This window comes from Colwellia sp. BRX10-3 (assembly GCF_014077505.1).
Lineage (GTDB): Bacteria > Pseudomonadota > Gammaproteobacteria > Enterobacterales > Alteromonadaceae > Cognaticolwellia.
In genome coordinates this window covers 1-115,343 of sequence record NZ_JACGWA010000010.1, presented here as the reverse complement: position 1 = coordinate 115,343, position 115,343 = coordinate 1, and the positions used below count along the sequence as shown (strand labels likewise).

Annotated in this window: 94 protein-coding genes and 1 tRNA gene (1 of these 95 running past the window's edge); 52 read left to right on the top strand and 43 right to left on the bottom strand. The window is 38.0% G+C overall.

What is annotated here, in order from left to right:
* On the bottom strand, positions 1–484 hold the 5' portion of the coding sequence (gene pgi / locus H4J38_RS13875; RefSeq protein ID WP_182132521.1) for a glucose-6-phosphate isomerase. 1,160 nt of this gene lie to the left of the window's left edge; 484 of the gene's 1,644 nt are visible here — the first part of the coding sequence; its start codon is at positions 482–484; its stop codon lies beyond the left edge, outside the window.
* A 664-nt stretch (positions 485–1,148) separates the two neighbouring features.
* Positions 1,149–1,721: a TetR/AcrR family transcriptional regulator gene (locus H4J38_RS13870; RefSeq protein ID WP_182132519.1), complete on the bottom strand. Its 573-nt coding sequence runs from the start codon at positions 1,719–1,721 to the stop codon at positions 1,149–1,151.
* Between the two features lie 148 nt (positions 1,722–1,869).
* Between H4J38_RS13870 and H4J38_RS13865 the strand changes: the two genes are divergently transcribed.
* From H4J38_RS13865 to H4J38_RS13855, 3 genes are all read left to right on the top strand, one after another.
* On the top strand, positions 1,870–2,916 hold the full coding sequence (locus H4J38_RS13865; protein WP_182132517.1) for an efflux RND transporter periplasmic adaptor subunit: 1,047 nt from the start codon (positions 1,870–1,872) through the stop codon (positions 2,914–2,916).
* 1 nt (position 2,917) lies between these two features.
* A complete protein-coding gene (locus H4J38_RS13860; RefSeq protein ID WP_182132515.1) occupies positions 2,918–5,959 on the top strand; it encodes an efflux RND transporter permease subunit in 3,042 nt (1,013 codons plus the stop codon).
* 390 nt (positions 5,960–6,349) lie between these two features.
* Positions 6,350–7,150, top strand: a complete 801-nt coding sequence (locus H4J38_RS13855; RefSeq protein WP_182132513.1) for an ABC transporter substrate-binding protein — start codon at positions 6,350–6,352, stop codon at positions 7,148–7,150.
* 112 nt (positions 7,151–7,262) lie between these two features.
* Here H4J38_RS13855 and H4J38_RS13850 read toward each other — a convergent pair whose 3' ends face one another.
* Together H4J38_RS13850 and H4J38_RS13845 are read right to left on the bottom strand one after the other, a co-directional pair.
* On the bottom strand, positions 7,263–9,260 hold the full coding sequence (locus H4J38_RS13850) for a tetratricopeptide repeat-containing sulfotransferase family protein (RefSeq protein ID WP_182132511.1): 1,998 nt from the start codon (positions 9,258–9,260) through the stop codon (positions 7,263–7,265).
* Positions 9,261–9,396: 136 nt separating this feature from the next.
* A complete protein-coding gene (locus H4J38_RS13845; RefSeq protein ID WP_182132509.1) occupies positions 9,397–12,045 on the bottom strand; it encodes a TonB-dependent receptor in 2,649 nt (882 codons plus the stop codon).
* A 252-nt stretch (positions 12,046–12,297) separates the two neighbouring features.
* Here H4J38_RS13845 and H4J38_RS13840 point away from each other — a divergent pair, with 252 nt between their 5' ends.
* Positions 12,298–14,247 carry a choline BCCT transporter BetT gene (locus H4J38_RS13840; RefSeq protein WP_182132507.1) on the top strand — a complete coding sequence of 650 codons (1,950 nt, stop codon included), beginning with the start codon at positions 12,298–12,300 and terminating at the stop codon, positions 14,245–14,247.
* On the opposite strand, the gene H4J38_RS13835 is transcribed toward H4J38_RS13840, so the two are convergent.
* Positions 14,244–14,747 carry a MarR family winged helix-turn-helix transcriptional regulator gene (locus H4J38_RS13835; protein WP_182132505.1) on the bottom strand — a complete coding sequence of 168 codons (504 nt, stop codon included), beginning with the start codon at positions 14,745–14,747 and terminating at the stop codon, positions 14,244–14,246. The two genes, H4J38_RS13840 and H4J38_RS13835, sit on opposite strands and share 4 nt — an antisense overlap.
* A gap of 205 nt (positions 14,748–14,952) precedes the next feature.
* Between H4J38_RS13835 and H4J38_RS13830 the strand changes: the two genes are divergently transcribed.
* A complete protein-coding gene (locus tag H4J38_RS13830) occupies positions 14,953–16,173 on the top strand; it encodes an Nramp family divalent metal transporter (protein ID WP_182132503.1) in 1,221 nt (406 codons plus the stop codon).
* A 195-nt stretch (positions 16,174–16,368) separates the two neighbouring features.
* Here H4J38_RS13830 and H4J38_RS13825 read toward each other — a convergent pair whose 3' ends face one another.
* Together H4J38_RS13825 and H4J38_RS13820 are read right to left on the bottom strand one after the other, a co-directional pair.
* On the bottom strand, positions 16,369–17,019 hold the full coding sequence (locus H4J38_RS13825; RefSeq protein ID WP_182132501.1) for a LiaF domain-containing protein: 651 nt from the start codon (positions 17,017–17,019) through the stop codon (positions 16,369–16,371).
* 500 nt (positions 17,020–17,519) lie between these two features.
* Complete coding sequence (locus H4J38_RS13820) at positions 17,520–19,364, bottom strand: M2 family metallopeptidase (RefSeq protein ID WP_182132500.1); 1,845 nt, start codon at positions 19,362–19,364, stop codon at positions 17,520–17,522.
* 637 nt (positions 19,365–20,001) lie between these two features.
* Between H4J38_RS13820 and H4J38_RS13815 the strand changes: the two genes are divergently transcribed.
* The 3 genes from H4J38_RS13815 to H4J38_RS13805 all read left to right on the top strand — a co-directional run bounded on the left by H4J38_RS13815 (position 20,002) and on the right by H4J38_RS13805 (position 23,359).
* Positions 20,002–20,637 (top strand): TetR/AcrR family transcriptional regulator, encoded by a 636-nt coding sequence (locus H4J38_RS13815; RefSeq protein ID WP_182132498.1) that lies wholly within the window; start codon positions 20,002–20,004, stop codon positions 20,635–20,637.
* 211 nt (positions 20,638–20,848) lie between these two features.
* The gene (gene nagZ, locus H4J38_RS13810) at positions 20,849–21,868 is read left to right on the top strand and encodes a beta-N-acetylhexosaminidase (protein WP_182132496.1); all 1,020 of its coding nucleotides are present in this window, start codon (positions 20,849–20,851) and stop codon (positions 21,866–21,868) included.
* Positions 21,869–21,982: 114 nt separating this feature from the next.
* Positions 21,983–23,359, top strand: a complete 1,377-nt coding sequence (locus tag H4J38_RS13805) for a DASS family sodium-coupled anion symporter (protein WP_182132494.1) — start codon at positions 21,983–21,985, stop codon at positions 23,357–23,359.
* 84 nt (positions 23,360–23,443) lie between these two features.
* Here H4J38_RS13805 and dsbB read toward each other — a convergent pair whose 3' ends face one another.
* Positions 23,444–23,962, bottom strand: a complete 519-nt coding sequence (dsbB, locus tag H4J38_RS13800; protein WP_182132492.1) for a disulfide bond formation protein DsbB — start codon at positions 23,960–23,962, stop codon at positions 23,444–23,446.
* 142 nt (positions 23,963–24,104) lie between these two features.
* Positions 24,105–25,700 (bottom strand): sodium/proton antiporter NhaB, encoded by a 1,596-nt coding sequence (nhaB, locus tag H4J38_RS13795; protein ID WP_182132490.1) that lies wholly within the window; start codon positions 25,698–25,700, stop codon positions 24,105–24,107.
* Between the two features lie 601 nt (positions 25,701–26,301).
* Here nhaB and H4J38_RS13790 point away from each other — a divergent pair.
* Entirely contained in the window at positions 26,302–27,039 is a 738-nt protein-coding gene (locus H4J38_RS13790; protein ID WP_182132488.1) for a hypothetical protein, read from the top strand.
* Between the two features lie 457 nt (positions 27,040–27,496).
* Here the strand turns inward: H4J38_RS13790 and H4J38_RS13785 are convergent, their stop codons facing one another.
* From H4J38_RS13785 to H4J38_RS13775, 3 genes are read right to left on the bottom strand one after another with little or no spacing between them, the layout of a single operon-like run.
* Entirely contained in the window at positions 27,497–27,793 is a 297-nt protein-coding gene (locus tag H4J38_RS13785; RefSeq protein ID WP_182132486.1) for a hypothetical protein, read from the bottom strand.
* A gap of 49 nt (positions 27,794–27,842) precedes the next feature.
* Complete coding sequence (locus H4J38_RS13780) at positions 27,843–28,367, bottom strand: RNA polymerase sigma factor (RefSeq protein ID WP_182132484.1); 525 nt, start codon at positions 28,365–28,367, stop codon at positions 27,843–27,845.
* Between the two features lie 6 nt (positions 28,368–28,373).
* Complete coding sequence (locus H4J38_RS13775) at positions 28,374–28,724, bottom strand: DUF6249 domain-containing protein (protein ID WP_182132482.1); 351 nt, start codon at positions 28,722–28,724, stop codon at positions 28,374–28,376.
* A gap of 259 nt (positions 28,725–28,983) precedes the next feature.
* Between H4J38_RS13775 and H4J38_RS13770 the strand changes: the two genes are divergently transcribed.
* Both H4J38_RS13770 and fadR read left to right on the top strand, forming a co-directional pair.
* Positions 28,984–30,057 carry a serine hydrolase gene (locus H4J38_RS13770; RefSeq protein WP_182132480.1) on the top strand — a complete coding sequence of 358 codons (1,074 nt, stop codon included), beginning with the start codon at positions 28,984–28,986 and terminating at the stop codon, positions 30,055–30,057.
* A gap of 654 nt (positions 30,058–30,711) precedes the next feature.
* On the top strand, positions 30,712–31,422 hold the full coding sequence (gene fadR, locus H4J38_RS13765; RefSeq protein WP_182132478.1) for a fatty acid metabolism transcriptional regulator FadR: 711 nt from the start codon (positions 30,712–30,714) through the stop codon (positions 31,420–31,422).
* Between the two features lie 307 nt (positions 31,423–31,729).
* Here the strand turns inward: fadR and sodB are convergent, their stop codons facing one another.
* Positions 31,730–32,311 carry a superoxide dismutase [Fe] gene (gene sodB / locus H4J38_RS13760; protein WP_182132476.1) on the bottom strand — a complete coding sequence of 194 codons (582 nt, stop codon included), beginning with the start codon at positions 32,309–32,311 and terminating at the stop codon, positions 31,730–31,732.
* Between the two features lie 262 nt (positions 32,312–32,573).
* Here sodB and H4J38_RS13755 point away from each other — a divergent pair, with 262 nt between their 5' ends.
* The 3 genes from H4J38_RS13755 (at position 32,574) to H4J38_RS13745 (ending at position 34,196) form a co-directional block, all read left to right on the top strand.
* The gene (locus H4J38_RS13755) at positions 32,574–32,915 is read left to right on the top strand and encodes a Grx4 family monothiol glutaredoxin (RefSeq protein WP_220465560.1); all 342 of its coding nucleotides are present in this window, start codon (positions 32,574–32,576) and stop codon (positions 32,913–32,915) included.
* Positions 32,916–32,999: 84 nt separating this feature from the next.
* Entirely contained in the window at positions 33,000–33,605 is a 606-nt protein-coding gene (locus H4J38_RS13750; protein WP_182132474.1) for a peroxiredoxin, read from the top strand.
* Positions 33,606–33,809: 204 nt separating this feature from the next.
* Positions 33,810–34,196 (top strand): hypothetical protein, encoded by a 387-nt coding sequence (locus H4J38_RS13745; RefSeq protein ID WP_182132472.1) that lies wholly within the window; start codon positions 33,810–33,812, stop codon positions 34,194–34,196.
* 51 nt (positions 34,197–34,247) lie between these two features.
* Here H4J38_RS13745 and rnt read toward each other — a convergent pair whose 3' ends face one another.
* The gene (rnt, locus tag H4J38_RS13740) at positions 34,248–34,943 is read right to left on the bottom strand and encodes a ribonuclease T (RefSeq protein WP_182132470.1); all 696 of its coding nucleotides are present in this window, start codon (positions 34,941–34,943) and stop codon (positions 34,248–34,250) included.
* A gap of 197 nt (positions 34,944–35,140) precedes the next feature.
* On the opposite strand from rnt, the gene H4J38_RS13735 reads away from it, so the two are divergent.
* Both H4J38_RS13735 and H4J38_RS13730 read left to right on the top strand, forming a co-directional pair.
* The gene (locus H4J38_RS13735; protein WP_182132468.1) at positions 35,141–36,007 is read left to right on the top strand and encodes an OmpA family protein; all 867 of its coding nucleotides are present in this window, start codon (positions 35,141–35,143) and stop codon (positions 36,005–36,007) included.
* Positions 36,008–36,102: 95 nt separating this feature from the next.
* The gene (locus H4J38_RS13730) at positions 36,103–37,962 is read left to right on the top strand and encodes a M1 family metallopeptidase (RefSeq protein ID WP_182132466.1); all 1,860 of its coding nucleotides are present in this window, start codon (positions 36,103–36,105) and stop codon (positions 37,960–37,962) included.
* A gap of 156 nt (positions 37,963–38,118) precedes the next feature.
* Here the strand turns inward: H4J38_RS13730 and H4J38_RS13725 are convergent, their stop codons facing one another.
* Together H4J38_RS13725 and cysZ are read right to left on the bottom strand one after the other, a co-directional pair.
* Positions 38,119–38,511: a hypothetical protein gene (locus H4J38_RS13725; protein WP_182132464.1), complete on the bottom strand. Its 393-nt coding sequence runs from the start codon at positions 38,509–38,511 to the stop codon at positions 38,119–38,121.
* Positions 38,512–38,730: 219 nt separating this feature from the next.
* Positions 38,731–39,486, bottom strand: a complete 756-nt coding sequence (cysZ, locus tag H4J38_RS13720; protein WP_182132462.1) for a sulfate transporter CysZ — start codon at positions 39,484–39,486, stop codon at positions 38,731–38,733.
* A 217-nt stretch (positions 39,487–39,703) separates the two neighbouring features.
* On the opposite strand from cysZ, the gene smc reads away from it, so the two are divergent.
* The 3 genes from smc to ligA all read left to right on the top strand — a co-directional run bounded on the left by smc (position 39,704) and on the right by ligA (position 46,555).
* Complete coding sequence (gene smc, locus H4J38_RS13715) at positions 39,704–43,222, top strand: chromosome segregation protein SMC (protein ID WP_259365520.1); 3,519 nt, start codon at positions 39,704–39,706, stop codon at positions 43,220–43,222.
* 14 nt (positions 43,223–43,236) lie between these two features.
* Positions 43,237–44,364: a cell division protein ZipA gene (zipA, locus tag H4J38_RS13710; RefSeq protein WP_182132458.1), complete on the top strand. Its 1,128-nt coding sequence runs from the start codon at positions 43,237–43,239 to the stop codon at positions 44,362–44,364.
* 109 nt (positions 44,365–44,473) lie between these two features.
* Entirely contained in the window at positions 44,474–46,555 is a 2,082-nt protein-coding gene (gene ligA / locus H4J38_RS13705; protein ID WP_404842620.1) for an NAD-dependent DNA ligase LigA, read from the top strand.
* A gap of 4 nt (positions 46,556–46,559) precedes the next feature.
* On the opposite strand, the gene H4J38_RS13700 is transcribed toward ligA, so the two are convergent.
* Positions 46,560–46,928, bottom strand: coding sequence for a hypothetical protein (locus H4J38_RS13700; protein WP_182132454.1), 369 nt, complete (start codon positions 46,926–46,928; stop codon positions 46,560–46,562).
* A 328-nt stretch (positions 46,929–47,256) separates the two neighbouring features.
* Here H4J38_RS13700 and H4J38_RS13695 point away from each other — a divergent pair, with 328 nt between their 5' ends.
* From H4J38_RS13695 to H4J38_RS13670, 6 genes are all read left to right on the top strand, one after another.
* Positions 47,257–47,946 carry a hypothetical protein gene (locus tag H4J38_RS13695; protein ID WP_182132452.1) on the top strand — a complete coding sequence of 230 codons (690 nt, stop codon included), beginning with the start codon at positions 47,257–47,259 and terminating at the stop codon, positions 47,944–47,946.
* Between the two features lie 115 nt (positions 47,947–48,061).
* The gene (locus H4J38_RS13690; protein ID WP_182132450.1) at positions 48,062–48,892 is read left to right on the top strand and encodes a spondin domain-containing protein; all 831 of its coding nucleotides are present in this window, start codon (positions 48,062–48,064) and stop codon (positions 48,890–48,892) included.
* Positions 48,893–48,909: 17 nt separating this feature from the next.
* On the top strand, positions 48,910–49,743 hold the full coding sequence (locus H4J38_RS13685) for a spondin domain-containing protein (protein WP_182132448.1): 834 nt from the start codon (positions 48,910–48,912) through the stop codon (positions 49,741–49,743).
* A gap of 333 nt (positions 49,744–50,076) precedes the next feature.
* Entirely contained in the window at positions 50,077–50,802 is a 726-nt protein-coding gene (locus tag H4J38_RS13680) for a response regulator transcription factor (RefSeq protein ID WP_182132446.1), read from the top strand.
* Entirely contained in the window at positions 50,799–52,280 is a 1,482-nt protein-coding gene (locus H4J38_RS13675; RefSeq protein ID WP_182132444.1) for a HAMP domain-containing sensor histidine kinase, read from the top strand. The genes H4J38_RS13680 and H4J38_RS13675 overlap by 4 nt, the downstream gene beginning before the upstream one ends.
* A gap of 93 nt (positions 52,281–52,373) precedes the next feature.
* A complete protein-coding gene (locus H4J38_RS13670) occupies positions 52,374–53,168 on the top strand; it encodes a M48 family metallopeptidase (protein ID WP_182132442.1) in 795 nt (264 codons plus the stop codon).
* Positions 53,169–53,271: 103 nt separating this feature from the next.
* Here H4J38_RS13670 and H4J38_RS13665 read toward each other — a convergent pair whose 3' ends face one another.
* The 15 genes from H4J38_RS13665 to H4J38_RS13590 form a co-directional block, all read right to left on the bottom strand.
* Complete coding sequence (locus H4J38_RS13665; RefSeq protein WP_182132440.1) at positions 53,272–54,621, bottom strand: Na+/H+ antiporter NhaC family protein; 1,350 nt, start codon at positions 54,619–54,621, stop codon at positions 53,272–53,274.
* 551 nt (positions 54,622–55,172) lie between these two features.
* Positions 55,173–56,612, bottom strand: a complete 1,440-nt coding sequence (locus H4J38_RS13655) for a sugar porter family MFS transporter (protein WP_182132438.1) — start codon at positions 56,610–56,612, stop codon at positions 55,173–55,175.
* Between the two features lie 443 nt (positions 56,613–57,055).
* The gene (gene pgi / locus H4J38_RS13650) at positions 57,056–58,696 is read right to left on the bottom strand and encodes a glucose-6-phosphate isomerase (protein ID WP_182132436.1); all 1,641 of its coding nucleotides are present in this window, start codon (positions 58,694–58,696) and stop codon (positions 57,056–57,058) included.
* Between the two features lie 117 nt (positions 58,697–58,813).
* Complete coding sequence (locus H4J38_RS13645) at positions 58,814–59,761, bottom strand: carbohydrate kinase (protein ID WP_182132435.1); 948 nt, start codon at positions 59,759–59,761, stop codon at positions 58,814–58,816.
* An 81-nt stretch (positions 59,762–59,842) separates the two neighbouring features.
* Complete coding sequence (locus H4J38_RS13640; RefSeq protein ID WP_182132433.1) at positions 59,843–60,802, bottom strand: sugar-binding transcriptional regulator; 960 nt, start codon at positions 60,800–60,802, stop codon at positions 59,843–59,845.
* A gap of 3 nt (positions 60,803–60,805) precedes the next feature.
* A complete protein-coding gene (locus tag H4J38_RS13635) occupies positions 60,806–61,516 on the bottom strand; it encodes an HAD family phosphatase (protein WP_182132431.1) in 711 nt (236 codons plus the stop codon).
* Between the two features lie 22 nt (positions 61,517–61,538).
* Positions 61,539–63,005, bottom strand: coding sequence for a mannitol dehydrogenase family protein (locus tag H4J38_RS13630; protein WP_182132429.1), 1,467 nt, complete (start codon positions 63,003–63,005; stop codon positions 61,539–61,541).
* 27 nt (positions 63,006–63,032) lie between these two features.
* Positions 63,033–64,061 carry an ABC transporter ATP-binding protein gene (locus H4J38_RS13625; RefSeq protein ID WP_182132427.1) on the bottom strand — a complete coding sequence of 343 codons (1,029 nt, stop codon included), beginning with the start codon at positions 64,059–64,061 and terminating at the stop codon, positions 63,033–63,035.
* 11 nt (positions 64,062–64,072) lie between these two features.
* Positions 64,073–64,903: a carbohydrate ABC transporter permease gene (locus H4J38_RS13620; RefSeq protein ID WP_182132425.1), complete on the bottom strand. Its 831-nt coding sequence runs from the start codon at positions 64,901–64,903 to the stop codon at positions 64,073–64,075.
* Between the two features lie 3 nt (positions 64,904–64,906).
* Positions 64,907–65,779 (bottom strand): carbohydrate ABC transporter permease, encoded by an 873-nt coding sequence (locus H4J38_RS13615; protein ID WP_182132422.1) that lies wholly within the window; start codon positions 65,777–65,779, stop codon positions 64,907–64,909.
* A 67-nt stretch (positions 65,780–65,846) separates the two neighbouring features.
* Positions 65,847–67,154, bottom strand: a complete 1,308-nt coding sequence (locus H4J38_RS13610; protein ID WP_182132420.1) for a sugar ABC transporter substrate-binding protein — start codon at positions 67,152–67,154, stop codon at positions 65,847–65,849.
* Between the two features lie 190 nt (positions 67,155–67,344).
* Positions 67,345–68,646 (bottom strand): hypothetical protein, encoded by a 1,302-nt coding sequence (locus H4J38_RS13605; RefSeq protein ID WP_404842619.1) that lies wholly within the window; start codon positions 68,644–68,646, stop codon positions 67,345–67,347.
* A 642-nt stretch (positions 68,647–69,288) separates the two neighbouring features.
* On the bottom strand, positions 69,289–70,071 hold the full coding sequence (locus H4J38_RS13600; RefSeq protein WP_182132416.1) for an MbnP family protein: 783 nt from the start codon (positions 70,069–70,071) through the stop codon (positions 69,289–69,291).
* A complete protein-coding gene (locus H4J38_RS13595; protein ID WP_182132414.1) occupies positions 70,058–71,185 on the bottom strand; it encodes a cytochrome-c peroxidase in 1,128 nt (375 codons plus the stop codon). The genes H4J38_RS13600 and H4J38_RS13595 overlap by 14 nt, the downstream gene beginning before the upstream one ends.
* A 5-nt stretch (positions 71,186–71,190) precedes the next feature.
* Positions 71,191–72,564, bottom strand: a complete 1,374-nt coding sequence (locus H4J38_RS13590) for a hypothetical protein (protein WP_220465558.1) — start codon at positions 72,562–72,564, stop codon at positions 71,191–71,193.
* A gap of 334 nt (positions 72,565–72,898) precedes the next feature.
* On the opposite strand from H4J38_RS13590, the gene H4J38_RS13585 reads away from it, so the two are divergent.
* The 7 genes from H4J38_RS13585 (at position 72,899) to greA (ending at position 81,354) form a co-directional block, all read left to right on the top strand.
* Positions 72,899–73,888 carry a ketopantoate reductase family protein gene (locus tag H4J38_RS13585; RefSeq protein ID WP_182132412.1) on the top strand — a complete coding sequence of 330 codons (990 nt, stop codon included), beginning with the start codon at positions 72,899–72,901 and terminating at the stop codon, positions 73,886–73,888.
* 156 nt (positions 73,889–74,044) lie between these two features.
* Positions 74,045–74,668, top strand: a complete 624-nt coding sequence (locus H4J38_RS13580) for an FKBP-type peptidyl-prolyl cis-trans isomerase (RefSeq protein ID WP_182132411.1) — start codon at positions 74,045–74,047, stop codon at positions 74,666–74,668.
* Between the two features lie 79 nt (positions 74,669–74,747).
* Positions 74,748–75,227, top strand: a complete 480-nt coding sequence (locus H4J38_RS13575; RefSeq protein WP_182132409.1) for a hypothetical protein — start codon at positions 74,748–74,750, stop codon at positions 75,225–75,227.
* Positions 75,224–76,030: a 4-hydroxy-tetrahydrodipicolinate reductase gene (gene dapB / locus H4J38_RS13570; protein ID WP_182132407.1), complete on the top strand. Its 807-nt coding sequence runs from the start codon at positions 75,224–75,226 to the stop codon at positions 76,028–76,030. The genes H4J38_RS13575 and dapB overlap by 4 nt, the downstream gene beginning before the upstream one ends.
* Positions 76,031–76,331: 301 nt before the next feature.
* Entirely contained in the window at positions 76,332–77,477 is a 1,146-nt protein-coding gene (gene carA / locus H4J38_RS13565) for a glutamine-hydrolyzing carbamoyl-phosphate synthase small subunit (protein ID WP_182132405.1), read from the top strand.
* A 28-nt stretch (positions 77,478–77,505) separates the two neighbouring features.
* A complete protein-coding gene (carB, locus tag H4J38_RS13560; RefSeq protein WP_182132403.1) occupies positions 77,506–80,724 on the top strand; it encodes a carbamoyl-phosphate synthase large subunit in 3,219 nt (1,072 codons plus the stop codon).
* A 153-nt stretch (positions 80,725–80,877) separates the two neighbouring features.
* Positions 80,878–81,354 (top strand): transcription elongation factor GreA, encoded by a 477-nt coding sequence (gene greA, locus H4J38_RS13555; protein ID WP_182132401.1) that lies wholly within the window; start codon positions 80,878–80,880, stop codon positions 81,352–81,354.
* Positions 81,355–81,439: 85 nt separating this feature from the next.
* Here the strand turns inward: greA and H4J38_RS13550 are convergent, their stop codons facing one another.
* Both H4J38_RS13550 and yhbY read right to left on the bottom strand, forming a co-directional pair.
* The gene (locus H4J38_RS13550; protein ID WP_182132399.1) at positions 81,440–81,784 is read right to left on the bottom strand and encodes a rhodanese-like domain-containing protein; all 345 of its coding nucleotides are present in this window, start codon (positions 81,782–81,784) and stop codon (positions 81,440–81,442) included.
* A 277-nt stretch (positions 81,785–82,061) separates the two neighbouring features.
* The gene (gene yhbY, locus H4J38_RS13545) at positions 82,062–82,358 is read right to left on the bottom strand and encodes a ribosome assembly RNA-binding protein YhbY (RefSeq protein ID WP_182132397.1); all 297 of its coding nucleotides are present in this window, start codon (positions 82,356–82,358) and stop codon (positions 82,062–82,064) included.
* Between the two features lie 238 nt (positions 82,359–82,596).
* Between yhbY and rlmE the strand changes: the two genes are divergently transcribed.
* The 7 genes from rlmE (at position 82,597) to H4J38_RS13510 (ending at position 88,987) form a co-directional block, all read left to right on the top strand.
* Positions 82,597–83,226 carry a 23S rRNA (uridine(2552)-2'-O)-methyltransferase RlmE gene (rlmE, locus tag H4J38_RS13540; RefSeq protein WP_182132395.1) on the top strand — a complete coding sequence of 210 codons (630 nt, stop codon included), beginning with the start codon at positions 82,597–82,599 and terminating at the stop codon, positions 83,224–83,226.
* Between the two features lie 67 nt (positions 83,227–83,293).
* Positions 83,294–85,246 carry an ATP-dependent zinc metalloprotease FtsH gene (gene ftsH / locus H4J38_RS13535; RefSeq protein ID WP_220465557.1) on the top strand — a complete coding sequence of 651 codons (1,953 nt, stop codon included), beginning with the start codon at positions 83,294–83,296 and terminating at the stop codon, positions 85,244–85,246.
* 176 nt (positions 85,247–85,422) lie between these two features.
* The gene (gene folP / locus H4J38_RS13530) at positions 85,423–86,202 is read left to right on the top strand and encodes a dihydropteroate synthase (RefSeq protein WP_182132543.1); all 780 of its coding nucleotides are present in this window, start codon (positions 85,423–85,425) and stop codon (positions 86,200–86,202) included.
* A 54-nt stretch (positions 86,203–86,256) separates the two neighbouring features.
* Positions 86,257–87,594, top strand: coding sequence for a phosphoglucosamine mutase (gene glmM / locus H4J38_RS13525; RefSeq protein ID WP_182132391.1), 1,338 nt, complete (start codon positions 86,257–86,259; stop codon positions 87,592–87,594).
* A gap of 127 nt (positions 87,595–87,721) precedes the next feature.
* Positions 87,722–88,492, top strand: a complete 771-nt coding sequence (tpiA, locus tag H4J38_RS13520; RefSeq protein WP_182132389.1) for a triose-phosphate isomerase — start codon at positions 87,722–87,724, stop codon at positions 88,490–88,492.
* Between the two features lies 1 nt (position 88,493).
* Positions 88,494–88,889 (top strand): preprotein translocase subunit SecG, encoded by a 396-nt coding sequence (secG, locus tag H4J38_RS13515; RefSeq protein ID WP_182132387.1) that lies wholly within the window; start codon positions 88,494–88,496, stop codon positions 88,887–88,889.
* 13 nt (positions 88,890–88,902) lie between these two features.
* Positions 88,903–88,987 (top strand) — tRNA-Leu (locus H4J38_RS13510).
* Positions 88,988–89,256: 269 nt separating this feature from the next.
* Here the strand turns inward: H4J38_RS13510 and H4J38_RS17365 are convergent.
* The gene (locus tag H4J38_RS17365) at positions 89,257–90,717 is read right to left on the bottom strand and encodes a wax ester/triacylglycerol synthase domain-containing protein (RefSeq protein ID WP_182132385.1); all 1,461 of its coding nucleotides are present in this window, start codon (positions 90,715–90,717) and stop codon (positions 89,257–89,259) included.
* 148 nt (positions 90,718–90,865) lie between these two features.
* On the opposite strand from H4J38_RS17365, the gene H4J38_RS13500 reads away from it, so the two are divergent.
* On the top strand, positions 90,866–91,642 hold the full coding sequence (locus H4J38_RS13500) for a ParA family protein (RefSeq protein ID WP_182132383.1): 777 nt from the start codon (positions 90,866–90,868) through the stop codon (positions 91,640–91,642).
* A 363-nt stretch (positions 91,643–92,005) separates the two neighbouring features.
* On the opposite strand, the gene H4J38_RS13495 is transcribed toward H4J38_RS13500, so the two are convergent.
* Entirely contained in the window at positions 92,006–92,158 is a 153-nt protein-coding gene (locus H4J38_RS13495; RefSeq protein ID WP_182132381.1) for a hypothetical protein, read from the bottom strand.
* A 589-nt stretch (positions 92,159–92,747) separates the two neighbouring features.
* Here H4J38_RS13495 and H4J38_RS13490 point away from each other — a divergent pair.
* The 9 genes from H4J38_RS13490 to H4J38_RS13450 all read left to right on the top strand — a co-directional run bounded on the left by H4J38_RS13490 (position 92,748) and on the right by H4J38_RS13450 (position 104,540).
* Positions 92,748–94,220, top strand: coding sequence for a DUF3336 domain-containing protein (locus tag H4J38_RS13490; RefSeq protein WP_182132379.1), 1,473 nt, complete (start codon positions 92,748–92,750; stop codon positions 94,218–94,220).
* Positions 94,221–94,351: 131 nt separating this feature from the next.
* A complete protein-coding gene (locus tag H4J38_RS13485; RefSeq protein WP_182132377.1) occupies positions 94,352–95,128 on the top strand; it encodes a hypothetical protein in 777 nt (258 codons plus the stop codon).
* Positions 95,129–95,211: 83 nt separating this feature from the next.
* A complete protein-coding gene (locus tag H4J38_RS13480) occupies positions 95,212–96,210 on the top strand; it encodes an ion transporter (protein ID WP_182132375.1) in 999 nt (332 codons plus the stop codon).
* A gap of 345 nt (positions 96,211–96,555) precedes the next feature.
* A complete protein-coding gene (locus H4J38_RS13475) occupies positions 96,556–97,776 on the top strand; it encodes a hypothetical protein (RefSeq protein WP_182132372.1) in 1,221 nt (406 codons plus the stop codon).
* Between the two features lie 703 nt (positions 97,777–98,479).
* On the top strand, positions 98,480–98,953 hold the full coding sequence (locus tag H4J38_RS13470; protein ID WP_182132370.1) for a phasin-related domain-containing protein: 474 nt from the start codon (positions 98,480–98,482) through the stop codon (positions 98,951–98,953).
* Between the two features lie 479 nt (positions 98,954–99,432).
* Complete coding sequence (gene fadD, locus H4J38_RS13465; protein ID WP_182132368.1) at positions 99,433–101,088, top strand: long-chain-fatty-acid--CoA ligase FadD; 1,656 nt, start codon at positions 99,433–99,435, stop codon at positions 101,086–101,088.
* Between the two features lie 268 nt (positions 101,089–101,356).
* On the top strand, positions 101,357–102,805 hold the full coding sequence (locus H4J38_RS13460; RefSeq protein WP_182132366.1) for a wax ester/triacylglycerol synthase family O-acyltransferase: 1,449 nt from the start codon (positions 101,357–101,359) through the stop codon (positions 102,803–102,805).
* Between the two features lie 20 nt (positions 102,806–102,825).
* Positions 102,826–103,632: a hypothetical protein gene (locus H4J38_RS13455; RefSeq protein WP_182132364.1), complete on the top strand. Its 807-nt coding sequence runs from the start codon at positions 102,826–102,828 to the stop codon at positions 103,630–103,632.
* A complete protein-coding gene (locus H4J38_RS13450; RefSeq protein ID WP_182132362.1) occupies positions 103,632–104,540 on the top strand; it encodes an alpha/beta fold hydrolase in 909 nt (302 codons plus the stop codon). Before H4J38_RS13455 ends, H4J38_RS13450 begins: the two co-directional genes overlap by 1 nt.
* Positions 104,541–104,579: 39 nt before the next feature.
* On the opposite strand, the gene H4J38_RS13445 is transcribed toward H4J38_RS13450, so the two are convergent.
* The 3 genes from H4J38_RS13445 to H4J38_RS13435 all read right to left on the bottom strand — a co-directional run bounded on the left by H4J38_RS13445 (position 104,580) and on the right by H4J38_RS13435 (position 106,546).
* Positions 104,580–105,362: an SDR family oxidoreductase gene (locus H4J38_RS13445; protein WP_182132360.1), complete on the bottom strand. Its 783-nt coding sequence runs from the start codon at positions 105,360–105,362 to the stop codon at positions 104,580–104,582.
* Positions 105,363–105,636: 274 nt separating this feature from the next.
* Positions 105,637–106,128: a hypothetical protein gene (locus H4J38_RS13440; RefSeq protein WP_182132358.1), complete on the bottom strand. Its 492-nt coding sequence runs from the start codon at positions 106,126–106,128 to the stop codon at positions 105,637–105,639.
* A gap of 70 nt (positions 106,129–106,198) precedes the next feature.
* Complete coding sequence (locus H4J38_RS13435) at positions 106,199–106,546, bottom strand: phasin family protein (protein ID WP_182132356.1); 348 nt, start codon at positions 106,544–106,546, stop codon at positions 106,199–106,201.
* A gap of 244 nt (positions 106,547–106,790) precedes the next feature.
* Between H4J38_RS13435 and H4J38_RS13430 the strand changes: the two genes are divergently transcribed.
* The 3 genes from H4J38_RS13430 to H4J38_RS13420 all read left to right on the top strand — a co-directional run bounded on the left by H4J38_RS13430 (position 106,791) and on the right by H4J38_RS13420 (position 110,219).
* Positions 106,791–108,029: a DUF445 domain-containing protein gene (locus H4J38_RS13430; protein ID WP_182132354.1), complete on the top strand. Its 1,239-nt coding sequence runs from the start codon at positions 106,791–106,793 to the stop codon at positions 108,027–108,029.
* A 127-nt stretch (positions 108,030–108,156) separates the two neighbouring features.
* Positions 108,157–108,789 carry a TetR/AcrR family transcriptional regulator gene (locus H4J38_RS13425; RefSeq protein ID WP_182132352.1) on the top strand — a complete coding sequence of 211 codons (633 nt, stop codon included), beginning with the start codon at positions 108,157–108,159 and terminating at the stop codon, positions 108,787–108,789.
* Positions 108,786–110,219: a wax ester/triacylglycerol synthase domain-containing protein gene (locus H4J38_RS13420; RefSeq protein ID WP_182132350.1), complete on the top strand. Its 1,434-nt coding sequence runs from the start codon at positions 108,786–108,788 to the stop codon at positions 110,217–110,219. The genes H4J38_RS13425 and H4J38_RS13420 overlap by 4 nt, the downstream gene beginning before the upstream one ends.
* Before the next feature lie 96 nt (positions 110,220–110,315).
* On the opposite strand, the gene H4J38_RS13415 is transcribed toward H4J38_RS13420, so the two are convergent.
* The 4 genes from H4J38_RS13415 to H4J38_RS13400 all read right to left on the bottom strand — a co-directional run bounded on the left by H4J38_RS13415 (position 110,316) and on the right by H4J38_RS13400 (position 114,994).
* Positions 110,316–111,017, bottom strand: coding sequence for a hypothetical protein (locus tag H4J38_RS13415; RefSeq protein WP_182132348.1), 702 nt, complete (start codon positions 111,015–111,017; stop codon positions 110,316–110,318).
* Between the two features lie 335 nt (positions 111,018–111,352).
* A complete protein-coding gene (locus H4J38_RS13410; protein WP_182132346.1) occupies positions 111,353–112,072 on the bottom strand; it encodes an FFLEELY motif protein in 720 nt (239 codons plus the stop codon).
* Between the two features lie 365 nt (positions 112,073–112,437).
* Entirely contained in the window at positions 112,438–113,610 is a 1,173-nt protein-coding gene (locus H4J38_RS13405; protein WP_182132345.1) for a hydroxymethylglutaryl-CoA reductase, read from the bottom strand.
* A 154-nt stretch (positions 113,611–113,764) separates the two neighbouring features.
* Positions 113,765–114,994, bottom strand: coding sequence for an NAD(P)/FAD-dependent oxidoreductase (locus H4J38_RS13400; RefSeq protein WP_182132343.1), 1,230 nt, complete (start codon positions 114,992–114,994; stop codon positions 113,765–113,767).
* Between the last annotated feature and the right edge of the window lie 349 nt (positions 114,995–115,343).

The window sequence follows — 115,343 nt, the reverse complement described above, 5'->3', positions numbered from 1 at the left end:
CCATTTGTGGGCCTAAGTTTGAGCCACCAACACCAATGTTTACCACATCGGTAATTCGTTTTCCTGAGTAACCACTCCATAAACCTTGGCGAACTTTCTCACTGAAGGTTTTCATTTTATCTAGTGCCAGTCGCACATCAATATTAATATCTTTACCATCGAGCATGATAGGCGTTTCGCTGCGGTTTCTTAAAGCCGTATGCAATACTGCGCGATCTTCAGTACGATTAATTCGCTCACCGCTAAACATTTTTTCTCGCCAAGCCTCAACATCACACTCTTTAGCTAAGTTGAACAGCATTTCCATAGTTGATGCTGATATAAGGTTTTTTGAATAATCGAGGAGAAAGGGCGCAAGCTGAATAGAGAACTGTTCAAAACGTTTCGGGTTTTGTTTAAATAGCTCGCTCATATGTTGTGACTTCATGTCAGTAGCGTGATTTTCCAGCTTCTGCCAGCTAGGTAATGAGGTTCTGTCTTGCATACTGTCTCCAATGGCTTATGCGAATGTTTATAATACGGTGATTACTTAAAATTACGAGCCTGCTATAGCCTACTATTTACTAAAACTAACGTAGTTGCTAATAATTAATTGGTCTATTGAACTATCAATTAATTATTTATCTGACCATTAGGTCAGGTTTTTGTTTAAAAAGATATTAATGCCTTAATAAAATTGATAAAGAGCATGGTATGTTTATGTTTTTATTTTAATTTTTACTTTATAAATGATTGGTAAATATATGTTTAGCGTTTATATCATTGCGGCTTTGATTATATATTTACGCTGTTGTGAGCAAATAGATCTATGATATTTATCATCAAAGAACCGAGGATATATCAGGTTATAAACACTGCAGATATAGAGAGTTAAGGGGGGGCAATACAGTTTTTTCTTTTAGTGATGTTATCGAGAAAGGTTTACAAGTAGACGTTTAATTAGCCATAAAGAGATTGAGCAAATATTTTAAAGCCTAAACTATCTCGTTAGTATACTGCTAGCAACACGAGTATTTTATTGACTACTCAAAAGCTTTCAAAATTAATGTGCGTACAAAAATGTTCTTAAGGCAGAGCATTTAGCTGTTGGTTTTATGCAAACAGCAGTTGTTGAGCTCTAAAAGGACTTAAAGTTTTCAGAACGAGAACTAGAGCGGTGATGTTGATGCTTTAAATACCGCCATTAAATTTTCTACAAAGGCATTATTGTTTTGATCTGATACCGATACCGTGATGCCAAATGGCGCAAAATGCAGTGTTTCAGCGAATTCATTTGCGGATAAACCAATTTTGCTAAGTGTTAAACGATTTGCAGAAATTTCTTTATCAATCCTAGAACGAATACTATTTTTGATTAAAATTTCTTCTGCTTCAATAAGGTCTTTGCAGAATGCCTGACCAGCGTGTAATAAATTTGCTCTAACTAAACTACTCGATACGTTATTGAATAAGCCTTCACATCTTTGAATAATAAGAGCTTGGGTTTCCTGCCAAAAATTTTTTTCTGATTTACTGTAGATGTCAATTAGGACATTGTGTTGCTGAAAATGTTTTTCAACAACAGCTCTAAATAGCACTTCTTTTGACTTAAATTGCTTATGTATAGTGACACGCGATATTTCTGCATAACGACTCACCATAGATATACTTGAGGTGTCGTAGCCGTGTTGAAAAAAACAATCCATAGCAGTACTTAGTATTTTATCGGCTGTAATGGGCAAATTATGTGCTCTTAATAATTCAATTATCCACATGTTAACGCGACAGATTACATTTTACAACAAGTTTACATTAGTTGTTAATGTGTAAACCTGTGTTATGATTAGTGAACTTATTTTTTATAATTTAACTGATATTTTTGGGATTAATGTGAATCGAATTTTTATTCTCGCTGCAGTTTTTGTACTGCAAGCTTGTTCTGAACCAAAAGAAGTCACGAAAGAGACTGCACCTTTAGTGGTTCAACTTTCCAATGCTCGGCTGACAAGTTTAGCTAATGATTATGAATTTCCAGCGACAGTTTCTGCGGTGAAAAATGTTGACCTTAAATTCGAAGTCTCAGGGCGTTTAATTTTTGAAAACCTTATTGAAGGCAGTGAAGTTAAAAAAGGTCAGATTTTAGCTAAAATTGACCCTAAACCCTTTCAACGTAAAGTAGAAGAGAGCCGAATACGCCATGAAGACGCGCAACGAAACTTAAAGCGTATTAAGGATGTTTTTGAAAAAAATGTTGCCTCGCAACGAGATTATGATGAAGCTAAGTCTCAGTTCTCGATTACTAAAATCGCCTTAGCAAATGCTCAACAAGACTTAAGTTACAGTACGATAAAAGCGCCATTTGACGCGGTAATTGGTGCTAGATACATTGAGAATAATAGTTTAATTCGCACCGGAGATTCACTCGCTAATTTACAAGATAGATCAGAGCTTTATTTTACTTTTGAAGTACCCGAGCGAATCATGACCGCTAATGTTGGTAATCGTGATGTTATAGCTACTGCTCATATTATTGGTCAGGAAGATAAAGTTTACGACATACATTATGTAGAGCACAAAACTACGCCTGATCCCATTACTCAAACTTATGGCGTAACCTTTGCGCTTGATGGTAAATCAGTTAACTCTTTTTATCCAGGTTCGCGAGCCATTGTTAATATTAAGCAAAATAACAGTAAGTCACAGGCTTTAATCATTCCATTAAGTTCATTAATGGGGAATAGTGACTCAGGCTTTAGTGTATGGCGCTTTGATCAAACTGAAAATAGTCTATCTCTGGTTAAGGTTAATGTTTCTAAGATAAAGGGGGAGTATGCCTTAGTTTCTTTAGGATTAAAGCATGGCGATAAAGTGGTTTCTGCAGCGGTAGGCCAAATGCGTGAGGGGCTTATAGTCAGAGAATATAAGGCGATATATTAAGATGGATATAGCACGTTATTCATTGACCAAACCGGTTAATATTTGGCTTATGTCGATATGCTTTATTATTGGCGGCCTTGTAGCCATGGGTAAAATAGGGCGTTTAGAAGACCCCGCATTTACCATAAAACAAGCTGTTATCTTTACTTATTATCCGGGTGCAAGCGCCGAAAAAGTTGAAAAAGAAGTTACTGAGCAAGTTGAAATAGCGCTACAACAAATGTGGCAATTAGATATTTTAGAATCAGTTAGTAAACCAGGTTTTTCTCGGATAACCATGAAAATACAACCCCACATTGATGGGCCTCTATTACCACAAATTTGGGACGAATTACGCAAACGCCTTCGTGATATTCAGCGCGACTTGCCACTTGGTGCAAGTGCCCCCGTTGTTATTGATGACTTTGGCGATGTTTATGGTATTTATTATGCGTTATCGGCACCTGACTTTAGTGCTGACCAAATGCGAGAGTTTTCCCGTATTATTCGTCGGGAAGTACTCACTGTTGACGGTGTCGCTAAAGTAAAAGTTGGTGGTATTTTAGAGGAAGAAATTGTTGCCACAATTGATAGTTATCAAATTTCTGGTTTAGGGCTTTCTTTTCCTGATATTCAAAGAGTACTGGCTAATAATTTAAAACCCTTCAGTGGTGGTCGTTTATACGTTGGTGATAAAAAAATTAGGATCCCCGTTGAGAGCTCAACTAATAAAATAGAAGAAATAGAAAATTTATCTTTTGTTGTTCCGGGTAAAAATGCCTCAATAAAAATCAAAGATATTGCTGAGTTAAGCCTTCAACCTGTTGAGATCCCAAGTGGCTTAAAACGCTTTAATGGTGAAAGTGCGATAACCCTCGCCATATCTGCACAAAATGATATTAATATCGTTGACGTTGGCTATGAAATTGAGGCTAAGCTTGCACAAGTGTTAGCTAAATTGCCCACGGGTATTAAAGTTTCATCGATTTATAATCAAGCAAAAATAGTTGACGAGTCAGTTGACGGCTTCATTCTAAACTTGGAAATATCGGTTGCTGTTGTAACGCTAGCACTTTGTCTATTTATGGGCTGGCGATCAGGTATTGTTGTTGGTGGCACTTTATTAATTACCGTATTAGGTACCGTATTAATTATGTGGCTTTATGGTTTACAGCTGGAACGTATCTCCTTAGGTGCCATGGTTATTGCTATGGGGATGTTAGTTGATAACGCTATCGTGGTGGCAGAAGGTATGATGCTGCGAATGGAGAAAGGTAAGACGGCAATGGAGTCTGCTAGCTTTATCGTTAAAAGAACACAGTGGCCATTACTAGGGGCTACAGTTATCGGCATAGCAGCATTTTCAGGCATTGGTTTATCAGATGATGCCACTGGAGAGTTTTTATTTTCCCTGTTTGCCGTAGTGCTTATTTCTTTAATGTTAAGTTGGGTACTTGCCGTCACGTTAACGCCTTTACTCGGCAAATATTTTTATCAGATGGGTGATAAAGAAGGTGCTGAAGAGTCGTATTCTTTATTTCATAAAGCTTACCTGATTGTATTGAGAAAAGCCTTGCATTGGCGCGGTGTTACACTGGCGATATTGGTTGTTATCACTATTAGTGCTTACGCGAGTTTTGGTTTAATCAAGCAAGGCTTTTTTCCTCCGTCAAATACACCAGTGTTTTTTGTACATTACTGGGGTCCTCAAGACTCAGATATTCGGGCCACTGAAAAGTATATGAAAGCAGGTGAAAAACTCATTCTTGAAACTGAAGGTATCGAGTCTTTGGCGACATTTATCGGTGAAAGTTCAGAGCGTTTTACCTTGGTGTTTGGGCCTGAATTACCCAATGAAAGCTATGGGTTGTTTTTGATACGAGCACATAACGCGAGCGAAATTCCTCGTTTAGCACATGAAGTCGCTAATAAGTTAAGACAAGCAACCCCTAACGTTAATTTTTACGCTGAAATTATGCAGTTTGGTCCAGGTGCTGGCGCTAAAATTCAGGCAAGGTTTTCTGGTGAAGACCCAGCTATTTTAAGACAGTTAGCAGAACAAGCCAAAGTGATATATTTTGAAGATGGAAAAATTCGTGATATTCGAGATGACTGGCGAGATAAAGGTATCGTCTTATCCCCTGAATATGATGATATAGCTGCAGGAATTGCCGGTGTTTCAAGAAGTGATTTTAGTCAGGCGATTAAGTTTTATACTGATGGTTTGCAAATAGGTCAACTGCAAGATGGTGATTACCTCTACCCAATAATTGCGAGAAATAGCAATACTAATCCTGATCAACTCGCTGGCTTAGAAAACAGTTTAGTGTGGAGCAGTAGCCAACGAACTTATATACCCTTTAAGCAAGTTAGTGGCAAAATGAACTACGCAAGTGAAGAACTACTGATTAATCGACGTGATCGCGTGCGCACCATAACCGTAAAAGCAGAAGCAGGTTATGATGAAACCACAGGAGAAGCTTTTAATCGTACGCAAGGTGAAATTGAAGCCATTACATTACCAGAGGGTTATAAACTTGAATGGGGCGGCGAATATGAATCGTCACGCAAGGCGCAAGCCGCTTTGGGACAAGGTTTACCTCTTGGTTTCTTAGTCATGTTTATTATCAGCGTATTACTATTTGGTAAGGCAAGACAACCGATTATTATTTGGCTGATTGTACCTATGGCGGTAGTGGGAGTTGTTGCTGGCTTATTGATAGCCGATTTACCCTTTGGCTTTATGTCGCTACTTGGGTTTTTAAGTTTATTTGGTATGTTAATTAAAAATGCCATTGTGTTACTGGAAGAAATAGACTTACAGATAATCGAGGGTAAAGAAAAAGCCTTGGCAATTATAGAAGCCAGTTTGAGCCGGTTAAGACCAGTTTCTCTAGCTGCCATCACCACTATTTTAGGTGTTATGCCATTATTACTAGATCCTTTCTTTGCTGATATGTCGGTGACTATTATGGGCGGCTTAGCTTTTGCCACCATTTTAACCATGATAGCAGTACCCGTGCTTTATAGTGTTCTTTATAAAATTAAGGTAGATAAGGTTTAGTTTTTTAGTGTGCTAAAACTTTTTCTATGGATTGAACTAAAACGAGCATTTATTTGCTCGTTTTTTATTCATGCCTCCCTGAAATACACGCTAAGCCTTAGTGTATTTCGGTAATTTCTCCCGCATTACTCTAACAACATCTTTACGTTTTATTTAGTGAAGTCACATCTTCTTTTTTCATCATCAACTACAATTCGAATAGTTGGTTTTTTTTTATACTCATACTGTATGCTGCATTCGTTTTTGTGCTTGATATTCTGGATGTCTAGTTAATTGTTTTTACTATACGCGCACTTAAAGAATGCAACTATATAATTAACATTTCGTTGCCCACTCTGTTAATCTTTGATGAAAGTTTATCGGTATCTCTTTTCACCACAGAGTTTTTGAATGTTTAATATTTTTTCTAAAATTATATTTTGTTTAGTTATTTTTATGAAGGTTTGCTATGCAGAGCCTATAAAAATAGGAATGGCAATAAACCCATTTCCGCCTTATATATTGGGCACTAAATTTTCTCTGCCTAATGAACGGCCGGGGGTAACTGTTGAACTATTAAAGCAGGTTGCAAAAAACCTTAATATCAAATTTAAATTTATCCGTTCTCCTTGGCCCCGCGTACTTTTAAACACTCAATCTGGAAAAACGGATGCTGCATTAGGCTCTAGCTTTAAAGTTGAACGCAGCCATTATGGCGTTTATCCATTACTTGATGGAAAAGAAGATCCTTCGAGAAGTGTTGGTATCCGTTCATATTATTTATATCAAAACAAAGAGAATTCTGTACTTTGGGATGGGGTCCAATTTAATTCAACCAATAAAACATTTGGTGTGATGAGAGGCTACTCCATAGTAAATGAATTAAGGAAAAGTGGGCTAACTATTTATGAAATTGATAGCCAAGAACAATTATTTAGTATGTTAAAAGTAGGGCGGTTGGATGGCGTTATTGATCTCGAGAATTTTTCCGACCAACTGCTTAAGCAGTTCCCTGATTTAGCTACTAATGTGATCAAAATATCCCCACCAGTACGCCAAAAAGCTTATCATTTAATGTTTTCTAAACACTTCGCTAAAAACAATCTTGCTCTAATAGAAAAAGTCTGGGATGAAATTGGTCGACTAAGAAATTCTCCATATTATGAAGAACTGATAGCAAGTTATTTAATGACGACCAAGAAAAAAATGTAAAACAAACTAAAGAGACTAAATGTTAATCGCTGGCATAGATAATAGATTTGAGTGAAGACTGATATTTTACCTCGTCATGGCTCATGAGTGACAATATATTATTTATATCCAGTTAGTCGATATTTAGCACTTTTTTCAATGGTTCTAAATGTTGTTCGAAGTGTCGCCATTGTTCAGTGGCACTTTTATAAATTGGTTGACGAACTTGCTCAGAACTTGGTGTTTTAATGTTACGTTTGGTTTTATGAAAATCAACACATGACTGTTCAAACTCTAAGCCAACAAAATCAAGCATTCTTCGCACTTGTGTTTCTAAATCATCTACTACATCTTCATGGTTCACGGTTAATACGAAGCCGGGTAAAACATCATGCCAATGCGCCATAAGTTTTAGATAAGCTTGATAGTAACGGCCAATGTCTTCTAAGTTATAGCTAAAGTCTTGTCCTTCAGCAAATAACTGTTTAAAACCACTGAAACAGCAAGCCATTGGTGATCGTCTGGCATCTATAATTTTTGCATTCGGTAGTATTAATCTGATCAGGCCGATGTGGAGAAAATTATTCGGCATTTTGTCGATAAATAAAGGCGCTTTTTCTCGATAAACTTGAGTTTCATCAATAAATTGTTGACCAAAACGTTTGAAATAATCGGGGGCAATTTCAGCTAAATTTTTAGGATATTGGGCGTCTTCGTCACTTTGACTTTTACTTCGACCACGAAGCCTTGATGCCAAACCCAGTATATTGTGCAGTTCCATAGTGCCGTCTACTTGGCTATGCGACGCTAAAATTTGCTCAAGTAGGGTTGAGCCTGCACGGGGTAAACCAACAATAAATATAGGATCGGGTGCGTTTAGCCCCAACTTGCCACGGATTTTAAATAGTTCATGAGTACAATACTTTATTTGCTCTGCGACTTGTTGTTCAATTTTGTTGATGTCAAAACCACTGTTGGCATGCTGTAATTCATTGCCTTGTTGATAGGCATTAAAGGCTTGCTCGTAATCCTTTCTGTCTTCAAGGGCTTTACCGGTAGCAAAATGCAGCTGAATTTTATCTATGAGTGCTAAGTCTTTATTATCTTGCTGTGCTTGCATTTGAGCAATTTCGTTATCACTAAAACGGTAAGTTTTAGTATTGGCTAAACTCCAAAAAGCATCACCATAGCTTGGGCTTAACTGATAGGCTTTTTGGTAAGAAATAACGGCTTTTTCTATATCACCTTTGGTTTTAAGAGCATGACCTAGTTGTAGATGAAAGCCTGGCACTTGATCGTTTTCTGCCACCACTTGTTCAAACAGAATTATAGCTTCTTCTATTTTACCTAAACCTGTCAGGGCACTGGCTTTTGCAATCTTAAAACTAAGATTGCTTGGTTGTACTATTAGTAGCTTTTCAACTTGCTGCTCTGCAACTTTGTATTTACCTAAGCGGATAAGTAAATTGAGGTATAGCGAACGCGCATGGATATGATTGGGCTCTAGTTCGAGCGCACTGGCCAGTAAAAACTCTGCATCGTCATAAATTTTTAGTTCTATACCTATTTCAGCGAGCATGCACATGCCATCGACATGGCGCTTATTATTTTGTAAAAAATGTCGACAAATTTGCTCTGCTTTTAATAGTTTCCCTTCAAGCATTAACTCGGTAACAGCGAGTAAGGCAGGGGGTAACTTTTTTAGTTTTTCTAGATGATTTGCCGCTTTTTGGATATTGTTTTGTTGATTTTCGTCACGGTATAGTTGAATCAATGCCTGCCAACTAGCGACTAAGCTTGGGTTGAGCTCTACAGCTTTTTCAAATGATTTCTTAGCCAGAATTTTTTCATTTAACGCTAAATAGATAAAGCCTTTTTCTTGATTTGCTCGACTGTGCTTATTTTCAAGTTTAAGTAATTCATTAATACTGATTAACGCTAGCGGTAATGTTTTTGCATAGCGCTGGGCAACGGCAATTAAATACCATAGCTCAATATTATCTTGTGAGTCTGTGCTTTGCGTTTGTAGCTGTTTACATTGTTTTATAGCTTCGTCGAACTTTGTCGCTTGGATTAATTTTTGAATTGATTTTAATTGGCTTTCAATTGAAGGGTGAGATGTATTGTCCAATGACTTAGCTCCGAAGCAAGTTAGGGTATTATTTATATTTTAGATTTGCGGGTACTTTACAATAAAAAACCGCTTGATACAGATATCAAACGGTTTTTATTTCGATCATATTAACTTTTTAGATTTCGATTACAGCTTAATAAAAGTCGTACGAAAATCTAAAGCCAATTGTACGAGGTCTATTAGAAACAACTTTTGGCGTATACTGTTGAGTATCAACATATAATATTGCACTTTTATCAGTTAAGTTGTCGATGAAAAGCTCAGCTTTCCATTCGTCGTTTGTTACACCAAAGCTTATGTTAGCCAAAACATAACTATCTTGCACATAACGACCACCGGCAAAGGTTTCGCCATTAGTGTCTTGATAGTTAACACCTGAATAAACGTCAGATTCTTTTTCAATACTTAAACCAGAACCTGTACCATAAATTAAATTAGTGGCATCTTCGATCATATAAGCATCCATTGTCATACCAGCAAGTCTTTCGCCGGTATAACTGATTGAACCGTTGATATAACCTGTCATATCTTGTGCAATTGGATAGAAATATTGAGCTTGTAAATTACCTGAAAACTTAGCTGAATACGGTAATCTGCTACCTGCTGAAGGAGCAATACCGTCAAGCTGAGCATTAACTGACGTTAACTCGGTATCTATCAAGCTAAAGGCACCAGAGATAACTAAGTTATCAGTTGCTACCCAACTAAAGTCACCATCAATACCTTTAATTTCTGCATCACCAACGTTATCAGTGAATACTAAGAAACTGATATTAGTTGGGTCATATCGTGATGTTTGTAGATCAGATATTTTTGAATAATAAGCCGTAGCATTGAAGCGAAGTGATTGATCAAACAATGTAGATTTAAATCCTAACTCTATGTTGTCTAAGCTATCAGTCGTTGAGTACACTGGAATACGGAAACCCTCAAAGGCACCTTCTTGATTCGCAGCAGAACCACCACCTACACGGTTGGTAACCGGCGGTCTAAAACCTTCTGAGTATGATGCAAACACCATCATATCGTCATTCACTTGCCAATCAATTGAAGTTTTGATGATAGTATCATCAACGGTTAACTTACCATTACTATCAAGTAAGCTTGTCTCTAATTGACCACTGGCAATAGCGGCTTGAATTGCTGCTGCTTCGTCAGCACCAAAAAACTCAGTTAATGCAGCATCACTGCCGTCACCAAAGGCTTTTAATCTACCACTAACATCAGCTGTTGTAGTTGCACCTTTATAAATGTCATCAATTTGATACCAACGTGCACCAAAACTTGCCGTAACAGTGTCGGTAATGTCATATTCAAACTGACCAAATAAGGCGATTTGATCTATCGTATGAGTTACATCGTTAACGAAGCTCACTTCAGAAGAAAAAGGACCGCCATTACTGTTTATGCCTTCAGTACCGGCAAGCTCTCTGGCTAAATTAGGAAAAAGCTCTGTATTAGCAATTTTAAATTGGCCAACTGTTGATAGTTCTTGCGTATCATAAAATACACCAGCAGTTACACGCCAGCGGTTTTCAGCAGCGGTATTGAAACGAAGCTCATGAGTTGTACGAGAGCTACTGGTTTCTTCTTTGTAAAATTTAGTAGGGTCAAAACACTCTTGTGCTTCAGGTGCACTTGCATAGTTACAAACGTAATAAGCAGAGAACTGACCACCATTGGTATAACCTGTGTAATCAATAGTTGAATTAATATCTCGGTCTAAATAACCACCGGTATAAACAAGGGTAAGGTGCTCAAGACGACCTTCTAATGTCCATGTGGTTAAACCAAAGTCATCATTATTGTTTTCTGGTGTAAAACGGTTTGTTGATGTTTCACCCTCAAGGTTTGGATCATAAGAAAACACACCTTCAGTATCGAGAGACTGTTGCGTATGTTGAACTAATAAATCCCACTCATTATTAATTAAGTAAGATAAGCCAAAACGTGCACCAGAGTAATTAGCGGTGTTAAAATTATCTTCAACTAAGACATCATTTTGTGGAATGGTAACCGAAGTATTCTCAGGATCGGCTAACTTAGCGAAATTAGCTGAAATTCTATCAATAACGACAGCACTACCGGTGTAACCACCATTGCTAGGATCGTTTAATTTATTATCAATCCAACCGCCTTGATGATCATTATAGGCAACAACGCGCACAGCAAGTGAGTCACTTAAAGACATATTAAAGTAAGCTTCGACAGAGTTACTCATATCGCCGCCCTTTGTAGAGCTTGTGCTGGTATCAAAACCTGCAGCGAAACCATCATGTGTTGGCTTGTTGGTAATTAAACGAACCGTGCCTGATTGTGAGCTAGCACCAAAAAGTGTGCCTTGTGGCCCTGGTAATACTTCTATACGTTCAACGTCAGTTGCATAAATATCTAAGTTACGACCTTGCATTGAAACAGGTTGTTCGTCTAGATAAAAAGCAACAGAAGGTTGTAATGCTTGAACTGATGAAACCGAAATATTGGTTTGCGTAGTTGCCGCGCCGCGAATATATATTTCATTTTGACCAGGGCCGGTGCCTTGGAAAACTACGTTTGGTAAAAATTCTACGTATTGGTCAAAATTAGAAACGCCAAGCTTCTCTAAGCTATCACCTGTTAATGCAGTGACAGTAACTGGAATGTCTTGAATTGATTCAGAACGTTTAGTAGCGGTAACTTCAATAGTCTCTATTGATGCTTTCGTCTTTGTTTCTTCGGCATATAAAGAGCCAGATGCTGCTAGCGCTGTTAACACGGCACAGTGCAGCTTAGTAAATTTCATATTGGTTTCCCTTAGAGTTTTATTGTTGAACGGCCAAATACGTTTAGAGTTCTAACTATTGAGACTGTTAGAGCTCTAACTAATTTTAGGCTTTTGCAGTATGATAACAAAATATACGATTTTTTTCAAAAACATAATAAATAGCCTTTTATCAAAGAATCGCGTTAGACGGGCGATTGTTTACATAAGTGACTATTTACACCTTGATTAACAAGATATAATATCAATACAAATTAAATTTAGGGGAAGGCTTTGTCTTTATCCGCCAAGAGTCAATTAAATAAAAAAGTGTTCGTTAGCGCATCAGTTATCATTATTGCTCTTTTACTATATACAGTAGCATTGCCCAAACAGGCTCAAAGCTTGTTTAGCGTAATTCAAACAAGCATTATCGACAACGGCAGTTGGTTTTATGTGCTCACCGTCGCATTTATCTTCTTTTTTGTTATCTTTTTAGGATTCTCACGTTACGGGGATATTCGTTTAGGGCCTGATCATGCGACCCCTGACTATTCTATGCTGACTTGGCTTTCTATGCTGTTTGCCGCAGGAATGGGGATCGGCTTAATGTTTTTTGGTGTAGCAGAACCTCTGATGCACTATTTATCTCCCCCTACGGCAGAAGTTGGTACGATCGCTGCGGTTCAAGAAGCGATGAAAATGACATTTTTTCACTGGGGACTTCATGCATGGGCTATCTACGCCATTGTTGCCTTGGTGTTAGCCTATTTTAGTTACCGTCATAATTTACCCTTAACCTTACGTTCAGCTTTGTATCCTTTAATTGGTGACAGAATTTATCAATGGCCAGGGCATTTAGTTGATGTTTTTGCAGTGGTTAGTACTGTTTTTGGTGTGGCTACTTCATTAGGATTAGGCGCTTCACAGGTTAATGCCGGTTTCGGTTATTTGTTTGGTATTGATGTTTCTACGACTAATCAAATAATAATAATGATTGGCATAATAGGGCTAGCGGTTATATCGGTTGCAACCGGTTTAGATAAGGGTATTAAAATACTCTCTGAAACTAACATGATTTTGGCTGTTATTTTATTAATACTGATTTTTGTGCTTGGTCCTACGGTATTTTTATTACAAGCTTACTTGCAAAATATTGGTGACTATTTAGCCGATATAGTACATAACACCTTTAATTTGTTTGCTTACAAGAAAACAGGATGGATAGGCGGTTGGACTATATTCTACTGGGGTTGGTGGCTTGCGTGGGCACCTTTCGTTGGCTTGTTCATTGCTAGAATATCTCGTGGTCGTACGATTCGAGAATTCATTATCGGGGTAATGCTAATTCCGACCGTATTTACTTTATTTTGGATGACTATTTTTGGTAATAGTGCCATTGATTTAGTGCATAACCAAGGGGTTGTAGAATTAGGCGAGATGGTTAGTAAAGACTCGTCAGTAGCCTTATTTGTTTTTCTAGAAAACTTCCCATTATCGACATTACTGTCTTTCTTTAGTGTGTTGATGATTGTGATATTTTTTGTCACCTCTTGTGATTCTGGCGCAATGGTAGTTGATATGCTTTGTTCACACGGTAGTAATAATACCCCGTTATGGCAGCGTGTTTATTGGGCTATCGGCATAGGCTTAGTTGCTGCAATTTTATTGTTAGCAGGGGGGCTTAATGCGCTGCAAACCATGACTATTGCTAGTGCTTTACCTTTTGCAGTGGTGCTACTGCTTGCCATTGTTGGCTTGATTAAAGCGCTAAGGGTTGAAGCTTTTAAGCAAGAAAGCCAGTTAATATCAGCCGTTCCTCATGCAGGTAATGAAAACAATGATAGTTGGCAAGTGCGGTTAAAAAACATTGTTGATTACCCAAACAAAAGCAATGTTAATAAATTTATTAGTCAGACTATTGTACCTGCGTTTGAATCTGTAGCTGAAGAGTTACAAAAGAATCAAATCAGTGTTGTTGTTTCACACGAAGATGGGTTGAGCTTAATTGTTGATCACGGCGAAGAGCAAAAGTTTGTTTATCGGGTACTTGCTCGAAAACATTCACAGCCAGATTATGTGAATGAAGCCGATGAAGATGAACATAGTTATTATCGAGCAGAAGTGCATCTAGTTGAGGGTGGCCAAGACTATGACATTATGGGCTGGTCAAAAACGGCAGTGATCAATAATGTTATTGATCAATACCATAAGCATTTACACTTTTTACACTTGTTGCGTTAACCCTTGGTAGCGTCAGTTTTATTTATACTACTGGCGCTCATCGCATGTAACTCCAATAAAGGTGCGGCATCAATTTCGTCCGCATCCATCATTTCTGATAATCTTTCCATTGAAGACAATAACTGAGATTGCTCCCATTGCGCCAGGTTAGAGAATTTTTCAATGAAATGTTCTTGTAATGCTTGCGGCGCCTTCAGCAAAATTGCTTTTCCGTCATCGGTTAAATATAAGCTCACTTTACGTTTGTCTTGTGTATCTCGTACTCTTGAAATTAAGTTTTTATTTTCTAACCGATCAATAATATTAGTTACTGTTGCGGGGCTTAAATTAACTATTTTCGCGACTTGACTCGAGTTTATGCCAGACGCTTTATCTATTTCTAACATAATTAATAATTGCGGACTGGTTAAACCCGATGTTTTATTAAGATGTTTTGAATGTAAATCAATCGCACGAATAACTTTTCGTAAAGCGATTAATAATTCCTGATATTTTTCCATAACGATAGGCTTCTAACTGTTAATTGCTGTAGTTTAATCAAAATTATAAGAAGCGACTAGAGAAATCATTAAAATAAGTATGATTAAGTTAATCGGTTTTGTATCAATACAACGAGTTAACCACACCATAGTGTTTTTCAAATTATGAATAGGTATGATGGGGTTAAGTCATTACCGATAAATAAAAATAACAAGGTATGTAAATATGAAGCTTCCAAAAATAGGGCCGGCATTTCTCGTTACGGCAGCATTTATAGGCCCAGGGACGATAATTACTGCATCAATGGCAGGAGCAAATTACGGTTTATCTTTAGTGTGGGCATTACTCTTTGCCATGGTAGCTACCTTAGTTTTGCAAGAAATGGCGGCAAGGCTGGGTATTGTTAGTCAGCAAGGCTTGGGTGAAAACATTCGACAGGCTATAAAGCATCCCTTTATTAAGGTTTGTGTTGTTATGCTTGTTGTTAGTGCGATTGTTGTAGGCAATGGAGCCTACCAAAGTGGCAATATTTCAGGTGCAAGCTTAGGTTTAATAAGTGTTACAGAACAGCTTGGTTGGGAAGTTACTTTTGCCAATACTTTATTTCCGTTATTCATTGGCCTTTGTGCGTTTGCTTTACTTATTACCGGAAGTTACAAGATAATTGAAAGAGCTTTAGTACTTTTAGTTGGCTTGATGAGCGTTGCATTTATCGTGACATTTTTTTTAAGCGAACCTCAATGGCAGCTGTTAATGACCAGTTTTTTTGCCTTTGAATTACCTACAGGCGCAACGCTAACCGTTATTGCACTCATTGGTACTACGGTAGTGCCATATAATTTATTTTTGCATACATCAACGGCAAGTAAAAAATGGCAATCAGTTAAAGACATTTCCACAGCAAGGAAAGACTTATTTGTCTCAATTCCGCTTGGAGCTTTGATATCAGTTGCTATACTTTCAACTGCCGCCTCCGCATTTTTTGGCAAGCAGATAAGCTTGCAAAGTGCTGCCGATATTGCACCTGTGCTGCAGCCGTTATTTGGTGATTCAGCAAGCCTACTTCTTGGTCTTGGTCTGTTTGCCGCTGGTATATCATCTGCGATCACAGCCCCTTTAGCCGCTGCCTTCGCGCTAAGTGGCATTTTAAATTTAGATAAAAACCTTAATGCCTTTGGCTTTAGACTAACTTGGATTATTATTCTAGTTATTGGCGTTGTGGTTAGTAGCGCTGGTTTTAAACCTGTTGCTGTTATTTGGTTTGCCCAGGTAGCAAACGGCATTCTTTTACCGTTAATTAGTATTTTTCTGTTATGGATAATGAATACAAAGGTACTAGGTGTGCATCGTAATAACGTATGGCAGAACATCGCAGCTGCAGGTGTTATTTTTATTACTTTGTTATTGGGCGGGCGAAGTTTGATGTCGGCGTTTGGTTTGTTGTAACTAGTTAGTTTTAACTGTTTCAACAATTGAACAATTCAACAATTGAACAATTGAACAATTCAACACGCAAAAGCCAAACATTACTGTTTGGCTTTTATCTATATAAAACACTCAAGCAGCTCCAAAGCGGCTTTTAAGCTTGCAATGTCTTACAGTTTTAAATGAGACTTATAAATAAAACGGAAAGCGTGAAAATTATTTATCGCCGTCAAACGCTGACTTTAGGTTGTTTGCAAATACGATAAACTTTTCTTTAATCGTTCTTTTAATCGAAACACTTAATGACCCCAATATAACTTTACCTTCTATGGTAATAATAGGGGCTTGCTTCGTCGCCATTGAAGGGGCTTTATTTTCTATACTACTGATAATGCCATAGGTTTTACAAACAACATTTATATTTTCAGGCACGTAAATTTTATTACCTCCTAAAATACAGTTCAATTTAATGGTCACGTGTTGATGTTGAAAAACAGCATCGGTAAAGTCGAGTACTGCTTCGCCCAAAATGCTATTTACCGTGATGGTTTTTGGCACATTCCATTGTCCGCTACGTTCAACATTACCTAAGATACTCTTCAGGTTTAAGCTGTCGTCAGTGTCTGCATTACTGTAGCTAGGGGTAAATTGATGTTCTTTATTATTATTGTATTTAGTGTCTGCTTTTAAGGTTAAATCAGCAACGAGATCGATAATCTCTTGGTGAGAATCACTTCCCATCGCATCATCTAGGCGGCGCTCGAAAGCTTCGGCAGAAATAACCCCATGACTATAGTTAAATATTAATTGATCTATTGTTTCTTCTCGCACTTGTTCGATTGGACGATCTTCAAGAATTACTGACATGTGTCACTCCTTTGCTTATATTTATATTTTGTTAGAACTTCTTATAGAGTTAATATAGCAAAGATGAAGCCATAATATTAAAAATATTTAATTACAATGGGTTAAGATGTTTGACTTTTTTATTTCCTGTGAATAAAACCATAATTTAGTGTAAATAGATAATAATCTGATCAAATGTTAACAGTGTATAAATGTGAATTATCCTTAATATCAGCAGAAAATTTTAAAAGGCTTTGTTCGGAGGAAATGCAGAAAATTTGATTATAATAACTGTAGAATATTAGAGGAACGAGCCGCAGATTATATTTCTTTAAAAGATTAACGCTATGCCAACTCAAGATATTTAATAAAACTCATGACCTTAAGATATAAAGTGAGCCACTGTATTGCATCTAGTATTCAACTAAAAGTCACTTTTTTACTAGAATCACATATAAATACAGATAAAAAAAAGCCGTTAAATTATAAAATTCAACGGCTTTTTTAGAGCTAACTAAAAGTTAAAAGCCACACTGCTTACCTTGGTTTTTGTCTTTTAACCAAGTGTGTAGCGGGGCAAAATAATCAAGGATAGCGGTTGCATCCATTTGCTCATTACCCGTTAATACCTTATAGGCTTGTTGCCATGGTTGGCTTGAACCCATTTCAAGCACGGTATTTAATGCGGCTCCAGCATCTTTGTTGTTATAAATAGAACAACGATGAATAGGGTCGGTATTACCTGAAATTTCACATAAAGCACGATGGAATTCAAATTGCTGAATGTGTGCTAAAAAATAACGTGAATAAGGCACGCCTGCGGGTACATGGTATTTTGCGCCAGGATCAAAAGCATTAGTGTCACGATCAATCGGGGCGGTTACTCCTTGGTATTTTTCACGTAATTCCCACCAAGCTGTATTATAGTTTTCAGGGCTAACTTCACCGGAATAAACTTTCCAACGCCATTGATCAACCATTAAACCAAATGGAATAAAAGCAACCTTATCCAAGGCCATTTTCATTAATAAGCCAATGTCTTTCGACTCATCAGGAATGGTATTAATTAAACCAATCTCTTTTAAATACTTAGGCGTAACTGATAAGGCAATAGTGTCGCCAATGGCTTCGTGAAAGCCGTCGTTAGCACTGTTTTGATAATAAACTGGCTGGTTTTGGTAAGCACGTTGATAAAAATTATGACCTAGTTCGTGATGAATAACCGAAAAATCTTCACCGGTTTTTTGGATACACATTTTAATGCGAATATCATCTTTGGCATTTAGGTCCCATGCTGAAGCATGACATACCACATCTCGGTCGGCAGGCTTGGTAAATAAAGAGCGCTGCCAAAATGTTTCAGGTAATGCTTCAAAGCCAAGCGAGGTGAAAAAGCTTTCAGCGCCTTTTACCATTTTAATTTCATCGTAATTATTAGTGGCAAGTTGTTTGGTAACATCATAACCAGGATCGGCATTTTCTGGTGCGACTAAGTCATAAATATTGCCCCACGATTGTGCCCACATGTTACCAAGTAAATGTGCTGGAATAGGTTGGTCTTGTGGTACTTTATCTTCGCCGTAAGTTTTGCCTAATTCAGTACGTACATAACAATGTAGATCATCGTATAAAGGTTTAACTTGTCCCCATAAACGGTCTAGTTCTTTAGCAAAATCATCTGCCGACATATCGTAATTAGAACGCCACATTGCGCCCAGATCTGCATAACCTAAACCTTGTGCACCTTCGTTACCCAGTTCGGCTTGGCGCATATATAATGGCTTCATGTCAGGACTGATCGTTCGCCAACCTTGCCACATTTCTAACAACTCATCGTAATCACGTGAGGTTGCCATTGTTGCAGTCATCTGGCCTAAACTTAAAGTTTTACCTGACTCAGTGGTGTAATTTCCTTTGCCATACATGCTATTTAATTCAGCACCAATTTTCGCTAACTCTGCCGATTTTACAGAATCTTGCGGTGCGGGCATCACTAAACTTTGTTTTAATATATTGAGCTTTCGACGTTGATCTACGTTTACATCAACAGAGTCAAACTTAGCGGCTTGCATGGCAAATCTTACACCGGCTTCAGTCGATTTTTGATCGGCAGCAGCGGCAAGCGCTGAGGTATCTTCAGTAATAAAGTTTGAATTTATCCAAGCCGCACGACTGCCTTCAGTGTTAAGTTGCACTAATTCAATTTCAGTAGCGGCTAAAAATTTTTCTGCATCTTGCATCGTTAATACCTTGCTCGCCACGCTTGCTGGTTTAACGTCATTTTTTACTGTGTTGTCACCATTACAAGCACTTAGGCTTGTTGCTACTAAGATAGCTGCTGTAGTTAATTTAAATGTTGGTTTCATAAGTATCCGTTTTTGTTTTTATTAGCGCTTAATTTGCGCCTTAGTCAACTTAATATAAGGTCTTGGCTAGTGTAGATTGAGATTAGTATATTGGCAATAGTATTGGCGGTGTTGGATTTGTTGGAAAGTTAATAAATAGGAGGATTAACAAATTTTAGACAAAAAAAAGCTCAGCGAAAGGGATGCTGAGCCATTATATAAAATATACTAGGGAAAGTATGAAATTTGCGCTTCAAAAATCTCTTCAAGAGACGCCTAAATATAATAGCTACATTAGGTGTTTTTAACTGTGCTTTTTCTGTAATAGTTTGTAACCAAGGAAGCGGGGGGATTTGATATAATAACGACTCAGCAATAAAAATGAGTATGTATAATTTTACAGAAAACCAAAGGCAATGAATAAATGCCACAAGGAAAACAGTCATTATTGGAATATTAGCATAAGTGTATTGTTGCTTTTATTACTTTGCTTAACCAGTAACAGTTTGTAATATAGTTGTTGCTCGCCGGTTTTTTGGTTTTATTTTTTTACCTATTATATAGCCAAACGTTAATCCTAGTTGCGTTATTTTAAACGCTTGTTTAAACTGCTTGTATTAATTTGTTGAACTAACTAATACTACGGCGTTATTTAACTATGAGTACGAAGAATAAAATATTAGATGCAGCAGAGAGTTTGTTTGCAGATAAGGGTTTTAACGGCACCTCTCTACGTGAAATAACCAGTCAGGCTGAAGTTAACTTAGCGGCTGTTAATTATCATTTTGGTTCGAAAAAAGAATTAATTAAAGCCGTGATGTCTCGTTATATGAACGAGTTATCGCCGCGTTTAGAAATAGCTTTAACGCAAGTTTGTGAGCAAGATTCACCCAGTCTAATTGAGGTGTTTTCTGCTTTTATCGATCCGCTATTATCATTAAACGATTTTAAAAATAACGGTACCAGTAACTTTTTGCAGCTTTTAGGTCGAGGTTATACTGACAGCCAAGGTTTTTTACGTTGGTTTTTAACTACTCAATACCCAGGTGTTATTGATAATTTTGTTTTAGCAGTACAAAAAGCTTATCCACAGCTAAGTGCTGAAGAGATGTTTTGGCGTTTACATTTCACCATGGGTACAGTCGTTTTTACTATGTCTTCAAGTGACGCTTTAATCGATATTGCTAAAAGTGATTTCGAACGTGATTTGCAAATTTCAGACGTTATCCGTAATGTTATTCCTTATGTTGCTGCAGGTGTTGGTGCACCGATGCCGGTAGCTATCAGAAGTTAATTACTTGATATTTAGTGTTATTTACTAATAAGATAACGCTAAATATTACATACTACTATTATCATGCTTCTATATTTCAGTAATGTAGTTCGAAATCGTTAAAAGCCTAATGCCAATTTCCTAAATTATTAACAGTAAATAGCCTAAGCATCTTTGTTTATTGGCGTTATTTAGGTAGAGTAGCGACATCTTAATTTTTGAAAGTGTTGTTATGGGTCCAGTCATGCTTGATGTGCAAGGCACATCATTGTCTCAAGAAGATAAAGAAATTCTTCAACATCCACTCGTTGGTGGCTTAATTTTTTTTACTCGCAATTATCAATCACCAGAACAAATTGCCGATTTAAGTCAGCAAATTAGAGTCGCGGCAAACAAGCCTATTTTAATAGCCGTTGATCATGAAGGTGGACGTGTACAACGTTTTCGTGATGGTTTTTCGTTGATCCCGGCTATGGGTAAATTATGGCAAATGTCAGCGCAGAATATCACTTTAGCCAAAGAACTTGCCAAACAAAGTGCAATATTAATGGCATTGGAAGTGCAGGCGGTTGACATTGATATCAGTTTTGCGCCAGTACTCGATATTAATAACATTAGCGATGTTATTGGTGATCGCGCTTTTCATCAACAACCTGATTATGTTAGCGAATTAGCCGAAGCTTTTATTAATGGTTTGCATCAAGTTGGTATGAAAGCAACTGGAAAACATTTTCCAGGGCATGGCAGTGTTAAAGCCGATTCTCATATTGATCTACCAATAGATACACGTTCAAGAGCAGAAATTTTCCAGCAAGATTTAACGCCATTTAAACAACTAATAGGTAAAGGTAAAGTTGATGCTTTGATGCCTGCACACGTTATTTTTCCTGATGTTGACAGCCAAGCGGTTGGTTTTTCTCACTATTGGCTACAAAATATTTTAAGAGAACAACTCGGGTTTAATGGCGTAATTTTTAGTGATGATTTATCAATGCAGGGTGCAGCCAGTGTTGGTGGTTATATTGAACGCGCTGAAGCGGCACAAGCTGCAGGTTGCGATATGCTATTGCTATGTAACAACAGAGATGGCTGCGTTGATGTGCTCGATAATGCCAATATTTCAACCTCGTTAGTCGGCGGTGAAAGGCTTAAAAAACTATTGAAAATGCCAGATAAAAATAATAACTGGTCAACGCTTAGTGAAAATTTAGCGTGGCAACAAGCGAGCAAATTGATTAAGAGTTATCGTTAAATTTTAGCTGATTTTGTAAACCGTTGATTAAAAAGCTGCAAACTTTAATAACAAATATAATAGTAATAAATAATAATTTAGATTCAAATAATAATAAAAATATTGGGTAAATTTATGAAATTAACTAGACAGCTATTCATTCCGGTAGCGCCTGTTTTAGCTGTATGCTTTTACTTTGTTTTGCAAGCCATTGGTTTGGAGAGTAAAGCTGCTATCGCAGCGGCTATAACGTTATTAACTGTTATTTGGTGGATTACCGAAGCATTACCTATCCCTGCAACATCATTAGTCCCTTTTGCCTTGTTACCACTGTTTGGCGTTGTTGATCATAAAACGGTCGCATCAGCCCTTGGTAGTCACGTAATTTTACTATTAATGGGCGCATTTATGCTGTCAAAAGCCATTGAAAAAAGTGGCGCGCACGAGCGTTTAGCTGTTTATATGGTGCGCTTGGTTGGCGTTAAAAGTGGACGTCGTATGGTGTTGGGCTTTATGTTAGCCAGTGCATTTTTAAGCATGTGGATATCCAACACTGCAACAACCTTAATTATGCTACCCATTGCCTTGGCTATTCTAAAACATATTGATAATCAAAATCTTAAAGTGGCTTTAATTCTTGGAATTGCTTATGCCGCAAGTGTTGGCGGTGTTGGTACCCCAATTGGTACGCCGCCTAACGTAATTTTTATGGGCATTTACGAAGAGCAAACCGGCATTGAGTTTGGCTTTTTAGAATGGATGAAAATTGGCGTACCTATTGTCGTTCTTGCTATTCCAATTATTGCCTTTTGGCTAACCAGAAATGTCAAACTTGAACAAGAAGTACATTTGCCTGTTTTAGGACCATGGCGGGCGGAAGAAACTCGCACATTATGGGTGTTTGGGTTAACAGCACTCGCATGGATAACACGCTCAGAGCCCTTTGGTGGTTGGAGTGGCGTTTTAAATGTTGAAATAGCAGGCGATAGCACTGTTGCCTTATTTGCTGTAGTGCTAATGTTTATAGTGCCTAATGGTAAAGGTTCGCGTTTATTAGATTGGGACAGCGCCAAAACCATTCCCTGGGGTATGTTACTGCTTTTTGCTGGCGGTATCGCGTTAGCTAAAGGTTTTGTTGCGTCAGGTTTGAGTGATTTATTGGGTCAGTGGCTTGCGTCATTCGCTAACTTACCTGCAATTATCATGATTATTACTATTTGTTTGGTGGTTACATATCTAACAGAAATAACCAGTAACACAGCAACGGCAACCTTACTAATGCCTATTTTAGCTGCGGCGGCTATTGCCTCAGGTTATGATCCTAAAGTATTAATGATCCCTGCGGCTATATGCGCTAGTTGTGCCTTTATGTTACCAGTAGCTACAGCACCTAATGCTATTGCTTACGGCACGGGTGAGATTGAAATTAAAGATATGGTCAGAGAAGGGGCCTTGCTTAGCTTTATTATTGCCTGCTTAGTGGGTATTACTTGTTATCTGTTATTGATTTAATCTCAATAGAAAGCGAGTTTAAATAAGCGGAATATGCCGCTTATTTTTATGTAAAGAACAAATTTAGTCGATTAGCGTTCGCGATTAAAGCATCTTTTCTTTGAGCAAACGTGTCAATAAAATACTGGCGAATGCTGCACTATAAATGCCAAATATAACTAGCATTACTTGTGGCATAGTAAAACCCAAGAATTGCCATTTAATATCCCCACAGTCACCGGTCGCTTCGAACAAAGCAGGAAGCCATTGGTGCAATGGCGCCCAAGTAGGGAAGTTTGGAATAAACTCACAACTAAATAAAAACGACATGGTTGAAGATTGCATGTCAACATGTTCTAAAGCAATGATGAACCCCCAAATGGCGCCTGTGGCCCATAAGCCATAAGCGACAATTCGCAACAATACGTTTTGGCAACCCAAGGCGCCAATAACACCCGCTAAAAATATCCCCCATATTGCGGTGCGTTGATAAATGCACATAATGCAGGGTTCAAGTCCCATAAAGTATTGAAAATATAATGCGATTAATTCAAAACATAAGGCACTAACAGCGAGCAATTGCCAAGCTCGTTGATTTAAAGATAATTGACTTAAAAAGTTCACGAAATGATACCTATGACTGGGTTGTTGTTAATCCGTTTAGGATGATTTTTTTTGGAATTGCTAAGAATGCTAACAATAATCAAAAAGCGCCACAAGGGCGCTTTTGTTAGATTTTATATCAGCTTATAATTTGAGCAAATACTTAGTGACCACCAGGTGCTTTAATTGCTGGACCTGCACTATGATGCTGAATAATATTATTCTCATAAAAAATTTCAGTATATTTTGTCAGTTGACCGGTAGAAATTGCCAGTAAACCTACAATCGTTAATACAATCGTATATGGCAGAGCCATAATAACCATACGCCCATAAGATAAGCGAATTAACGGTGCTAATGCTGAAGTTAATAAGAATAAGAAAGCAGCTTGGCCATTTGGTGTAGCAACACTTGGTAAGTTAGTACCTGTGTTAATTGCAACAGCCAGTAGGTCAAATTGGTCACGAGTTATTTGTCCAGCAGCTAACGCTTTTGTGATTTCTGTTATGTATACCGTACCAACGAAAACGTTGTCACTGACCATAGACAAAAAGCCATTTGCTAGATAGAACATAACAAGTTGCATGTTACCTTCAAAGGTTAATACCCAGGTAATTACAGGAGTAAACAATGATTGATCAACAATGACGGCCACAACGGCAAAAAATACGGCAAGTAAAGCGGTAAAAGGTAATGCTTCTTCAAAAGCATGACCAATTTGGTGCTCTTCAGTCACACCGGTAAATGCTGTGGCAAGAATTATTACCGATAAACCAATGATACCAACAGGCGCTAAATGCAGTGCTAAACCAACAATTAACCAAACAGCAATTGCACCTTGGATAACAAGCTTTGCATTATCTAGTTTATTGCGTTTTGCGCTTTGAGCAATATCATACTCATTTAAGATATTGTAAACATTGTCGGGTAAAGCTACACCGTAGCCAAACCATTTTACTTTTTCTAAAAGTACACAAGTCAGCATACCAGCAAAAAACACAGGAATTGTTACAGGTGACATACGGATGGCAAATTCAACAAATTCCCAGCCAGCTTGTTGACCAATAACTAAGTTTTGTGGTTCGCCTACGATTGTACAAACACCCCCTAAAGCAGTACCAACACCAGCATGCATCATTAGGTTACGTAAATAGCCTCGAAACTGTTCTAAATCTGCACGTGAATATTCAGCTAATTCGTTGTCAGTAGTATGGTCGTGATCGTGATCAACTAGTACTTCTTTGCCTGAAGCCACCTTATGATAAACAGAGTAAAAACCTATAGCTACACTGATAATAACGGCGATAACCGTTAAGGCATCTAAGAAAGCTGATAAGAACGCGCCAGAAAAACAGAATAGTAATGACACCATCACTTTAGAACGTACTTTAGTTACTATTTTGGTAAACAAAAACAGTAATAAACTCTTCATAAAGTAAATGCCGGCAACCATGAATATTAATAATAAAATGACTTCAAAGTTTAAAATCATTTCATGCATGACTTGATTAGGACTTGTCATGCCTATAGCAACTGCTTCAATCGCCAATAATCCGCCCGGCTGTAATGGATAACATTTAAGTGCCATTGCTAAGGTAAATATAAATTCAATAACCAATGCCCAGCCCGCAACATAGGGATCTACAGCAAAAAATAATACTGGGTTTATGACTAAGAATGTAATTATTGCGAGTTTGTACCATTCTGGCGAATTGCCGAGAAAGTTTTTATAAAACGCATTCATGAATGATTGCTGCATAATGAACCTTTTGAAAAAATTATGGGCTTGGGTTAGTGTTATTGTTCTTTTTTTTATTATTGTTTATAAATTTAATGCGTTGATGAGTTTAAGCGTAAATTTAGCCATTGTAAATATGTCTCATTAACCAGTTGTATATTGAAACAGCCCGAAAGACATTATATTTAATTATTGAATTAGAATAATTACATTAAAAGCTACAGACTCATCACTTAAATATGTATGGATACTTAGCCAAGTTCTATTAATGTAAAATTTAGGGGCAACTTAGAAAAATTGTAATCGTCAGTTGATCTTCCCCCGCTTTAACGGACACCAAATCTAATCCAAAGTGTTAGTTGACGCTATATACCTAATCTCCGTGCTAATGCATGAACGGCTTTTTATTAAAACAACAGGCAACGGCTGCTTTGAGCTGAAGCGGTCATTGAGTTTTTGTGAAGCTGAGAGTGAGATGTTTACTTTAGGTAGACAATGTCACTCAATAATCTAGTAAAACTCATAAGTTGGTTAATAAATGAACATTATTCTTGTGATGTTAAAAATTCTCTCCTACTTTAATAACGACACACTATAAATATTAAATAAGAAGGAATTTACTATGAAAAAGCTATTTATGTTAAGTCTTGCACTTCTCTTGGTTCAAACTACAAGCCTTCAGGCTAAAGATAAAGAGGAGGGCGATACCTATGTCTATGCAACATATTTTAAATGCGATACCACTAAACAGAAAGATGTAGACGCTATTGTTGAAAAAGAGTGGGCACCAGTTTACGAGAAAGCTGTAGCTAATAAACTGATCAAAAGCTGGTCATATTTAAAACATCATACTGGTGGTCAGTGGCGTAGAGTGACGGTTAATACTGCTTCGAGTATGGGAGAGTTACTTACGGCGCAAGATAAGATAGGTGAAATGTTGGAAGCTGCTAAGGTCGATCCTAATGATGTCTTTGGTGCAACCTGTAATTCACATGATGACTATATTTGGAAGCTAGAAAGCGGTAATCAGACTGTGCAGGCAGCTGAAGCTTCTATCTCTGTCTATGAAATTTGTGATATGTCAAAAGAAGAGCGTGCCGATGAGATTATCAAAACGGTAATGGCGCCAATATATAATGCCAATATAGGTAAAGGTAAATTATCATCTTGGGGTTGGTTGTCCCATCAAGTTGGTGGTAAATATCGTCGGCTGTTCACAATGTCGGCTGCTAATTATACAGACTTGATGAAAACAAGAGCGCATATCCTCGAAACAATGTATGGCGACCAAGGTCCTGCTGAAGCCAAAGAATTGACTGAAATTTGTACTTCTCATACAGATTATCTATGGGATAGATAAGGTCTATTTTATTTAAACGGCATCAATTTTTCTGGTGTCGTTTATTTTTCAAGAGTATTAACGGGAACAGATTGAACAAAGTTGGCATTGAGTCAGAGTGATGGATGTCGCTTTTAGCTTTGAATTCAATTTTAATATTGTCACAAAAGTCAGCATTCAGAAATGAAACGCCACTGACTTTATTGAGCAGATATTAGTTTTGTTGAAATCATGATCATATTTAGGGAAATATATATCCCAAATTTTTGGCTAACCTATGAGACAGATTTAATATCATAGCTGTTATTCATATTCGGTTCTTAAACGTTAACTCAAAGCCTAAAACTGCCATTCACTTATTTATATCTTTCAAATTCAACTTTTACGAAACTTAAATCGTCACCTAGAACGATTATGACCCTTGTAAAATAATTTTAAACAATTTCTTTACTTCCGGCTAATTACAAAAACCTAATTTTTAAAAGTTTTCATTGGTTAACCAAGCAGAAAACCCCACCATCGAAAGTAAGAAAGAAGTAATGATATAAGGTGATAATGACGTAAAAGCATTAAATAAAGAAAACTCTTCAGTTATGCTGCCTATCAAAGGAATAGCCAATGAGCATGCTAAAAACATTGCCACAGCCATAACCTTTAACCGAAACTTATTTTTTGCTTTTATATTGTTAATAATATTATCAACAAAATGCTGATCAACTAAGCGTGTATGGTATTGTAATAACGAATTTAAAAATGAATCATCGTTAGTATTCATGGTGCATCCTTATATCTTTTTTGTAGATACTTTACATTTAAATATCAACTTATAGTTTTTGATTAATCTTATCTATTAACTTCTGCTTTCCTCGGTTGATATGTGATTTTACCGTACCCAAAGGAAATTTAGTTATTGTCGATATTTCTTGGTGACTCATGCCTGCACTAACAGATAAAGTAACACAAGTCCGCTCAGCAATATCTAAACAATTCATTAAGCGTTCTATTATCAAGTCCCTTTCTATATCTTCAATTTCAGCTTCGAGAATAGAAAAATCAAAGCCATCAATTTCATATTGGTGATAAGCTTTTTGCTTATATTTTAAAAAGCAATTATAGGCAATTTTATGTGCCCAAGTACTAAAAGAAGATTGGCCTAAAAAAGTATCGAGCTTTTGATAAATTCTTAAAAAAGCCTCTTGTGCTATATCATCCGCAGTTGCTTGTTCTCCAGTAGTCAATCGACGAAGAAACTGGCGTATTGGCCCTTGGTACTTTTTGATAAGCGTAGCATAAGCATGTTGATCACCATTGCTGATAATTCGTGCAATAAGTGTGTTGTCATCTACCATTGTAATTTATTCTGCGTCTTGGTTTGTTTTCCAACAAAGGATAAAGGCAGCCCCTAACAATAAAGGAAAAATACCAATCGCAAGTCCAATACGTATTTCATCAACGATAAATCCCGAAAAAACACATGCTAACCCTATACCTGCCAATGCTAAACCACGTCGTAAGTCGATAATTTTTTGTGATTTAAATGTTCCTAGTTTTTCTAGTAACTCAGGAGTGATATTTTCACCTTTATCTAATAACTGGCGAATCGTTAGTTGAACTTCTTTTTTATTTTTGCTGCTGGAAATAACATTAACAATTACCATAATGGTTAAACAAATAACACCTGTAATTGGTATCCATAAATCAGACATATTTTTCTCACTTTCTTTAAGTTCACATTAATTTCTATATTACTTAGATACGATGATAATCAGATTTAGATGCAAGATAATATTTTTATTTAAATTATTATTACATCTGCCTAATTACTTAGCAGCACAAACTCTATCCGATTTATTTTGTTTGAATTAATAAAAACAAAAAATAAAATTTAAAATATTTTGCATCTAAATTTAATTATTTTGGCATCTAATTAGGTGTCATATCAATTTTAATTAAAGAGAATAAATAATGATTTCAAAATACATTTTTAAGATAGCACTTATTATCACTACCGTAATTTTGTTGCATGGTACCTCGGTTGCAAGCACTAATGAATTAGTAAAGAGAATAGATAGTTTACTGATTGATAAGTTTCAGCCTAACGATACTGGTGCTGTTTTCTTAGTAGCGAAAGATGGCATACCTATGTATAGAAAAGCATTTGGTAAAGCTAACATTGAGTTAGATGTGAATATGAAATCTGATAGTGTATTTCAGATAGGCTCAATGACTAAACAGTTTACAGCACTATGCATATTGATATTACACGAACAAGAAAAACTGGATGTAAATGACAAGGTTGCTAAGTATTTACCTTATTACCCGAACGGTGAAAACATTACTTTGCACCACCTTTTAACCCATACATCTGGTATTAAAGATTATACAAAAATGAAAGCGTTATGGGCCATTGCAAAAAAGGATCACTCTCCTCAAGAATTGGTAGATTTCTTCAAAAATTCACCTGTAGATTTTAACCCTGGAGATAAATTTAAATATAACAACTCGGGATATGCACTTTTAGGCCATATTATTGAACTAGTTTCTTCTGAAACATATGAATATTTTGTAGAGGAACACATATTTAAAGCGATTGGAATGAAAAACTCTAGATACGCAAATGATAGAGAAGTAATAAATAATAGGGCTTACGGCTACCATAACAAAGAACAGTACACTAACAGGATGATGGTGAGTTTAAGTATCCCGTATTCATCTGGCTCATTAATGTCGACGGCAGATGATCTGTTAATCTGGCAACAAGCTATTGGTCAAAACTTACTGGTAAAACAAAGCACAATAGAGATGGCCTTTACCAAGTATACGACAAATAATGGCGAGTCAATTTCTTATGGTTATGGCTGGCATTTAAAAGATCTTAGCGGTGTACCAATAAGAGAGCATGGTGGCAGTATATTTGGCTTCAAATCAATGGGTGTTTATATTCCAAGTCTAAATGTTTATGTTATTGGACTAACTAATTGTGACTGCAATTCACCTACTCAAATTACCAGAGATATTGCTGCACTCTTTATAGAATAACTAAATTACCTTGTGAGGGAAGCTTAATGACATTAACAATCTATAATTTTGAAACTTAAGTGCATAGTGGCAGTCAGAAATTGAGTGTTTCTATGTGAATTCACTTTATCTCAAAGCACCTAAAATATGGCGAAAATGAACCTGAAATATAAAAAGATTATGTTTGTAGGATGAGCTATCGTTTTGATTAAAAGTATCTATGAACGGTTTGGCGACGGTCAGGATAAAGGTAGGTCTAGGTATTCTTAACACTGCAAACAGTTTGATAAGATGTTAATGCTAATGTCCGTTTTGTCGGATAAGACGACAAAGATGATTAGATCTGATTGAGCTTGTAAAAGTCTTAACATAGCAAAAACGAACTCAATTAAAGTTTTTATATAGTACATTGCCCATACAGGGCAGTAATAAGTGCACACTACCTTAGAAACGCCCTTAACTAATCATACTTACATATAGGTGAATCAGCGCCTTAAACCATGCTAGCTGTAATTTACAGTTCAATTTTTAATATAAAAATTCTCAACCTGCCTCGAATTCTCGATTTAAGTGGCGCTAGTCAAAACCTGTATCAATTCTATTGCGCTTGTGTCAATTGGATGTTCTGGTACAATCAGTTTCAATTAAAGTTAACTCTAAGTGATGTGGATCCCCATGGTTATAAAAGCGCACAGTCCAGCAGGATTTGCCGAGCAGTATATTGTTGAATCTATTTGGAATGGTGGATTTCCACCGGGTACTATTTTACCCGCTGAACGTGAATTATCAGAACTTATTGGCGTCACAAGAACTACATTAAGAGAAGTGCTTCAGCGCTTAGCACGCGACGGATGGTTGACCATAAAACATGGTAAGCCAACAAAAGTTAATAACTTTTGGGAAACATCCAGCCTTAACATTCTTGAAACATTAGCGCAGCTTGATCAAGAAGGTATTCCTGACTTAGTTGAAAATCTACTGTCGGCGCGCACCAATATTAGTGCGATATATGTTCGTGGTGCGATTAAAAACAATCCAGAAAAGACTATCGAGTTATTGTCAGCTATTGAAGATGTTGAAGATACTGGCGAAGCTTTTGCTGAATTTGATTACAAACTCAATAAAGAATTAGTCGTTGCCTCAGGTAACTCTATTTACTTATTAATTTTGAACGGCTTTCGAGGTTTGTACTCACGCTTAGGTAGTTTATATTTTGCTCATCCTCGTGGTCGAGAAATAACACGAACATATTATAAAAAGCTGATTGAATTAGCTGAAGCTAACCAGTTTGACGAGTCGGTTTATGCGGTTAGAAAATACGGTGTTGAGTCAGGTAAACTTTGGTTTGAGTTAAAAGATGAAGTATTAAAAGAACTTGCAGAGTAGATATTAACTCAAAATAAAATAGTTACTATAAAAATATTAAGGCAACTGTGCTTATGAAAGCAAAGCAGTTGTCTTTTTTTTGTCAATTTATCAGGTCTGCAGAATTACGATAACTTTGTCTACACCAAAACCTTTATCCATTGCGGTTTATATTAAGTGCTAAACATCATATTAATATAAATGTTTTAAATCTAAAACTCATCGCCTTTAATCCATGGCAATGTCGACCTTAACTTAAATTGAGGGTAAATAAAAAGGCCAGCAAATAATGCTGACCTTTAAAATATAAATTAATGTGCTTTAACGATTAAGCGAAGTTTGCTGAAGCAAAATCCCAGTTCGCTAATGCCCAGAAACCTTCCATGTAGCTTGGACGAAGGTTACGATAATCAATGTAGTAAGCATGTTCCCATAAATCTACAGTAATAAGTGGTGTTACACCTTCATCTGTAAGTGGGGTTGCAGCGTTAGATGTATTAACGATAGCAAGGCTGCCGTCTGCTTTTTTCACTAACCATGTCCAACTTGAACCAAAGTTATTGATTGCGCTGTCAGTAAATTTTGCTTTAAATTCTGCAAATGAACCAAAGCTTGCATTAATAGCTGTTGCTAATGCACCTGTTGGCTCGCCGCCGCCGTTAGGGCTTAAACTGTTCCAGTAGAACGTATGGTTCCAAATTTGTGCTGAATTATTGAAAATACCAGCAGAAGATGTTTTAACGATATCTTCTAAAGACTTTCCTTCGAAATCAGTACCTTCGATAAGACCGTTTAATTTTACAACATATGTGTTGTGGTGCTTACCATAATGAAACTCTAAAGTTTCTTGTGAAATGTGTGGTGCAAGTGCATCCATAGCATATGGTAGTGCTGGTAATTCGATAGCCATTATATTCTCCAGATATTGATTATAAAAAATTATTCTTATGCAAATTTAAAGAAGTAGTTTGTTTTTTTCTAAAACCTAGTAAACTACTCGGGTATTAAAGTTTAATATAGTCTACCCAAGTATATAGGTATTACCATAGGTTTTATCAAGGCTATTATGTTTTAATATATAAGTTTTTTGCTTTAGTATTTATTGTTCTGTTTATATAAGTCAGTTTTACTTTAAGTACTGAGCACAATAAGTATTAATTTTTGAGGTTATTATGGATACGATCGAACGCATTAAAGAACAAATCAGTGAAAATACTATTCTCCTTTACATGAAGGGCTCACCAAAGTTACCTAATTGTGGTTTTTCATCACAGGCTTCTCAAGCGTTGATGGCATGTGGTGAAAAATTCGCCTATGTTGATATCTTACTAAACCCTGATATACGTTCTGAATTGCCAAAATATGCTGACTGGCCAACATTTCCACAACTATGGGTTGACGGTGAACTTGTCGGCGGTTGTGACATCATTATGGAAATGTATCAACAAGGTGAATTACAAACCTTGATCACTGAATCTGCCGCTAAAAATAGTTCAGCAGAAAGTTCAGTGTAACTATTGAATTATCACTTAACGCCACCATACTAGGTGGAGTTAACATAAAAAATTAAGTATTATTTTAAAAAATTGGAGAGATTAATGAGTGTATTAGTAGGTCGTTCAGCACCAGACTTTACAGCTGCAGCCGTTTTAGGTTCAGGTGAAATCGTAGAAGGTTTTAACTTAGCACAAGCAATTAAAGGAAAAAAAGCGGTAGTATTTTTCTACCCACTTGATTTTACTTTTGTATGTCCTTCAGAGTTATTAGCTTTTGATCACCGCATGGAAGAATTCAAAAGCCGTGGTGTTGAAGTTATTGGTGTTTCTATTGATTCACAATTTTCTCATAACGCATGGCGTAACACAGCAATAAATGATGGTGGCATTGGTCCAGTTCAATACACTTTAGTTGCTGATGTTAAACATGAAATTTGTAAAGCCTATGACGTAGAGCATCCAGAAGCTGGTGTTGCTTTTCGTGCTTCATTCTTAATTGATGAAGAAGGTAATGTACGTCATCAAGTAGTTAACGACTTACCATTAGGTCGTAACGTTGATGAAATGATACGTATGATCGATGCTTTACAATTTCACCAAGACCACGGTGAAGTATGTCCTGCAGGATGGAACAAAGGTGATAAAGGTATGACCGCGACTACTGAAGGCGTTGCAGCTTATCTTACAGATAACGCTGATAAACTTTAATACTTAATTAAAGTTATCAGTTTAAAAAACCGCTTTTAGCGGTTTTTTTGTGCCAAAAATCGACTAAATGATTTAAAAGTCATTGAAAAATGGTGTTTAAACGCTATGCTAATAAAAGCTTTAATGATAAATTAGTCAGATTGCTAAGGAATAAGCGATAGGCTTTATTTTGTAAAGGCGAATTAGACACAAAAAGGATTACAGATGTTTTATCCAAAAATTATTTATGAAAACCTGCCATACGCTTACTTTTTAGTTTGTGCCTATTTACTTGCTTTTTATGACACTTGGCCAGTTTTTGTATCTGCGGGGTTATTCTATTGTGCGGGTTGTATTACTTTGGTAACACGCTCTGGATATCGTCGCCTTGACCGTCGTAAAGATACTGAAAAAAATCCAATTAAGAAAAATAACTTGCCTGAATGGCTATACGAATACTTACCTTATGGTTACTTTGCTGTTGCTATGGTTATTGTTCTAAAAACAACTTTACCTGCCTTACAGTTTTTAGCATTTTGTTTAATGATTATGGCGTTAAGGAATTTACTTTTCAGAAAGAATAATCGCCGAAAACCAAAATCCTTATTTTAAATTTTGCAGGCTAATTCTTGTGCATTACATACAAAATAAATAGGTGTTAACCTATTCTTCAGTTGAGCTTTCTTGTTTAGCTACTTCAGGCTCGATTAATGGCCAACCCCCCAACTGTTGCCATCTATTAACGATATAACAATATAGCTCAGCGGTTTTTTCGGTGTCATATAACGCAGAATGCGCTTCACTATTACTAAAATCAATTTGTGCTGCAGCGCAGGCTTTTGCTAACACCGTTTGGCCTAATGCTAAGCCTGATAATGTCGTGGTGTCGAAACTAACAAAAGGGTGGAAAGGTGAGCGCTTAATTGAGCAACGTTCAATAACTGCATTCACGAACCCTAAATCAAATGAAGCATTGTGCGCCACTATAATTGCACGTTGGCAACCGGCAGCTTTCATTTTTTTTCGCACCAGTTTAAATATTTCAGTGATCGCCTTTTTTTCATCTACTGCGCCACGCAACGGATTCGTGGGGTCGATTCCGGTAAATTCTAATGCCGCTTTTTCGAGGTTTGCGCCTTCAAAAGGGTCAACGTTGAAATGTATTGTTTCATCTAAACTAAATTGGCCACTGGTTTCATCTAAGGTAAGGGTGGTTGCAGCAATTTCTAGTAAGGCATCAGTTTGGGCATTAAAACCGGCAGTTTCAACATCAATAACCACAGGAAAGTAGCCTCGAAAGCGTTGAGCAAATAATGATTTTTCGGCATTAGTATTGGTAACTGTTGTATTATCAGACATAAAGGCAATTGGTATGAGTTAGCAGGAATAATGCTTGAGATTATCGCAGAAATAATCACTTAAGGCACCACCGAAGATTAAAACCATCACATTTAATTTAGGGTATATTCTAATAAACTGTTAAAGTTATTTTAGATTTTGTCGATAGTAAAGATGTCGCTATTAAATCCACATTAATTGACATGAAAATTAATTTTATGAAAAAAATTATAACCCTAGTTACATTATCATTACTTATTTCCCAAACTAGTGCGGGCATTAGGCAATATCGCGCAGATATTGAAAACTCTACTTGGCAGTTAACCGATGATTCTCGGTTGCAATGCACGCTCTCACATCAAATTCCACGTTACGGTAAAGCCAAATTCTATAGTTCGGCAAACCGAAAAATGAACATGGAGTTTGAACTGGAAATGATGCGACTACCCGACAACTACGCTTTAGCTGAAGTTCGCTCTGAGGCACCTAATTGGCGACCTGGCGTTGCTGGGAGAATGCTAGCTGATATGAAACTGCATAAGCAATTCTCACCGAGCTTACCGAAAAAAATAGCGTGGAATATGCTTAATGAGCTTGACCAAGGCATGAGCCCAACCTTTTATTATAACGACTGGTATAGCGATAGCGAAAAAATTACGGTGGGTTTATCTACCGCTCGTTTTCAACAGGCCTATCAAGCTTTTGTCAGTTGTGTGAGTAACTTACTCAACTTTAACTTTGATGATATTTCTTATACGGTACTTAATTATCAATTCGGCTCTGATAAATTAACCAAAGCATCACAAAAACGTATGAATATGATTGTTGAATATTTGTCACTTGATTCTAATCTCGAACTGGTATTAATCGATGGTTATTCAGATAGTTATGGTGGCCGAAATACCAACTTAAAAATGTCACAACGTCGAGCAAATAAGGTTAGAGAACTGATTGTTAGCAGCGGTATCGACGCCAGTCGTATTGAAGCTAATGGTTACGGCGAAAAACGCCACGTAGCGTCCAACGAAACCATTATCGGTCGTAGCAAAAACCGTCGTGTTGTCATACGCATGGAACAGCCTTAAGTTTCAGCGATACATATCAATTGGTATAATTAGCACTTGAAGAGGCCTGTAGATTCACTGTAATCTACAGGCCTCTTTAGTTTTGGATGTAATTTATGAAATTTTTAGCTCGTCTTGTTGCCACTTCTTGCTGTGTTGTACAGTTGGCGTGGGTTCAATTAGCCTCGGCGCAAGTAAATGATGCGTTAACTTATGCAAACTATGACCAAGTAAAAGTTAGCCACCTTTATTTAGACTTAAATGTTGATTTTGATAAAAAATCACTCAAAGGTTTTGCCGAATTAACGCTTAATTGGCTTAACGATGACGTCGCTAATGTTTATTTAGATACGCGCGATTTAGACGTGCATCGTGTTATGGCAAAAAATGCCAATAATCAGTGGGTAAAATTAAATTACCAGTTGGCTAAACGTGACGATGTTATGGGTTCAAAGTTAACCATTAACACACCTTTTAAAACGCCCACAATAAGAATTTATTATAATTCATTGCCGCAAGCTTCTGGTTTGCAGTGGTTGTCTCCTGAGCAAACTGCCGGTAAAGACAAGCCGTTTATGTTTAGCCAAAGCCAAGCCATTCATGCCCGTTCTTGGATCCCAATTCAAGACACACCGAGTGTGCGCATGACATACGATGCTCGTATTACTACGACTGATGATTTGCTGGCAGTAATGAGTGCTGACAACGCACCTGACGCTATACGCGATGGCGACTATTCGTTTTCAATGCCACAAGCCATTCCCGCTTACTTAATTGCCATTGCGGTTGGTGATCTACAGTTTAAAGCCATGAGCAAGCAAACGGGTATTTATGCCGAGCAATATATTTTAGATAGAGCGGTTGCAGAGTTTGATGATACGCAATTGATGATTGATGAAACCGAAAAGCTTTTCGGCGCCTATCGTTGGGGCCGTTATGACTTACTTATATTACCACCGAGCTTTCCTTTTGGCGGCATGGAAAACCCTAGATTGTCATTTATCACTCCAACAGTGGTTGCCGGCGATAAAAGTTTAGTTAACTTAATTGCTCATGAATTAGCACATTCTTGGTCTGGTAATTTAGTCACTAACGAAAGCTGGCGCGATTTATGGTTAAACGAAGGTTTTACCAGTTATGTTGAAAATCGTATTATGGAAGCCGTTTTTGGTGCCGATAGAGCCTTAATGGAACGTGCTTTAGATGCGCAAAATTTAAGTTATGAAATCGCTGAGTTACCGCCAGGCGACACCCAATTGTATATCGACCTTAAAGGCCGTGATCCAGATGATGCTTTTTCTGGCGTACCTTATACGAAAGGGCAGTTATTCTTAGTTTATTTAGAAGAAAAGTTTGGTCGTGAAAAATTCGATACCTTCATTATGCAATATTTTGATGATCATGCCTTTCAAAGTTTAGGTACCAAAAACTTTGTTACTTATTTAAAAGCTAATTTAACCCACAAATTCCCTAATGTTGTCAGCGATGTTGAGCTAAACGAATGGATTTATGAACAAGGTTTACCCACATACACACCGAAACCACGCTCAGATGCTTTTGTTAAAATCGATAATATTATTTCGAAATGGACCAGCGACCAGCTTGAGTTAGCTCAAATACCAACACAAAATTGGACCTTGCATGAGTGGCTACATTTTATTAATAATTTACCTTTAAGTATTTCTATTGAACGTATGGCAAGTTTAGATAAAACATTTAACCTAACCAACAGTAGTAATGCTGAAGTTGCTCATGCGTGGTATTTATTAGCATTGCGCTCGGGTTACGACGTTGTGTATCCAGCAATGGCAACGTACTTAGAGTCAATTGGTCGCCGCAAACTTATTGTACCTTTGTATAAAGAGCTTGCAACATCAGCTGAAGGCAAAGAATGGGCACAAGCCGTTTATAAAAAAGCACGCCCAGGTTATCACCCGTTAGCACAAGGGACAGTAGACGCTATTTTATTAAAATAAGAGTTAGTCTAGCTCAACTTAGTCAGGTTTATTTAAACTTAAGTTGAGCCTTAAACAACATTATTAATTAACGTTGTTGATAATACTTAGACATAAAAAAACATCGCAATTAGCGATGTTTTTTTATGTCTGCAACAAACGGATAAAGAGCTGATACTATGGAGCTATTAGCCGTTTATCGACAATAACATCAACTTGGCGAAGTTTATTTTGTTGAGAAATAACTACGCGTATTTGCTGTGATTTTTGTTGATAATTCAACGTTAAGCGACCGCGTTTTCGTTCGCGGTTTATCGGTTCACCATAACTCTTATTATAAAAATCTATCACAGCATCTTCAGTCATTGAGGTGAAATAATTGATTACCGCGGGTGTGTTTTCATCAAATTTAGCAAAAATACGCGCGCCTTCAATAACGGGTATATCAACTTTATCCATCATACTTTTTTCGATATTCGTGGTTGCTGCGTTGATGCTAAAACTGACCATTAGCAGTAATAAAGTACGGGATAAAAATGAACTCTTTGGTATAAAGCGCAATGCTGGCATTACCAGATCCTTATAAGTTTTCAATGTGATATAAATCATAAACGTAGTTATATTGTATTGAGTGTGCACTTTGATGTTTTTGCTGTCAAATTTTAGTAAAAATGTTTGTTCAACTCGCTGGTTAACAATTACACGCGCGATCAAACAAGCATCAATAAATGCACAATGCTTAAGCTTATTGTTCAATAGTCGATAACATACTGATTGTTATTTGATTTATTATGAACGGTCAACAAATTGATCACGATAATGATCAACCCATAGTGCTGTAGCTCCACAAATAGCCACCGGCATTACCACTAAGTTTACTAACGGGATCATAGAAAATACAGCCGTAGTAACACCAAAACTATAACTTAATCCTTGGCGTTTCTTCAACGTTCGACGCATGTGGGTAAAACTAATTTTGTGATTATCAAACGGGTAATCTATGTATTGTACCGCCATCATCCAAGCTAGAAATAAAAACCACAGTATTTGGCCGATAACCGGTAATAACCAATAAAGAAGAAAGAAGCCAACAGCACGTGGTAAATAGTAGCCTAGTTTACTTACCTCGCGACTTAGCGTTCTAGGAATATCTTTAACCACATCCAAAGCACCGCCATCGTGCAAGGGTTGATCTGTGAGTAAAGCTTCAACTTTTTCTGATAGCAAACCATTAAATGGTGCGGCCAACCAATTGGCAACGGAACTAAAAATAAATGAAAAAATAATCAATACAAACAAAACCGCTAATGGCCAAATAAAATTACTCAGCCAAGAAAACGAATCACCTAGCCAATCATCTAAGATCAACATATAACTCTCAAGCTGCAAAAACATATAATAAAAAGCATAACTAAATAGTATTAAATTGACTGTTAACGGGATGAATACAAAGCGTCGAATTCCAGGAGTGCGGATCAACTCAAAGCCTTTGATAAAATATCCAGCACCGCCGTTTGCCAAAGGGGTGTTATTAATGTTGTTCATTGATGTTTTCTTAACCTAACTAGTTGATATTCATAGCCCGATTATAGGATCCTTAGCTTGATATGAACAGTATTGTGATGTTACAAATTACATCAATCTCTGATACAGTGGCGGCAGTTACTGATGTTTAATGTTAATTCTATTGCCTTGCTCAAATTTTGCGAATGTTATGCTCTAATTTTAGCCAATAGATAATGTGATTAGGTTTTTCGATTTAATGCGACTCAAGCATATAAAATTGGCAGGTTTTAAATCCTTTGTCGATCCCACCAAAGTCCCCTTTGAACAACAAATGACAGCCATTGTTGGACCAAACGGCTGTGGAAAGTCGAATATTATTGACGCCGTACGTTGGGTCTTAGGCGAAAGCTCAGCGAAAAACCTGCGTGGCGAAGCCATGACAGATGTTATTTTTAATGGTGCAGCCAGTCGAAAGCCTATTGGCCAAGCCAGTGTAGAACTAGTGTTTGATAACACGCAAGGCCGTATTCAAGGCAATATGGCTGATCGTACTGAAGTATCAGTGCGTCGCGTGGTTAATCGTGAGAGCGTTAATAACTACTATTTAAACGGCACAAAATGTCGACGACGAGATATTACTGATATTTTTCTGGGTACAGGCCTAGGACCTCGTAGTTACGCTATTATCGAACAAGGCACTATTTCTCGCTTAATAGAATCAAAACCACAAGAACTACGTGTATTTATTGAAGAAGCTGCCGGCATTTCAAAATATAAAGAACGCCGTAAAGAAACCGAAACCAGAATACGCCATACCAGAGAAAACTTAGCACGACTTAATGATATTCGCCTTGAGCTTGATGTACAAATTGATAAATTGCATCAACAAGCTGAGGCTGCCAAACGCTTTCGTACCTTAAAACAACAGGAACGTAAATACAAAGCAGAGCTAGCGGTTTTACGCTGGCAAAAATTTGATCAACAACGCCAACAACATCAAACCCGAATTTTAGCGCTTAAAAATAAAGTGGAAAGCCAAAATGTTGAGCTAAGTCAAAATGATTTAGTCATGATTGAATTAAAAGCGACTATGCATACTTGTAATGACAATAATCAAACATTACATCAGCAAAAGCTCAATGTAACGCAAGATATTGCGCGTGCAGAACAGCAAGTTAAATACTTAAAAGAACAATCAGCAAAAACTCAAACCGATAATGAGCTTACTCAACAACAACTAATTAATGCACAGCAGTTAATTTTAGTTGAGCAAGAACAGTTGCAGTTGTGCAATAAGCAATTAAATGAGCAGCAACCTCAGTTGCAGAAGATAGAAGCCGCATTGGAGGCTTGTCAAACAGAGTTAGCCCAACAGCAAACACAGCAGAAAAAATTGCAAAGCGAATGGCAGCAGCAACAGCAAAAGCGCGATGCAGGTCAGCAACAAAAATTAACTTTGCATGCCAATATTACCCAACAACAAACTATTATCGAACAAGTTGCCCAGCAGATAATAAAATTACGTCAGCATATGGCGTTACTACCTTTACCAGACGCTTCTGACGAGCAACAACTTCAACAACAAAAAACTTCTGTGCAAGGCGTTATTAGGCAGCTGCAAAAGCAACAGAATCAATTAACTCATAAAGAAACCACGTTGGCACAAGAGTCTCGCCAATTGAGTCAACAGTTGGCGATGGCTGATGGCCAGCTGACAGTGAAAAACCAAGTAATTGAAGCATTACAGTTAAAACTTTCCGATAAGTCTCCTTGGAGTGAAAAACAAGCCTCATGGTTTAGTAAGCAAAGTATCACTGAGGTTGTGTCGCTACAAAGTCAGCTCGAAGTTGCCTATGGCTGGGAGCAGGCAGTTGAAGTGGTATTGTCACATTGGTTAGCTGGCCATGTAATTAAAAGCTTACCCAATGCAGATACTGACGGAAACTTAGCTAACGAAAACTTATGTTTTGTTTATCTGAATATTGAACAAAGTATTGATGTTAATAATGACCAAGGCAGCGCAGACTTAACCTTAATAAAAGCCAATACTTTAGCGAGTAAAATCAGTGGTGTTAAGGAGCTAAATAGCCATTTTAACGCTATTTTTCTTGCTGAAAATTATCTTGAAGCTAAGCAAAAACTGCCGAGTTTAGCAAGCCATGAGAGCATTATTTGCCCCGACGGCACATGGTTACATCACCACATGCTAACAAAAGGCAAGCTTGAACAAGGCTACGATTATATTAGTTTACAACGTCAACTTACCTCTGAAGAAACATCGTTACAGCATTTAACAAAAACTCAACAAAAATTTGAGCTGCAACAAAGCCAAACTTCTGAGCAGTCAGAAAATTTAGCAAACGAAAAACTAACGAGTAGTCAAAAGTTAAGCTTACAACAAGCTAAGCTTAATGAGATCGATAACGCTATTTCGCTGCAAGCACAGGCGAGTCAATATCAACAAAGTCAGCAGCAAAAATTAACAGAACAAGTAGACGACCTACTAAAAAATGAGAGTGTAGCGAAAGAAAAACTAGCTGATTTTCAAGCGCAGTTGTTACCAGTACCTGATGGCAAGGAAGATGGTGCAGAAGATTTTTCTCAAAGACAAACGCTATTACAGCAAACAATTGAGGAAATTCAAACGCGCAGCCAAGGGTTGCATCAAGAGCGACATCAATCGAGTTTAGTGGTTGAACAACTTAAAAGTCAACGCATGCAACGTGAACAAAGTATTCGTTCTAATCAAGAAAATGTTAATTTACTCACGCAAAGATTAACCAGCAATAGCCAAGTATTTACCGACAACAGTCAGCCAATACAAAAGTTTGAGCAGCAATTACCTCAATGGCTTGATAACTTAGTGGCGATTAATGAAAAGCTGCAATTTAATCAGAAAACTTTGAACGATAGCCAAACACGTTTAGCATCATTAGAATTGCAGCAAAAAACCAGTCAAAATAAAATAAGTGCGCTTAATGAGCAACTAGCGCGTTTACAATTAGACAGCGAAGGGTTTAAATTAAGAGCCGAAAGCGCCTTGGAAATTTTAGCTGAGCTACATCAAAGTATTGAGAATGTTATTGAAACCATGCCAGAAAATGCTAAAGAATCATTCTGGCAAGCGCACTTAATTAAGTTGGCTAAAGACATACAAATGTTAGGAGCAATAAATTTAGCAGCAATTGAAGAGTACGAAACTCAGTTTGAACGTAAAAGTTATCTTGACCAACAAGATCAAGATCTTAATAATGCAATAACCACGTTAGAAGCGGCAATTGCAAAAATAGATAAAGAAAGCCGTCATAAATTTAAATTGACCTTTGATCAAGTCAATAAAGACCTACAGGTGCTGTTTCCTAAGGTGTTTGGTGGTGGTCAAGCGTACTTAACGCTAACCGGTGAAGACCTACTAGAAACAGGGGTTACCATTATGGCTAGACCGCCAGGTAAAAAAAATAGCACGATTCATCTATTATCTGGTGGAGAAAAAGCGCTGACCGCATTATCATTAGTGTTCGCGATTTTTAGGTTGAACCCCGCACCATTTTGTTTACTCGACGAAGTGGATGCACCTTTAGATGATGCAAATGTCAGTCGTTTTTGTAATCTAGTGCGAGAAATGTCGCAAACAGTGCAATTTATATATATAAGTCATAATAAAATAGCAATGGAGATGGCGTCACATTTAACCGGAGTTACTATGTTTGAACCAGGTGTTTCACGTATGGTAGCGGTTGATATTGACGAAGCAATCGCCATGGCTGAAGTATAAGAATAGGCTAGGTAATGGAAGATAATTTCAGAAATACATTAATTATTATCAGTGCTATCGTGATAGCAGCCATTTTCATTCATGGTTATTGGACCATTAGAAAACAAAAAAATCCGTATAAATTAAAAACCAAAGTAGAGCCTGTAGCTCCACAGTCAAGAGGTTTTGATGGTTCAGGCTTTGATCAGGACGGCGTAAGTAAGCCGAAAGTTGTTGGAGCAAATGCACAACGAGAGGGTGTTTCTGTAAAGTCTCATCTTGTTGAAGGCGGTGCAGATTTTCATAGTGATGAACCTATGCCATCTGATATTCCTCTTGGAGCTTTTGAAGAAAAAGCTCAAGAACAACGGGATAATTTTGGTGCGCTGCTTAATGATACTGAGGCAGTGCCTGAGCATTTAAAACTACAAGCCTTGTCGGACGCACCGGATTACGAAGGTGACTTCTTTCCTGAATCTGATGATAACGTGTCAGATGCTGATGAAGACATTATTGCAAAACCAGTGTATTCGGAGCCGGTTTATCAACAGCCTGTTACACATGCAAAACCAGAAATATTAACAAGTAGACCTGTTGCGCATAAAAAAAATGTGCGCAAACCTAAGGTTAAACGCAACCAAATGGAAATTAACTTTGGTGATGAATCAGCGAAAGACATGCCTAGCATGTCGGCAACACAGGTAGATAAAAAGCCTGCCGCTGTTGAGATTGAGCCACAAGTTATTGTACTTTCGGTTGTCATGCCACAAGGGCAAGCAATGTCTGGCGCTGCGTTATTACCGACATTACTTACCTTAGGTATGAAATACGGCGAAATGAATATATTTCATCGTCATCAAGACAATGCGGGTAATGGAAAAGTCACCTTTAGCTTAGCTAACATGATGAACCCAGGCACATTTAATCTTGATGATATTGAAAACTTTAGCACACAAGGTATTACGCTTTTTATGACCTTACCTAATCCTGGTGATGCTTTTGAAGTGTTTGAGCAAATGTTAAATGCCGCTAAACAACTTGCCGTAGAGTTTCGGGGGCAATTGTTAGATCACAAACGTAGCGTGATGACCAAACAAACCGAACAGCATTATATTGGCCTTATTCGAGAGTTTGAACGCAAGAGTCGTATCGGCTCACTGTAAACTATCATCCCCGATAAACTTCACCATCAATAATGTGCATAAGTAAAACTACAGCACATTATTGATGGTAAATTATTGACGGTAAAATACTCACTTTCAAAGTAAATAAATTATGTCTGAACAAAGTATTATTAAACGCATTGCACAAATATGTCAGTTGATTAATCACTACAATCACCAATATTACGTGCTTGATGAACCTAGTGTACCTGACGTCGAATATGACCGATTAATGCGGGAATTAAATACTTTAGAAACAGAACATCCCCAACTAAAAACGGTTGACTCACCAAGCCAGAAGGTTGGCGGAGCAGCGCTTAAATCATTTAGCCAAGTTACACATCAATTACCTATGTTGTCGTTAGACAATGTTTTTTCAGAAGCTGAGTGGCAAGCATTTGTTAAACGTTTACTCGATAGGTTAAATAGAGGTGGCGTAACTTCAAGGCTCGACTTTGCTATTTGTGCCGAGCCAAAACTTGACGGTTTAGCGGTTAGTATACGCTATGAAAAAGGTGTTTTTGTTCAAGCGGCAACACGTGGTGACGGTATGGTTGGTGAAAACATCACCGAAAATGTTCGCACCATAAAGTCGATTCCATTACGTTTACAAGGCACCAGTTTCCCCGATATTTTAGAAGTTCGCGGTGAAGTGTTTATGCCAAAAGCGAGTTTTGATGCTTTAAACAAGCAGGCGATTAAAAAAGGCGAAAAAGGTTTTGCTAATCCACGTAATGCCGCTGCAGGAAGTTTACGACAGTTAGATTCTAAAATTACCGCCAAACGTAATCTAGGCTTTTACGCTTATGGCATCGGATTTGTTGGCGCTTTGACCGACATTGAAGATGAAATAGAAAGTGACGTTGAAAGTATTGATGAAAGTTGGTTGGCAAATTCTCATCATCAGCGTTTATGCCAAATAAAAGCGTTAGGTCTGCCAATGTGCCCTGAAGTTAAGTTACTGGAAAACGCCACACAAGTAGAAGCTTTTTATCAAGATATTTTACAACAACGTGAAGCACTGAGTTACGAAATTGACGGTACCGTATTTAAAGTTGATGACATTGAATTGCAGCAACAACTTGGCTTTGTTGCCCGCGCACCACGTTGGGCGACAGCATATAAATTTCCAGCCCAAGAAGAGCTAACGATACTCGAGTCTGTTGATTTTCAAGTGGGCCGCACAGGCGCAATAACGCCAGTAGCACGCCTTAAACCAATATTTGTTGGTGGTGTTACTGTCAGTAATGCTACGTTACATAATCAAGACGAAATTGACCGTTTAGGTATACAAATAAACGACACTGTTATCATTCGCCGCGCGGGTGACGTTATTCCGCAAATTGTGAGTGTGGTACTTGAACGTCGACCTGAAAATGCTCAGATTATTGCTTTTCCGACCGAATGCCCTGTTTGTCAGTCTGCTGTTTTAAAGGCAGAAGGAGAGGCGGTGCTGCGCTGTACGGGCGGTTTATATTGTCAGGCACAACGCAAAGAAGCCATTAAGCATTTTGCTTCTCGAAAAGCGCTTGATGTTGATGGTTTAGGCGATAAATTAGTTGAACAATTAGTTGATGAAGGTTTGATTAAAACTCCAGCCGATCTCTTTAAATTAACCGAGCTTGATGTCAGTACCATGGAACGCATGGGTAAAAAGTCAGCGACTAATTTAATTAACGGCCTTGAAGTTGCCAGAAAAACGACCTTAGCAAAATTTGTTTATGCCTTAGGTATTCGAGAAGTCGGTGAAACAACTGCTGCAAACTTAGCGCAATATTTTCTTAATTTTTCCGCTATTAAATCGGCGAACGAAGAACAACTTCAACAAGTGCCTGATGTTGGCGTGATAGTAGCGAAAAATATTGTTAACTTTTTTGCTCAAGATCATAATGTTGAAGTAGTTGAAGAACTTGAAAATATTATGTCATGGCCTGATATTGAACGTAAAAGTGACGATGAATTACCACTTAAAGATCAAACTTTTGTGCTAACCGGTACGTTAAGTAAAATGGGCCGCAATGAAGCTAAAGCGGCTTTACAAGCCTTGGGTGCGAAAGTGTCTGGTAGCGTTTCAGTAAAAACAGACTATTTAGTTGCGGGTGAAAAAGCAGGCTCTAAATTAGTGAAAGCGCAAGATCTTGGCGTTAGTGTTTTGACAGAAGATGAGATGATAGTAATGCTCAATAGCTAAAAAATTAAAGTGCTAAACGGATAAAAGCATAAATAAACAATACTATTGGCAAGGGCAGTAACACCGTAAATAGTATTGTTTCACACCATTCAATGGTTCGATAGAACTTAAACAAAGACACATTTTCCTCGCGCGTCGACGGTAGCACCTGAAAGAAAAACATAAAGGCTGAAACCACTAAACTTTCAATCGCAATAAATAAAATAAGTATTGCTAACCAGACCAAAACACTAGGAGTTTTGAGTTGAATTTGTGCCTGTAACCCCATAAAAAGTATAAAAAAGAATAAGCTCCATGCTAAAAGTTGCCATTTAAAACGGCCAAATGTAATGGCAATATAGTTGAAGAGTTCCGGGTTGATTGAAGATAACATTAAGTGAAAAATAACTCCTACTGATGATGAATAAAGCAAATAAATTAAAACTTGAGAAAACGGCAACGTAGCGTTTTTATTTCTGCAATAAGCCTAAATATAAACACAGTATAAGTATATCGATTAACGCGATGAAATGTCAGTGATACTATGCCAGTGCTAAAATAAAATTTAAGTTTTACACATTAGCTGATATAAATTTTTTCCGGCATACTAACATTATCAGTGTGATAAAAGTATCGACAGCCGTGCATTAAAAATTATGGCAAAAAGTTCGGTATTACATGTACAAAACTAATATGAGAGTTCCATGAACCTAGGAAACACAATGAATAAAAGCATAAATTGGGCGGCAATAATAATGTTAAGTATTACCGCTAATTCAGCGATGGCGACGACGTTATCTGGGCATGTAGACACTCATCAAGAAAAAGCTAAACAATTATCTACACATGCATCTTCTCAAGCACAATCATCCACACAACTAACTAAACAACAAAAAGCGACACCTTTAGCTAGAGTGTTAGCGCAGTCGGAAAATAAATTGTCATCAAACTCGTTCAACGAAGATAGAACATTAAACCTTGAAATAAGTGAACTTAAAGACAACAGCGGTTTAGTTTATTTAGGTGGTAAAGTTTCTCTCGCTGAACTGAGTCGTTATTTAGAGCAATTAAAAACTGAATTAGGTGAAGAACAATATGCTATTTATCGTCAGCATCAAGCAGCGCGTGATCATCAATCTTTCCATGTTACTTTAATAAATCCTTACGAATATCAAACTATTAATAAAGACAAACTTAAATTAGCTACACAGTTTCGTGTCATTTTACATGGCTTAGGACGAGTCGAAAATGACGAGAAAAAGAGCTACTTTGTTGTTGCCTCCTCACCTGATGGACAATTTATTCGTCAAAATTTTTTGTTAAACAATAAAGACTTTCATGTCACTTTAGGTTTTTTTCCTGAAGACATTTATGGCGTGAGTAAAGGTCGTGACACGCTAATTAACAAATAAATTTCATTACTTTTAAATTATAAAATTGTGACACATTTGTGATAACTCTGTGAAAGTTTAGCAATGTTTACTTTGCATACTAAGTGCGAAATCATTTAGTCATCAAGGGAAACTTATGAAACTTATTAAAGCTGCATCTGCTATTGCACTAGCCTGTTCAAGCTCAGTGCTAATGGCACAAACCATTGATATTCAAATTACCAACCTCACACATGCTCAACACTTTACGCCACGCTTAGTGATAGCACATGACAATACCGTTGACGCTTTTGAACCAGGTGTCGAAGCAACATCTGCTTTAGCTTGGCTTGCTGAGGCTGGCGTGATTGACGATGCTCAAAATCCGGCATCTTCAGGGCAGAACTTTGAAGCACTTTTAGGCCCAACAGATACCGATAACACCTCAAATACTTGGCATCGTATTGATGGTTTAAGCGCACCATCAACCACTGAAAACTATTCATTCGATACTATGGATAAATCTCACCTTTCTATTTTAGCCATGTTAATACCAACCAATGATGCCTTCGCTGGCTTGGACAGTATTAAAATACCCACTACACCTGGCACTTATACTTACATGGTGAACGCCTATGACGCAGGTACAGAGTTAAATGACGAACTAAATAGTATGCGTACTGATATCGTTGAACAAGGTGGTACACCGCTTGGTGGTTATGGTGCGCCAGGTGTTGCGGGTGCAGGTGCTTCTCCAGTGCCATTAGGTGTCGGTGGTATGGGTGTTGCGGCCAAAGTAGGTTTTGCACAAGACGGCACTGCAATTGGTGCTAACGAAGTGGTAGATGGTACAGACGGCCCAGTACATATTCATAGAAATGTTTTAGGTGATACCAGCCTTACTGATGGCGCTAGCGATTTACAATCGACAGAACATCGTTGGTTGAACCCTGTTGCTCGCGTAACTATTACTATCCCAGCACCTTAATTTAGGGAAAATAGATCATGAATATGAACAAAATAAATTTAGCTTTACTGCCGCTAATTGCTGTATTAGCAACGGGTTGTGGTGGCGATGATGGCGACAACGGCGCTACAGGTCCAGCAGGTACCGCAGGTGTTGACGGCACCAATGGAAGTGATGGCACAAATGGCAATAACGGAACTAATGGTAATCTTGCAGTGTTCACTGTGCAACTAACCAATTTAACCTATGGTCAGCCATTCTCATCGGCAGCGGTAGTGCTACATGAGCCAGGCTTCAATACATTTATAGATGGTGAAATCGCAAGTTTAGGGTTAGAAAAACTTGCAGAAGGTGGTGATCCCACCGAGCTGATGTCAGAAGCTTTAGCGGCAACCCAGTATTTAGATGCAGTAACTACGCCTGGCGCAACAGCGCCAAGATCTATAGGGGTAATGTCGACATTATTAGTACCGCTTTTAGATATTGATGACTTACGCATTAGTTTTACCACCATGTTGGTTGATACTAACGACGGCTTTACTGGCCTTAATGCGGCAAACATCAGTAACATGACGGTTGGCCAGACTATCAGCTTTATGGCTCCTACTTGGGATGCAGGCACTGAAGCAAACACTGAAACGGCAAGTACAATGCCGGGGCCAGCAGCAAGTGCTGCCGGTGGTGGTGGAGCAAGTGCAGGTTTTGATACTACCCGTGATGATCTTTTTGATCTGGTTCACTTTCACCGTGGTGTTGTTACTAGCGCCAATGCAAGTGATGGTAGTAAAGAAGGTTTGAGCACCTCGATTTTAACGGAAGCTGATCGTTGGGATAATCCAACAGCACGTATTGTTGTAACCAGAACACGATAAACAGGCTAGATGCTTTGATGACACTTAGTTGACTCATAAAGATATCTACTCATTTTAATCATCATAAATGAGTAGATAATTAGTCAACTTGGTAAAAGCGTCGAACCCTATATTTTATCCCAATACAAAGCAATATAAGCTCACATGCAAAGGGAATTCACAAAGCAACGAAAGTATTTCTGTGCTAACAAGTTCTTATGAACAGGGCACAGAAAAATTACTTGTGTGAGCAGTAGGGATTGAACAATAGCGTTTAGGTTATTGTTCACATATTCACACTTCCACTCTGTGCCACTTTCTTGTCGATAAAAGATAATAATAATGGAGCAGAGCATGGATACCATACTGGTTGTTGAAGATGATCAAGACATTGCTGACTTAGTAACTTTAACCTTACAAGAAATTGGTTTAACAGTTGAACATTGTTTATCGGGTGAAGTAGCCATAGAAAAATTAGCAATTAATCAATATGACTTAGTCATGCTTGATGTCATGTTGCCCGGCATATCTGGCTTAGATGTTTGTCGGCAATTACGAGAGCAAAAGCCCGAACAGGTGATTTTAATGGTAACGTCAAGAAACAGTGAAATAGATCGTGTACTTGGCCTTGAGCTGGGCGCTGACGACTACATGACTAAACCTTTTAGTGTTCGAGAGCTTCAGGCGAGAGTTCGTAGTCAATTGCGACGTGTGCATATATTATCAAAAATAAGCCAACAACAACACGAAAAGCAATCTCCTGAACAGTATCTGACCTTAGGCACACTTAAAATTGATAGCATGTCCCATCTTGTCACACTCAAGGGTAACAATGTTGAATTGACCTCGACCGAGTTTGATTTACTTTTTTATTTAGCGTCACACCCAGATCAAGTTTTTTCTCGTGAACAACTATTAAGTTCAGTATGGGGCTATCATCATAGTGGCTACGAACATACGGTAAATTCACACATTAATCGTTTACGCAATAAAGTTGAAACTAATGCGACTAAACCCGAAATTGTACAAACCGTTTGGGGCGTAGGTTATAAGCTTTGTCGCCATGGTGTTGCGGCGTGAGATTATCCCTGTACCACAGACTATCATTGTCATTATTAGTGGTATTTATTGTCATTATCAGTGTGTTTTTTGTTTGGGCCGAGCACTTAGAACAAACCACTCGTTACGAATCTGAGCAACATTTGCACCTCTCGCTTGCGGCGAGTTTAGCGCGCGATAATCCACTGTTACAAGAAGGAGCCTATGATCACCAAGCACTGAAAAACCTTTTTCATACTTTAATGGTATTAGGCCCCGCATTTGAATTTTATTTTGTTGATCCCAATGGCGTTATTTTGACCCATTCAATTACGCCTTCATTGATAAAACGTAATCGAATTGACTTAAAACCCTTAATTCAATTAACACAAAACAAAGTTAGCTTGCCTATTTATGGTGATGATCCTCAACATGAAACACGGAAAAAAATATTTTCTGCTGCACCGGTTTTTAATGGCAGTAAATTAATTGGTTATTTATACGTTATTGTTACCGGCGAACGTTATGAATCTGCTTATAATCGTTTAGATTCAGACCGCCAAGCTGAACTTTCTATGGTATTGCTGGTGTGCGCGTTAGTGTTTTTGTTTATTGTTATGCTGGGCATTTTCTATTACTTTACCCGGCCACTGCGATGCCTTAATCGTGATATTCAGCAGCTTAAAAAAGCAGGGTTTGATAAATCAGCATTGAATTTAACACCATGGATGCCAAATAGCAGCAATGAAGTACACCAGTTAGGCGTGGCATTTGAAGAAATGGTCAATCAAATTAATGACCAATTAAACCTGTTGCAACAAAGTGATGTGCAGCGGCGAGAGTTACTGGCTGATATTTCTCATGATTTACGCACCCCCTTGTCTTCTTTACAAGGCTACATTGAAATGATTGCCCATAAAGGTGATGAATTAACGGCACAGGCACGAGTAAAACATATTAATACCGTGCTAAAAAACACCCTACAATTAAAGTTGCTTATTGACCAAATATTTGAACTTACACATCTTGAAGGTGGTCAAGTGTCGCTAAATTTTGAAACCTTTAATTTAGCCGAACTGCTCTACGATATTATGGCCAAATTTAATCTGCAAACTAGTGCAAAAAATATCGACATTTGCGTTAAACCCAGTAGTTCTTATACTCAGGTGCACAGTGATATTGCTAAGCTTGAGCGCGTAATCAGTAACTTATTAGAGAATGCCATTCGCCATACCAGCGAAAATGGCATCATTGTTTTAACCATTGAAGAGTTTAGTGACAATCAATGCCGATTAACTATTTCGGATAATGGTACTGGCATAAAAGCAGAAGAGTTATCTTATATTTTTGACACCCGTTATCGTGCAAGCAATGCCATACAAGACAAAAACAAACATACCGGTTTAGGTTTAGCTATTACCAAAAAATTATTAGAATTATTGAAATCAGATATCAAAGTACAAAGTACCTTAGGTGAGGGGACTTCATTTTCGTTTAATTTAAGACGAGTAAGCCATTAAAAAAGTTAAAGTTATTTTTATCTAATAAAGCATAGATATTTCTATTTTCATTACTTAGAATAAACATAACTCTAAATTTTTTTAGGAAATCAAATGAAAATTAAATTGGCGATCTGTTTAGCAATCATCACTTTATCCGGTTGTACCAAATCTTCAACAGGACGTTCGCAGTTAATGATGATGTCTGCTGATGAACTCAATAAAATGGGCAGTGCTTCTTTCGAAGAAATGAAAACCAAAGAGAAAATTAGCCAATCGCCCGAAATTAATCGTTACGTGCAATGTGTTGCCAACGCCATTACCAAGAATGTACCAAAATCTGCCCATGACGGTGCTTGGGAAGTGGTTGTATTTGATGCTGAACAAGTTAATGCCTTTGCATTGCCGGGTGGAAAAATAGGCGTTTACACTGGCATATTAAAAGTGGCAGAAAACCAAGATCAGTTAGGCGCTATTATAGGACATGAAGTAGGTCATGTAATCGAGCAACACTCGAACGAGCGTTTATCGTCAAGCCAAGTTAGCCAAATGGGCTTGTCAATTGTCAGTGTGGTACTTGAAAGCCAGAATATTGAAAGCCGTAATATGATGATGGCAGGTTTAGGTTTAGGCGTTCAGTACGGTGTGTTAATGCCTTATGGTCGCAGCCACGAAAGCGAAGCCGATATTGTTGGCCAAGACTTAATGGCAAAATCAGGCTTTGATCCAAAAGCTAGTATTAAGCTTTGGCAGAATATGGCTAAAGTATCTAAAGGTGCGCCACCTGAATTTATGTCTACCCATCCTTCAAACGCAACTCGCATTAAGCAACTCACTGAACACTTGCCAAAATCAACGCCGATTTTTAAACAAGCAACGATGCCAAAATGCATTAAACCTGCAATTTAGTTTCACTCTGTCATATTGTATTTTGTCTAAAATAATTAAAGCCCGTGAATACGGGCTTTTTTGTGTCGGTTACCTGCTAGGGTGAGGTAATTTAAAACAAGTATTACTTTTTCGTGATACGCCAAAAAGCAAAGCTAGCCACCACAAATAAAATCATGGGGTAATAAGCATTTGATACCACTTCTAAAGGCGATATTTGTAAGGTGGCACCAAGTAACAAGGCTTGTGCTCCGTAAGGTAATAAACCTTGGTTAATACAAGCATAAATATCTAACAAACTCGCCGATTGGGCAGGGCTGAGTTCTCCGTCAGTCGCTAAGTCTTTTGCCGTTTCACCGGTCACGATAATAGATACCGTATTGTTAGCGGTAAAGAAGTTACAACAAAATGCTAAAGCGCCAATACCAATACCTGCAGCACGCTTTTTATTATTAGGGCTAACCTTAAGCGTTAAGCGTTCAATACTTGCGGTGAGGGCACTTAAGCCGCCTTGACGTTTAATTAGCTCACTTAAACCACCAATAAATAACGACAAAATAAAGATGTCTTGCATACTAGCAAAGCCTTTATTGATATCGCTTACCCAGCTCGCTAATTGATAACCATTGTTTAGCATACCAATAGCGGCGGCTAAAATAATACCGATGATCAACACCAAAAATACATTCACCCCCGACAATGCTAATGCCAAAATAACGATATAAGGTAAGAAGCCGATAACATCTAGCTCTTGGTTAACTTCGTGGCTTAGGGTAACGCCATTAGCGGCGAGAAGTGCTAAACAAATTAAAGCTGCAGGAACAGCAAACTTAAAATTGACTCGAAATTTATCTTTCATATGCGCGCCTTGGCTGCGGGTCGAGGCTATGGTGGTATCAGAAATTATTGATAAGTTATCACCAAAAATAGCTCCCGATATAATGCAGCCGGCAATAAGGCTAGCATCGATATCAGCAGACTCAACAAAGCCTAAAGCAATAGGCGCAATGGCAGCTATGGTGCCCATTGACGTGCCCATTGCAGTAGCAAGAAATGCCGCTACTAAGAATAAGCCCGGTAATAAAAAATAATCAGGAAAAAACGACAGCCCAAGTTGCACACTGGCATCAACACTACCGGTAGCTTTAGCAACCGTCGCGAAAGCACCAGCCAAAAGATAAATAATACACATAGTAATGATATTTTGATGACCAGCCCCGGCTATAAATTGGCTAATTTGCTCATTTACCGTCTCTCTACCCATATAAATAGCTAATAATATGGCAGGAATAATGGCAATGCTAGCGGGTAATTGGTAGAAGGCAAAGTCAACGCCTTGCAGTGTTAAAACAATACCGGTGCCAAGAAATATTGCAAGAAAAGCACCAAAGGGTAATAGGCTTTTTAAACTTTGATTAGGACTACTTTTGGATAACGGTGCTGGCGTAGGTGTTGACGAAATATTATTGCTCATGAATAGGATCTTTTTAGTTATTATTTTTATTCAAGCTAAACAATAACTTTTTCTCAAGAAATGTCTATATTGGATTGCATTATATGGCGTTAAACTTACTTGTCAATCTAGACGTCTAGAAGTTTGTTTTGGGTTTATCTAGATGTTAGATAGTTGATGTGGCCAATTTATTTTGTCGGCAACTCAGCAGTTAACATCAGTAGTAATTCAATTTTTTCATTTTTTTATAGAAGTCATCAAACTGTAAAGGTTTAGTTATGTTGCCACTAGCGTCAAAACGATAACAATTCTTTAATTGCTTGTGCCGTATTTGAAGTACTTGTGATAACAACGGGAATGTCTTTAAGGTTATCGTCTTCTTTAATCATTTTAAGGTATCGATACCGCCTTGTCTGGGCACTTAAATATGTCCCAGTCATCATAAGGGGGCTCGTTTCTTAAGTAATACGCTCCTTAAATATCTACACTTTTATCAGAGTAAGGTCCTAAATGTATTTATTCATTTAGAACCTTAGAATTTAAGTCTATCTAAGCGCAATTGCTCATAAAGCTTACATTGCTTCTAAACGAATACCGCGCGTTTCTTTAATGTATTTAACCACAAAGAATATACTAATAAAGGCAGACAGGGCATATAAACCATAAGCGCCAGCTAATCCAACGCTACCTAATAATATTGGAAATGTCATGGTAATGGCAAAGTTTGCTATCCATTGTGCGCTAGCTGCAACGGCTAAGGCCGCACCACGAATGCGGTTATTAAACATTTCGCCTAATAATACCCAAACAATTGGCCCCCAACTTAAGCCAAAAAACACCACAAATAAGTTAGCGGATATTAAAGCGAATGTCCCCATACTTTCTGATAACGCGAGCTGTCCTAATTCGTTAAATCCAGCCGTACCAAAGGTATAAGTTAACGCGCTTAAGCATATAAACATGCCAACACTGCCAACTAGCAACAAGGGTTTTCGGCCAATTTTATCAACCAATGCAATGGCAATAAAAGTGGAAACAATATTGGTTATGCCTGCCATTACATTAATAAATAAAGATTGGGATTCGTCAAAGCCTGCTGCTTGCCAAAGCTGAGACCCGTAATAAAACACTACGTTAATCCCGACAAACTGTTGAAATACCGACAAAGCAATACCGACCCAAATAATAGGATGAATTTTTTTCTTGCCATCAATAAAGAGATCAGCAATGCCAGGTTTTTTATCGCCGTGTAATGATTTTTTTACTTCTTCAACCTGTGCATCTTCGGCGCCAGTGGCGATACGTTTAAATATAATTCTGGCTTCTTCAATTCTGCCTTGAGCTACTAAATATCTTGGTGATTCAGGAATAAAAATAACACCGACAATAAATAATATAGCTGGGATAAGTTCAACCCAAAACATCCAACGCCAAGCGGGAAGGTCAAGCATTAAAATAGCTTCAGCACCGCCAGCCTCATTAGCAATAATATAATTACTTAAAAAGGCGGCAAATAAACCAAGCACAATGGCTAATTGTTGCAAAGTGGCTAACCTACCACGAAGCGCCGCGGGGGCAACTTCGGCAATATAAGCAGGAGCTAGTACTGATGCGGCGCCAATGCCTAAGCCGCCCAATAAACGATAAAAAATAAACTCTGCCGAAGAGTCTGATATGCCAGAGCCAAATGCACTAACGGCAAAGATAATTGCCGTAATAACCATAATAGGTTTACGACCGGCTTTATCTGCAATTGGACCAGCCAATAACGCACCAAGCGCACAGCCTAAAAGTACAGAGGCGACATTAAACCCAGTAGATATATCGTTGGAATTGAAAGCATTACCTAGCGCGGTAACGGTGCCATTAATAACACCCGAGTCAAAACCAAAAAGAAAACCACCAATGGCGGCCACCGATGAAATAAAGAGTACATATAACACCGAACTTTGAATTTCTTCAGTATGTTGTATTGTGCTAACGGCGTCTGATGACGGAGGTTTTGTATTCATGAATGAATATCCTTATTATTATTTATTTTATTATGTTTTAGCGCTTATTTTCTACTGTACTTTAATTATGACTAAATTGAACAGCAATTTTACCCTGTGATAACCATGATATTTGCTAATACGAATACTTTACGTGGGCTAATTGGCTGATTTATAAAACTTCAACAAATGAGAAATAACAGTGCCTATTTAGCTTTAGCCTTAGATATGATTTTTGTAGTTATTAGGTTTGGATTATGCGATTTGTGTGGGTTTGTTAGAGGTATTAAGAACGAAATCTATAAATGGTATTTCATTTCAGTAGATTACAGATTTAGGAAGTGTATAAGTATTAGGTTTGATTACTAAGAGTGGTGATGGGGTTTTATCGTGTTATAAACAATAAAAGTAGCCCCAGTAATAAATTTAATGACAGGGACTACAGTTTATTTGATTATTATTTTTTAACTTATGGTGCGTCTTTTTCGGCTAATTTCGATCAAGCCTTTAGTTGAACCGTCCATATTTAAAGGCATATCAATATTAGAAAGCTTGCTAAATATTTCATTACCCAGTGCTTTACCTAATTCCACCCCCCATTGGTCAAATGAGTTTATTTGCCAGATCACGCCTTGCACAAAAACTTTATGCTCATACAAAGCAATGAGGCTACCTAAAGCTTTAGGGGTTAATTTTGGCATTAATAAGGTGTTACTAGGTTTATTGCCTTTCATTACTTTATGAGATGACAAGTAACTGATCTCATCAGTGCTACATTTTGCTTTTGTCATGGCGGCAATAACTTGTTCTTCAGTTTGGCCTTCCATTAACGCTTGGCTTTGGCCTAAACAGTTAGCAATTAACATGTCGTGATGATCAGAAATATCAACATGTGGGTTAAGCGGTAGAATAAAGTCGACCGGTATTGGCGTTTTACTTTGATGGATCAACTGATGAAATGAATGTTGTCCATTCGTTCCTTCACTACCCCAAATAATAGGGCCGGTATCGTAGTTGGTTTCTTTATTATCTAAATTGACCGATTTACCGTTACTTTCCATATCTAATTGTTGTATGTAAGCCGGTAAACCACGTAAATAATGATAATACGGTAACAATACTTGCGACTGTGCACCGTGGAAATTTCTATACCAAATGCCCAGCAGTGCCATAATTACGGGCATATTTTCTTCAAAGGGTGCCTGTCTAAAATGTTCATCCATTTCGAAGGCGCCATTTAAAAACGCTAAGTAATTATCATAGCCAATACCAATGGCAAGCGGTAAACCAATAGCAGACCAAATAGAGTAACGACCACCTACCCAATCCCACATTGGGAAGATATTTTGCTCACTTATGCCAAAGCTTTTAGCCGCTTCAATATTACTCGATACACAGGCAAAGTTATGTTGAATATCGGCAACTTCAGCTTGCTCTAAGAACCATTCTTTCGCCGACTCAGTATTTCTAAGCGTTTCTTGTGTGGTTAATGTTTTTGATGAGGTGATTACTAAAGTGGTTTCAGGATCTAAACCAGATAACACATCATGAATATGACAACCATCAACATTGGCAACGTAATGTACATTCAAGTGCTTTTGACGATAGGGCTTTAAAGCCTCAGACATGATTTTAGGCCCTAAAAATGAGCCACCAATACCAATAGCCACGATATCTGTAAAGGGCTTGCCGCTATAACCTTTGGTAACGCCAGATGAAACGTCATTCACAAACACCTTAATTTTCTCTAAAGTGCTTTTGACCAAGGGCATAATATTTTCGCCATCAACATATACTGGCTCATCAGAAAAATTACGTAAGGCGGTATGCAAAACGGGGCGGTTTTCAGTGGTATTAATTGGGGCACCTGAAAACATTTTCTCTATTTTTTCTTTAACACCACATTGCTGCGCTAAATCAACCAGCAATTTTTTCGTTTCAGGTACTAAATGATTTTTTGAGTAATCTAAAGTTAATCCTGATGCTGAAATGGTGAATTTATCAAAGCGTTCAGGGTCGATCCTAAATAAAGATTTTAAGTGAATTGTTTTGCTGTCTAAATAATGAATTTGTAAGTTTTGCCATGCCAGTGAATTAGTTAACATGTTTAATAAGCCTTTATAATAAAATTTATGTTTGTTTCAAAAAATAGAGTAGTTAGCCAAAATAACTATTTGAATAAACAGGTGAATGCTGCTTATTCAAAGTTAGCGCCAGTTGCTTTAGGAACTTGCAGGCCAGTCTAGTTTGGTGAGTACTTCTGCTTGAGTCGGTGGATGACAACCAATTTTTGATACGTTGATAGAAGCCGCTAAAGAACCAAATTTTAAGGCATAAGCTAAGTCTTCTTTCTTAGCTGAAGGCGTTAGTGCATTCTCACGCAGTAATTGAGCCAGCATAGCTGAAAAGAAAGTATCTCCAGCACCTACAGTATCGCCCATGGGGACGGCTTTAAATACAGCTTGCTTAATATTAACGTCTTTAGTGATAAAGTGGGCACCGTTTTCACCTAATGTTAGCACCACCATACCATTTGTCATGTTCTCAAGCATCGCACTTGCTAGCTGCTCGGGATCACCAATTAAATCTTGTAATAGTAAATCTTCATCGCTGACTTTTACAATGTCTGCATAACTGACCAATTGAGCGATAGCTTCAACATATTTAGCGTGGTTAATTTCAACTCCTTTGCGGACATTAACATCGATACTAATTTTAACCCCTCTAGATTTTAGCGCTGTCATTACTGGAATTAATACATCGATCATTTCTGGCACAAGTGCTAAAGAACCGGTGTGAAAAAGATCTAAATCTTTCGGGAGAAGCTCTAAAAGTTGCTGCGCGTTAATATCTAAATCAGCAACTGACTTACGATACAACCTGTAATCTGGGTTGCCTTGCTCATTTTTATAAACTAAAGCTAATGACGTTGCTTGAAACGATCTGTTATTAGTCGGTATATTTATCCCTTCTTCGACAGCAGATTGGTAGATTTTATCGCCAAATGTATCAGTCGAAATAGGTGACAAGTAGCTACAATCAAGCCCCTGTTTAGAAAAACTTCTAGCTACATTATATGGAGAACCACCAATAAATGGACGGTAATCGCCATTTTCTTGCTCGATCATGTCAAAAAGAGCTTCACCGAAAACAGCTACTTTAAATGTCATTGTAATTCCTTTATTTTACCGGTTACTAGGGTATTAAAATGGTAATGGTTAACTTGCTAGCGCGATTAAACTCGGTCGATTTTAATCTATGCTTAATAAACGTTCAGCGGTGTATTCATTGGTGATTAAACCATTGATTAATTTAGATCTTAGCGCGCCTAATATGGCAAATACTTTCTCTTCACCCGCGGCAATGGCATACACTGCTTTGTCAGAGTTAACTTTCAAAGGCGTACTGGCAACGCGTTGGTTGACGGCGCAGTCAATTAAATTACCGTTGATATCTAACACCCAACTAATTAATTCTCCAACAGCGCCTTTGGTTTGTAGCTCTTTGAGTTCTTTTGGGGTGACAAAACCATCGATATGTAGCGGAGAGTTTATGGCTAGATTACCAACACCAATAAAAGTCACATCAGCTTGCGCTGCTAACTTTAAGTTATTAGCGATATACCGCTGGGCATGTAATTGCTCTTTTTCTTCCTTACTACTGGGTAGTACAGGTAATGGCATAGGGTAATGTTTAGCATTGATGTGTTCAGCCATACGCATAACAACATCGTATGAAGAAGCCGAGCCATCTGAAGCCATGTTACCGAGTAAAGCAACTATTTGATGCTGCTCACAATTCAATAAAGCCAGTTCTTCCACACAAGCTCTTAAAACTCGACCTGTTCCCATAGCGATTACTTTCGGCTCTAGTGATTTTAAATGCAGTTCTATTTCTTTAGCACCGGCTTGGGCAAGACCTAAGGTTGACGTTGGCTCATTGTCATCACTTGGTACGACAATACATGATTGTAAGCCAAAGCGATTTTTGATTTTTAATTGCAGGTCCATACACTTAGCGATTGGATGTTCTAGCCTGACTTTAATCAAACCTTCACTTACCGATAGAGCAACCATGCGCTGTGCTGATTGACGCGACACATTAAGCTTTTTAGCTATTTCTTCTTGTGTATTGCCGGCAACGTAATACAACCAACCTGCTTTAGCAGCATCGTCTAACTTTCTTATTTCTGAATTAGATCGTTTTAACACGGTTTACCTCTCGATTTTAACTGATGAACTAAGCGAAGGTACTTGCTCAAATAACTGTTCCCAATGTTCTATTGTACTAACATCGTCGTGTATTTTAGTAGCAACATCTTTATTTTTCAGGTGACTAGCACCAACATATCTGATGACATGCATATTGGCCGCAAGAGCAGCACTGATACCCGCATTAGAATCTTCTATCACTAAACAGTTTTCACGTGCTACGCCCATTTGTTTGGCAGCGTGTATAAATAAATCTGGCGCGGGTTTGCCATTTTCCACCTCAGAGGAGGTAAATACCCGGCCGTCAAAGTACTGTTCAAGCTTGGTATAATGTAGCGAGTGTTTTACTTTCGCTGGGCTGCCACTTGTGGCGACGCAACTTTTTACCGAAAGTTGAGATAATACTGAATCAAGATGCTGAGTCTGTTGTAACTCCTCGGCAAAAACGTCTATTAATGCTTCTCGATAGCGCTGGCGAAATTCACGAGTTAAGGTAATAGCAAAGTCGGCGAAAACTTTCGCGGTAACATGCTCAAAATTAAATCCTAAGAAGTTGGTTAGAAAATAATCTTCTGATACCACTACACCGATTTCTTTAAGCATATTAAGTAATACGCGTTGGCTTAATATTTCACTATCGACTAACACACCGTCGCAATCAAAGATGACCAAACTTATGGTGCTATGTCCGGATAAAGCTTTAAATTCAGTCATCTTTATGTTTCCTATTGTATTGTTATTTTAAATACCGCTCTAGGGTAGCAAGAGTACCGACATCCCAAAGCATTTCCAACCAAAAGGTAAAGTTTTTAGTAAAGTTGTCATTATTGCTAAGATTTCCAAATATATCATTCATTTGTAAAAATACTGGCGCGTCATCTTTAGCTAAAATGGCTTGTGATATTAATCTTGTGGATTGCGGGTCATCAAGCGTAAAAGTGCTTTCTAAATTACCACCTTCAAAACAAAGTCGGCACCATAACGCTACAACAAGTGCGAGGCCTTTACAGTCTCTGTTACTTGCTATGTTAGCCGCTATAATTGGCAAGATAAACTTTGGTAAACGGTTTGATGCATCTTGGCAAAGCCTAGGCACAGTATCGCGAATTTCTGGATTAGCGAATCTAGATTCAATAATTGAAAAGTAATCATCAAAACTAACACCCGGCACAGGTGAAAGCGTTGGGATAATTTCTTCACTCACTAGTTTTTTAAGGTACTTACTGATCAACGGATCTGCCATCACGTCATGTACAAAAGCAATGTTTAACAATGATGCCGGGTAAGCAATAGCAGCATGACCACCATTAAGAATACGTAATTTCATTAATTCAAATGGTGCTACATCTTCAACAAACTCTACGCCGACAGCCTCTAAAGGAGGGCGACCATTAACAAAGTTGTCTTCTAATACCCATTGTCTGAAAGGTTCGCAAAAAACAGGCGCTTGGTCTTCAATGCCAAATAAGCTGGTTAACCGTTCACGCTCTTGCGCTGATGTTGCAGGCGTAATGCAGTCAACCATTGAATTTGGAAAGGTTACTTTCTTGCTGATCCAATTTGCTAATTCAGGGTCTATGGCATTGGCCATCTCATTGACAACACGTTGCGTAACATTGCCATTATGTGGAATGTTGTCGCAAGACATTACCGTGAAAGGTTTTATGTTTTGCGCACGACGAATTTTCAGTGCCGCGATAATTAAGCCAAATACGGTAGAAGGTGAGTCGATATTGGCAATGTCGGCTTGAATTTCTGGATGAGCGAGGTTAAAAGCTCCTGTTTTGTCATCCATAAAGTAACCACCTTCTGTGATGGTTAAAGATACAATGCGAATTTCACTTTCACTGAGCGCAGTAATTAGCGTTTCGGCGTCATTTTCAATGAAATCGATCATAGATGCAGTAACCTGAGCGGTAAGGTTCTTATCATCTAATTCAACAACGGTTGTTAACCAATCTTGTTGTTGTAGTTTATCTCGCATTGCCGCATCGTATGACTTAATGCCGGCACCACGTATTGCCCAATCGTGAGCAATTCCGACGTTAAATAATTTGTGCATGTACATAGCTTGATGCGCACGATGAAAATTACCAACACCGATATGAATGATCCCAGGTGACAAAGACTCTCTACTGTAATTAGGTTTTACAACCTGACTTGGTAGCGCATCAAGGGTTTTATTGTTTAGTTTAATAGACATAGATATTTGCTCTTAGTTTCCAACAGCCTAAATAGAAACAACGCTAGCGTGTTGTTGAGGCAAAGTGATTCCAGCGGCATCAAAATGAAGCATCTTGTTGTCCATGGCACTTAGAAAAATTTTGTCGCCATAAACAAAAGGACAATCACCACCGGCTTTAACGGTAAAGGTGCCACTGCCTTCAACATGAACATGTAAAAATGTTTCAGAACCAAGATGTTCAATTACACCTACTTTTCCAGCCCACATGCCTGCTTCTGTTGATATTTCAATATGTTCTGGTCTAATGCCTAAGCAACAAGTTGGATCATCAGTAATGGGATCAACATCCATAAAGTTCATTTTTGGTGAACCAATAAAACCCGCGACAAATTTATTAGCTGGGGTGTTGTATAGCTCTAAAGGGCTGCCTACTTGCTCGATTATGCCGGCATTAAATACTGCAATACGATCAGCCATTGTCATAGCTTCTACCTGATCATGCGTAACATAAATCATGGTTGTGGCTAAAGTTTTATGTAGTTCAGAAATTTCTAGACGCATATTAACGCGCAAAGACGCATCTAAATTAGATAAAGGCTCATCAAATAAAAATGCAGAAGGCTGACGCACAATGGCGCGACCTATAGCAACACGTTGGCGTTGGCCACCTGATAATTGCCCAGGTTTACGCTCTAGGTAATCAGACAAGTTTAATATTTTAGCGACATTCGCTATTTTGCTTTCAATTTCTTCTTTGCTAACTTTTGCACGCTTTAATGGAAAAGCGATATTGTTGCGCACTGTCATATGTGGATACAAAGCATAAGATTGAAACACCATGGCTAAACCTCTTTTAGCTGGAGGTGTAGCCGTTGCATCTTCGCCATCAATTTCTATGTTGCCACTTGTGGTGTCTTCTAAGCCGGCAATCATTCTTAATAACGTTGATTTACCACAACCTGATGGACCAACAAATACGATAAACTCGCCGTCTTTAATTTCTAAATCAATCGGTTTAATTACGCTTACATCGCCGAAGTTTTTAGTTACTTGCTTTAAATTAATACTACCCATTTTCAAATCTCCTATTTAACTGCGCCGAAACTTAATCCACGCACTAATTGTTTTTGACTAAACCAACCAAGTATTAGAATTGGCACAATGGCCATTGCTGACGCTGCAGACAACTTGGCATAAAATAAGCCTTCTGGGCTTGAATAACTGGCGATAAACGCGGTTAACGGTGCTGCATCTGCTGCAGTTAGAATGAGGGTCCAAAAGGCTTCATTCCACGCTAAAATTACATTTAATAATAATGTTGAAGCGATACCAGGTAAGGCGATAGGCAAAAGTACATATAATATTTCTTCGCCGATACTTGCCCCATCCATTCTTGACGCTTCTAGCACTTCACTCGGGATCTCTCTAAAATAGGTATATAGCATCCACACCATGATCGGTAAGTTAATCAAGGTCATCACAATAACCAAACCTAACTTAGTATCGAGTAAACCAAAATTACGGAACAACAAGTAAATTGGAATAAGCACACCTACTGGCGGCAACATTTTGGTTGAAAGCATCCACATTAATAAATTTTTAGTACGTTTAGTTTGGACAAATGCCATTGACCAAGCTGCAGGGATAGCGATTAGTAAGCCTAAAATACTCGAGCCTAGTGAAATCACGATAGAATTCCAAAAATGGTTAAAGTATGGCGAGCGAGCTAAAACCTCTTCGTAATTCTCTAACGTCCAGTCAAACATGAATAAACTCGGGCTAGAAGATATAGCTTCAGCCTCTGTTTTAAAGCTTGTGATCAGGGTCCATAATATTGGGAAAAATATTAAGCTACTGATCGTCCAAGCTAAAAAGGTATAAATTAGTTTTGATTTATTACTCTTATTTATCGACATCAGTTAATCCTCCAAGTTCTTGCCAATTAATCGCATTAAGAATATTGCAACTATATTGGCGATAATTACAGCCACAATGCCACCTGCTGAACCACCACCAACATCGAACTGTAGTAATGATTGAGTGTAAATTAGGTAAGTAATGTTGGTTGACTCATAACCTGGTCCACCGCTGGTCGTTACTAATATTTCAGCGAAAATAGACAGTAAGAAAATTGTTTCTATTAAAATTACCGCGGTAATTGCTCGTCCTAAATGGGGCAAAACAATGTAATAAAATTTACTGAATGGTCCAGCGCCATCTAAATCTGCGGCTTCAAGTTGCTCACGGTCGAGTGATTGAATTGAAGTAAGCAATATTAGCGCGGCAAAAGGTAACCACTGCCATGAAACAATGATAATAATTGACAATAATGGAATTTGAGCAAAAAAATCTATTGGGGTAACGCCAATCCAATCGGCAAAATGAGCGAATAAACCATTAACAGGGTTCATTAACATATTTTTCCACACGAGAGCCGAAACAGTTGGCATAACGAAGAATGGTGCAAGTACCATAATACGGACATAGTTGCGTCCCCATATAGCTTGGTCGAGCAATATAGCTAAACCAATACCACCGCCTAGGGTGATCAATAAAACACCACCAACCAGTAATAAAGTATTGAAAAAAGAAGTTATAAATGCAGGATCTGTTAGGAAAAATTCATAGTTTAAGAAACCAATGAACTCATTGTTTCCGGGGGTAAGCAAATTGTAATCTAAAAACGAAAAGTACAATGTCATGCATAGCGGAACCAACATCCAAGCCAACAGTAAAACCACTGAAGGAAATAACATTAACCGAGCGAGTGTACGTGAATTTGTTGTCGCCATCACCAAGACCTTTTAAAAGTAAATATTTGGGCAAGCATTTGCGGCTTGCCCACTAATAACCAATGAACTATTTTGGATAGCGCGCTTTTCTCATTGCACGTTCCACTAGGCGTTGAGAAGTTTCTAACGCTTCTTTCACTGTCATTGTTCCGGTTAATGCGGCAGAAAACTGTTGTCCAACTGCCGTGCCTATGCCTTGAAACTCTGGGATAGCAACAAACTGCACACCGACATAAGGAACAGGTTTTACGGTTGGGTTTTTAGGATCTGCTGATTGAATGGAATCTAAAGTAATTTGTGCAAAAGGAGCTGCAGCCATATATTCAGGGTTGTTGTAAAGTGAAGCTCTTGTTCCTGGAGGAACATTTACCCAACCTTTTTTGTCTGCTACTAATGTTGTGTACTCTTTAGATGTTGCCCAGCTAATAAACTTCATTGCGGCATCAGACTTCTTACTGCTTGCAGGTACGGCTAAAGTCCAAGCCCATAACCAGTTACCACGTTTACCTAGATTATTATGAGGTGCTAAAGCAAAACCGACTTTATCGGCGACTAAAGAGTCTTCTTTGTTAGTAACAAATGCACCAGCAACCGTTGCATCAATCCAAATACCACATTTACCTGTTTGGAATAACGCTAAGTTTTCATTGAAACCGTTTGCTGAAGAGCCTGGAGGACCAGATTCTTCCATTATATCTACATAGTATTGTAACGTGTCATGCCATTCTTGAGAGTCAAACTGTGGTTTCCAGTTTTCATCGTACCAGCGCGCACCAAATGAGTTAGACATAGCGGTAATAAGAGCGATGTTTTCACCCCAGCCTGCTTTTCCGCGTAAACAAATTCCGTAAACACCGGCTTCTTTATCTGTCATGGCTTTAGCTGCTTTGCGAATAAAATCCCACGTTGGGCTTTTAGGCATTTTCAGACCGGCTTTTTCGATAAGGTCAGTGCGGTACATTACCATTGAGCTTTCACCATAAAATGGTGCAGCGAATAGTTTGTTATCAACTGTTAAGCCACTTTTTATAGCAGGTAATAAATCTTCTGCGTCATAGCTTGCCCCAAGCTTATCAAGCTCTGTTAGCCAACCTTGTTTCCCCCAAATTGGAACCTCATAAGTCCCTATGGTCATAACATCATATTGACCACCACGAGTTGCCACATCAGTTGTTACGCGTTGTCGAAGAATATTCTCTTCTAGTGTTACCCACTTTAATTCGATACTCGGATTTTTGTCAGTAAAATCGCTGCTCAGCTCTTTCATGGTGATCATGTCACCGTTGTTTACTGTGGCGATGGTAATAGTTTCGTTTGCTACAGCAGCGCTCATAGTCATAACGCCGCAAGCCAGCATAATTAATCTGTTCATCATCTGGTATTCCCCATATTCAAAGTTAATGTCTCACCTAAAATGGCGTTAGATGAGACTATTTTTTGTAATTGTAATTGTAATTTTAATTTTTCGTAGTCTAGAAAATGTAAGACTGTCTGCAATGCACCTTAGTTCAACGCTAGGCTTTACATTACTAGGTTAAATCAGCCGACTCAAGCCGGCTAATAACTTAGAATTTAACTGAAATTTCTGATGTAAAACCGTCAAAACCTGTGCCGATTTGGCCACCTGAGTTAACACCTTCATCTTGATCAACATATTCAAACTTCAACAATGTTTTGTCATTAAACCAGTAACCTGCAGCTACTTGAATACGCTCAACAGTGTTGTCCGTTTGTGCAATTAAATCTGAAGTGTTTTCAGCATCTGAGTAACGAGCTGCCACATAGAACTTGTTAGGAATAATGTAGTGTTGTGCTTCAATGGTATAGTACTCAACAGAAGTATCACCCTTAATTACACTATTTGAGTCGAAAGTTGTTCCTTGGGCATTTGCAACGCCATCGACACCAAAATAAGTAACGCCGGCTACTGCGTTACCCGCTGAATCTGCGAAGGTATAATCATCAGTCGACTTACCAACCATCAAAATAAGACTCGTTTCTGGTGTAGGTTGATATGCTAAGTTCAACTGAATAATCGACTGTTCAATACCTGGCATTGCGCCAACATGGGTATCACGTTCACTCGAAGGGCCAGCAGAGAAGTTATAGTTTTCACCATCACCAAAACGATAGTTAGTTGTAGTAACACCGGCAAGGCTAGCTACGCCATTTTCAAAACGTAATTGGTCGCCTTGGTTCGCTTGGAAATAATTTAAACCCGCTTTAAAACCACCGGCGAATTCAAGTGTTCCTTGTAGGCGGAAGTTGAAGCCGCGATCTTCTTGGAAAGCTTCACCAAAACTTGAAGTAGTAATATGACCAGCAACATTATAGCCACGGATCATACCGCTATCACGTGTTTCGCTGTAGCTTAATTGCATACCATTTTCTGCGGTTGCGTAATCAGTGATGCCGTTACCAATAAGTGCATTGCCTTGGTTGTCAGCGCCATCCTGGAAACCTTTGAACTGGAAAGGGGCTGCGCCAATGTTACCCAAGCGAAGCGTTAAGTCAGCGTTTTCACGCGCTTGACCCGTTAGGCCAAGAAGCTCAAACTCAATACCCGCGAAATCTTGGTGAAATGCGAAATCTCGGTCACCGTTGTTACCAAAGTCATTTGGCTCTTCAGCAATGTCAACATCGGCTACGATATGCTCGTTGATGTGAAATTTAAGTTGTAAGTTGACTCTTAAACGACCAAAACCTGAAGACTGTTCTTCATCAGCTGGACGGAATGCACCTTCTTTCGCTTGAATTGACTGATAGTTTTGCAGAGCTAAAAAGTTAACTTCTGCAAGACCATCAAGAAACTCGACAGACTGTACATAAGCTGGTGCTGATGCAGCCATAACTGCTGCAGCTAACATACCTAGTTTGCCAAATTTTGATCTTGATTGATTATTGTTTTGAGTTTTATGGATTGTTGAGCTAGACATATTAATTCCCTTTTTGCTTGTTGACGTTAGTGTTTGTTGTATGTTTTTAAACATGGTGAACCCTGTATATTTTGTGTGTTGTTAGTAATTTTATATCTATTACATTTTTGCTTTTAGTTGGCAAAAAATACTAAACGGGCAATTACTCAACTGATGGTCATATTCCCATGGTGAGGTTTTCTCGTCAACCAGTTTGTGCAAAAAATGTGCGCATTTTATGATAAAAATTATATTAATCTTTTAATTCAGTGGTTTATTATGTTTTTTTTATTGTGGTTAAGTAGTGCAGATAGCTTTTTTTGGTGCAAAAGCCTTTATTTGTACTTTTAAAGGACTAAATGGGCAGGTCGTTTTTTACTCTAATGATAAGTGTAAATGAAGGTTAATTAGTGAAAAAATCATTTTTAGAGATATTTTCAGCAGGCTTTGGTTATGATTAATACTAGCTTAAGTCAGTTTTATTCGAGTAATAGTTATCTTAAGTTTACTTTTAGGTTTTTAAGTCAAGTCTGTTGTTATATTGAGTGAATAACAATTTTCGCTGTAGGAATGTTTATATTAAAGGAATAGAAATTATAAAATACTGATAAAGTCATGAAAGCCTATTGCGATGGCTTTTACATCTACAGGAGAGAATTTTACATGAGACATTTCAGACATATCAATATATTCAATGTCTTCGTTTGATTTTAGCCTTATCGACGACTTGGCCACTTTACTGGACTTTTGAAACAAACGGCGAAGATCTATTTTGAAATTAATGACACCATTTTTTGCATTTATTTCAGGCGCAATGTCAAAATTGAGTTTAGTATAGCTTTCGTCAAAGCCAATATGATAAACCAGTGGCAGTTGGCTTTCCCTTAATGTAAGTGTGCCTTCTAATAGCAAAAATTTATAACCCACTTGCCAATTCCAAGCCATTCTACTATTAGGATCTAAATCGCCCGAAAATAAAATAGCGCCATTTGCTTTTGGATCAATGCCAATGCCAAATGATAGCTTCCGAAGGTTTTGTATTTTGATATTAGGAATAACAAATTGGTCGAATGTGCTATCTCCGTCAAACCTAACAAGATGATAGCTTTCTGCTTCGTTAATAGTTTTCTTGGAGAACTCTAAGGCAATATTGCTGATAAATAATTGAAAATCTCTTATTGAAAATTCACCATCACCGCCAGGGTTTTTATAGCTTTGGCTATTTAAAACTAAAGGTTTATCGCCAACATAGGGATGAAAGCGAATCGTTAAGTCTTGCGGTAAAGCTCGAAGCCAAAATGAAGATATAGCTAAGCCAGCGGTTAATAGTAGCGTACCAAAAACCAAAGTAACCTTAGTTGATTTAGTCATCATCATTATTTTCTGCCATAAAAGGGCTTGAAAAAGCACGGTTAGCCAAGAATTTTTCATCAGTTAGCGTATGTAAAAATGCGATGATAGCGGTTATTTCATTATCATTGAGGTTTAAGCTAATATGGTCGCTTTGTGTTTTGGCAATATTATCTGCTTCAATAATTAATGGGCTGAGCGTTTTACTGCGCTTAATACCGCCATTGTAGTGTGCTAAAACCTCCTGCAAAGTAGCAAAACGCCCATCATGCATATAAGGAGATGTAACAGCTATATTGCGTAATGTTGGTGCTTTGAATAAGCCTCGATGCATTTCATTGTTAGTTAACGTAAATAAGCCAGGTTGTAATGTTTGATCATCATCTAAACCATTATTGCTAAAGCCATCAAACGCAGTGCCAAAGCCACTGGTGAGAAATTGGCTATGACAATCAATGCAATTCCCCCCGCGTAATACCACTTTAGTATCAGGATGAGCCATGAAAAGCTTACGGCCTTGTTCCTCTTTGGCAGTAAGGGATATTTCACCACGTAAATATTGGTCGTATCGTGAATTAGCTGAAATCAATGTCCGCTGAAAATTAGCTAACGCTTTCGCTATGTTTTGTTCGCTTATATTGCCAAAAGCCTGTTTAAATAGTTTTTTATAGGTCTCATCATTATTTAAATCCACGATTAGTTCTTCGATATTACGCGCCATTTCATCAACATGGGCGATCGGATGAATTGCTTGCTCTTCTAGCGATGAAACACGACCATCCCAAAAAAAATGTCTGGGTCCCCACATTAAATTCACTAAGCTCATGGAATTGAAAGCAAGGGGATTTCCTGATATGCCTACTGATGTTTTTAAACCGTCAGTAAAGGCCAGTGCTTGCTTATGGCAGGTCGCACAAGACACTTGATTGTTGCTAGACAATATAGGATCGTAAAAAAGCCTTCTGCCGAGTAAAACTGATTCTTGGGTTAAGGGATTATTTTCTGGCAAGTTAAAACGGCCAAAAACAAATGGTGCGGTGAATTCGACCAGGTGTGTGTCTAGTTTTTTATTTTGTTGAGTGTAAATAGTTGACGCTATAAATAAAACAGCGATAGCGACAACTATTGTGGCAATTTTCATGATGATTAATGATGGTGCGTAAAGCCTGAGCCAAATAAAGCTTCAATGTTATCGATGCCTTTTTTGTATTTTTCTTTGAAGTTAATTTCGCCAAGTCGCTCTCCTGTGAGAAGGTCATGTACGGTGACTGAGTGGTGATTTAATTTCACTAGAAAATCTACGTCGGTCGGATCATTGTCTTTAGCATCGCCCAAATTTAATAAATTGTTTTGTACGGCAATGAGCTTGCGACCGGCAGCGGTTTTATAAAATATCATATGGTGCGCACCGTTTTCTGCTTTTATATCTTCACCTGACGATACTAAGCTAGGTAATTGTTTTAAATCGTAGCGCTTGACTATACCGGGCACGCCATGGCTGATAAATAATTCATCTTCATTACCATAAAACTCTAACGGTACGGCTGTACCTTCTGTTGCTCCGTTGTATAACTTTTCAGGTGTACTGAATGTTTTAGTTTTCGCATTATAAGGTACTCTCCAGGTTTCAAAACCGAATAAGGTGTTTACTAAAATAGCAGGCTCGACTCCTTCGATAATACTGGGGCGCACAAAAAGCACTTCGACAGGAGATGATGGGAACCCAACAGGCTTGGCATCTTCAATGACAATGGTTTCGATTGGTTTTAAAGTGTTTAAGTCGATAATGGTTATGGTATTGCCAATTTCTGTAGCAATGGTTGGGTGAGTAGAAGATGTTACTACCATTCTATCGCCATAAGCTGAAATACCATGCGGGAACATGATATATGGCTGACCTGCTTCTACTTGAGACTTTCTTGCTTCGATAATTTTAATGACTTCATTAGTTTGGGCGTTGAATACGCCGACTGTACCAGCGTCAATTTGAGTTAAATCAGAGCCGCCCATAAAGGTAACGAACATCGTTAGTTCACCATTGACGTTATGCCACATAATATCTTCTCCGACATTTTGTCCATTGGTATTCAGGCATTCGAAATTACTAATTACCGGCTCAGCTTTTGCGTTTCTAACTAAGTCAATTTCAGCTAAGCTGCATTGTGAACCCAGCCCAGTCGCATACAAACGTCCATTAGGGCTGTAATACAGATGGTGCATAGGCGCATCAAGTTTGGGGAGTGAATAGTCATAAAGTATATTGCCAAAATTGGCCGAGTCGGGATCCATTTCAATAATAGCGATACTATCGGTAGTCCCTAATGTTGGTAGACCACTAAGCAATACCATTGCTTGAGTTTCTTCAATGTTAGTCGCACTATTTTTTGTAGTCGTTTGTTCTATATTAGCTTTACTACTCGTTTTAGTTTTATCAATTGTTGCAGTATTCGATGTTTTGCTAGCGTCGCTACAACCACTAAGTAATAGTATAGCTAAGGCAATTAGTATAACTTTGCTCATGATAATGTCCCTTGAGTTATTTGTTTGTATTATATTTTTGAACAAACTCATAAAAACAGATAAACATTACTCCATACCATTTACTGCAATTAAATACTGCAATTAAATACTGCAATTAAACGTGTGTCTGTTTTTCTAATACTAACTATGTTCTTGCTGATTAGATGTCGTTGTTTCATCTATATAGGTGAAACAGTTGTGTACAACCTAAAAGTTTAGTTGAAATCATGGGTATCACAAATTATTGTTATTTTAGTTTTGCCCCCGAAGCTTCTGATCATTTGAGTATCTTCATGATAAACTTCTACCTAAATTAGGACTAAAAGGAAGAGTGATGCATTTTGTTATTGTCGGCTGTGGTGCCGTTGGCGGTTATTTTGGTGGCCGTTTAGCGCAGCATGGCGAAAATGTTACTTTTGTTGCCCGTGGCGAACAATTTCAAACTATGCAAACATCGGGTTTAACCATCAAGAGTATTGAAGGTGATGTGCAGTTAGATAAAGTTAATGTTTTGAATGCCGAAAACATAACGGCAAATAGCCTAGAAACACCAGCGGATGTTATATTTTTCTGCGTAAAGTCGTATCAATTACCCATAGCTATTGCACAACTAAAACCATTAATAGTAAAGAACACACGCGTAATACCTTTATTAAACGGTGTTAACGCTGCAGATGTTATGCAAGAGCAGGGTATCGCACGAGAAAATATTATTGGCGGTTTAGCAAAAATTATTGCCGAGAAAACCACTACAGGTGTTATCAATCATACTGGCGCAAAGCCTCATATCACTTTAGGGGCTTTTACTTATAAAGCTTCAGTTGATAGTACTAGTGAACAAATGAGTGAGCAAAGTGTTGCTTTACAAGATGAAGAAACAGAACAGCTTAGTGCTATAGCTAAGCGTTTAAAATTAGCTGGCATTAGTGTAGGGGTAACCAGTGATATTGAGCTTGCCTTGTGGCGAAAGTTTATACTTGTTGCTGCCTGGGGTGCTTTAGCGTCAGCGAGAAAACTAAATTTAGGCGAAATTCGTGCGCAAAGTCATATTGCATTTTTATTGGAGCGCATTGTTAATGAATATGCAGACATAGCACGCAAGGCAGGGGTAAATCTTGGCGATAAACATATTAAAGAAACATTAAGCTTTTTATCACGTTTACCTGACAGCAGCGAAACATCAATGCAGCGAGATTTGGCCGCAGGAAATAATTCTGAGTTTGATGTGTTAATTGCATACCCTATGATTTTAGTTAAAGATTTAAATTTATCAGCCCCGGTGTTAACACAGTGTTATCAGAAAATCACTGAAACTTCGCAGTAACGCTTGGAAATTGCAAACCATGAACTGTCACAGCTAATTAAAGATCAAAAATTTATAATAAATAACAAATTGACCCTTGCTAGCACTTCAGAGGGCGTTAAATTTATGCTATTGTATCGCGAATTTTTATCGTATCAATTAAGTGAAGATTAAATAATGTCTGAAAATAAACTTGAAACAATCGAACAACGCGTAAGTTATGGTGTAGGTCGTCAACTAGGTGACCAACTACGTAACAATCCTTTTAAAGATTTTGACGTATCTGCTGTGCAAGCTGGTTTAGCTGATGCTATTGCTAATACTGAAAGCCAAGTATCTGATGAAGACTTAAATGAAGCATTCGGTATTATATCGCAAAAGATGCAAGAACTAGAGCAAGCTGAAGCTAAAGAAAAGTCAGCTGAAGGTGAAGCTTTCTTAGTCGAAAATGCAAAACGTGATGAAGTAACAACAACTGAATCAGGTTTACAGTACGAAGTAATAGCAACAGGTGAAGGCGAAAAGCCAACAGCTGCTAGTACAGTGCGTGTGCATTACCACGGTACATTCATCAATGGCGATATTTTTGATAGTTCTGTTGACCGTGGTCAACCTGCTGAGTTTCCAGTAGGCGGCGTTATTGCTGGTTGGACTGAAGCATTACAATTAATGGCTGAAGGTTCAAAATGGCGTTTATATGTGCCTTACGGCTTAGCTTACGGTGAACGTGGCTCGCAAGGTGCAATTCCTCCTTATGCAACCTTGATATTCGACGTTGAGCTATTAACCATTGTTAGCTAATTAGTCTATTTTAAAAAAGCCCTCAGTTGAGGGCTTTTTTATAAGCTAAATTTAAAAAGATATCAACTAAGTTTGAGTTATGCACAAATCAGCAATCGAAAATTTATTTCAGCGCTACACTAAGGCGTTTTATCAGCAAAATATGGCAGACACGCAACAGTGTTATCAGCTGCCTTGTACTTTGCACACGCCTGATAAAGTGGTATTAATTGATAGCGATAAAGTATTTGAACAAGAGTTTTTAGATATATTTACGGTATTAAGTCATGCAGAGATAAAGCGTTTCATCGCATTAAAAGCGAGTTTTAGTCAGTTGAGTGAAAGCTTAATACTTGCTTGTGTTGATTGGCAGTTTATTGGCCCTAAAGACGAAGTTTTTACCGACTTTTCAGCTTTTTACCACCTAGTGTTGAACGAAGCGCAGTGGCGAATTTTTAATGTAGTGTCACAAGAGCTCAGCCAATCAGTTGATTTAGATACCGCTTTTAATATTGCTTATAATACAGCTGATGCTGATATTACCCTTATAACATTACCCAGTAGGAAGAAGTTGCTATGAAAGTAAAAGTAGCCATTTTAGGATGTAGCGGACGTATGGGCCGCAATTTAATACAAGCGGCAATAGAACATAAATCTGTTGAGCTTGTTGGTGGCAGTGTTCGTGTAGGTTCATCATTTGAAAATTTTGATTTAGGTGAAATAGCTGGTATTGGTGCTATCGATCAAAAAACAACAACAGATGTTGAGACGTTATTAGCCGCTGATGTGTTAATTGACTTTACGTCAATTGAAGCCACACTTGAGCATCTTGAATGGTGTCAGCAACATAATAAAGCACTGGTCATAGGCACTACAGGGTTTTCAGATCAGCAAGTAGAAACAATTAAAGCCGCAGGCAATAACATACCGGTTGTTTTGGCACCTAATACTAGTGTTGGGGTAAATTTATTGTTTAAGTTACTTGAAATCACGGCCAAAGCGATTGGCGATTATACTGATATAGAAATTTTTGAAGCACACCATAGATTTAAGAAAGACGCCCCATCAGGCACCGCAGTTAAAATGGGCCAAGTTATAGCCGATACATTGGGTCGCGATTTAAATGAAGTTGCAGTATATGGCAGAGAAGGTATTACCGAAGAGCGCAGCAGAGAAACGATAGGTTTTGCAACGGTGAGAGCTGGCGATATTGTTGGCGAGCATACCGCATACTTTGCTGATATTGGTGAAAGAATCGAATTAACCCATAAAGCCAGCTCACGAATGACCTTTGCTTTAGGCGCAATGCGCGCAGCATTTTGGTTAAGCGAAGCCAAAGCCGGCTTTTATGATATGCAAGATGTGCTAGGTTTAAAAGATTAACTAAAATACTTTAGTGAATATAAACCTGACTAGATGGTTAGTATTTACGGGTACTTTTTATAGAAAAGCTTTAGTTTTGACGTCTTTACATCAATAACGTCAAAAACAGAGAGTTTTTACAATTATCACTAGACGAAAGAAGCTTACAAGCGTAAAATAAGTGGATTTTGTCAAAAATTTACTGTTCATGATGAACTAGGTTAGTTTTTTGGCATTTTTTGTATGTATCGCTTTTTATCGTTAATGGTTAAATTATTAGTTGTTTTACCATTGATTTTCTTTCTTCTTAACGGAGGTTACATTGACTAAATCTGCCATTTTAGTGCTTGAAGACGGCACTGTATTTAAGGGCACCGCTATCGGTGCAGAAGGGGCGGCTGTTGGTGAAGTAGTTTTTAATACTTCAATGACTGGCTACCAAGAAATTCTGACAGATCCCTCGTATGCAGAGCAAATTGTTACCCTTACATATCCACATATAGGTAACACAGGTACCAATAGCGAAGATGAAGAATCTGACACTATTTGGGCAAAAGGTTTAGTAATTCGTGACTTACCTTTGTTAGCGAGTAATTTTCGCAGTGAGCAAAGTTTAGGCGACTACCTAAAAGCAAAAAATATTTTAGGTATTGCCGATATAGACACCCGGAAACTAACGCGTATTTTACGTGAGAAAGGTGCTCAAAATGGTTGTATAATCGCGGGCGACTTAATTGATGCAAGTGCAGAAGAAGCAAAGGCTCTAGCACAAGCGCAAGCTTTTCCAGGCCTTAAAGGTATGGACTTAGCGAAAGTTGTTTCTACCAAAGAAGCTTATCAGTGGACAGAAGGAAGTTGGCAGTTAGGAAAAGGCCATATTACACCTGAAAAATCAGAGTTTCATGTGGTTGCTTACGATTTTGGTGCTAAACGCAATATTCTCCGTATGTTAGTGGACCGCGGCTGTAAGATAACTGTAGTGCCGGCGCAAACGTCTGCTGAAGAAGTATTAGCCATGAATCCAGATGGTATTTTCTTATCAAATGGTCCTGGTGACCCAGAACCATGTGACTATGCTATTAGCGCAATCAAAAAATTCTTAACAACAGATATCCCAGTGTTTGGTATTTGTTTAGGCCATCAATTATTAGGTTTAGCCAGTGGCGCTAAAACGATTAAAATGAAGTTTGGTCATCATGGTGGCAACCATCCGGTTAAAGATTTCGCACGTAATGTTGTAATGATTACGGCACAAAATCACGGTTTCGCTGTTGATGAAAACAGCTTACCTGAAAACTTAAAAGTGACGCACACATCACTATTTGATGGTTCAATTCAAGGTATTCATCGCACAGACAAGCCGGCGTTTAGTTTCCAAGGTCATCCTGAAGCGAGCCCGGGTCCAGCTGATGCTGCTCCATTGTTCGATCATTTTATCGACTTAATCGTTGCTGCGAAAAAAGCTTAGCCCTTAGACAAGAGAAGAGAGAATAAAAATGCCAAAACGTACTGATTTAAAAAGTATCTTGATCTTAGGCGCGGGTCCAATTGTTATTGGTCAAGCATGTGAATTTGATTATTCTGGCGCACAAGCGTGTAAAGCACTGCGTGAAGAAGGTTACCGAGTTATTTTAGTCAACTCGAACCCTGCAACAATAATGACAGACCCTGAAATGGCTGATGCGACTTACATCGAACCTATTCATTGGGAAGTTGTACGAAAAATTATTGAAAAAGAACGTCCTTGTGCGGTATTACCGACCATGGGTGGTCAAACCGCTTTAAACTGTGCACTCGAGCTTGAAGCGAAAGGCGTATTAAAAGAATTTAATGTTGAAATGATTGGCGCTACAGCCGATGCGATTGATAAAGCTGAAGATCGTAGTCGTTTCGACAAAGCAATGAAAGCGATTGGTTTAGATACACCGCGCGCTGAAATTGTTCATACGATTGCAGAAGCACATGCCGCGAGCAAAAACTTAGGTTTCCCTTGTATTATTCGTCCGTCATTTACTATGGGTGGCTCGGGAGGCGGTATTGCATATAACCGTGAAGAGTTTGATGAAATTTGTACTCGCGGTTTAGATCTTTCTCCAACCTCTGAATTATTGATTGATGAATCATTAATCGGTTGGAAAGAGTATGAAATGGAAGTGGTTCGCGACAAAAATGATAACTGTATCATTATTTGTTCGATTGAAAACTTTGACCCTATGGGTATTCATACTGGTGACTCAATCACAGTTGCACCAGCACAAACGCTAACCGATAAAGAATACCAAATCATGCGTAATGCATCGATTGCGGTATTGCGCGAAATTGGTGTTGAAACAGGCGGTTCAAACGTGCAGTTTGGTATTTGTCCTGATACCGGTCGTATGGTGATTATTGAGATGAACCCACGGGTATCTCGTTCATCAGCACTTGCGTCAAAAGCAACCGGTTTCCCAATCGCTAAAATTGCGGCAAAACTTGCTGTAGGTTACACCTTAGATGAATTAACCAACGATATTACTGGCGGCGCAACACCGGCATCTTTTGAACCGACTATCGATTACGTTGTAACTAAAATTCCACGTTTTAACTTTGAAAAATTTGCCGGTTGTGAAGACAGATTAACCACCCAAATGAAATCAGTGGGTGAAGTTATGGCAATTGGCCGTAATCAACAAGAATCATTACAAAAAGCACTACGCGGTTTAGAAGTTGGTGTTAATGGTTTTGACCCTATGGTTGATGTCACGCAACCAGGCGCTAAAACTAAAATTATGCATGAACTGCAAGAAGCTGGTTCTGACCGAATTTGGTATATCGCTGATGCTTTTCGTTTAGGTTTATCGGTTGATGATATTTTCCGTTTAACTAATGTTGATCGTTGGTTCTTAGTACAAATTGAAGATATTGTTTTAGAAGAAGCTAAAGTTGCTGATGGTGGTTTAAAAATATTAACCCCTGAATATTTACGTAAATTAAAACGTAAAGGTTTTGCTGATTCTCGTTTAGCCGATTTAATTGGTATTGCTGAAGCTGAAGTGCGCAAAAAACGCCATAATGCGGGTATTTTTCCCGTATATAAGCGTGTTGATACTTGTGCTGCTGAATTCAGTTCAGACACCGCTTACATGTATTCTACATATGATGAAGAATGTGAAGCCAACCCGACAAATAATGAAAAAATTATGATACTCGGTGGTGGTCCTAACCGTATTGGTCAAGGTATTGAGTTTGATTATTGTTGTGTTCATGCGGCACTAGCATTACGCGAAGACGGTTATGAAACCATTATGGTTAACTGTAACCCTGAAACGGTTTCAACCGATTATGATACATCTGATCGCTTATATTTTGAGTCAATTACCTTTGAAGATGTGCTTGAAATTGTGCGCATTGAAAAGCCTAAAGGCGTTATTGTGCAATATGGTGGTCAAACGCCACTTAAATTAGCCCGTGCTTTAGAAGCCGCTGGTGTGCCCATTATTGGTACTTCACCAGATGCAATTGACCGTGCAGAAGACAGAGAACGCTTCCAACAAGCGGTTGACCGTTTAGGTTTATTACAACCTGATAATGCAACTGTTACTTCAATTGAAGAAGCAATGGCAAAAGCCGAAGCTATTGGTTTCCCATTAGTGGTTCGTCCATCTTATGTTCTAGGTGGCCGCGCAATGGAAATTGTTTATGATTTAGATGATTTACGTCGTTACATGACCGAAGCGGTTAATGTATCGAACGACTCGCCTGTACTGCTTGATCATTTCCTTGATGATGCGATTGAAGTTGATATCGATGTAGTTTGTGATGGCACCGATGTGGTTGTTGGCGGTATTATGCAGCATATAGAACAAGCGGGTGTTCACTCGGGTGATTCTGCATGTTCATTACCTGCTTATAGTTTGAGCCAAGAAGTACAAGATGTAATGCGCAAGCAAGTCACTGACTTAGCGTTTGAATTAGGTGTTATTGGCTTAATGAATACGCAAATGGCGGTTAAAGACGGCAAAGTTTACATCATTGAAGTTAACCCACGTGCTGCACGTACTATTCCGTTTGTATCGAAAGCTACAGCTGTGCCTTTAGCTAAAATAGGCGCACGCGTAATGGCGGGTAAGTCACTAAAAGAGCAAGGTATTACGAAAGAAGTTATTCCACCGTATTTCTCTGTTAAAGAAGTGGTTATTCCGTTTAACAAGTTCCACGGTAGTGACCCATTAGTTGGACCAGAAATGCGTTCAACCGGTGAAGTCATGGGCGTTGGTGAAACATTTGAAGAAGCTTACGCAAAAGCTAACTTAGGTGCCGGTGTATCTGTGCCTAAAGATGGTCGCGCTTTAATTTCAGTACGTAATAGTGATAAAGAACGTGTTGTTGACTTAGCAAAACAAATGGTAACTTTGGGCTATGAGCTTGATGCAACCCATGGTACCGCGGTTATTTTAGGTGAAGCTAATATTCCTTGTCGTTTAGTGAATAAAGTACACGAAGGTCGACCGCATATTCTTGATAGAATTAAGAATGGCGAGTACACCTACATTATTAACACAACAGAAGGCCGTAAGGCGATTGAAGATTCTAAAGTGTTACGTGGTGGTGCTTTACGTTACAAAGTCGCATATACTACGACACTGAACGCTGCATTTGCCGCCTGTCAATCACATGCCGCAGATGATCGTAATATTGTAACTTCAATACAAGAGTTACATAAACGTTGTAAATAAACGGCTTGAAAATGAATTTACTTACTGTGTGAAAGCATAATAGAACACAAATTCATTTTTAAACTTTATTTAAGCGAATTATTTTCAAAAGGTGGTTACCTACTATTAGTCATATAGGTAAGCCGCCTTTCTTGTTAGAAAAAGAAGAGTAAAATGACAAAATATCCAATGACACTATTAGGTGCTGAGCAATTAAAAGAAGAGCTTAGAGTTTTAAAAACGGAAAAACGTCCGCGTATAGTCAAAGATATTGCCACCGCTCGTGAGCATGGCGATTTAAAAGAAAACGCAGAGTACCATGCCGCTAAAGAAGAGCAAGGTTTCTGTGAAGGACGTATTCAAGATATTGAAGGCCGACTTTGTAACGCGCAAGTTATTGATATAACAGCAATACCTAATCGCGGCAAAGTAATTTTCGGCACAACAGTGAAATTACTGAATCTTGATACTGACGTTGAAGTAACGTACAAAATTGTTGGTGACGATGAAGCCGACTTTAAAACCGGACGTATATCACTAAACTCGCCGATTGCGCGTGGTTTAATTGGTAAAGAAGTTGATACTGAAATTGAAATTACCACACCGGGTGGCGTGGTTGAATATGAGATTATTGCAGTAGATCATATTTAATAGCTACTAATATAAGCCTAAGCGTACATAATATTTTTCTGCACGTTTAGTTTTATTAAAACCAGTAACAATAATTAATATTATCTTACTGGTTTTTTTGTGCCTGACAAACTTCGTTATGCTGACTACTAATCGCTTTAACATTTTTATAGCCAATGCGTTGCAATTGCTCTGCGGCTAATGCAGCACGTCCACCTGAAGCGCAATGGACATAAATTTCCATTTCGGCGTCTGCACAGTGTTTAGCAATGTTCATTTCTAAGACACCACGTGGAATGTTTAATGAATTCTCGACCGGAGAGGCTACAACCTCTGCAAGCTCTCTAACATCGATAAATGTCGCGTTTTTGTTGGCAAACGCTTGCGCTGCGCTGACACAATTAACAGATTTTTTAGCTTGTTCAACTAATTCAGGTACTGATAAAATCATTTCAAAACCTTTCAGAAATTTATTTGATGGTTACTATACTATGCCAAGCAAATTTATTATATATTAGTTTTTACTAATATAATTGATTCAGTGATGAGTTTAGCTATTGGATTAACAGTGGATTTAGCTTAAAAACAGTGGGTTTAGCTTAAGAAGTACAAAAATTGGACACAAAAAAAGGGCGAAAGCCCTCTTTTAAAATTATCAAAATCTTTAATTAGGTATTACCATCAACATATAAAGCGAAGACACAACTTTATTCATCAGGGTAAAATAATTAAACTTTTGGTATACGAATTTTCTTTTCTTCCGTTTGGCGGAAGATAACTAAGGTTTTACCGATCACTTGTACTTTAGTTGAATTTGTTTCACGACAAATAGCTTCAACAATAAGTGCTTTGGTTTCACGATCATCCGTAGGGATTTTAATCTTAATTAATTCGTGGTGATTTAGCGCGTAGTCGATTTCGGCAACTACCGCTTCGGTAAGGCCATTATTACCTAGTAACACAACGGGTTTAAGGCTGTGTGCTAGGCCTTTTAAATACTGAATTTGTTTTTTATTTAAGGTCATTAACAATTTTCGTTACAAGTTAGCTTGAATTATAGCTATTTTACCTCCATCTAGTTTGTAATACTAATATTGTTTACAAACTGTCATCTTTTTACCGTACTTTTATGGTTTATTTTTGGTTATTATAGTCATGTGCTTACTTTAGTTTGTCATGTTGCTATTTTTGTGGCGAATAAAAGTAAACTAATTACCCGAATATACATAACTTTTAAACAGCATAAATATATAAGTGGATTGAATGAGTAAGAATAAAGTCAGTGTCAGTAGTGCTCGTTGGTTAAAAGAGCATTTTGATGATGAATATGTGAAAAAGGCACAAAGGTTGGGCCTTCGCTCACGTGCTGTTTTTAAAATTGAAGAGATAAATAATAAAGATAAATTGATCAAGCCTGGTATGAAGGTGGTTGATTTAGGTGCGGCTCCTGGCGGTTGGTCTGAATATGCCACGAAAGTGGTTGGTGATAGCGGGCAAGTTGTTGCATGTGACATTTTAGCGATGGCCCCAATTGCAGGTGTTGATTTTCTGCAAGGTGACTTTCGTGAAGAAGCGGTACTAGATGCTTTATTAACTCGAATTAATGGTAAAAATATTGATGTTGTTATGTCTGACATGGCTGCAAATTTTACCGGCAATGATACTGCAGACGCGGCACGAAGCATGTATTTAGTGGAATTAGCACTTGATATGTGCAATCAAGTTTTAAAGAAAGATGGCGCTTTTGTTGTGAAAGTGTTTCAAGGAGAGGGCTTTGAGCAATTCATGAAAGATGCTCGAGCCGCATTTAAAACCGTCAGAGCTCGCAAGCCTGAATCGTCACGTGCTCGTTCACGTGAAGTTTATCTTGTGGCGACGGGCTTTAAATTGTAGTAAATTAGGTTGAATTATTTCATCGCACCATTTTTAACATTATCAAGAGGTCATTAAGTTGAGCGATATGGCAAAAAATCTTATTTTATGGTTAGTTATTGCAGTTGTATTAATGTCTGTTTTCCAAAGTTTTACCCCTGGAAGCGGCAAAGATCAACAAGTGGATTACACACAATTTGTTCAAGACGTACGTCAAGGACAAATTCGAAAAGCAGTCGTTGATAGAAACGGCGTTATTAATGGTATTAAACGCAGCGGTGAAAACTTTGTTGCCGTTATTCCCGGTGGTTATGATCGTGATTTAATCAACGATTTAGTGAAGCAAGGTGTTGACGCATCGGGCGAACTACCAGAAGAACCTAGTTTCTTAATGACTATCTTTGTCTCTTGGTTCCCAATGATATTGCTGATTGGTGTATGGATTTTCTTCATGCGTCAAATGCAAGGTGGGGGCGGTAAAGGCGCAATGAGTTTCGGTAAATCGAAAGCGCGCTTGTTAAGCGAAGATCAAGTTAAAACTACTTTTGCTGATGTTGCTGGTTGTGACGAAGCAAAAGAAGAAGTTGCTGAACTAGTTGATTACCTAAAAGAGCCTTCACGCTTTCAAAAACTAGGTGGACGTATTCCATCTGGGGTTTTATTAGTTGGCCAACCAGGTACAGGTAAAACCTTATTAGCTAAAGCTATTGCGGGTGAAGCGAAAGTACCTTTCTTTACAATATCTGGTTCAGATTTTGTTGAAATGTTTGTCGGTGTTGGTGCTTCTCGTGTACGTGACATGTTTGAACAAGCTAAAAAGGCAGCACCTTGTATTATCTTTATCGATGAAATTGATGCTGTAGGTCGCCAACGTGGTGCTGGTATGGGTGGCGGTAATGATGAACGCGAACAAACGCTAAACCAAATGCTAGTTGAAATGGATGGTTTTGAAGGTAATGAAGGCGTAATTGTTATTGCCGCTACTAACCGTCCTGACGTATTAGATCCAGCATTATTACGTCCTGGTCGTTTTGACCGTCAGGTAACTGTTGGTTTACCTGATATTCGTGGTCGTGAACAAATTCTCAAAGTGCATATGCGCAAAGTACCATTAGGCGACGATGTTAAAGCATCGGTTATTGCGCGTGGTACACCTGGTTTTTCAGGTGCTGATTTAGCTAACTTAGTTAATGAAGCCGCATTATTTGCTGCACGTTCAGCACGCCGTGTTGTTGGTATGGCTGAGTTTGAAAAAGCAAAAGATAAAATTATGATGGGCTCTGAGCGTCGTTCTATGGTGATGAATGAGGCAGAAAAAGAGATGACCGCATATCATGAAGCAGGGCACGCAATTGTTGGTCGTTTAGTGCCAGATCATGACCCGGTTTATAAAGTGAGTATTATGCCGCGTGGACGTGCGTTAGGTGTCACTATGTACTTGCCAGAACAAGACAGATTTAGTCATAGTAAGCAGCATTTAGAAAGTAACATTTCATCTTTATACGGTGGTCGTATTGCTGAAGAAATGATTTACGGTTTTGAAAAAGTATCTACTGGTGCTTCAAACGATATTGAACGTGCTACCCAACTTGCTCGTAAAATGGTTACACAGTGGGGCTTCTCTCAAAAAATGGGTCCTATGCTATTTGCTGAAGAAGAAGGTGAAGTATTCTTAGGTAGAACATCGTCTAAGTCGCTAAACATGTCTGATGAAACTGCACGTGCTATCGACGAAGAAATTAAAGAGTTTGTTAATCGTAACTATCAACGTGCGGCAACTATTTTAAAAGAAAACGAAGATATTTTACACGCAATGAAAGATGCGTTAATGGAATATGAAACTATTGATGCATTGCAAGTTGATGACTTAATGAATCGTACTAAAGTTCGCCCACCAGCTGATTTTGATGCTAATGACTCTGATGATAAATCAGATAATAATGCAGATTCTAGTAAACCAACAGCAAAAGCGGATGACGAAAAAGAAGAGTCAGTTAAGCCGAAAAACGCTGATGATACTTCAGATATTCCTGCTAAATAATTAGCAAGACAGTGTAAGGAGCCTCAATGGTTTAAATCATTTGATTTATCAACTATTGAGGCTTTATATTTTGTAAAATTTGATCAATTGGTATTAATAAAATTTATAGCGAGAATGCGGTGTTAAATCATCTTAATTGTCCAAATTCATTGTTAGATTTATCAACACCACAGGTTATGGGTATTCTTAATGTTACCCCTGATTCATTTTCTGATGGCGGCAAGTTTACTCATTTTGAACATGCGCTTGAGCAAGTTGAACGTATGATTGCTGATGGTGCAACTATTATTGATATTGGCGGTGAATCAACACGACCAGGTGCAGCTGAGGTTAACGAAGCAGACGAATTAGCGCGTGTTATTCCGGTATTAAAGGCTATTAAACAACGTTTCGATATATTGGTATCAATTGACACCAGTAAAGCCTCAGTGATGAGTGCTGCGATAGCCGCGGGTGCTGATATTATTAATGATGTGCGTGCCTTACAAAATGATGGTTGTTTAGCGGCAGTTGCAAACAGTAAAATTCCTGTTTGTTTAATGCATATGCAAGGCTTACCAAGCACGATGCAAAATAAACCAAGCTATGAAAATGTTATTTGCGATATTATGATGTTCTTTAAACAACGTATTGAAGCCTGTGTTAGTGCTGGTATTGCACGTGAAAGGATAATATTAGACCCAGGTTTTGGTTTTGGTAAAACAATGGCGCAAAATTTGAATTTACTGGCTAACTTATCTGTGTTTCGCGAACTTGGTTTACCTATCCTTGCAGGATTATCGCGTAAATCTATGATTGGCAATTTATTAAATCGAGATGTTGAACAACGTCTTGCTGGCAGTTTAAGTACTGCAATGCTCGCTGCTCAGCAAGGAGCACATATTATTCGCGTTCACGATGTACAAGAAACCGTGGACGTATTAAAAGTATTAAAAGCCGTAACTGCTCATCGTTAAATAGTTACGTATTAAAAATGCTAATGCCAAAGGGCATAGTAAATGGAGAAAATAATGTCAGAAAGAAGATATTTTGGTACTGATGGAATTCGTGGTTTAGTTGGGCAATATCCCATTACCCCCGAATTTGTCATGAAATTAGGTTATGCCGCAGGTCGTGTTTTAGCTGCACAAGGCACTAAAAAAGTCTTGATTGGTAAAGATACTCGTATTTCTGGCTATATGTTGGAATCAGCATTAGAAGCAGGATTTTCTGCCGCTGGTATTGATATTGGTTTGTTAGGGCCAATGCCAACACCTGGTATTGCTTATTTAACAAAAACTTTTCGTGCTGAAGCCGGTATTGTCATTAGTGCCTCACATAACCCTTTTTATGATAATGGTATCAAATTCTTTTCTCAAGATGGGCAAAAGTTACCCGATGATGTTGAATTAGCTATCGAAGCAGAATTAGATAAAGACATGGGCTGTGTTGAGTCAGCCCATTTAGGCAAAGCAACTCGTATTGCTGATGCTGCAGGGCGTTACATCGAATTTTGTAAAAGTAACTTTCCAAGTCAATATTCATTAAAAGACATGAAAATCGTGGTTGATTGTGCACATGGCGCAACCTATCACATCGCACCAAACGTGTTTCGTGAGTTAGGTGCTGAGGTTATTGAAATAGGCACCTCACCTAATGGCACCAATATTAATCATGAATGCGGTGCAACCTCGATGGCAGCAATTAGTGCTGCAGTTATTGAACATCAAGCTGACCTAGGTATCGCGCTTGATGGCGATGGTGATCGCTTAATGATGGTTGATCATACCGGTTATGTTATAGATGGCGATGAAAGTGTTTATATTATCGCTTCAAACGACTTGCAAAATGGCAACATTGAAGGCGGTGTTGTTGGTACGCTAATGAGTAATATGGGCTTAGAGCTTGCACTTGCTGATATGAATGTACCATTTGCACGCAGCAAAGTTGGTGATCGCTATGTTATGGAAATGCTTAAACAAAAAGGCTGGAAAATAGGCGCTGAAAACTCAGGACATGTGATTAACTTAAACCATACCTCAACGGGTGATGGTATTATTGCCGCATTGAATGTATTAACTGCGGTCTGCAATACCGGTAAAACACTCTTTGAATTACGTCAAGGTATGACAAAGTTACCGCAAGTATTAGTCAACGTAAGATTTTCGGGTGATAGCAATCCTTTGGTTAATGATGATGTTGTTGCATCTGTTGGCCGCGTTAATGAAAAATTAACCGGTCGTGGTCGCGTATTATTAAGAAAATCGGGTACTGAACCTTTGATTCGTGTCATGGTAGAAGGCCCTGAACATGATGAAGTTACCGCCTTAGCACATGAAATTGCCAACGCGGTTAAACAAGCTTTTTAGTCGATAATATATGCTTGATTTTATTGGTCGAGTGAATATTGAGCAATTAAGCATGATATTGCTTGAAATGCTTGTATCTTGCTAGAAGGTTAGTTAATATCTCGCCGCTTTGATTTAGGAATGAAAAATGAATAGACGCGCAATAGTTGCAGCAAACTGGAAAATGAATGGCAGTTTAGCATTAGTCAACTCAATGGTTTCAGAGTTAAATAACGTTAAGTTAAATGAAAATGTTGAAGTTGTCGTTTGTCCAAGTTTTCCTTACTTAGCGGCGTTTAGCTTAGCAAGTTCGAATGAGAATTTGGCAACAGCGTTTAGTTTAGGTGCGCAAAACTTAAATGAAAACGCCAAAGGTGCATTTACTGGCGAAGTGTCAACATCAATGTTACAAGAAGTTGGTGTAAGCTACGTGATAGTTGGGCATTCAGAGCGCCGTAGTATTTATAAAGAATCAAGCTCATTAGTTGCAAAAAAAGTTCAGGCAGCTTTAGTTGCTGGCCTTAAACCTATTTTGTGTATAGGTGAAAGTGAAGATGAACGTGTAACTGAACAAACCGAAATCGTGCTGGCTGCTCAATTACAGCCCGTTATTGATGAAATCGGTATTGATAAATTTGCAGATGTTGTTATTGCGTACGAGCCTGTTTGGGCGATAGGTACTGGAAAAACAGCATCGCCAGAAATGGCGCAAACAACCCATCAATTCATACGAGAATTTATCGCTAAAATTGATGTAAACGTCGCAGTTAAATTACCATTGTTGTATGGTGGCAGTGTCAATGCGACAAACTGTGATGAATTATTTGCACAAGCTGATATCGATGGTGGATTAATCGGCGGTGCTAGTTTAAAAGCCGAAGAATTTAAAATAATTTGTTCGGCAGCAAAGGGAAAATAAAATGTTGTATCAAGTGTTAATTGTAGTGTATTTGATCGTTGCTTTATGTCTAATTGGCTTAGTGCTAATGCAGCAAGGTAAAGGTGCGGATATGGGCGCATCATTTGGCGCTGGCTCATCAGCTACTATTTTTGGTTCAAGCGGTTCTGGTAACTTCTTAACAAAATCGACAACGTACTTAGCGATAGCATTTTTTGTTATCAGCCTAGTGTTAGGTAATTTAACGGCCAATCGCGTTAAATCAGGTGCTGATTTTGATAACTTAGCTATACCAGCAGGACAAGTTACTCCAGCAACAGATGAAATCCCAGCTGATATAGTTGTGCCTAAAGTAGAAAATTCTGATGTGCCTGCTAGCGATGCAGCTGCAGAAAAAGACAGCGACGTTCCAAACTAGTTTTTAAATATTTGCAGATATGGCGGAATTGGTAGACGCGCCACCTTGAGGGGGTGGTGCCTTAGGGCGTGAGAGTTCGAGTCTCTCTATCTGCACCAAATACAGGTTCGATAAGAACCAATGAAGACCGAAAGCTCCCAATTATAAAGGGCTTTCGGTTTTTTTATGTCTGATGCTATTTTAGAAGTCTACGCTTTAAAGTAATACTACTAAAGTAACTAGAGGCGTTGCTGCACTTATAAATACTGAAGTAAAAAAGCTACCTCAATCCACCAATAGAGTTTACTTTATTTACAAGCTGCACTCTCTCTGTGGGTTAATAATATCTATTGAGAAGTAATGCTATTCAAACTTTTTCTATAAAAGCTCAATCCTTTATTCCTGCATCATAAATTTCATCATCAACAATGGTTTTAGGGATCTCCAACACCTGCTCACCAATATCGTCAACATTGAGAGAGGGATCATCCACACATTCTTCTAACATATCGAAAGCTTCCTGAATGTATTGAGACATGGGTTCAAGGCTAGAAATCTCACTATCGCAACATACCAGGCCAATTTGAGCGATACCATTGTATGTGAGCATTGTAATATTGACCCCACCACCTGGTGTCATCGTCGAAATAGGGTAGTTGGCGAGTAATTTTGCATCTTTAAAAAACAAAGTTTTTGGTGGACCAGGCATGTTAGAGACCAAAATATTACCTATTGGCCTAAACCAATCTGAAATATGTAATACTTCAAAAAGGGTCGAAAATGACTGTATTAGTAGAGTGTAATAACTAAAAGCAGCAGGATGAGAAACCCTTGCTGCTCGTTTAACAATACGATGATTCTCGATAATCTGCCGCAATCGCAAATAAGGGTCCTTTTCACCATGGGCTAACTCAACTGGCACAATGGCAATTTTGTTACCTGAGGTGGTTTCTCCAGGTTTGCGCAGGTTGATTGGCATATTGGTGTAAAGGGCTTTATCAAAAGTATGACCATAATCTTTTAAAAATCTATGCACACCAATATCGAATGCACACAACATAATTTCATTAGCAGAGGCTCTTACTCGTTTACTGAGTGTTTTTACTCTGGAAAAATCGATATCTAAAGTAGATACCACCCGGCCTTTTTTAACTTGACCCGTAAGCATTGTTTTTGTACCCGAAAATGGGATAGGCATATAGACCTGATTAATTCGGAGTAGCTTCAATAACAAACGGAACAAAATCCAAATAAGGTCTTTTACAGTGATTATTATGTCCCACAATCCAGTCATTATTTGCTTAAAAATATTAACTTTTTTTCGGTCTCTAAGGGCCAAGTCCGCAGCCCAAACTGGCACAAAGCCCTGACTACTTTTTTGCTCTGAATAGCCCTTTTGGAACCAACGAATAAGGGTCGCACCATCGCCGTACATATGGTGCACCTTGATATAAATCGCAAATCCGTTATTTGCCTGATCTTTAATTAAATGATATTGCCAAAGTGGTTTATCTCTATCCAGCCAGGTTTCATGCAATTTTGCGACAAATTTGTGTAACTCGGGTTTGTTGTTGATGTCGTCAAGTACATGAATCTGTACATGATAATCCATGTTTAATTGTTCGACAGGACTCAATTTTACTGGATAACCTAAAAATCGACTTACCTTACAATTAAAAGGCGGTACCGCTTTGTTAAAACTCTGTAATTCGGCGAAAAGCTGCTCCACATAATCTTCCGGTGCATCTTCGGGCATCTCTAAAAGTTGTAATCCAGCTACGTGCTTAGGGTTCGCTTCCGATTCCGTAATCCAAAACGTCTTGTCGAGAAATGTAATTTTTTTGGTCACAAGCTAATCCTTTCTAATTTATTCACTAAGATTTAGTATGTCAGGAATATCTAAATTTTGTCTGAATTTTTGCTTTCACAATAGTATAATTCCATATTATAAGAACATAGTGCAAGCAATTGAAAATAAAGCTAATGGAGAGTAAAGCGTGATAAGAGTATTGTTTAATAAAAAAGGGGGAGTAGGTAAATCTAGTCTGACGGTTAATTTAGCTGCCATTTCTGCCAGTCAAGGTTTTCGCACCTTAATTGTGGATTTAGACACGCAATGCAATAGTACGGCATATTTAGATGCACTAGATGCGCCAACAGAAAGTACTATTGCCGATCTCTTTGAGCAAAGCATCACTTTTCATCTTTATCGCCGACCTGCCATTGAATATTGTCAGGCCACACAAATGGACAATTTATTTATTATTCCGGGCTCAGAACGTTTAGCTGAGCTAGAAAGTGAATTAAATAGTCGTCATAAAATATTTAAACTGCGCGAAGCCCTTGAATCACTTAGTCAGGAATTCGATCATATCTATATTGATACGGCGCCTGCGTTGAATTTTTATAGTTTATCAGCATTAATCGCAGCTGATCGTTGTTTGATCCCTATTGATTGTGACGATTTTGCTCGACAAGGTTTATATAGCCTACAACAAAAAATTGCTGAAATTAAAGAAGATCACAATACTAAATTGGAAATCGAAGGTATCATCGCAAATCAATTTATGGCGAACGCCAATTTGCCTAAACAAATTATTGATGAACTCATTGAAGAAGGCTATCCGGTATTATCACAATACATTAGTCAATCGGTGAAAATGCGCGAATCACATCAAGCCAAAAAACCACTGATTACATTTGCACCCAAGCATAAGTTGACCCTATCACTGATAGCGATTTTTAACCTATTAGATCACGCTAAAGATAGGTAGTTTATGTGAGTAAAAAGGCTTCAGCTTTACTCGAATGACGTCAGTTTTGGTGCACTTAAGTAAGTAAGTAAGTAAGTAAGGTTGACTGTGATAATCCTAGTTTTCATTACATTTAACACCAAGATAACTTTAGAAAAAACTGCTTTTATGGCCAGTAAGCTACTGGTAACAATTAGAATCAATACAACAGCTGTACATGAGCGCAGTACTCATTCGAATTCCTCAGTTGGCACACTTGGATACACAGACACCAAATATGATTGATGCTCAGAGGTTTGTTGGGTATTCATTGGTATAAAGCAAATGTTTTTCTTAATCCTCAAAATATGCTTTAGAGCGATTGCGTTCATTTTATAATCCGACTTAGCACCAAGCACCAAGCACCAAAATAAAATGGGGAAGGGTAAAGGCAAGATAACGTGCAACAACATCGTTAACAGTTAATCTCGATAGCTTTAATGACTGACATTTTTCTGCACCATGTAGACCTATTTTTACGATATTTTCTGAAGTCATCAATTAGATTCAATAATGTATTAATAGACTCGAGAACCTTATATTGGTGCTTTAAACATGCCTTGAATAGTAACAGCCATAAACATTATTGGATGTTTAGGTTCCAAATTATTTTATCGCGATCCTATTTGTTAACTAACCAAGGATTAAACCCGCTAAAGGCGATGCCATCACCATGATCATTACATCCAAAAAAGCATTGTTGATATACTAAAAACTGCTCAAACCAAAAGTGTTAGATAAAGGTGAATTATTTCGTTCCATACTTGAGAAGTATCTCGTCGACGAGTTCTAGATAGTCAACTAGTTTACTAACATTTATAAAATAGGGTTCGCGGTCCATCGATATTGTTAGAGGTGTAGGAAGGCTATTTACCTGACAATCATCGGAATTAGTATGGTCAATATAAAAAATAATTATTATTTTTTATTAAATTTTTTTATAAATAAACAAAGTATTAACAATAACATACTAGCTTTTTCACGTTAAGCTTCACAAAAGTAATATTAATAGAGCATTTAATTTAGGTAGCGTTTTCTAATTATTTACGATTATATTCATTTAATGTAGTAAAAAGAGATTAACAATATGCCCAAAAAAAGACTTTCTGAGTTAGAGAATGTCATGAAAACAGCGGAATGTTATGCTGAGTACAAGGAGGCCGCACAAGCACATGACGAGTTATCTGGCGCCCCTGAATGGAAGGCTAAAGATGCCTGTAAAGATTATGATTACCGAGCAATCCGAAAACGCGTTCAAAGGATAAAACAAGCAAAATCAAATAATGACGCAGCAGCTCTTATGTACATTCTACATGAAGGTCTGCATGGCAATTTGGGCAATATCGCGGCTTCTTCACTCAATAGCCACGCAAAAATTGGCACTAAGCATTTAATTGAAGAGTTTATTAAGCAAGTTTGTGAAGCACTGGATTTTATTTATCAGGCCGACGAAAACGAAATCGATTTCTATGAGAAGTTATCATTTTTTGATGAAACGGCTCATGCGTTTGGACGCAGTTGTATGATGCTCAGTGGCGGCGCGGGACTTGGTTTCTTTCATGGTGGCGTAGTTAGAACGCTTGTTGAACATGATTTGCTACCCGACGTTATATCTGGAGCAAGTGCGGGTTCTATTATTGCCGCTTTGGTTGGAACGAGAACTAGCGAAGAGTTAAAAAACACTCTTACTCCTGAGGTTATTTACACTAAGTTTCGTGAATGGCGTCTATGGAAAGGCTTTAGCAAAGACAGCCTACTTGATAGCACCAATCTTGAAAATGCGCTAATAGAATTATTTGATTTGACCACATTTGAAGAAGCCTATAAAAAGACCGGCAAACATGTGACGATTACGGTTTCGCCAGCTGACCTGCACCAGTTCTCGCGTTTACTAAACGCGAAAACTTCGCCGAATGCAATTATAGCTCAAGCTGTTAGGGCATCCTGTGCTATTCCAATTGTTTTTTCGGCGGTTCAATTAAAAGCTAAAAATCAGGCTGGTGATATTGTTCCTTATATTCCTACCCGTCGTTTTGCTGACGGCTCGATCATGGCTGATTTGCCTTTTGATCGTTTAGCTCGTTTATATGGCGTTAACCATAGTATTGTTAGTCAAACTAACCCTATATCTACATTATTTCGTGCTCGTGATAAACGTGATACCGCAGGTTTGATAGGTTTGACCTTACGCCACGCGGCTAAGATTGCCAAAATTAATAGCATTTATGCCTTTGATCTTCTCGAAAGTGCTATTAGCCATAGAGCGACTAAATTGGGTATTCACAAAATTCGCTCTATTATTGATCAACAATATATGGGTGATATTAACATTTTGCCTGATCCCACATTAGCCAATTTTATGCATATCATGTCCAATCCAAGCCAGCAGAGTCTGACCGAGTTATTTAAGCATGGAGAACGTGCCACCTGGCCGCAACTAGACTTAATTAAGCGAAATACTCTTATCAGTAAAACACTGCGAAAATATTTGAAACTCTTAAAAGAAAGAGAAGCTCGAATACTTGGCAAACATAATGGATTAAAAGTCGTTAACGGTTAAACCGTCTAGTTCACAGTAAGTATGTTCTGACCTTATGGGCAGAACATACTCTCAATGTACTTATCTTTGAGGTGAGTTATCCGGAGTGTTTTTAGCTAAACTGCTTACAATATATAAAATGAGTATCATTTATGACTGACAAAATAGTAAAAATTTCTGACACCTTTTGGAATATTCGCGGTGAATTTAGAGTTTTTGGTTTGTTAAATATAGGTACTCAAGCTTCTTTAGCAAAGCTTGGTAACGGCAAGTTTGTTTTATTGGATGCTTATACCTTGCAAGATGATATTAAACAGCAAGTAGATTCGCTAACCAACAATGGAGTCGACATTGAAGCTATTATTAATTTGCACCCATTCCATACTATACATGTTGCAAAGATACATGCTGACTATCCAAACGCAAAATTGTATGGGACACAACGCCATTTTGATAAACTCCCAGACCTACCGTGGCAAAAAGAGCTAACGAATTCAAGTGAGTTTGCTACCATGTTTTCTGAGGATTTTGAATTTTCAGTACCTCGTGGTGTCGATTTTATTTCCAATAACGAGCACTTGCATTTTTCATCGGTATTGGCTTACCATCTTGCATCAAAAACCATTCACGTTGACGACACTTTAATGTTCCTAAAATTACCTGGTTTACTCGGTGTTTTAAAAACTCCTGAAGTGTCTTTTCATATGACATTATCTAGAACGTTAGAGCAACGTAAAGGTGCTGCAGATGATTTTCGACTATGGGTTGCACAAATAGCGGAACAATGGAGCGAGGCTGAAGTGCTATGCGCTGCGCATTCAGAGACATTGATTGTGAAAAATAAATCGCCATCTATTGCAGCAATGATTATGATAGCATTACAACGCGAAGAAAAAACGTTAAGACATCACCAGCAGAAGTTTGGGTAGCAGTGTTTACTTCTCTCTGTTGAAAATTCTAATATACTGTTGTTCTCAATCTTACATCATATGCATATACGGCTGTTTTAATCATGCTTAACTTTAGTTATTCCAAACTTAAATCCAGCCACGAAGGACCATGGATAATAGTCGATTTGGTGATGCTTAGCTTGCTCACTATTAACTTAATTTGGCTGTTGTTTGATGGCTTATTTGCCACCCAAGCTTTTAAGTCTATTTTATCATCCATATCTACTGACATAGTTTCAGTTTATGCTCCCATTCATGAAAACTTTATACTCTATGATTTTGCTTTCATTGCTGTTTTTTTGACGGAGTTTTGTGTCCGTTGGGCGGTGGCATTAGTCCGTAACACTTATGTACGTTGGTACTTTTTCCCCTTTATTCATTGGTACGATTTAGTCGGTTGTATTCCCTTAGGCGGTGCCCGAATATTTCGTTTCTTGCGGATATTTTCAATTTTTTATCGATTGCAAAAATATGAAATTATTGATTTACGTAACACAGCCATGTATCGATTCGTCATATTCTACTACGATGTGTTTGTTGAAGAGCTCAGTGATCGAATTGTTGTTAAAGTGCTATCAGATGCGCAAAACGATATAGCTGCTGGCTCTCCTTTAATAGAAGATATTAGCAAACAAGTCATTGCTTCGCGCTTACCTATTTTGACGCAATGGTTATCGTCGGTAATGGTGCATGTTGGAGAATCAATCGAGCACAGTGAACATGGTGAATCTGTGCGCAATCATGTGCAAAAAAGTGTTGGTAAAGCGGTACGTGGTAACTCACAAGTGTCAACCTTGAAATTAGTGCCGGTATTGGGGCGCACCATAGAAAAAACTTTAGAACAGTCGGTCACAGATATAGTGACACAGTCGGTTATTAACCTATTAAAAGATATCACTCCAGAAAAAATTGATGACTTTGTTGAACATGGTTTAGGCCGTTTTTCTAGTGAAGACCATATGCTTGATCAAGAAGTGCTATTGATTGTTAATGAGTGTTTAGAATTAGTAAAACTGCATGTTTCGAAGCAGCGTTGGAAAGAGTCACTTAACAGTAAATAAGTCGTAAAGCAGGAGTAGAAGATGAAAACGCTTGAGCTGAAAACTCACCCACCGATGGTTATATTATTCTGTCTCAGCTTGCTTTTGATAAGCTCTACAAAGTGCGATTGGTAATCATTAAAGCTAATGTCATCTTTGCCACATATAAGCTAAGCCGTGTCGTCAAATAATAAGGGGCTTATGGTTCAACCTTTCGTAAATAATAGTCGTCAGGAAGGTGAACGTGTCTAGTTTTCTCAATAATGTTATAAATTAGCATTTAAACCTTTAGTAAAACAAATAAACAATACTTGCCACAAATATTTGTTAAAGTAAGTTACCTTATTGTGCATTAAAACAGAATCTATGAAGCATATTCCCGAAGATAAAAGTCAGAACTCCCCTATTAAAAAAGCTAATTCAAGAACACAGGGTGTGGGCCGTTTAACCATTGAGGCCGTGTTAGCTATCACTGATATTGTTGAATCAGTTCATAAACAAATAAGTCCACATTCAGTGGTAAATTCGGCTACTGAAAAAGAGCAACTTTCTGGCATAAGTGGCATGGTTTATCGCAAGATTCGTAGCCTAACTGAATTGGTAGGGAAAAGTATTGATGCACCATTGGCCGCTATAAGTAAAATACTAGCTTCTCAACCTGATTCAACGTCGACACAAGCTTTGCTTGCAGCCTTGAATGGAGTATTAGGTGACCATCTTGTGCTTAGCGATAACCCGTTGGCTATCCCAATGCACTTTCGAAGAGAAGGGCAAACTCTAAATGAAGTTCAGTTGCGTGAGGTCATAAACCAAAGCAATGGCAAACTTCTGATCATGGTCCATGGTCTGTGTATGAATGACTTGCAGTGGTGTCGCGAAGGTCATGACCATGGTGAACAATTGGCAAAAGAGTTGGGTATGGCAGCCATCTACCTGCATTATAATACTGGGCAGCATATTTCCGATAACGGCAAACTTTTTGCAAGTTTATTAGAGTCTCTGGTAAATCTATCAGATAAACACTTGGAAATTAATATATTGGCCCACAGCATGGGGGGGCTAGTATCCCGTAGCGCTTTTCACGTTGCCCAAAAAAGTGGCCACCAATGGCCTGAACTACTTAACAACTTAGTATTTTTAGGTACGCCACACCATGGGGCTGCTCTTGAAAAAGCGGGTAACTGGATTGATTTGATTTTAGGGGCTCATTCATACACTGCACCGTTTGCACGCCTTGTGAAAGTGCGCAGCTCTGGGATTACAGATTTACGTTATGGCAATGTGCAGGAGCTTGATTGGTATACCACTGAACGTTTTGAGTTCAGTGGCGATAAGCGTTTGCCTTTGCCTTTGCCTGCTAAGGTGAAGTGTTTCGCTGTGGCAACAAGTGCTACAGAAAGTATTAATTACCCTTTAGGTGACGGACTTGTACGGATAAAAAGTGCCTTGGGTGAGCATAAAGATACTGCCTTTGATTTACATATTCCAGAGGTTAGAAAATGGGTAGGTACTAATATTAATCATATGGAATTGTTAAGTGAACCTAAGGTTTATCAAGTATTGAAAACTTGGTTTGAGATAGAGTAATTAGTTAATATTTGTGTGTCTATCAAAAGTTCAGACTATGCAGACTGCGTCGTTAAATGGTGACCAAAGGCGAAGATTAATTGATGGCAGATGCAGCCACTAATTTAGTTGTTCTAGCTCAGATTTAGCCGCGGTGATCAATCAGTTAAATATATCCAACCTCACGAACCCCGCAGGGTATATCAACACATTCGATATACCCGGACCACAAAAGTCCTTATCTTTTGAACTAGCTAAGATCAAAGCTACCTATCATTTCTCCGTTTTACCTATGAGCAATTGCTGAATATTACCCTAGTTAGTGATTGCAGTGGTTTTGGATTAATAGCTTGTGGGGACAACATTATCGATGCCAATATTATTGCTGATTATATTGAAACTGTAATGGCTGCATCAAATGAGGTATCTACCTGGGAGAATAATGCTGGAGTAGAAAGACAAGAAATAGTTTTTAGTTATCCCAAAATTATTTTAAGTCGTATGGGGTACTGCCAATTTATAGTTTACTGTCATTTTTTAATGTTCTAACCACAATGAAAGCGCAAAATATAGCTAAAATTAATTGCTATAATCTAGCCTTGATAATGATTAATAAAATATTTTAACAAAATTGTGTAATTAGTATGCGATTTCTAATTTATATCTCTAAGATACATTCCATCAAGCAATATAACTAATTTTAAATATCTACGGAGTAAACATTATGAGCAACATCGACAAGATTAAAGAAACAGCTGCTAATGCAGAAGACAAAATTAAAGAAACAGCTTCTACTGCAGAAGACATGGCTCGTAAAGTATGGTTGGCTGGTCTTGGTGCATATGGTAAAGGCTATGAAGAAATAAAAGGTCGTATCGAAGCACTTTCAACTGATTCAAACAAATTATTTGATGAATTAGTAGTTAAAGGCCAAAAGCTTGAAACTGAAGGTAAAGGCAAATTTAAAGAAGTTAAAAATGAAGTTGTAGCTAAAACTGAAATCGATTCTCGTATCGAAACAGTTCGCACTAAACTTGGTTTGAACAACACTGAAAATGAGCAGAAAATCGAAGAGCTAAGTTCGAAGATTGACGCTTTGACTGCTGCTGTTGTTAAATTGGCAGCCAAGCCTGCTGCAAAGCCTGTAGCTAAGACTACAGCTAAGCCTGCAACTAAAGCTGCTGATAAAAAATCTTAATTCCAGTCTGATTTATAAATAAAAGAGAGCCATAGTGCTCTCTTTTTTATGAATAAAAATAACCTCATAAGTTATAAAATTTAACGTTTTTCATTTTCAAGAAAAATTTTTTAGGTCTATCGCAAGTCCACGTCATTACATCAGTTACCCTGTCCTCAGATAATAGAGTTTAAGCCTAAAGAATAATATTTCAATTGGCGTGCGTAGCATTATCAACTTGATTTATTGAGCATATATTTACTATTCATCATTGAAATAATTAATGAAAAGTTAAAAAATATTACTCAAATCAAATTTGGCACCTATACATAGATGCATGACTGGATTTATGCTTTACTCAATTGGAGGCCTTGTTGTTTTAAATTTGTTCACTTTTTAGCTAGACTCAGTTACGATTCCAAGCTCTTATTTAAAAATAATAAGTTGGCGTTTGCACCTTCAATCAGGGAATAGCTTAAAGCCAGCAGCTTGGAGGCACAGTGGAAAAAATTTGGTTAAAGAATTATGACCCTAGGGTTCCTGCGGACATCGACTCTGATCGTTATTCATCCATAGTCGACATTTTTGAACAATCCATTGAAAAATATTCAGCTAACGTCAGTTACATCAATATGGGCAAAAGTATTACTTTTGCCGAGTTAGATGGGTTTTCTCGTGATTTCGCTGCATATTTACAGCATTCTGGTTTAAAGAAAGGTGATGCGGTAGCAATTATGATGCCTAACCTTATCCAATACCCAGTAGTACTGTTTGGCATACTTCGCGCAGGTATGACAGTGGTGAATGTTAACCCTTTATATACTGCCAGAGAATTACAACATCAATTATCTGATTCAAATACAAAAGCGATCGTTATTGTTGAAAATTTCGCTTGTACTTTGAGTGAAGTAATTAAAAACACGGCTATTGAGAAGGTTTTATTAACTTCTTTGGGTGATATGTTATCGCCAATGAAAAAAGTGTTCACGAACTTTGCCGTTAAATACGTTAAAAAAATGATCCCTGCTTTTGATTTACCTAATGCGGTTAAATTTTTAGTTGCGCTAAAACAAGGTCATAAACAATCTTATAATCGACCTGAAATAACCGGCGAAGATCTAGCTTTTCTACAATATACAGGTGGCACCACAGGCGTATCGAAAGGTGCTATGTTGACACATAGGAATATTGTGGCGAATTTAGAACAAACCTCGAATATTCTAGAAAGCGTGATTGACCCAGGCAAAGAGCTAGTCGTTACAGCTTTGCCGCTCTATCATATCTTTGCCTTGCAAGGTAATTGCCTTACTTTTGTGAAATTTGGCTGCCCGAACTTATTAATTACTAACCCTCGTGATATGCCCGGTTTTGTTGCCGAGATGGCAAAATATCCATTCACTGTTATTACCGGTGTTAATACTTTATTTAATGGCTTACTTAACACCCCAGGCTTTGCTGATTTAGATTTTAGCGGCTTAAAATTTGCTTTAGGTGGTGGTGCTGCAGTTCAAAAAACAGTTGCTGAACGTTGGCAACAAGTGACGGGACATGTATTACTTGAAGGATATGGCTTAACCGAATGTTGTCCAACTGTGACTGTAAACCCACCCCAACTTGAAGCCTATAAAGGCTCTATTGGCATGCCTGTACCTTCGACTGATATAAAACTGGTAGACGAAGAAGGCAACGAAGTGGCCATGGGTGAAGCGGGTGAAATGTTGGTTAAAGGACCACAGGTGATGAAAGGGTATCTTAATCGGCCCGAAGCAACCGATGAAATGATCGTTGACGGTTGGTTGGCGACTGGAGACATAGCAACATGTGACGATGATGGTTATTTTTATATTGTTGACCGCAAAAAAGATATGATTTTGGTTTCGGGATTTAATGTTTTTCCAAATGAAATTGAAGAAGTCGCAGGTATGCACGAAGATGTTGTAGAGGCTGCTGCTGTAGGAGTTCCCCATGAGGTCTGTGGTGAAATTGTTAAATTGGTGGTCGTGCGTAAAAATCAAAATTTATCTGAAAAAGATTTAATCCAACACTGTCGTAAACACTTAACGGGTTATAAAGTACCGAAAAAGGTTGAGTTCATAGAGGAACTTCCTAAAAGTAATGTTGGTAAAATACTACGCAGAGAATTAAGAGATAAATAAGGCCAAGCGCTTTTAACTTGAGAAGTAAAAAACTGGCCTTAGCCGGTTTTTTTATGAGTATTTTGACGACTATTAACATGAAAAAATATATTTGAGAAATAAAAATCAAAATATATCGACTGAATAGAATGTGGGCTTGTGATGAATATTTAATAATGGTTGATAAGTACTTATAAAAAAATATAAGTTGTTATTTGCAAGCAAAAATTAAGATACTTTGACATCTAGTTAATGGTTGAGTTCGCATACCTAAGTAAATGGAGGGAAAATGGAAGAATTATCCGGTTTAGATGCATCATTTTTATACCTTGAAACACCAAAAATGCCAATGCATATTGGTGGAGTGTCGATTATAGAAGGATCGTTACAGTTTGTTGATTTTCGCCAATTTATCCAAGAGAGACTGCATACAGTAGATAGACTTACGAAAAAATTAGTCATGGTGCCATTTAGTTTGGATAGGCCCTATTGGGTTGACGATCCTGATTTTGATTTAAGTCTACATTTGCATCGAACTGCATTGCCGAGTCCCGGTGGCTGGAAGGAACTACGTTACTTAGCATCCCGTTTGTTTTCTCAACAACTTAATCGTGAACGCCCTTTGTGGGAGTTTATTTTTGTTGAAGGATTAGACTCTATTCCTCAGGTTCCCAAGGGTTCGGTGGCAATGATAAGTAAAGTGCATCATGCTGGCTTTGACGGGAAATCTGGCGCAGATTTGATGTCTATGCTATATGATGTATCGCCTAAACCTCGATCTGTTGCTGCTCCAATTCCTAAAGAAATAGAAGATATTCCAGGTCCTGTTGGCCTCATGGCCAAGAGTGCCTACAACTTTGTAACTCGCCCTGGTAAGTTACCCGGTTTATTGTGGGATACAGCAAGGTCTACTCTCAAAGCAGGGTATTTAACACGCACCCAGGGAATTACACTTCCGACCATGCCTTTTCGTGCGCCAAAGACGCGTTTTAACGATACGGTTGGGGCACAAAGGGTGTGGAATTCTGTGATATTGGATATACATCGGGTTAAAACACTGCGAAAAGTGGTAGAAGGCGCAACGTTGAATGATGTTATTCTTGCCATTTGTGCAGGCGCACTGAGACGTTATTTGCTGGAAAAAAATGAGTTGCCAGATAAACCTTTGGTGGCTATGGTGCCGGTTTCAACTCGCACGGCTGAAGAAACAAATGCCATGGGTAATCAGGTTTCAGCCATGTACGTGCAGCTTGCTACAGATCTTGAAGATCCCATTCAGAGATTAGAAAAAATTCATCACAATACTGTCATTGGTAAACTCTACCAAGATGCAATTGATGCAAAAAGTTTAATGGGCTACGCAGAATTAATTCCATTTGGTTTAGCCGGTGCTGCTGCACGGTTTTATACCGGTGCTGCCATTGCAAAACATCACAATCCTTTCTTTAATGTGATTATCACCAATGTCCCTGGTCCTCAAATTCCGCTGTATTTGGCTGGACATAAATTAATTGTAAATATGGGGACCGCGCCAATTTTTGATGGAATGGGGCTCATCATGCCGATTTGTAGCTATAACGGCACAATTTCTATCAGCCCTACCAGCGCGGTTAATCTGATGCCTGATTTGGATGATTTTACTAGATATATTCGTGAAAGCGCCAACGAACTTGAAGAAGCAGCACATAAAAAAATGCAAGAAACCGCAGTCCTCAAAAATTTTTTAGAGCAAGATTAGCTCGTATTTTAGGAAGTATTATGAGTAGAGAAGTGCCAATTTTAAAGTTACCAAAGCCATCGTTACTTCATATGTTATCAGAGGGTAGAAGTATACTTGAATTGGGTGTAACCAGTATGTTTATGCCTTTTTTGTTACGTGCGCCAATAGGTGATAATCATCCTGTGATGGTGCTACCCGGTTTTTTGGCCAGTGACATTAGCACTAAACCTATACGAGTGTTTTTAAAATTGAAGGGTTATAAAACTTATGGTTGGGGGCTTGGACGAAATTTAGGTTCAGAAATCGTCGGAGGAGATAATGTTGTTAGTGACGCCCTGATAAATCGTGTGATATCACTGTCGCTTAAATATAACCAAAAAGTCAGTTTGGTAGGCTGGAGTCTGGGTGGAATATTGGCCAGAGAAGTTGCCCGTTTATTGCCAGATTACGTACGCCAAGTTATTACTCTGGGTAGCCCGTTTAATGGCCCCGATGGTTCTGCATCCCTAGTATCTAAATTATTTGGCATGATTAATGGCGATATTGTTAACAGTAATCCTCAAGCGATGTTAAACATGTTATTACCGCCTCCAGTACCCACCTCTTCTATTTATTCGCGAACTGACGGTGTAGCTCATTGGCAGGCCTGTATGAATCGTCAAATTGATCTTTGTGATCAAGCTGAGAACATTGAAGTAAAAGGTAGTCATTTAGGGCTGGGGCATAACTACCAAGTAATTTGGATTGTGGCTAATCGTTTGGCACAAAGTGAAGGCAAATGGCAACCTTATGGACAAAAAGCTCAGGAACAGTTTTATGCTGACCAAGCTAAGGTGCAATCTTGATGGTTGATAACATTAAGTACCATGAGGCTCAGCAAATTAGTGCTAACGGTTTGCAAATTACCTATGAGAGTTTTGGCGACTCCGCCGATCCGGTTATTATTTTAATTATGGGTTTGGGCACCCAAATGATTCACTGGAACAATCAGTTCTGCCAATTATTAGCCAGCAAAAACTTTAGGGTTATTCGTTTTGACAATCGTGATATTGGTAAAAGTACCTGGTTGAAAGACTGCCCGGTGCCAAGTATGTGGGATTTTATTGGCAACAGTCTGTTTAACAAAAAAGTAAATGCGCCATACTTACTTGATGATATGGCTGATGATACTATAGCGCTTATGGATGCGCTAAATGTGAATAAAGCCCATCTTGTAGGTGCCTCAATGGGCGGTATGATCGCCCAATGTATCGCTTTGAAGTATCCAATTAGAGTCAGTAGTTTGACTTCGATTATGTCTACAACAGGTGACCGTTCTTTGCCTAAACCGAAAATGAGAATAAGCGTAAAATTGCTTAAACCGGTAGTGAGAGAGATTGAGCAATATGTTGTACAGATTTTGGATGTCTGGAGAATGTTACATGGTGATCATTTTCCTTTTGACCAGGAAAGTGTTGAGAAACTGATACGTGAATCCTGGCAGCGGGGCTTTAATCCTGCGGGGGTTATTCGCCAGCTAGGTGCAATAATTGATTCCCCTGACCGAACGTTGGACTTACAACAATTGCAAATACCCAGCTTAATTATTCATGGTGATATTGATCCCTTGGTTCCTGTGGAATGTGGTATTGCTACCGCGGCTGCAATACCTGGTGCAACATTAAAAATTATGGAAGGCATGGGGCATACCTTGCCAGTTGAATTATGGCCAAAAATTGTTGACGATATAGAAGAGTTGACGAAAGCAGGGTGAGCTTTTTTTTGAATGCCTTTAATTAAAGTAACTTTAGGATCATTTTAGGCGAGCCAATATGCCGTTTATTCCACGTACAAACCATCTTGGGTAATGTGTCGCCCATTGAACTAAGAGCTTATTTGCTAATTTATCCAGAAACACCACATCACCTTTCATACATGCTTTATATGCTTGGGAAGTGAGCTCGATAGGGTCTGCTTTGAGAAAACTTGGGATATATTTTTCCAAACCTCCTACTTGGCTAAGCATTTTTGTCTGGGTGAGGCCTGGACAAACACAGGTAACCGTTACGCCAGTACCTCTTAATTCTTCAGCTATCGCTTCGGAAAACGACAGTACAAAAGCCTTACTTGCGCCGTAGGCGGCAAAATTTGGTGTGGGCATAAAGCTAGCAATTGAACCTACATTTAAAATTTTTCCACTACCGCGGCTGATCATAGGTCCAAGAAATTGATAACTCATATTCACCAGACTTTGGATATTCAACTGGAGTAAGCGGTTTAATCCTTCAATGTCGCACTCATGCAGTTTTTCTACTTGCATTATGCCCGCATTATTGACCAAAACATCAATTGTTATTTCCTTGCTGGTAATGTCCTCAAATAATGCTTGAGCCGCACCAACAGGAATAAGATCTGCCGCAAATACGTGTGCTTCAATTGCATACTTTTCTTTGAGCTCTAAAGCTAATGCTAGTAATTTACTGGCGTTTCTCGCAACGAGCACTAAATCGTGGCCTTTGCTAGCAAAGGTTTCAGCAAAACTACGACCTATACCTTCAGATGCTCCTGTGATCATAACCGTTTTATATTTTTGCATTATCTGGCCTCTTGGTTTTAAATTGCCTGATTTAGGTGTTTATCTTTAATATAATATTGCAAGCTTTTTGCGAACGCCAAAGGCTCAAACAACCGTATAGCTAACGATTACATCCAGATTAATCCAATGTAATCGTTCATAACAATGGATATAACAGAAAGGGCAGCATTCATTCGTTTTGAAGCTAAACAAAGGGTGTAACATTCTACTTTATCAACGCAATAAAAACGGGCCGACAGGCCCGTTTTTATTGCGTTGATAAAGCTAATTAAAATTACGTAGCTTTTTTAGTCGTCGCTTTAATTACTGGTTTTTCAGTTGTCATAGTCGCATTATCAGCTTTTTGTGTAATTTTCTTTGCTGTTTCAGCTGGTTTAGTCGCTGTAGCTGCTTTGGGAACTGCCTTCTCTACAGGTTTAGTTGCCGGAGTTTCTAAAGCTGCCGCACTGCGTTTTTCAATTAAGTTAACAACAACATTTGTTAGATGATCTACAGCAATGTTTAATTGGGCTAGTTTTTCTTCTTGAGATTTTTCTGAGCCTAATCCAAGAATTTTCTTACCTTTAGATTGTATTTCATCTTTTTTATCATTAATTTTACTTTGAATTTCTTCGCCTCGCGAAAGTAATTCATTATAAAGATTATTTGATTTTTGTTGAGCGGCATCAATCGACTTACCTAGTGCTTCTTTACTACTGTCAATAGAGCCTAAGCCTGCCAACCATGTGTTACGTGCCATACTTTCTAAGGTGTCTTTAGTTGACATATTTTATATCCTATATAATTAAGTGTTACTAATACCCATTTATATGGGTATTAGTAGAATAAAGTATCGATTAAGACATTTTATTTACAGCTTCTGTTAACGCATCAACTTTCTGAGATAATTCATCAATTTTAGTATCTGTGTCTGAGCTATCAAGACCAAGTTTTTTACGTACGTCTTCAACACGCTTTTCTACAGCTGTTTTTTCTTTAAACTTCTCTTTCGTGTTAGCTTCAAGCTTTTCGCCTTTTGAAACTAATTCTTCAAACAAACGACTTGTTTCACCGTTTAGTTTTTCGTATTTACGTTGTACTTCTTCAAAGCTCTTACCATAAGCACCAAGACCAGCTAACCATATTTTACGTGCTACTTCTTCAGCCGATTCAATTGTGCTGCTTACTTTTTCGAAATTAGTCATGTGTTGCTCCAATAATATTAAATAAGTTTGGGTAAATCTTCTTGATGATGTAAATATATCCAATACTATTAGAAAGCGCATACTAAAAAAGCACAAAGAGATAAACTTTATTAAAGTTTATCTCTTTGTGCCAAGCATTATACTCACATGCTATGGCATAGCATCAATATATGTAGTATTGAATATTATCTTAAGTTAATATATTTTAAGGTGTAATTTAAATTTTTATAAAACGAGAAGCACAATGCTAGGATCTTTTTTTGAGCAACATATGAATCTATTAATGATCCCAATTATTAGTGCATTTGTTGGTTACGGTACAAATTTCCTTGCTGTAAAAATGATGTTTTATCCAATCAAGTTTGTTGGCATACGTCCAATTTTTGGTTGGCAAGGTATTATCCCCAGTAAAGCTCAGGAAATGGCAGAAATTGAAGTCAGTTTAATCATGAGTAAATTAATGTCATTGGATGATATTGTAAAACGCATTGACCCAGACAAACTTGCCAAACAAATTCATCGCCGCTTAAAACAGTCGTTACGAGTTATCATTAATGACGCCATGAAAGAAAATTCTCCTGCTATATGGTCAATGCTCCCTGGTGCAGCTAAGCACATTATATACTCTAAAATAAATGCATCGTTGCCAACCGTTGTGCCCATCATGGTTAAAGACATTCAATACAACATAAGAGAACTGGTAGATTTACGAGAAATAATTATTAACCGTATGGTCGAAAATCCTGAAATTATCAATGAAATATTTTTGAAAGTTGGTGAAAAAGAATTTACCTTTATAGAACGTTCAGGTCTATATTTTGGATTTCTATTAGGTATTCCAACCATGATCGCATGGTTTTTTTACGAAACCTGGTGGGTATTAATACTAGGTGGTCTCATTGTTGGATATGCAACCAATTGGATTGCAATTCATATGATATTTGAACCTAAACACCCGACAAAGATAGGCCCATTTACCTTACAAGGTTTGTTTTTGAGACGTCAAAAAGAAGCCGCGGCGGTATACTGCGAAATAATTGAAGCTAAGTTGATGAACAGTGAAATATTGTTTGATGCCATTTTAAAAGGTAAAGGCAGTGATCAATTAATGGAAATATTATCGGTTCACGTTGATAAAACTATCGACGAACATCTGAGTTTATTTCAACCTTACACCTCAATTCATCTTGGCCCTGAAGAATATTTTGAGATGAAAGAGAAAATTGCTGAACAGTTATTTGCTGATGCGGATAAAATTATGTCGTACGCTACAGAATACGCAACAGAAGCTATTAATTTAGGCCATGAACTCACTGAAAAAATGAATGCGCTTACACCTGAGGAATTTGAGGGTATTATTCGTCCAGCTTACGAGGCTGATGAATGGAAACTTATGTTGGTAGGCGCTTTGTTAGGTATGGCAGCGGGTTATGGGCAATTGGTGCTACTTCGACCGGATCTGATCGCATCAATTGGTTTTTAACACTGCACATTTGGCGTAATAGAGAATAAGCTCAATTGGTTAGATTTAACTGATTGATTTTAAATGTTTAAATTGTTTTTACAACAGTTTACCAATTACAATTACAGTTATACTGGAGCCTTTCACGTTGAAGACCGCCGAAAAAATATTGTTAATCAGCCTCGATTTATTTAATAGCGAAGGTGAACGTAATATAACTAGTGTAGATATAGCTAATGAGTTAGATATTAGTCCCGGTAATCTCTATTATCATTACAAAGGTAAAGATGAAATTGTCAATGCCTTAGTCGATAGCTACGTCATCAAAATGAACGCGATTCCTCAATCCTCGTCCCAGAACGAAGATTTTTATAAGTATCTATTTTATTGTTTAGAAACAATGCATTTATTTAGATTTCTTTTTCAAAATATTGCCGAACTTTCAACACAATACCCTGCAATTAACAATAAATTGCAAAGACTGGCACAGTTTCAACGGCAGTATTTACGTAAATCATTATCAGGGCAACAACAAGATGGCACCCTTGCCGGAACTACTGCCGATATTGACCTGTTACTCGACATTATTAGCTTAACCTTGTTCCAAAGCTTGAATTATTATCAAATGCAAGGAGATTCATTAAGTAATCCTGACATAGTGTATCGCACGTTAATGACTATCTATTTTAGTTTACAACCTTATTACCAAGAGCATGGTGAAGCTGCCAAAATAAAATTGGCCATTTTGAATAAGACATTAATTAGAAAGGAAACAGTATGAGTTCAGGCATGAAGCTGATGGATAGGGCGTTTTATTTTACAGAGTCAGATAATAGTCCTAAACATGTCGCCGGTTTGTTAAAATTTACTATACCTGAAGGCAAAGACTATCATTACGTACTGGAGTTATATGAAACACTGCGTACATTTAATAAAGCAGAGGCCCCATTCAACCAAACTGTTGTTTCCTATTTTAAAATTCCGTTTTGGTTCCAAGAACAAAAAACCTTTGATTGTGATTATCATATTAAGATACATGAAGTGGAAAATGTTGATGACATTATTGAATTAAACACTTTGGTTGTTAAGCTACATGAAGAGCGCCTAGATAAGTCAAAACCTCTTTGGCAATGCCATCTTATTTATTGTAAAAAAAGCCGAAGTTTTAGCATTTATAGTAAAATACATCACGTTTATGCCGATGGAGTAACATTGTTAAGTTGGATTATTAAATCCTTCTCTGTTGCGCCTGGTAGTGAAATAAAGCCATTTTGGGCGATTGAGAAAAAAAGAAAGCCAGTGCCATTTTCTTATAAAACCCCTTTAAAGGATTTATGGGGACTGGTGATTTATTTCAAAGATATATTGATATTGTTCTTTAATAACTTAGTTAGAACTATATCACCAAGCCGCACCGACAATGCGGTACCTTTTTCTGGTAAACGCACGGTTTTAACCGGCAAAGTAACCAAAGGGCGAGTGTTTTCGTCAGTTAAACTGCCCTTAAATGAAATAGTAACGGCATGTAAACTTACTCGTACCACCGTTAATGACTTTTTGCTCACGGTCATCGACATTGCCACGCATCGATTCTTAAAAGATTATGGACATGATGATTTTGAGCAACCGCTAGTGGCACTAATGCCGGTTAGTTTACGACGTCCTGGGGATACCTCTGGAGGTAATAAAATAGCAATAGCCCTGATTAAATTAGCCTATGGACGTTCAGACCCTTATAAAAGATTACGCCAAGTTGTGAACTCAAACTTTCTGGTAAAACAAGAGGCTAAGGTCTATTCACCAGCGGTTTATACACATATATCGATAATGTATCAAACATTCGCTTTACTCGTTGATATGGTAAATCTTTCAGAAAAATTAAGACCATTAGGTAATTTATTAGTCTCGAATGTGCCCGGACCCAAAGAACCGTTATTCTTTGGAGACTCTCAGTTAAATTCTATATGTCCGGTGTCAACGTTAGCACCAGGCGGTGGCTTAAATGTAACCTTAGTAAGTTACAATGGCGAAGTAGAAGTTGGGCTGTTGTGTTGTAATAACAAAGTAAACTCGCTAGAGCCTTTAACCGTGTATATAAAAGAAGCATTTGAACTACTTGTTAAATCAATTGATGATCCTGATATTACGATTGATGATTTGGGCGAAAAACCACGTAAAGAAAATTTAACAATTGTAGAAGATATTCTGTGAACGATTATTCTAGTAAACACCATTAAAGTTTGAAATGCATTGGATTAATGACAATTAAAGCGTGCATAGTGTTTAGTAGAAAACGGGATTATATAATCAAGAAAATCGAAAGGTTAGCCCTTCATTTTCAACCACTATATCTTTGCCATATTTAATGAAAAGCTTTTCGTCGAATACTGTTTCTTTTAAGGTGTATTCAATATCGCCATTGGAGAAGCTTGTAATTAAGTTACTTTCTATTTCTTTGCGATGTAATTCAAGTATCCGATGACTACTTTTGTTAACAAAAAGTGCAATATAGCCTTTCATGTCGGTAACATTATCTAGAAAGCCTAACGCTGTTCCTACGGTTAACGACCACATATGACCCAGAATGTTATTGCTTAATTTTGCGATTATTTTCCGAGTGTTGTGCACCACCATTAAGTTATCATCAGCTAAATCAACTTGTCCTATTTGTACATTAGTGGCCCGAATCACTGATTTTTCTTTTATAAATATTGGTTTTCCCAATAGCTCAATGTGAATACTCGAACTATATAAGTGCTCGCCCATGCACTGAATATCTAGTGTCCCCTTTAACTTTGCTTTAACCAAACCATTCTTATTTTCAGTCAACTGCACGTGGGAAATAATCACAAGTCCGTTACCATTTGGCACTGAAAACTTTATATTAAAGGGCAAATAAATCTGCATGTCGGCAGTTAACTCGGCAAATGAAAATGTCACTTGTTTGACGAGTTTCAGTGCTATCAGTTTCGGCACAAGCCATTGCTGTACTTTCTCTAAAATCGACATAAGTGATGGAGCCTAATTAAAATGGAGAGTGAAAATTTAAACTTAAGTTTATCAGTTTTGCAGTCTTTACCAAGCCTTTTAGATTGGTCTATATTAATTCAAATGTCTTGATAACGTAAAAATTGCTATTAGGTTCTAAAAGTATTGTGTTGCAATTAATTATAGTCTGACTGGGTTAGACGTTCCAATTGAGCGAAATAAGCAATATTATTGACTAATTGACAGTCAATATGTGTTTGTGTGCAATAAGCCAATACAATACATCTGGGTTAAGTACAAGCCATGGTTAATGTTATTAATTAACCTGTACCTGTTCAATCACTCGTTATTTAACCCTATTTCAATCTTAGATTATCTACCTCAGGTAACGGATTTTCACTTGGCCCCTTCGCCGAATACAATGAATGCATTAATTCTCTTTCTCTATTAATAATAGGATCAATGAAATCGTGTACTTCACCGAGTTTTTTAAAGGATTTAAATCCTTTTTCTAAAAATTCATGCAAACTTTTTACTCCCGCTATTTTTGCTGGCTTTCGAGATAACAGTAAAATAGCTGAAATACCTGTGATTTTAACTACTTGCGCCAGGTCTAAACCGAGATTTTCAAGCAACTGTATTTGCTCCTCGCGTTTTGGCTTGTTATCTGATTGACGATAACAATCGAAATAACTGCTTCGACTTATCTCTTCACTACCTAACTCTTGAACTAATGCAATATCGAGCTCTAGAGAAAGGCAATTGAGCCTAAGTGCAGCCTCCAATGATATTAATCCTTTAATGGGCAATATTTTTCCCATTTTTGGCACCACTCTCGCCAGTTCGATATCTCGTTGACTGAAATCTTTGGGACCATATAGTTCATCGACAAAAAACTGCATAGCAGGTTTAAATCGCTTAGACTGCCATAAATCGTCATGGGTAATTAATAATCGTTTGGTCTGCCAGGTCTGCAATTTTTTAATAGATTCAGTCAAATCATGCTGAGCAATCAACAGGTTCATTCGTTCGGTTTCTTGCAGGTGTTGTATTATTTTTTCTAGCGTATTAGACATAGGTTATGCAAATATTATTCTATCAGTTAATTTATCTATACCATTTTGACAAAGGTGTTTATTAATACCAAGTCAAATTAGGCTATTAGTTCGCAGAGCATGATTTATAACAAGTTAATTAATTATCTGCTCATTTTTAATGGTTAAAATGAAAAACTACAGTGTTTTAAAATATACAAATAGAATAACTACTTACTAAATTTTATGCCTTGTATTTATCCATTGTTTTTCATGAAAAACAGAACACTTAATTGGTATTAATACCTTAGAGAATACGCAGTAAAATTAGAAATCGCATACTAATCAATCTATTTATTAAAATACAAAAAAGCCCGGTAAATACCGGGCTTTTAGTGTGGTTTTTTTTAGCGATTTCGACCCATTTGGTCATGACTGCTGACCCAATGTCCGGCGATAACTGCACAACCTAATGAAATATCTCCGGCTAATACTGTGGCAGCAACAATTTCAGCAAATTTATTCGCTTTTCCTGCGCCTACACATCCCATCATTTGCAAACATTCATTTTGTGTAGGTAAACCAGTACCACCACCAAAAGTGGCCACAATTAAAGATGGCAGGGTAACAGACATATATAAATCACCGTTATCTAGCAGCTCATGTGAAAGTATACCAGCATGAGACTCCACAACATTGGCTTCATCTTGCCCGGTTGCAATATACACAGAGGCAATTCCGTTAGCAGAATGTGGGCCGTTATAAGCCGCGCCAGCCATTGCAGCACCTACATTGGCCAACGTTGTTGCACCAGCAAGCATCTTGGTGTCAACTTTCATTACTTTTGCCAACACTTCTTTTTTCAACACAATTTCAGCAATTACGCGCTTACCACGAGAATGTAACATGTTTAAATGAGAGTGCTTCTTGTCAGTATCCATATTACCAGACAACATGTAACGACATGGAATAGGTGAGTTTGCTTTGATCCATTCACAGGCAACTAAAGTGGCTTTACCAACCATGTTTTGACCAGATGCATCACCCGTTGTATAGTTAAAACGCAGGTACTTGGTTTTGGATACAGACCATTGTTGGATGTGCTCCAATTTGCCTATTCTAGTGGTAGTTTCTGAGACTGCTTTTATTTCATCAAAATTCTCATTTATCCATACACCAAAATCACGGGCTTGTCGGGCATCCTCAAAAATAAAGGCAGGGGCACGTTGCATCCAGCCTTCCACAACAGTTGTTTTAACACCACCACATTCGTTTATTACTCGCATACCACGGCTATAACTGGCGACTAGCGTGCCTTCGGTTGTTGCCATAGGAACATAAAAATGTCCATTGGCATGTTCCCCGTTGACATGAACAGGCCCTGCAACGCCTACAGGCATTTGTACAATACCGATAAAATTTTCTACATTTCCGGGAAGTACGCTTGTATCAATGCTGTATTGTCCAGTATGTACCAAGTCTGCGCCGGTTTTTTCTTTTATAAAATCCCTACGTATTTTGGCCATTTCATCGGTGTGGTCGTTTTCTGCGTTGCGTGGAATGCGCATATCATCGCTCATTTCATTGATCCTTTATGGTTTTATTTTAACCCCGAAGGGAAAGATAACTGAATGATTAAGGTATTAATATATACATGGAACGGTAGATAAAACAATCAAAATAACAATTTAAATAACTAATAACTAATAACCAATAACTATAATAGGATCATTGTTATAAAACCTTACTACGGCCAAATAGTACTCTGGGTCTTAACTTTAAAATTTCGGCCATTAATAGCTTATCTGTCGATAGAGTGATTCTACCCGCTATACCTAAAACGCTCTGCTCTAACGGAAGTAGTGTTGATAGGCGTGCCATATAAAGTTGATATACAGCTTCTTTAGCTGCGGCTAAGACTGGGCTAGCTAAAATCAAGTTGCCTTGGATAAAGTAAGTGTTGATGTCACCTAGCGAAAGCAATACAGGTTTTGAGCGCATCTTAAATGGTTTTAAGGTTTTTTCGAAGCAAAAGCGGTTAATGTTAATTGCCGCATGAAGCCCTGTATCTAAGGCTATACTAGCTTGTTTGGCTGAAGGTTGTGCTAGTGTTGCAGAATCACCAACAACAAAAATATTATCAAAATTTTCGGTCTGTAAATAGGTATTAACAACTAGGCCATTAGTATTGGCTTTAGTATTGATACAGCCAAGGTAATCAGGCAGCTTAGTGCCAGCAGACCAAATTGTTAAGTCTGAATTGATTGATTTTTTATCGGTGAAATGAATGCTAGATTTTTTTATTTCAGTAATTTTTTGCTTAAAGTAAAAGTTAACTTGATAGAGTTTGCATTGACTTAAAATGTCATCCGATAATTTTTCTGGCAGGGCTGGTACTAATCTTGATGCACTGTCTATCACGTTAAAGTGTAATTGAGTATTTGTTGCGTATTTGCGTAATAATTCGCCCAAAACTTCTACGCCGGTGAAGCCTCCACCAATAATATTGATATTAACGGGTTGTTTATTGTTACTAAGTAAGGCCTCAATATCATTATGTATTTGTATTACGTCTTCAGCAGTACGAAATCCATACGCATATTTATTCGCGCCTTTAATGTCGTAGTTTGCTCGTGTATGTCCAGATGCAATCAACAAAACATCGTAATTTAGTGTTTGCTTGTCATCTAGAGTAACTGTTTGTAAAGCACCGTCAATACTACAAACTGTTTGGTTAATAAAGCAATGCCCTAATCTTGAGATGATGGTTTCTAGATTTAAGCTAAGGCTAGTTTCTTTTTTAACATCTGACAGAATTTCATGGATATTAGGTGTCCATTGAAATTCTTGCTTACTGTCAATCACTATTACTTCATGACACTTACTCAGCTTGCTAGCGGCACTTAGCCCAGCAAAATTAGCACCAATAATTATAATGCGAGACTTTTTTCGATTTAGCGTCAAAAGTAATTTCCTGAATAGTTAAAACTAGCGATAAATTAGGGTAATTAAGCCTTTCTCAATCTCGAGCATCACTTCATAAAGTTAAAGCACGGTAGAAGTAGGCTTTTACATGTTCACTGATAATAATATAGTGGTTTTCAGTAATCCAGTTTACGATTGGTTTGTTTGTTTTTAGCCCTTTACTTGGTTGAGATATTCCATAATAACCGGGGTAGTTATAGTCATTTTAGTTGCCCTATATCCTCAGCAGTGATCTAGTTAAATAATCAGTTAACTATAAAAACTCCAATAAACTCAAATTTTTTTGTATAAAGCAGACTGATAATTTATTTTACCCAAACCCAAACCC

Coding starts and splice junctions, on each gene's coding strand:
- H4J38_RS13860 (WP_182132515.1), top strand. CDS start 2,918: ATGGATATAGCACGTTATTCATTGACCAAACCGGTTAATATTTGGCTT.
- H4J38_RS13855 (WP_182132513.1), top strand. CDS start 6,350: ATGTTTAATATTTTTTCTAAAATTATATTTTGTTTAGTTATTTTTATG.
- H4J38_RS13845 (WP_182132509.1), bottom strand. CDS start 12,045: ATGAAATTTACTAAGCTGCACTGTGCCGTGTTAACAGCGCTAGCAGCA.
- H4J38_RS13835 (WP_182132505.1), bottom strand. CDS start 14,747: ATGGAAAAATATCAGGAATTATTAATCGCTTTACGAAAAGTTATTCGT.
- H4J38_RS13830 (WP_182132503.1), top strand. CDS start 14,953: ATGAAGCTTCCAAAAATAGGGCCGGCATTTCTCGTTACGGCAGCATTT.
- H4J38_RS13825 (WP_182132501.1), bottom strand. CDS start 17,019: ATGTCAGTAATTCTTGAAGATCGTCCAATCGAACAAGTGCGAGAAGAA.
- H4J38_RS13820 (WP_182132500.1), bottom strand. CDS start 19,364: ATGAAACCAACATTTAAATTAACTACAGCAGCTATCTTAGTAGCAACA.
- H4J38_RS13815 (WP_182132498.1), top strand. CDS start 20,002: ATGAGTACGAAGAATAAAATATTAGATGCAGCAGAGAGTTTGTTTGCA.
- nagZ (WP_182132496.1), top strand. CDS start 20,849: ATGGGTCCAGTCATGCTTGATGTGCAAGGCACATCATTGTCTCAAGAA.
- H4J38_RS13805 (WP_182132494.1), top strand. CDS start 21,983: ATGAAATTAACTAGACAGCTATTCATTCCGGTAGCGCCTGTTTTAGCT.
- nhaB (WP_182132490.1), bottom strand. CDS start 25,700: ATGCAGCAATCATTCATGAATGCGTTTTATAAAAACTTTCTCGGCAAT.
- H4J38_RS13790 (WP_182132488.1), top strand. CDS start 26,302: ATGAAAAAGCTATTTATGTTAAGTCTTGCACTTCTCTTGGTTCAAACT.
- H4J38_RS13785 (WP_182132486.1), bottom strand. CDS start 27,793: ATGAATACTAACGATGATTCATTTTTAAATTCGTTATTACAATACCAT.
- H4J38_RS13780 (WP_182132484.1), bottom strand. CDS start 28,367: ATGGTAGATGACAACACACTTATTGCACGAATTATCAGCAATGGTGAT.
- H4J38_RS13775 (WP_182132482.1), bottom strand. CDS start 28,724: ATGTCTGATTTATGGATACCAATTACAGGTGTTATTTGTTTAACCATT.
- H4J38_RS13770 (WP_182132480.1), top strand. CDS start 28,984: ATGATTTCAAAATACATTTTTAAGATAGCACTTATTATCACTACCGTA.
- fadR (WP_182132478.1), top strand. CDS start 30,712: ATGGTTATAAAAGCGCACAGTCCAGCAGGATTTGCCGAGCAGTATATT.
- sodB (WP_182132476.1), bottom strand. CDS start 32,311: ATGGCTATCGAATTACCAGCACTACCATATGCTATGGATGCACTTGCA.
- H4J38_RS13755 (WP_220465560.1), top strand. CDS start 32,574: ATGGATACGATCGAACGCATTAAAGAACAAATCAGTGAAAATACTATT.
- H4J38_RS13750 (WP_182132474.1), top strand. CDS start 33,000: ATGAGTGTATTAGTAGGTCGTTCAGCACCAGACTTTACAGCTGCAGCC.
- H4J38_RS13745 (WP_182132472.1), top strand. CDS start 33,810: ATGTTTTATCCAAAAATTATTTATGAAAACCTGCCATACGCTTACTTT.
- rnt (WP_182132470.1), bottom strand. CDS start 34,943: ATGTCTGATAATACAACAGTTACCAATACTAATGCCGAAAAATCATTA.
- H4J38_RS13735 (WP_182132468.1), top strand. CDS start 35,141: ATGAAAAAAATTATAACCCTAGTTACATTATCATTACTTATTTCCCAA.
- H4J38_RS13730 (WP_182132466.1), top strand. CDS start 36,103: ATGAAATTTTTAGCTCGTCTTGTTGCCACTTCTTGCTGTGTTGTACAG.
- H4J38_RS13725 (WP_182132464.1), bottom strand. CDS start 38,511: ATGCCAGCATTGCGCTTTATACCAAAGAGTTCATTTTTATCCCGTACT.
- cysZ (WP_182132462.1), bottom strand. CDS start 39,486: ATGAACAACATTAATAACACCCCTTTGGCAAACGGCGGTGCTGGATAT.
- smc (WP_259365520.1), top strand. CDS start 39,704: ATGCGACTCAAGCATATAAAATTGGCAGGTTTTAAATCCTTTGTCGAT.
- zipA (WP_182132458.1), top strand. CDS start 43,237: ATGGAAGATAATTTCAGAAATACATTAATTATTATCAGTGCTATCGTG.
- H4J38_RS13700 (WP_182132454.1), bottom strand. CDS start 46,928: ATGTTATCTTCAATCAACCCGGAACTCTTCAACTATATTGCCATTACA.
- H4J38_RS13695 (WP_182132452.1), top strand. CDS start 47,257: ATGAATAAAAGCATAAATTGGGCGGCAATAATAATGTTAAGTATTACC.
- H4J38_RS13690 (WP_182132450.1), top strand. CDS start 48,062: ATGAAACTTATTAAAGCTGCATCTGCTATTGCACTAGCCTGTTCAAGC.
- H4J38_RS13685 (WP_182132448.1), top strand. CDS start 48,910: ATGAATATGAACAAAATAAATTTAGCTTTACTGCCGCTAATTGCTGTA.
- H4J38_RS13680 (WP_182132446.1), top strand. CDS start 50,077: ATGGATACCATACTGGTTGTTGAAGATGATCAAGACATTGCTGACTTA.
- H4J38_RS13670 (WP_182132442.1), top strand. CDS start 52,374: ATGAAAATTAAATTGGCGATCTGTTTAGCAATCATCACTTTATCCGGT.
- H4J38_RS13665 (WP_182132440.1), bottom strand. CDS start 54,621: ATGAGCAATAATATTTCGTCAACACCTACGCCAGCACCGTTATCCAAA.
- H4J38_RS13655 (WP_182132438.1), bottom strand. CDS start 56,612: ATGAATACAAAACCTCCGTCATCAGACGCCGTTAGCACAATACAACAT.
- pgi (WP_182132436.1), bottom strand. CDS start 58,696: ATGTTAACTAATTCACTGGCATGGCAAAACTTACAAATTCATTATTTA.
- H4J38_RS13645 (WP_182132435.1), bottom strand. CDS start 59,761: ATGACATTTAAAGTAGCTGTTTTCGGTGAAGCTCTTTTTGACATGATC.
- H4J38_RS13635 (WP_182132431.1), bottom strand. CDS start 61,516: ATGACTGAATTTAAAGCTTTATCCGGACATAGCACCATAAGTTTGGTC.
- H4J38_RS13630 (WP_182132429.1), bottom strand. CDS start 63,005: ATGTCTATTAAACTAAACAATAAAACCCTTGATGCGCTACCAAGTCAG.
- H4J38_RS13625 (WP_182132427.1), bottom strand. CDS start 64,061: ATGGGTAGTATTAATTTAAAGCAAGTAACTAAAAACTTCGGCGATGTA.
- H4J38_RS13620 (WP_182132425.1), bottom strand. CDS start 64,903: ATGTCGATAAATAAGAGTAATAAATCAAAACTAATTTATACCTTTTTA.
- H4J38_RS13615 (WP_182132422.1), bottom strand. CDS start 65,779: ATGGCGACAACAAATTCACGTACACTCGCTCGGTTAATGTTATTTCCT.
- H4J38_RS13610 (WP_182132420.1), bottom strand. CDS start 67,154: ATGATGAACAGATTAATTATGCTGGCTTGCGGCGTTATGACTATGAGC.
- H4J38_RS13605 (WP_404842619.1), bottom strand. CDS start 68,646: ATGTTAGCTGCAGCAGTTATGGCTGCATCAGCACCAGCTTATGTACAG.
- H4J38_RS13600 (WP_182132416.1), bottom strand. CDS start 70,071: ATGATGATGACTAAATCAACTAAGGTTACTTTGGTTTTTGGTACGCTA.
- H4J38_RS13595 (WP_182132414.1), bottom strand. CDS start 71,185: ATGAAAATTGCCACAATAGTTGTCGCTATCGCTGTTTTATTTATAGCG.
- H4J38_RS13590 (WP_220465558.1), bottom strand. CDS start 72,564: ATGAGCAAAGTTATACTAATTGCCTTAGCTATACTATTACTTAGTGGT.
- H4J38_RS13585 (WP_182132412.1), top strand. CDS start 72,899: ATGCATTTTGTTATTGTCGGCTGTGGTGCCGTTGGCGGTTATTTTGGT.
- H4J38_RS13580 (WP_182132411.1), top strand. CDS start 74,045: ATGTCTGAAAATAAACTTGAAACAATCGAACAACGCGTAAGTTATGGT.
- H4J38_RS13575 (WP_182132409.1), top strand. CDS start 74,748: ATGCACAAATCAGCAATCGAAAATTTATTTCAGCGCTACACTAAGGCG.
- dapB (WP_182132407.1), top strand. CDS start 75,224: ATGAAAGTAAAAGTAGCCATTTTAGGATGTAGCGGACGTATGGGCCGC.
- carB (WP_182132403.1), top strand. CDS start 77,506: ATGCCAAAACGTACTGATTTAAAAAGTATCTTGATCTTAGGCGCGGGT.
- greA (WP_182132401.1), top strand. CDS start 80,878: ATGACAAAATATCCAATGACACTATTAGGTGCTGAGCAATTAAAAGAA.
- H4J38_RS13550 (WP_182132399.1), bottom strand. CDS start 81,784: ATGATTTTATCAGTACCTGAATTAGTTGAACAAGCTAAAAAATCTGTT.
- yhbY (WP_182132397.1), bottom strand. CDS start 82,358: ATGACCTTAAATAAAAAACAAATTCAGTATTTAAAAGGCCTAGCACAC.
- rlmE (WP_182132395.1), top strand. CDS start 82,597: ATGAGTAAGAATAAAGTCAGTGTCAGTAGTGCTCGTTGGTTAAAAGAG.
- ftsH (WP_220465557.1), top strand. CDS start 83,294: ATGGCAAAAAATCTTATTTTATGGTTAGTTATTGCAGTTGTATTAATG.
- folP (WP_182132543.1), top strand. CDS start 85,423: ATGGGTATTCTTAATGTTACCCCTGATTCATTTTCTGATGGCGGCAAG.
- glmM (WP_182132391.1), top strand. CDS start 86,257: ATGTCAGAAAGAAGATATTTTGGTACTGATGGAATTCGTGGTTTAGTT.
- tpiA (WP_182132389.1), top strand. CDS start 87,722: ATGAATAGACGCGCAATAGTTGCAGCAAACTGGAAAATGAATGGCAGT.
- secG (WP_182132387.1), top strand. CDS start 88,494: ATGTTGTATCAAGTGTTAATTGTAGTGTATTTGATCGTTGCTTTATGT.
- H4J38_RS13495 (WP_182132381.1), bottom strand. CDS start 92,158: ATGACTTCAGAAAATATCGTAAAAATAGGTCTACATGGTGCAGAAAAA.
- H4J38_RS13490 (WP_182132379.1), top strand. CDS start 92,748: ATGCCCAAAAAAAGACTTTCTGAGTTAGAGAATGTCATGAAAACAGCG.
- H4J38_RS13485 (WP_182132377.1), top strand. CDS start 94,352: ATGACTGACAAAATAGTAAAAATTTCTGACACCTTTTGGAATATTCGC.
- H4J38_RS13480 (WP_182132375.1), top strand. CDS start 95,212: ATGCTTAACTTTAGTTATTCCAAACTTAAATCCAGCCACGAAGGACCA.
- H4J38_RS13475 (WP_182132372.1), top strand. CDS start 96,556: ATGAAGCATATTCCCGAAGATAAAAGTCAGAACTCCCCTATTAAAAAA.
- H4J38_RS13470 (WP_182132370.1), top strand. CDS start 98,480: ATGAGCAACATCGACAAGATTAAAGAAACAGCTGCTAATGCAGAAGAC.
- H4J38_RS13460 (WP_182132366.1), top strand. CDS start 101,357: ATGGAAGAATTATCCGGTTTAGATGCATCATTTTTATACCTTGAAACA.
- H4J38_RS13455 (WP_182132364.1), top strand. CDS start 102,826: ATGAGTAGAGAAGTGCCAATTTTAAAGTTACCAAAGCCATCGTTACTT.
- H4J38_RS13450 (WP_182132362.1), top strand. CDS start 103,632: ATGGTTGATAACATTAAGTACCATGAGGCTCAGCAAATTAGTGCTAAC.
- H4J38_RS13445 (WP_182132360.1), bottom strand. CDS start 105,362: ATGCAAAAATATAAAACGGTTATGATCACAGGAGCATCTGAAGGTATA.
- H4J38_RS13440 (WP_182132358.1), bottom strand. CDS start 106,128: ATGTCAACTAAAGACACCTTAGAAAGTATGGCACGTAACACATGGTTG.
- H4J38_RS13435 (WP_182132356.1), bottom strand. CDS start 106,546: ATGACTAATTTCGAAAAAGTAAGCAGCACAATTGAATCGGCTGAAGAA.
- H4J38_RS13430 (WP_182132354.1), top strand. CDS start 106,791: ATGCTAGGATCTTTTTTTGAGCAACATATGAATCTATTAATGATCCCA.
- H4J38_RS13420 (WP_182132350.1), top strand. CDS start 108,786: ATGAGTTCAGGCATGAAGCTGATGGATAGGGCGTTTTATTTTACAGAG.
- H4J38_RS13415 (WP_182132348.1), bottom strand. CDS start 111,017: ATGTCGATTTTAGAGAAAGTACAGCAATGGCTTGTGCCGAAACTGATA.
- H4J38_RS13410 (WP_182132346.1), bottom strand. CDS start 112,072: ATGTCTAATACGCTAGAAAAAATAATACAACACCTGCAAGAAACCGAA.
- H4J38_RS13405 (WP_182132345.1), bottom strand. CDS start 113,610: ATGAGCGATGATATGCGCATTCCACGCAACGCAGAAAACGACCACACC.